The following is a 115,343-nucleotide window of genomic DNA, read 5'->3' as shown; positions in this document are numbered from 1 at the left end:
TTGGCGACGAGTTAACAAACGCTTCGCTTCTAAGCGTTGAATGGCTTCTCGGACTGAAGGACGAGACACATCGAACTGTCTTGCCAGTTCACGCTCTGGAGGCAGTTGTTGCCCCGGAGACAATGTTCCTTCCACTATCAACCTTTCTAACTCTTGTTCTATAACATCAGAGAGTTTTGGCTGACGAATCCTTTGATAAGCCATAATTTATTGTTCTTCTACTCTTGCAGGTAATTGGTAATACCAATTTTAAGTTGGTGCAGAAATTAACATAATTAAAACGCCACTGTCCAGCCGAAAATTGACCTAAATCATAGAACGAGCTTACTTCCAACACTCTGATAACAATCGACTGTTAAAACAGCAATAGAATTGGTATGACCAATTACATAAAGCATACAAATGGGAAGTCGACGTGCTAGCAATTTTGGAAAAGAAATACAGAAAATGACAAAATTATCAGTCTATTTCTTCACCAAAACAGCGTATACGAGCGTAAAAATGTAGTTAACTTTTAACAATCATTAATATTTCTGGTATCAAAAAAAGGCATACCTGATCGTATGCCTTATTTATTTCGCTTTTTTGAATTTACACTTTCGCTACAAATCAACGCTGTATAAGCTGTCTATATTTCACCCAATCAAAGCTTAGACCAGGATCGCTTTTTCTCAAGGGCGCAATATATTGATGACCGGTAATTCGTGGCAGGGTGATGTGGGGATAAGACTGCATAATCACCTCAGTGATCTCTGCAAGTGATTGATATTGCGCATCTGTGTAGGCAGTAAATTCTGTCCCTTCAAGCTCGATACCAATGGAATAGTCATTACAACGCTCCCTGCCCGCGAAACTGGATTGACCGGCATGCCATGCTCTATCGAGAAAAGAAACAAATTGAACAACCTCGCCGTTTCTCTTAATCAAGCAATGTGCAGAAACGCCCATTTTGTGAATAACTTCAAAAAATGGATGTGCGTTTGGGTCTAGCTTGCCAGTGAAGAAGTCCTCTATATATGGTCCACCAAACTGCCCAGGAGGCAAACTGATGTTGTGTACCACCAGCAGAGAGATGTCGTTTATATCAGAGCGAGCATCAAAAAATGGTGACGGAACATGCTTTGCCTGTGTCAGCCAGCCATTCTCGATAATTGGGCGCATATCAACCTCTCTACTTTGCAAATTAACTGCTGAAATTATTGACACCGGAGAGTATCATTCGTTGCCATCTCCCTTTCAAGACAAGATTTGCGATGAAGAACACACACAACATTCAAGAACGCCTAGAATACCTTAAACAACAACTCCCTTTAGAGATCACTCGCTCTGTCGCTGATACCTTAAAAGAAGATCTAGGTGGCAATGTCGACGCAGATAACGACATTACTGCATCTTTGATCCCTGCCGAGGCGGTTAATACCGCAACGATTATTACTCGTGAGCATGGTGTGTTCTGTGGTCAAGCATGGGCTGATGAAGTTTTTAAGCAGCTCGGTGGTAAGGTCAGTATTGAATGGCACGTAAAGGACGGCGATAAAGTCGAACCTAACCAAACCCTTTGCACGCTGACAGGCCCTGCTCGTGACTTGTTGACTGGTGAGCGTAACGCAATGAACTTCATCCAAACGCTGTCTGGCTGCGCAACAGTTACCGCAGAGTACGCTGAAAAAATCGCGCATACTGAGTGTCGTCTACTAGACACACGTAAAACCATTCCTGGTCTGCGTAGCGCACTAAAATACGCTGTGACGTGTGGTGGTGGCTTTAACCATCGCATCGGCGTGTTCGATGCTTACCTTATTAAAGAAAACCACATCATTGCTTGTGGCGGTATCACTCAAGCCATCCAAAAAGCGAAAGAGCTTAACCCAGGCAAACCGGTAGAAGTAGAAACGGAAAGCTTAGAAGAGTTGAAACAAGCGATAGAGGCTGGTGCCGACATCATCATGCTCGATAACTTCACGAAAGAAATGATGCGTGAAGCCGTAGCGATTAACGCAGGTCGTGCCGCTTTAGAGAACTCCGGCAACATTACGCTAGAGACCATCGCAGAATATGCAGAAACCGGTGTCGATTACATTTCGGTAGGCGCGTTGACTAAGCATCTAAAAGCGATGGATCTTTCGATGCGCTTCAAATAATAAAAGCAACACAATCTAAATTACTTCAACTAACTCAGTGAGTTGTGAGTAATTCATCATTAAAAAGGGCCAATAGGCCCTTTCTTTTTATCCACTAAAAAAATAGTACTACTCGCAAAACTCTGCATGCGATATGCAACTTTTCACCAAAGAGTTTTATCTCACTCGAGAGCCCATCCCTTCCCCATTTTCAACCCACCTTAACTCTCCATAATCTTTCGCTAATGCAAGAGCATTATTAATTTTTAGGAAAGGGTTAAAAATGAAAAACAGTAAACAGAAAAAACAACAGGGTTTTACTCTGATTGAATTGATGATTGTCGTGGCAATTATCGGAGTGTTATCAGCAGTCGCAATCCCTGCATATAAAAGTTATGTGACAAAAAGCGAATTGGCCTCTGGCGCAACTACAGTTAGAAACCTTCTAACAAACATTGATATGTACCAACAGGAAAATGGGACATATGTAGGAATGACACTACCTAAAGTTGGCGCATCTACAACTATGAGCGGACTTGGAAACTTAGCACTAGCTAATTTAACGGTGAGCTCAGCAGATGCTACTTTCACATTTGATAACTCTTCAGTAAACACCGCCGTTATAACGTACAGTAAATCGTCTTCAGGCTGGACATGTTCAATTACTCCAAACAGTGCAACAGCAATTACCGCAGAAACTCGACCAAAAGGCTGCTGATAACATAAATGTTAACAAATCTCTCAACAATTCTTCGCCAAAAAAGGTTACTGACGTTTTCCCAAGAAGAATCGTTAATAGAGCAAGTCAAAGCTTCTGGCATTTCGATGCCGGAAGCTTTACTCAGTTCAGGGTTATTCACGTCAAGCGAACTCGCTGAGCACTTAAGCTCTCTCTTTGGTTTAAATCAGCCCGAGTTATCTCAGTACGAGTACGCTTCGCTTTGTCAGCAACTTGGCCTTAGGGAATTAATCACTCGGCATAACGCACTCCCACTCCAACGTACGCCTTCAACGTTATTATTAGCGGTTGCCGACCCCACGAACCAACAAGCAGAAGATGACTTTCGTTTTGCGACAGGGTTGCAAGTAGAACTTGTTCTCGCTGATTTTCGCGAGCTGACCGCTGCGATTCGGCGCTTATATGGCCGCGCACTTGGGCAGGAAAAGTCTGGGCTAAAAGAGATCAACCAAGAAGAATTAGCCAATTTGGTTGACGTGGGCGCAGATGAAATCGACAACATTGAAGACTTGAGCCAAGACGAATCTCCTGTTAGCCGTTACATAAACCAAATTCTGTTGGACGCTGTGCGCAAAGGCGCATCCGATATCCACTTTGAACCTTATGAAAAGATGTACCGCGTTCGCCTACGCTGTGATGGCATCTTAATTGAAACACAGCAGCCACCAAGCCACTTAAGTCGCCGCTTATCCGCTCGTATCAAAATCCTCTCTAAGCTTGATATTGCAGAGCGACGTTTACCACAAGATGGGCGTATTAAGCTCAAGTTGAATCACGACACCGCGATTGATATGCGTGTATCCACGCTACCGACTCTATTCGGAGAGAAAATTGTATTACGACTGCTCGACAGCAGCTCTGCGTCACTGGATATCGACAAGCTTGGTTATAGCGAACAACAAAAACAATTGTACTTGGATGCGCTGCGTCGCCCACAAGGCATGATTCTGATGACAGGCCCAACTGGGAGCGGGAAAACCGTTTCTCTGTACACTGGGCTGAGTATTCTCAATAAACCAGAAATCAACATTTCTACGGCAGAAGACCCAGTAGAAATTAACTTATCGGGCATTAACCAAGTTCAAGTTCAGCCTAAGATTGGTTTTGGTTTTGCCGAAGCCCTGCGCTCTTTCTTACGTCAAGACCCCGATGTAGTAATGGTCGGTGAGATTCGTGATTTAGATACCGCCGAAATCGCCATAAAAGCATCGCAAACCGGTCACTTAGTACTTTCAACCTTGCATACCAATTCTGCGGCTGAAACGGTGATTCGTTTATCAAACATGGGCGTAGAAAGCTTTAACTTGGCCTCCTCTCTTAGTTTGATTATTACCCAGCGCTTGGCCCGTAAACTGTGCTCGCACTGCAAACAATCACAAGAGCTTACCGTTCAGCTACAACATCTCGGAATTCAAGCAAGCGACAACATTTTTAAAGCCAATCCCGATGGATGCAATGAGTGTACCCATGGTTATTCCGGCCGAACGGGGATTTATGAAGTGATGCGCTTTGATGAATTTCTTTCCGAAGCGCTTATTAAAGGTGCCTCGGTACATGAACTAGAAAAACTCGCCATCGCAAATGGTATGAGCACGTTACAAATGTCGGGCATAGAAAAACTCAAACAAGGGATCACAAGTTTTAGTGAACTACAGCGCGTACTTTATTTTTAATCCTTTAATCAGCAGTCACCTCTATGAAAAGCACTACACCACAACTTAAAAACTTCCGCTGGAAAGGCATCAACAGTTCAGGCAAAAAGACGTCTGGACAAACCCTCGCGATGACAGAAATTGAAGTACGCGAGCGTCTAGACGCACAACACATCAAGATCAAGAAGTTAAAGAAAAGCAGTATCTCGTTTCTCACTAAACTCAGCCATCGCGTGAAAGGCAGAGACATCACGGTGTTTACCCGTCAGATTTCGACGATGTTGATAACTGGTGTCCCCTTAGTTCAGGCTTTAAAATTGGTCTCAGAAAACCATAAAAAAGCAGAGATGAAATCCATTTTGATGAGCGTAACACGCGCCGTCGAAGCGGGTACGCCCATGTCAAAAGCCATGCGCACTGCAAGTGAACACTTTGACCCACTCTATACCGACCTTATCGCAACAGGTGAACAATCCGGTAACTTAGCAGAAGTATTCGAGCGCTTAGCCACCTACCGAGAAAAAAATGAACAACTCCGTGCGAAAGTGATCAAAGCACTGATTTACCCAGCCATGGTAGTGCTAGTAGCGTTAGGCGTGTCGTTTATCATGCTCACCAAAGTCATTCCCGAGTTTGAAAAAATGTTTGTTGGTTTTGGTGCTGATTTACCGTGGTTTACCAGGCAAGTATTAGATCTTTCCGCCTGGACGCAAAATTGGAGTCCGTTTATCGCACTAGGCTCCATTAGTTTATTTATCTCAGCGAGAATCCTCTCTAAGCGTTCAGATTCTTTTCGCTTAATGCTCAACCGCTCTGTGCTTAAATTTCCTGTTCTGGGCCCTGTATTATCAAAAGCCGCTATCGCCAAATTTAGTCGAACACTCGCCACGAGCTTTACAGCGGGTATTCCAATTCTAACCAGTTTAAAAACCACATCAAAAACCTCAGGAAACTTACACTATCAACTCGCCATAGAAGAAGTTTACCGTGATACCGCCGCAGGTATGCCAATGTATGTTGCCATGCGTAACTGTAATGTGTTTCCTGAATTAGTGTTACAAATGGTCATGATCGGTGAAGAGTCTGGTCGACTTGACGATATGCTCAATAAAGTTGCAACGATCTACGAGTTTGAAGTCGATAACACCGTCGACAACCTTAGTAAAATTCTAGAGCCGCTAATTATCGTTTTTTTAGGCATCGTTGTTGGCGGATTAGTGACAGCAATGTACTTGCCAATCTTTAACTTAATGAGTGTATTGGGCTAGAATGAGCTGTTAACTCCTTTAAAACAGCATCTTGCTGATTTCACTCATCGCTCAAGAGACAAATATGGAAGTATTCCAGTACTACCCTTGGCTATTCGTTGTGTTTGCCACCATCTTCGGTCTGATCGTGGGTAGCTTCCTCAATGTGGTTATTTATCGACTACCTAAAATCATGGAACTAGAATGGCGACGCGAATGTGCCGAGTCATTTCCTGAATACAAAATAGAACCTCCTAAAGAAGTGCTGACCTTGAGCGTCCCACACTCCTCCTGTCAGAAGTGCGCAACGCCGATACGTATTCGAGACAACATCCCTGTGATTAGCTGGCTGCTTTTAAAAGGCAAATGCCACAACTGTCAGACAGCCATTAGCGCACGCTATCCACTGATTGAACTGCTCACTGCGTTCTGCTCAGGCTTTGTCGCTTACCACTTTGGTTTTAGTTACTTTACCGTTGCCCTACTCTTTTTCACTTTTATCTTAATCGCCGCAACATTTATCGATCTCGATACTATGTTGTTACCTGACCAATTAACATTACCATTAACTTGGGCTGGCATTGCCTTAGCATTAGTCGAAATAAGTCCTGTTACTCTACAAGATTCTGTCATTGGTGCTATTGCTGGTTACCTATGTCTCTGGTCCGTTTACTGGGGCTTTAAGTTACTTACCGGTAAAGAAGGAATGGGATATGGTGATTTTAAACTACTAGCAGCACTAGGGGCTTGGCTGGGCTGGCAGTCACTGCCGATGATCATTCTACTTTCTTCTGTGGTTGGCATCGTATTTGGCATCATTCAACTACGCTTGCAAAAACAGGGAATTGAAAAAGCTTTTCCTTTCGGTCCTTACTTAGCAATTGCTGGTTGGATAAGCTTAATTTGGGGCGACCAGATTTTAAACTGGTACTTTACTTCAGTTCTAGGAGTGTAAATGGCTTTGGTTATTGGTTTAACAGGTGGTATCGCTAGCGGTAAAACAACCGTCGCGAATCTGTTCAAACAACAATTTAAAATCGATATCGTCGATGCCGACATTGTAGCAAGAGAAGTTGTCGAGCCAGGTACTCCCGGACTAAACGCGATTATTGAACACTTTGGTCACGATATCGTTCGTGAAGACCAAACTTTAGATCGCGCAAAGCTGAGAGAAAAAATCTTTTCAAACTCAGATGAAAAAGCATGGCTCAACGCACTGTTGCACCCAATAATTCGTGAAAAGATGATCGAAGATTTGCAGCAAGTCACCTCAGAGTATGCGTTACTTGTGGTGCCGTTGCTCGTAGAAAACAAGCTAGACAGTTTGTGTGATCGCGTTCTTGTCGTCGATGTAGAACCGAATACACAGATATCTCGCACGATGAAACGAGACAATGTGAGTGAAGAACAAGCTCGCGCTATCCTTGCCTCTCAAGCATCAAGAGAGCAAAGACTCGCGCTTGCAGACGATGTGGTTAAGAATAATCCAAGTGACCCAGATCTTTTGCTTCAAATCACAGATTTGCACGAAAAGTACCTAGCCATGTGTAAGAAAAATCTGCGAAAATAGGAACGAAACTCACAAAGGCTTATGTCGATGACCACGCACAAATTTGAACATCCGTTAAATGAGAAAACTCGTATTTATCTAAGAGTGGAGTCTCTGCTGCGTCAGGCTCACTTGGCCTCTGGGTTTAGCGAAAATCACCAGTACCAACTGTTTTTCCGTGCGTTATTCGATATGGTTGAAATTTTCGAACAGATCCAGCTGAAAAGTGAACTGGCCAAAGATTTAGAGAAACAACGACTGTCGTACCGCCATTGGCTCAATGTTGATGGCGTCGATCAAGACGCATTAAATACCCTACTACAAGAGATAGATGTCGTTCATAGCCAACTGATGGGTGCAGAGCGTTTTGGTCAAGCACTAAAAGAAGATCGCTTCTTAAGCTCTATCCGCCAACGCTTTAATCTACCGGGTGGTTCATGTTGTTTTGATTTGCCAGCGTTACATTACTGGCTTCACCTACCCATTGAACGTAAGAAGCATGATGCGCAGCAGTGGCAAGCAAGCTTAAGGCCCTTGTCTGATGCGCTTTCATTATGGTTAAAGCTCACTAGAGAGACCGGACATTTTAAAGCTCAAATCGGTCGTGCGGGTTTCTTCCAAAGTGACGCTGATGAAGCTAATATTCTAAGACTTCACATCCCAATGAAATATGGCGTTTATCCTATGATTTCTGGCCATAAAAACCGCTTTGCGATCAAGTTTATGTCGTTTGAAAACGGTCAAGCGTGCACACAAGATATTGAGTTTGAACTTGCTGTGTGCAGCTAAGACTCCCCCCACAATCTAAAATTCAACGCTTTATTGCGCTTATATTGGATAAAATTTCGTAGCGGCAATAGCGCGTTGAATAAGCCATCTTGAATTCATTTAGGTATACTACCCTTTAACACCAATTAGTAATGGGACGCTCAACTATGTCTAAAATTACCATCGTTCAATGCCCACAATGTGGCGCCGACGTAGAATGGGGAGAACAAAGTCCTCATCGCCCTTTCTGCAGTAAACAATGCCAAATGATTGATTTTGGTGAATGGGCAGATGAAGAAAACACCATCCCAGGCGCCCCCGATATGTCCGACAGTGATGGCTGGTCTGAAGACCAGTATTAATTGAGGCACTAGGGTAAAGGAATATCCTAGGCTCCTTCTTGGGGAGTCTGAATCACGCTACTTCGTCGCTATCCAGAATGATGAATTTTAACCATTGCGGTCTGTAATCGGTATTCATTCATCCCTTTTCTACTCTGACTATTTTGTGATCTAGCAAAGCTATTTTTATTCGAGCAAGGCGGAAGCGTGGAGAGTATGCCAGTGCATGAGCATCGACAGTACAGGTCGGGTGAAAAGAAACGAGCAAGCTAATTACACAAATAAAAAAACGGAGCCCTAAAAGGACTCCGTTTAAGATGAGAACGCTAGTTATAGCATTACTTCTTAGCAAGTTTCTCTTTGATACGAGCAGACTTACCAGAACGCTCACGTAGGTAGTACAACTTGGCACGACGTACTGCACCACGGCGTTTAACTTCGATGCTATCAACGATTGGAGAGTGTGTTTGGAACGTACGCTCAACACCTTCACCGTTAGAGATTTTACGTACAGTGAAAGCAGAGTGTAGACCACGGTTACGGATTGCGATTACAACGCCTTCGAAAGCCTGTAGACGCTCACGGTCACCTTCTTTTACCTTAACTTGAACTACAACAGTGTCACCTGGTGCAAATTTAGGTAGGTCTGATTTCATTTGCTCTTCTTCAAGAGCTTTGATGATGTTACTCATTTTTTAAATTCCTAGAATAAACTGATACTAAATAAATTAGGTTACTTTGCGTTATGTTCACTAATGAACTCAGCAAGTAATTGTTCCTGTTCGTCAGTCAGAGCTAGGTTTTCCAGGAGCTCTGGTCTTCTAAGCCAAGTTCGGCCCAGCGACTGTTTTAGTCGCCATTGACGAATGTCCTTGTGATTACCTGACATCAGTACCGCTGGTACTTCTTTGTCATCCAATACTTCTGGACGCGTATAGTGAGGGCAATCTAACAAGCCATTTGCAAAAGAGTCTTCTTCTGCTGACGCGAAATCCCCTAGTACACCCGGAACAAACCGAGAGACAGAGTCGATTAACGTCATGGCTGGTATCTCACCACCCGTCATCACAAAATCACCAATCGACCATTCTTCGTCGACTTCAGATTGAATGATGCGCTCATCTATCCCTTCGTAACGACCACAAATCAGAAGCAAGTTCTCATTTGTTGCCAGTTCTTCTACTCCTTTCTGGTCGAGCTTGCGACCTTGAGGAGAAAGGTAGATGACTTTCGTCTTGCCCGGTGAGGCTGCTTTCGCGGTATGAATGGCATCGCGCAAAGGCTGAACCATCATTAACATACCAGGGCCACCACCGTAAGGTCGGTCATCGACTGTGCGATGTTTGTCGTGAGTGAAATCTCTAGGATTCCAAGTCTCAATCGACAAAAGACCTTTTTTAACCGCTTGACCTGTTACTCCAAAATCAGTAACAGAACGGAACATTTCTGGAAAAAGGCTAATAACGCCAACCCACATGTTTATCTCGCTCTGTAATTTTGGAGATTAGAATCCAGGATCCCAGTCAACTTCGATCCGTTGAGCTTCGCGATCAACATTAATGATCACTTGCTCTTCAAGGAACGGGATTAATCGTTCCTTCTGCCCGAAAGCATCTTTAAGATTTGCTTTAACAACCAGAACATCGTTTGAGCCAGTTTCTAGCATGTCAGTAACGACACCTAGATCGTAACCTTTAGTGGTTACAACTTGCATCCCAAACAATTCGCGCCAGTAGAACTCATCTTCTGACAATTCAGGAAGTACCGCAGGGTCAATAGCAATTTCAAAGTTCGTCATTAGATGCGCGTCTTCACGAACATCCATTCCTTCCAGCTTAGCCACCATACCTTTGTTATGGCGCTTCCAGCTTTCTACTTTGTACTCAACCCACTTACCCTTTTGGTTAATGTACCAAGGGCTGTAATCGAAAATGCTTTCAGCATTGTCTGTGTAGGAAAAAACCTTAAGCCAACCTCGAATGCCGTAAGTAGCACCAAACTTGCCTACAACAATCTTTTCGTTGCTCATTGTTTCTTTACCTTTCATCGACATAAACTAGTTTCTACTTTTCAAGTAAAAATTAAGCCGCTTTTTGAGCGTCTTTAACTAGCTTAGCAACGCGGTCAGATACAGACGCGCCTTGACCAACCCAGTGGTTAACGCGGTCTAGGTCTAGACGTAGACCTTCTTCTTGACCTTTAGCAGTTGGGTTGAAGAAACCAACTTTCTCGATGAAACGGCCAGTTGCAGCGTTGCGGCTGTCCGCTACTACGATTTGATAAAATGGACGCTTTTTAGCGCCGTGACGTGCCAAACGAATGGTTACCATGTCGTCCTCTTTGCTTTCTCAAAAATAAAATTAACCCCAAAAACCATTCAAGAAATTAAATAGTTTGGGGTCTCGTGCCAAAATAAAGCTCCGGAATTTTACTCTTCTCCCGGAGCAATGCAAGGAGTTTAGTTACTTTTTCACCAACATAAATTGAATTTAAAGTTTGTGACGTACCTAACACCCTGAATCTAAGCGTGATCGATTAATTAACGACCAAATGGGTTGAAGCCACCGCCACCACCCATGCCGCCCATCATGCCTTGCATGTTGCGCATCATGCCTTTCATGCCACCTTTTTGCATCTTTTTCATCATCTTCTGCATTTGGGTGAACTGTTTTAGTAAGCGGTTTACGTCTTGAACCTGCACACCAGAACCAGCCGCAATACGCTTCTTGCGCGAGCCTTTGATAATCTCTGGGCGTTGACGTTCTTTCATTGTCATGGAGCTGATGATCGCTTCCATCTGTTTGAACATCTTGTCATCGACTTTGTCTTTCACATTGTCTGGTAGCTGAGACATGCCAGGAAGCTTATCCATCATGCCCATCATGCCGCCCATGTTTTGCATCTGGCCTAGCTGTTCACGGAAATCTTCAAGGTCGAAACCTTTCTTCTCTTTGAACTTCTTCGCCAGCTTTTCTGCTTTTTCTTGGTCAACGTTGCGTTGTAGGTCTTCAATTAAAGACAGAACGTCACCCATACCAAGAATACGTGAAGCAACACGATCTGGATGGAACGGTTCTAGCGCGTCAGTTTTTTCACCGACACCCAAGAATTTGATTGGTTTGCCCGTTACATGGCGTACTGACAGTGCCGCACCACCACGAGCATCACCATCAACTTTAGTTAGAACTACACCGGTAAGAGGTAGCGCATCGCCAAAGGCTTTTGCTGTATTTGCTGCGTCTTGACCCGTCATAGCGTCAACAACAAATAGCGTTTCTACTGGGTTGATAGCTGCGTGAAGATCTTTGATCTCCCCCATCATCTCTTCATCAATCGCCAAGCGACCTGCGGTATCGACAATCAATACGTCGTAGAATTTTTTCTTCGCATGGTCAATCGCTGCATTGGCGATATCAATAGGCTTCTGGTCTGGTGATGATGGGAAGAAGTCAACACCGATGTCTGATGCCAGCGTTTCAAGCTGCTTGATTGCCGCAGGGCGGTAAACGTCGGCAGACACAACCAAGACTTTCTTCTTGTCACGTTCTTTTAAAAGCTTAGATAGCTTACCTACCGATGTGGTTTTACCCGCACCTTGTAGACCCGCCATAAGAAGCACTGCAGGTGGTTGAGCGGCAAGGTTTAGCGCCTCATTCGACTCACCCATTACGGCTTCAAGTTCTGTTTGAACGATCTTGATAAATTCCTGACCTGGAGTCAGAGATTTAGAAACTTCTACACCTACCGCTTTTTCTTTAACGCGGTTAACAAATTCACGAACAACCGGAAGCGCAACGTCAGCTTCAAGTAAGGCCATTCGTACTTCACGTAGGGTCTCTTTAATGTTGTCTTCGGTCAGACGACCTTTGCCACTGATATTTTTCAGCGTTTTGGATAATCGATCCGTTAAATTCTCAAACATCTTTGTCTCTTCGCTAAAATGGCGATTAATTAGTGTGAGTATACATTAGCCAAGGTCTGAGTCATACCCGTACCGCTGCTCTATTCTTGTCTCTATTTCTATATGGTGCGGTAACTTATTAATTTCAATATCTCATCTCTCACGATTGATGTCGGATATAACGTAGCCCCAAAGTGTAATGCAAGGTATAATTTCCTCATTGTGCACAATAATATTTAGGATTCATGGATAGCTTAATAGCCATCGCGGCCGCCATACTTTATGTTTTGGCGATTGCGACCATCATACCCGGACTCTCACAGCAGTCAGGAATCAAAGCAAAAACAGTGTTTGCTAGTGCTGCCTGTGCGCTTGTTTTTCATGCGTGGATTTTGAGTGATCTGATTTTTGATGGTGCAGGTCAAAACCTTAGTATTCTCAACGTAGCCTCTTTGATCAGTTTTATTATTTCTCTGGTCATGAGCCTTGCTATGTTGAAAAATCGGTTGTGGTTTTTATTGCCTGTCGTTTATAGCTTTGCTGCTATCAATTTATCTGCTGCCACATTTTTGCCAAGCACGTTTATCAAGCACCTAGAGAATGACCCTAAGCTACTCATTCACATTTCTTTTGCGCTGTTCTCATACGCAACTTTAACTATCGGTGCACTCTACGCACTTCAGCTGGCTTGGTTGGATCACAAACTGAAAACAAAAAAATCTTTGGCGATTAACCCAAACCTGCCGCCTTTATTAATGGTAGAGCGTCAGCTATTCAAAATCATTTTGATCGGTAACTTATTGTTAACTGGCACGCTCATTACTGGCTTTGTCTTTGTGCAGGATATGTTTGCTCAAGGTAAAGCGCATAAAGGCATTCTTTCTTTCATCGCTTGGATTGTGTACTCAATACTGCTTTGGGGTCATTATCAAAAAGGTTGGCGTGGTAGAAAAGTTACTTGGTTCGCTGTCGCAGGGGCAACGCTGTTAACTCTGGCGTATTTTGGCAGTCGCTTTGTGAAAGAAATCATCTTGAATTAAGGAGCTCTAGGGCTCCTATCCTTTATATTTTAGGCTAGATAAAATACAGTACGCCTTAACCCTTTGACTTAACGGACTTACTCAACCGTTATATAACCCAATACTTACAAGGAACAGCAACGTTTTGGACGACATCTCTACGGGTATCTTGTTTGCGCTACTCGCGTGTCTTATCGTCATATCAGGTTACTTTTCCGGCTCAGAAACAGGGATGATGTCTCTGAACCGTTATCGCTTAAAGCACTTAGCCAAAAATGGGCATAAAGGCGCTAAGCGAGTCGAAAGGCTATTAGACCGTCCAGATCGTTTGATTGGTCTTATTCTTATCGGCAACAACCTCGTTAATATTCTCGCGTCCGCCATCGCGACCATTATTGGTATGCGTTTGTATGGTGATTTAGGTGTCGCTATCGCAACCGGTGCACTGACTATGGTTGTATTGGTTTTTGCTGAAGTTACCCCAAAAACAATTGCAGCGCTGTACCCTGAACGCGTGTCTTACGCGAGCAGTATCCTACTGACCATATTGATGAAGTTACTATCGCCTTTGGTGATGCTCGTTAACTTTATTACGAATGGCTTTATTCGTTTACTTGGCGTAAAAGCCGATCACTCAGTAGAAGACCATCTTAGTTCCGATGAGCTGCGTACCGTAGTAAACGAAGCTGGCGGATTGATCCCTCGCCGACACCAAGACATGTTGGTATCTATTTTGGATCTTGAGCACGTCACTGTGAACGATATCATGGTGCCACGTAATGAGATTACCGGTATCGATATTAATGATGACTGGAAATCCATCGTTCGTCAGCTTACCCACTCACCACATGGACGCATTGTTTTTTATCGTGACCAAATTGATGAAGTGGTTGGCATGCTGCGCCTGCGTGAAGCTTACCGCCTGATGCTAGAAAAAAACGAGTTCAATAAAGAGACGCTATTGCGTGCTGCGGATGAAGTCTATTACATCCCGGAAGGTACGCCACTGAACGTGCAAATGTTAAAGTTCCAACGCAACAAACAGCGTATTGGTCTGATTGTTGATGAGTATGGCGACATTATTGGCTTGGTGACATTGGAAGATATTCTGGAAGAGATTATTGGCGAATTCACGACCTCGATTTCTCCAAGCCTTTCTGATGAAATCAGTCCTCAAGGTGACGGAAGCTTCCTCATTGAAGGCAGCACCAATATCCGAGATATCAACAAAGGCCTGAAATGGGATTTACCAACGGATGGCCCAAGAACGTTAAACGGTCTTATTTTGGAGCACCTGGAAGATATCCCAGAGAGCCATTTAAGCGTGAGAGTGGCGGGTCATCCAATGGAGCTTGTTGAGATTGAAGAAAACCGCATCAAGCTCGTTCGTGTTTATCCTAAAAAGAAAAAATAGCCCCTATCTACAACTCAAGATAAGAAATAAAAAGAAAAGAGCCTGATCATGTCAGGCTCTTTTTAGTTCTGGATAAATATGCTTCTTGATAAGTTTTTAGCAACTAGTCGATGCGCAGCTCTTTTAGCATCGATTCAGGCAAAGCAAGTTCATCATTTTTGTTCACCGATACACCAGCATCCAAAATGCTCTTTGCGATCTGTTGTGCTTCTTCTAAAGAGTGCATCGCTGCCGTGCCACATTGGTATTCGTTGAGTTCAGGGATCTTGTTCTGGCTTTCTACCTTTAGTACGTCTTCCATGGCCGCAATCCAAGCATCCGCTACTTGCTGCTCTGATGGAGTGCCAATCAGGCTCATGTAAAAGCCCGTGCGGCAACCCATAGGCGAAATATCGATGATCTCAACAGAATCGCTGTTTAGATGATTGCGCATAAAGCCTGCATAAAGGTGCTCTAGTGTATGAATACCTTTTTCAGAAAGGATGTCTTTGTTTGGCGCGGTAAAGCGTAAATCGAAGACAGTAATCGTGTCCCCTTTTGGGGTCTGCATGGTCTTCGCCACTCGCACTGCCGGTGCATTCATGCGAGTGTGGTCCACGGTAAAACTATCGAGTAAAGGCATTACATCTCTCCTGATTGTAACTCCAATACCTCTCGGTACTGGATAAATGTCATTCATCCCTACAGCACATAAACAGGCTGTAGGTTAAAAGAACCAGCTGCTGTTGTCTTCCAATTCCTGACGACATTGCTTCAGCTGCCAGCCATAAGTTTTTGCAGTTTGTTCAACACGTCGAGCGACTTTGAGCAAGCTGGGCTTTCGCTTATAAGTACCTCGCTTGTACCCACCTCGACCTTCATGATAAGCCAGATATTGACTGTATGGGTCCCATAACGAAATCCCTAGTTGGCGCCTCGTTTCGTGAGTATACCAACCGACAAACATCACTGAATCATCAAAGTTGGTACGAGAACCGCCCTGACCCGTCGCATCTTGGAAATCTTCCCAAGCAGGATCTTGAGCTTGAGCGTAACCATACGCACTGCTGACTCGTCCCCAAGGGATAAATCCCAATAAATAGTCTTTGGGTGGTTTCGCATCGTGCCGAAAGCTGCTTTCTTGTTTAATGATAGCCATAGCGACATGAATGGGGGTTCCCCACTTTTCTTCCATATCTTTGGCATCATCATACCAGCCGGATTTCTCTCGAAATATCTCACATAAATTATTCTGCTGCTTTGGCGGTGCCGTGGCACAACCTGCAAGTAACATGCTTCCGAGTACCGATACTACTAACGGTTTAATGTTCAATCCCACCCAACCTTTACCTATTCACTACTGCTTCAGATAAGCAAAGTAATCTTCCAAAAAATCATCAAAAGATAGCGTGTCACTTTGTTCCGCTTGCTTTTGCTTTTCTACTGACGACGCCACTTCCGTTTCCATCGTATCTTGCGAGTAGTACTGATAACCGTGAGCTAGATTTTCCTCGCGGTACTTCATGCCAAGCGCACAGCCGACTTTACCTAACCCACCAAGCTCTTTCGTCAGCTCTAAAAGTTGACCTGAAATCGTTAGTTCTGGGTTATCAATCCATGTCCCGAGTTTATTACACACATCTTGGTATGCACTGCCACCAGCAGCCATATCCATTTGCTGTGCTATCTGACGCAGCTCGACAAACACTCGATGCGCCCAATCTTGCAGAGATAGACGTTCACCTTGGCAACCAATTTGAAGCATTAGCCCTTTTTCACGACCAGAAACAATGACTTTGTTCCAGTTGTCGCGCCAACACTCTAATTCACAGTTGTCCATTGGATCCGAGTCTGACAAGGCCGCCCAAGTCAGGAAGAGATCAAGGAATCGTACTTGCTCTTCATCCAACCCCACTGCGCTGAATGGGTTAACGTCTAGAGAGCGAACTTCAATGTACTCAACCCCACCGCGTCGTAACGCATCTGAAGGCTTCTCACCACTTTTCGACACGCGTTTCGGGCGAATTGGAGCGTATAGCTCGTTCTCAATTTGTAAAATATTGGAATTAAGCTGGCGGTATTCACCGTCCACTTTGACGCCTATTTTCGCAAACTCTTCTGATGGGTGACGAATCGCATCGCTCAAACCATCCAGATACTGATCAATGCTGTTAAAGCCAATTTTCAGTACACTTTGCGCACTATTGGTGTAGCCCAGATCGCTCAAACGCAAAGACGTCGATTTCGGCAAATACAAAGTGCCGCCAATTTTCTCGAATGGCAGATCGGTTTCACGACCTTGAATAAAAGAGCCGCATAACGCTGGCGATGCACCGAAGAAATACGGAATCATCCAACCAAAACGGTAATAGTTACGGATCAGCGCAAAGTAGGCATCAGACTTAGCATCTTGGCGGGCTTGTTCATCTTGCTCGCCGTATAGCGCATCCCAAAATGTCTCAGGGAACGAGAAGTTAAAATGCACACCTGAGATGATTTGCATCAGGCTGCCATAGCGGCGTTTTAGGCCTTCTCGGTACAGGGTTTTCATTTTTGCTGCATTCGAAGAGCCGTACTGAGCAAGCTGAATATCCTCTTCCGAGCCGACATAACATGGCATGGAAAGAGGCCACATCTTTTCTTCACCCATTTTTGTCTGCGTGAAGTGATGGATATCTTTCAGTTGTGCCATCAGTTCTGGAATTTCATGTGACACAGGAGTAATGAACTCTAACAATGATTCAGAAAAATCAGTCGTGATCCATTGGTTTGTGAACGCTGAGCCTAACCCCTCTGGATGAGGTGTTGTTGCTAGATGTCCATCCTGACGATAGCGCAAAGTTTCTCGCTCAACACCGCGTCCAAACTGCTTAAATACTTCGGGGTTTGATGCAACTTTTTTTAGTCGCGCAGCAAAATCAGTCAAAATGAGGTTCGCTTATATTGGGAGCAGGACACTTATCACAAAGGACAAGCGTAAGCTAAGTTATTGATATTTAATGCATCTAGATAAATAACCCACGAAAAGTCGCTTATCTAGATGAATAGCGGAGAAACGTTTCTCCGCTATTAAATGTGTACTCTATCGAATGATTTCAAGCTCTTCTACGTCTTTCCCCAACTTTTCTAATTGAGGACGCAGTGATTTAGCATCACCAACGACGATAATTTGATAGTCATTTGGATCAAACCACTTTTGAGCCAGTGCATTCAAAGTCTGCTTATCGACTTTTTCTACGATAGCGTTTCTTTGCTGCAAGTAATCTTGATCGAGGTTGTACTTAAGAATATCACTGATAAGTTCCGCTTTTTGTGTTGGCGTTTCATATTTCAGTGCATCTTTTTGACCGACCGCTTGACGCATAAATTTCATCTCTTCATCAGTAATTCCTGACTGCGAGTATTCATTTAGCTCATTTTCCATCTCAATGATAGAAGCAACCGTTGCATCCGCTCGTACTTGCGCGGTGAAAACAACCGAGCCAGTTTCTGGATTTCCAGAGAAGTAGCCGTAAGCGCCGTATGTGTAACCCTTGTCTTCACGTAGGTTTTGGTTAATGCGGCTATTGAAGTTTCCAGCTAAGTTGAAGTTTGCCAGTTGGCTTAGGTAAAAATCGCCCGTTGCATCGTAAGGCATACCCTGACGAACCATCATGACCACACTTTGTGGTGCACCTGGTTTATCAACAAGATGGATCTTTTGCTCACCTAATGCAGCGATGCTTTGCGGTGCATACAATGGCGCAGCTTCATCCTGCCAGTTTTTCCAGAACGTCAGTTGCTGTTCAATTTCCTGTTGATCAATGTCACCAACAACGACGATTTGCGCACTTTGTGGCGTGTAATGCTTCGAGTAGAATTCACGGACATCATCCAACGTTAGTGCACTGACACCTGCTTGCGTGCCGTCTTTTGGTCGAGCAAAGACAGAGTCCCCATAGAGCACCTGGCGAGTCGCTTGTGATGCCATCCAACTTGGGTTTTGATGCTCATACACAAGACCTTCTAGCGCTTGCATCTTCACACGCTCAAAGTCTGCTTGCTTGAATGCAGGAGACAGCAACATCTCTTCGACAATTTTCAACGTCGGCTCTAAGTTCTTTTCTAAAGCAGAAACGCTGATGTTTGTTGTGTAGCCCGTTGCATTCACGGAGATGACACTACCTAGTTTATCTAGCTCAGCTTGAATCTCTTCGACACTACGTTTCGTTGTGCCTTCTTGCAACATCGCGGCGGTCAATTGGGCAAGACCTTCTTTGCCCTTTTCAACAAAACGTGTTCCCGCAGGTAAACTAAACTGCATCATGACCGTTGGTGTTTCATCGCTAACCGCGCCAAGCAACTCCGAGCCATTATTAAAATGAAGCTCGTACAACTCAGGCATCGTCGCTTTCACTGGCTCCCCTACAGGCGGTTGCACAGAGCGATCGAAGTTATCGGTCGCACGACGATACGCCAATTGATCATCAGTGATCTTCTCGTATTCTGGTAGCGTACGTTTTGGCGTCACAAAGGTCGCTGGTTTTACGACAAGGTCAGTTTTTCCTTTTGGTACCACGCTTAGGGTCACTTTGTTCTTACCTTGGATAAAATCCGTATACGCTTTTTCTACCGATGCAGGCGTCACTGCGCGGATCTGCTCAAGCTGTTGCTCAAGACGGTCTGGCTCGCCGAAGAATGTCTCGTTGGATGCCAACTGCGTTACTTTGCCTTTAACACTTTCTAATGCAAAGATAGCATCCGCTTCCGCCTTACCCTTCAATTGTTCAAGGCGATCTTCTGTCACGCCTTTTTCAGCAAACTGATTGAGTGACTGTAAAAGCTCGTCGTACAGTTTTGATAGATCGCCTTTGTCCCCTGAATCACCCATTGCATAAACGTAAAAGTTACACGCCAGTTCTGCACAGTCATGGAATGAGCCCGCATCGACGGCTTTTTGAGTCTTGACTAAGTCTTGGTAGAGCACGCTGTTTGTACCGCCACCTAGCACTTCAGATAGCGTATCGAGAGACGCTTGGCTTTCTTCGCCGTTGTAAGTTGTTGGCCACGCGATCATCACCATCGGTTGTTGAATGCGATCTTCTAGCGTGATGTATTTGTCTTCTTGCAGTTTTGCAGGTTGTTTCGGCGCATTTTCAACCTCTGGCCCACGAGGAATCGAACCGAAGTACTTATTTACCCACTCAAGAGTTTGTTCAACGTCTAAGTCCCCACCGATAGTGATAGTCGCATTGTTTGGGCCATACCAACGTAAGAAAAACGCTTTGAGATCGTTCACATCAACACGATCAAGATCTTCAACATAACCAATAGTTTGCCACGAATACGGATGACCTTCAGGATATAACGCTTCAGACATACGCTCCCAAATTAAGCCATAAGGACGATTATCGTAACGCTGAGCTCGCTCATTTTTTACAGTTGAACGCTGAATTTCAAATTTGCGTTGAGAAACCGCATCCAGCAAAAAGCCCATACGGTCAGACTCTAACCACAGCATTTTCTCTAGCTGGTTAGCCGGGACAGTTTCAAAGTAGTTAGTACGATCACGGTTTGTCGTACCATTTAACGTACCGCCAGCCTCTGTGATGATTCTGAAGTGCTCTTGGTCACCAACGTTCTCTGAACCTTGGAACATCATGTGCTCAAAGAAATGCGCAAAACCAGACTTACCCACCTCTTCACGAGCCGAACCAACATGGTAAGTCACATCCACATGGACCAATGGGTCGGAATCTTCAGGAGCTAAGATCACCGTTAAGCCATTATCGAGTTTATACTTTTGGTATGGAATCTTAACTTTGCCTTCTTCCGCTTTCGATGACTCGACGAAAGTTACCCCTTTCGGCAGTGATGAAACTGGCGTATTTGATGCACAGCCCGTGATCACCAAAAGTGAACACGCGCCAACCCAAAACATCTTCATGTACTTTCCTTAAAATAATCCGAGATAGATGGCCGCAAGTAAGCTATACCTAGCAGCCTTTCCTAAAAATATTAAAATCACGCAAGGCAGAAACTTCATTCTCAGCCACCCTGCGGCTAAACACAGCGGGTCTCCAATCACAGGTAACCAGCTAAAAAACAATCCCCAATAGCCATACTTTGACAGCCACTTTAATGCGGTATGACCGTGCTTTTCTTCTTGCGCTTTGTTGGGAATCCACAAGCCAAGCCAATAATTTGTTAAGCCACCAAGCGTATTGCCGATAGTGGCGACCATAATAATTGACGAAACGGAATATTGATTTAATGAGAGAGTGGCAACTAAGCCCGCCTCAGAGCCACCAGGTAACAAAGTGGCACTGAGAAAACCGGTCATGAAAAGCCCCCATAATGCTGAATCTGAAAACCAAAGCGCTAAACTTTCAAAGCTCGTATTAAATGCTTCTAGCATGTCATATCAAGCAACACCTTGCCTCTGGTTCTTCCTGATTCAACTTGCTGGTGAGCAGCAATCACATCGCTCATCGGATAAACCTGTTGAATTTCAGTCTTCAGCAAACCAACGCCAACCATGTACAACAAGGTATCTAATTGCGCTGGATCTGGCTCAACCAACATGCCGTTAGCCTCAAAGCCTAGGAGTTTGGCTTTTTCACAAATCAGCTCAGCCGTGATGGTTGGAACGGTTATGACTCTCGCACCGTCTTTCAGGCATTTAAGCGCATCTAACGCGGCATCTCCACCTACTAAATCAATCAAAACATCAACGTCTTCAACACGTTCTGACACTGGTGCAAATTGATAGTTCACTGCGTGAGCGCCAAGGGTAGCCAGGTAGTCTAAATTTCGTTCACTGCAGGTTGTAAAGACTTCTGCTTTAGTCGCGACCGCGATTTGTACCGCTAGGTGTCCAACGCCACCGGCTCCTGCGAGGATAAGTACGCGATCGTTTTCTGTCACATTGGCTTTGCTGAGTGCTTGTGCCGCAGTTTGGCCAGCCAACGGTAATGCTGCGGCAGCCTCTAAAGTAACTGAACTGGGAACATGACTTAACTCAGCTTCTGGAACACATACGTACTGACTGTACCCACCGCCTCGGACTGGGAAACCGATAAATCCAGCCACCTCATCACCATCATCAAAACGCGACGCCCCGTCTCCACAGGACACGACTTTTCCTGAGATGTCGTAACCTGGTACCCAAGGTAAATTATCCTTGTTCTGCGCAGCTGCCCAACCGAGTCCGGCTCGAGTTTTAACATCAATAGGATTTACGCCTGAAAAAGCGACTTTTACTAAGACTTCACCAGGCTGTGGTGATGGTGTAGAAGCATGTTGAATCGCGAGTACGTTGGCATCACCAAATTCAGTGATAACGATCTGTTTGTGTTCCATAAACCATTCCCTGCAAGAAAACAAAAAGGGATGCGAAAGCATCCCTTTGACTATAAACCATTTTGTTAACCGAAGTTAATCGTGATTTTGTAAATTGGTTGATCATTCCATTTTCGGTAATGACTAGCCGACAAGTGCTAGCAAGATACCAGCGGCCACTGCTGAGCCCAATACACCTGCAACGTTTGGTCCCATCGCATGCATCAACAAGAAGTTTTGCGGGTTAGCTTGTAAGCCGACCTTGTTCACCACACGCGCGGCCATTGGTACCGCAGAAACGCCAGCCGCACCAATAAGTGGGTTGATGTCTTCTTTTGAGAACTTGTTCAGCAACTTAGCCATTAGCACACCAGCCCCCGTACCAATACTAAACGCAACCGCACCAAGCCCTAGAATGCCTAATGTTTCTAAGTTCAGGAATTGATCCGCTTGCAGCTTCGAGCCAACCCCTAAGCCCAAGAAGATCGTCACGATGTTGATCAGCTCATTTTGTGCGGTTTTCGATAGACGATCGACCACACCCGCTTCACGCATTAAGTTACCAAGACAGAACATACCGACAAGAGGCGTTGCTGAAGGTAGGAAAAGAATCGTCATGAGTAATACTGCCATCGGGAACAATACCTTTTCCCATTTACCCACGTGACGCAGTTGCGCCATTTGAATCTCACGTTCTTCCTTAGTGGTTAGCGCCTTCATGATTGGCGGCTGAATGATTGGCACTAAAGCCATGTAGCTGTACGCGGCTACAGCAATCGCACCAAGCAGGTCTGGTGATAACTTACTTGCTAAGAAAATCGCCGTTGGGCCATCCGCACCACCGATGATGGCGATAGACGATGCATCCGCCATGGAGAACTCCATACCAGGTACATAGTTGAGCAAAATAGCACCAAACAGTGTCGCAAAAATACCAAACTGAGCTGCCGCACCTAGCCACAACGTTTTTGGGTTTGCGATCAAAGCACCAAAGTCGGTCATCGCACCCACACCCATGAAGATCAACAACGGGAACACACCCGATTCAATCCCAATGTAGTAAACGTAGTAGAGCAAGCCGCCAGGCTCAGTAAAGCCAGCATTTGGAATATTCGCCAAGATAGCACCAAAACCAATCGGCAATAACAGTAAAGGCTCAAAGCCTTTTTTGATTGCCAAAAACAGCAAGGTACAACCAACCAGCATCATACAGATTTGGCCGAACTCGAAGTTAGCGATCCCTGTTTCTGCCCAAAGGGTTAACAATCCGTCCATGATACTCCCTTACGCTAGACTCAACAGAGGCGCACCTACTGTGACAGCATCGCCTTCTTTAACGTTCAACTCTTGGACAACACCACCACGCGCCGCACGCACTTCTGTTTCCATCTTCATTGCTTCAAGAATCAGTAGTACATCGCCTTCAGCCACTTCAGCACCAGGCTGAACATTCACTTTAAAGATGTTACCGGCAAGAGGAGCAGGCACCGCTTCAGCAGAAGCGCTAGAAGGTGCGCTAGGTGCCGTCGATTTTGCAGGCGCCGCAGAAGGAGCGACAGAGGTTAGCTCGCCTTGAGGACCGACTTCCACCTCATACACATGTCCGTCAACACGTACGCTATAAGTTTCTACGCCGCCAGTTGCTGTTTGCGCCGCAGGTACAGCAGGCTTCGCGGCTTCTAGCGTTGGTGCAGGTTCAAATGCTTCTGGGTTTTCACGATTCTTAAGGAACTTGAGACCAACTTGAGGGAAAAGCGCATAAGTAAGTACATCATCAACACGCTCGCTTGCTAGCTTAATACCCTCTGATTTCGCTTTCTCCATCAGATCAACAGTAAGCGTCTCCATTTCAGGCTCAAGCAAATCGGCAGGACGACAAGTAATAGGCTCTTTGCCATCAAGTACTTTAGCTTGCAGCTCTGCATTTAACTCGGCTGGCGCTTGACCGTATTCGCCTTTCAATAGACCAGCGGTTTCCTTAGTAATGCTCTTATAGCGTTCGCCAGTAAGCACGTTAATCACCGCTTGCGTTCCGACGATCTGCGAAGTTGGAGTCACCAATGGAATGAAACCAAGATCTTCGCGAACACGAGGGATCTCTTCTAAGACTTCATCAATGCGATCCGCCGCGCCCTGTTCTTTCAGCTGGCCTTCCATGTTGGTCAGCATGCCGCCAGGCACTTGAGCAATCAGGATGCGAGAGTCTACACCTTTCAACTGACCTTCCCACTTCGCGTACTTCTTACGTACTTCACGGAAATACGCGGCGATAGGTTCTAGTTGCTCGAGCTTCAAATTCGTATCTCGCTCGGTTCCTTCTAGCATCGCGACTACCGTTTCCGTCGGTGTGTGACCATAGGTACAACTCATTGAAGAAATCGCTGTATCGAGAATATCAATACCAGCTTCAACTGCTTTTACCGCTGTCGCAGTAGACAAGCCTGTCGTCGCGTGACAATGAAGTGCTAATGGCACATCACAAGACGCTTTGATACGCGTGATAAGCTCTTCCGCTTCATAAGGCTTGAGTAAGCCAGACATATCTTTAATACACAGTGAATGACAACCTAAATCCTCTAGACGTTTTGCCAAGTCAACCCAAGTGTCTGCGTTATGCACAGGGCTTGTTGTGTAAGACAGCGTACCTTGAGCATGTGCGCCAACATCGACCGTTGCTTTAACAGCCTTCTGGAAGTTTCGCACGTCATTCATTGCATCAAAGATACGGAACACGTCCATACCGTTAGCATGTGCGCGTTCAACGAACTTCTCTACTACGTCGTCGGCATAATGGCGGTATCCTAAAAGGTTTTGACCACGCAGTAGCATTTGCATTGGCGTATTAGGCATCGCTTTTTTCAACTCACGTAAACGCTCCCAAGGATCTTCCCCTAAGAATCGAATACAAGAATCAAACGTTGCGCCACCCCAAGTCTCTAGAGACCAGTAACCAACCTTATCCAACTCAGCTGCGATAGGCAGCATATCCTCAATACGCATACGCGTAGCAAATAGTGATTGATGGGCATCACGAAGGACCACATCTGTAATAGCTAGTGGTTTAGACATGCTCTTAAACTCCTTTTTAATCCTGGTTCGGCTACTTCGCGAATGAGGCGCGATGTTTATGAATCGCAGCCGAGATCGCCGCCACTACTTGTGGACTAACAGCTGAAGAGGTTGATTGAATATTAGTATTTGTTTTTGGTGCTGCGATCGGCTCTGGTACTTCTTCTGGTACCAATTTCGACATTAGCCGAACGAGATAAACAAGAATAGTGAGGAAAATAAATACGACCGCCATCCCCGTTAGCATCAGGGTGGCCGCATCTACTAGCAGGCTTCCTATATTAGTCATGTTGCTTCCTTTCTTTGTCATCCTGACAACGTGCAGGACTTTAATAGCGTCAAATCCCGACCAATGGATTATCTCGATTGGTTAAATTTTGTCAATTTTGTTTAAGGAAGGTTTGTAATAATCCTGATAAATGATTATTTATTCACTACCCAGATCACAGTTCATGACAAAATAATTACTGCGAATCTGCTATCTCCTTACGAACAGAGTAAAGGAGGACATAAATAAAAACTGCGATTTGGATTTCAAAACCAAATCGAGATTTACACATAAAAACTAATAAAAACAAAAGGATGTCATTTTGTAACAATTAATAAACAAATAAAAAACAAAGAAGTTACATGTAAACAATTGAAGTGAAAGAAACGGAAATTAATATACAGGAGAGATAGTAAGGATGGATTCACAAACTACAGCTGAAACTTTATTCCAAATTGCTTAGATAAGCACATATTCGCTTTTGGAAAAGAAGGACCTCGCCTCTAACAACTCTAGGCTATATTTCCTGATGTCCAGATACAAAAAAGCCTCGCAATTGCGAGGCTTTTTCAGTAAATGGCGCGTCCTGGAGGATTCGAACCTCCGACCGCCTGGTTCGTAGCCAGGTACTCTATCCAGCTGAGCTAAGGACGCGCAGTTTTCGATATCAACTTTCGTCAACATCAGGGCATTACCCTTCAATAAGTGGCGCGTCCTGGAGGATTCGAACCTCCGACCGCCTGGTTCGTAGCCAGGTACTCTATCCAGCTGAGCTAAGGACGCGCAAGTTTTCGATATCGACTTTCATCAATATCAGGGCATTACCCTTTAATAAGTGGCGCGTCCTGGAGGATTCGAACCTCCGACCGCCTGGTTCGTAGCCAGGTACTCTATCCAGCTGAGCTAAGGACGCGCAGTTTTCGACATCAACTTTCGTCAATATCAGGGCAATACCCTTTAATAAGTGGCGCGTCCTGGAGGATTCGAACCTCCGACCGCCTGGTTCGTAGCCAGGTACTCTATCCAGCTGAGCTAAGGACGCGCAATAATCTTATTTTACTTTGTATAACCCGTTTATCAAACGAATTATTAAATAGTGGCGCGTCCTGGAGGATTCGAACCTCCGACCGCCTGGTTCGTAGCCAGGTACTCTATCCAGCTGAGCTAAGGACGCGCAGATCTTCTTGCTAGGAAGTTGTGAAGCAAATCACATTCATTTCTTACGAAACAAAAAAAAGGCCATCGGGCCAGTCAATGAATGGCGGTGAAGGAGGGATTCGAACCCTCGATACGGGATAAACCGTATACTCCCTTAGCAGGGGAGCGCCTTCAGCCTCTCGGCCACCTCACCGTTTTCATTGTTATATCTCAGAAGAGATATGGCGCGTCCTGGAGGATTCGAACCTCCGACCGCCTGGTTCGTAGCCAGGTACTCTATCCAGCTGAGCTAAGGACGCACTTTTTTGTTGATTTCTCAACATTGCAAGAATGGCGGTGAGGGAGGGATTCGAACCCTCGATACGGGATAAACCGTATACTCCCTTAGCAGGGGAGCGCCTTCAGCCTCTCGGCCACCTCACCGTCTTGCGGAGGCACATATTACGTTTTACCGAAAATATGTCAAACACTTTCTTTGAAAAAATCCACGAAACTGACTTAACCGTTGCTGATTTAATCAAAGTGACTATTAAACGAACTTTACCACTCTATTATGATGAAAAAAAGAGAGTCTTCTCTGAAAAAAAGACATTTATTTTCAAACAACTTCCTGGTGTTCGATTCAACAATATTGACGGATTCACAGCCACAGTCAACACAATGGTTTCCGCAAATCTTCAAAAACATTAAAGACTAAAAAGGCCAACCCTTCGGTTAGCCTTTTTCATTCAAACTAAGCTCTGTAAACAGGAGCGACTTAGTAGTTACCTGAAGCAACGTTGCCATTGCCTTTTTCAGCTTGAATGCGCATGTAGATTTCTTCACGGTGAACTGAAACCTCTTTCGGAGCGTTAACGCCGATACGTACTTGGTTACCTTTCACACCTAGTACAGTTACAGTCACTTCATCACCAATCATCAGTGTTTCGCCTACGCGGCGAGTCAAAATTAGCATTCTTTGCTCCTTGAGTAATCTCTAAATTTTCTTGCTACAAAGCTATTATCCAACAAAAGTTATATTTTCGTAAACTACCTTGTTAGCGAAAATCAGCCTAAAAAGGCATGTTTTTGTTGAATGTTTAATGCTTCACTAGATGTAATGTAAGCATCATGCAGAATGTTTGCTGCTGTATCCACACATTCGGGTGCTAAAACTAGCATCATAGTGAGTGCATTCGTTGCGCTGAAATTGATCTCAATATCTCGCTTTGCCAACAAATCGCATGCGTGCTCTACCATTCCATTGGCCTCAAGCCCCACTGCGGTCAACAGGCTTACCACTTCACTATTACGGATTTTGTCGCTGAACACCAGATCGAACTTGGCACATGCATCTTGTTTTATCATGATACCTGCCCGTTCTGCTTCCTCGATCACATTCCAAATGTCTATACCCAGCATCTGACATTGTTTTGTAGCACTAGATAAATGTTCTTTATCGACTTCGATAATGGCAAGGTCACGTTGAATGGCTATACCAGAGACGGCTTGATTGCCTGACTCCCCCTTTACCAAACTGCCTTCATTAACATCAAATGTCGAAAGCACGCGTAGTGGCACATTATTCTTCCATGCAAATTGCACTGAAGGTAAATGTAATACTTTTGCGCCTCGGCTTGCCATCGCTTCCATTGAAGGAAAATCGATAACTGCCAATTTGCGCGCATTTTTCACTACACGTGGGTCACAAGTATAAATACCATCAACGTCGGTAAAGATTTGACACTCGTCAGCGCGCAATGCGCCCGCCAGTGCCACAGCGCTCGTATCTGAGCCACCTCGACCTAATGTGGTGATATCCCCGTTCTCATTCACACCTTGAAAGCCCGCAACAATCACGATTTGGTCTTGCTCAAGCAATCCCATAATTGTCGTGGTATCAATGTGTTTAATCGTTGCGTCATTGTGTTGATTATCCGTCACAATATTCGCCTGTGCTCCGGTAAGCGAGCGCGCAGCATGACCCATTTTATTCAAAGTCATGGCTAACAGTGCCATTGACACTTGCTCACCAGCAGAGAGCAAAACATCAAGTTCTCGAGCTGTAGGTACGCTATCTATCTGTTTAGCGAGATCCATCAGTCTGTTTGTTTCGCCTGACATTGCAGACACGACAACAACAACTTGATTGCCATCATTTTTCGCCTTAATGATGTGTTCAGCGACTTGGTGGATTCTTTCAATTGAACCCACAGAGGTTCCGCCAAACTTTTGCACGATAAGGGGCTTTTTCACCAGTCTTCACCTTCCCAAGACCGAAGTCTCTTTAGAACTGCTTACATCTTAAATATTTCCTTTGAGAAAAATTATATAAGCAGTAGTTACAACAAAAACCAAGCAGCTTAAATGACTCGGTTAACTTTTGGTCAATTAAACCACTTGGTTGCTAAAAAAAATTACGCTCAATCAAAGAAACTTGATTGAGCGTAATTTTATTAGTTAAGAGCTTATAAACGCTCTTCTAGCCAAGGCTGAACTGTTTTGATTGCCTCTGGTAGTGCTGAAACATCAGTACCACCGGCTTGAGCCATGTCTGGACGACCACCGCCCTTACCACCGACTTGCTCTGCAACCATTTTAACCAGATCACCTGCTTTTACTTTACCAGTGAGATCTTTAGTCACACCAGCAATCAAGCCAACCTTGTCACCCGTTACGTTTGCAAGCAGTACAACACCAGAACCCATTTGATTCTTGATGTCATCAACCATGGTACGTAGGTTCTTGCTATCAGCACCTTCAAGGGCCGCAACTAGAACTTTTGTGCCATTTACTTCAACCGCTTTGCCCATGATGTTAGCGCTTTCTGCGGCTGCCATCTTATCTTTTAGCTTCTGCACTTCTTTTTCTAGTGCTTTTGCTTTCTGTGCAGATTCTGCCAGTTTCTCTTCGTACTTCGCATTTTGAGCTTCAATAGCGTCTAATGCCACCTCGCCTGTTACCGCTTCAATACGACGAATACCAGCTGCGATACCGCTTTCTGATGTGATTTTGAATAGACCAATATCACCCGTGCTTGATGCGTGAATACCACCACAAAGCTCAGTAGAGAAGTCGCCCATAGACAGCACGCGAACTTCGTCATCGTACTTCTCACCAAACAATGCCATTGCGCCTTTCTTCTTAGCAGACTCAATATCCATCACATTGGTTTCAATCGTGTGGTTACGACGAATTTGTGCGTTTACTAGACGCTCAACTTCTTTCAGTTCTGCTGCAGTTACTGCCTCTAGGTGTGAGAAGTCGAAACGTAGGCTGTCAGCTTTCACTAGTGAGCCTTTCTGCGTTACGTGCTCACCAAGAACTTGGCGTAGTGCTGCGTGTAGCAAGTGCGTCGCTGAGTGGTTAAGAGAGATAGCTGCGCGACGCTCTGCGTCAACGATGGTTGCCACTTCGTCACCTTTCGCTAGCACGCCTTCTGCCATTACACCGTGGTGTGCGATTGCGTTACCGAGTTTTTGAGTGTCTTCAACGCGGAATACACCAGACTCAGTACGGATTTCACCCGCGTCACCACACTGACCGCCTGACTCTGCGTAGAATGGCGTTTCACCAAGCACGATGATGGCTTTATCGCCTGCAGATAGTGAATCTACTTCGTTGCCTTCAACGAACATCGCTGCGACTGAGCTAGAACCTTTAGTACCTGTGTAACCACAGAACTCTGTTTGCGTATCAACTTTGATTGCTGCGTTGTAATCTGTACCGAATTGACCAGCTTCACGCGCACGTTGACGCTGCTCTTCCATCGCTTTTTCGAAACCCTCTTCGTCGATCGCGAACTCACGCTCACGTGCAACGTCGTTAGTGAGGTCTGCTGGGAAGCCGTAAGTATCGTAAAGCTTGAATACCGTTTCGCCGTCTAGCACTTTGCCATCTAGGTTATCTAATGCTTCGTTAAGAATTACCATACCGCGCTCAAGTGTACGACCGAAGTTTTCTTCTTCGATACGCAGTACTTTTTCAACCACTGCTTGTTGACGCTTCAGCTCTTCGCCTGCTGTACCCATTACTTCTGCTAATACGCCAACAAGCTTATAGAAGAATGCACCTTGTGCACCTAGCTTGTTACCATGACGTACGGCACGACGAATGATACGACGTAGTACGTAACCACGACCTTCGTTTGAAGGCATCACACCATCAACAATCAAGAATGAACATGAACGGATGTGGTCAGCAATAACGCGTAGCGATTGGTTCGATAGATCTTCATAACCAATGACTTCAGCCGCTGCTTTGATAAGAGTTTGGAATACATCGATTTCGTAGTTTGAGTGAACGCCTTGCATGATTGCAGAGATACGCTCGATACCCATACCAGTATCTACCGATGGTTTTGGTAGCGGTTCCATAGTGCCGTCTGCGTGACGGTTGAACTGCATGAATACGTTGTTCCAGATCTCGATGAAACGGTCACCATCTTCTTCAGGCGTGCCAGGACGACCACCCCAGATGTGTTCACCGTGATCGTAGAAGATTTCAGTACATGGACCACAAGGACCAGTGTCGCCCATTTGCCAGAAGTTATCAGACTCGTACGGCTTGCCACCTTCTTTGTCACCAATGCGCACGATACGATCAGCAGGCACGCCAACTTTTTTGTTCCAGATGTCGAATGCTTCGTCATCGGTTTCGTAAACGGTTACCAATAGACGATCCGCAGGCAGTTTAAGAACTTCGGTTAGGAATTCCCAAGCAAATGAAATCGCATCTTCTTTGAAATAGTCGCCAAAGCTGAAGTTGCCTAGCATTTCAAAGAATGTGTGGTGACGAGCGGTAAAGCCAACATTTTCCAGGTCGTTGTGTTTACCACCAGCACGTACACAACGTTGAGCCGTAGTCGCTCGAGTATAGGCTCGTTTTTCTAAGCCTAAGAAACAATCTTTAAATTGGTTCATACCTGCGTTTGTGAACAGCAGGGTTGGGTCGTTATGTGGAACTAACGATGAACTTTCTACGATTTGGTGTCCTTTGCTTTCAAAGAACTTGAGGAACGCGTTACGAACCTCGTCAGTGCTCATGTACATGCAGCTCTTCCTGAAAATAGTCGAGTTAGAATTTTGCCGTATTGTAGATCATGCAAACAGCTGAGACTAGTTTTCTTGAGGAAAAGAGGGAGCAGAAGAAAAAATTTGAAGCAAAACAAAAATCAGCGCAATTGGATCAATGCTAATCTTGGTCTTCAAAGGCAAGCGCATAGCTAATTTGGTCGAAACTGTAGCCTCGGTATTGTAGAAAACGGACTTGTTTCGCGTATTCTTTTTGGTCCTTGGCTTTGACACCTTTGAATTTCTTTTCTGCCGCCTGCTTAGCAAGTTCAAACCAGTCTTGCGGTTCTTCAGCCATGGCTTGCTCAATCACCGATTCCGCAACACGTTTCTGGTTTAACTCTTGGCGAATTCGACGCTCTCCATGTCCTTTGTATACATGCTGCCGAATTTGGCTCTTCGCATAACGTAAATCATCTAAATAGTTATGGTCTAAGCAAAAATTAATCGCGATTTCGATGTCTGATGCTTCATAGCCTTTCATCGACAGTTTTTGGTACAGCTCATACTGACCATGATCGCGACGGCTAAGCAGTTGGATAGCCGCCTCTTTGCTCGATAATGTTGGTGTCTGGCGCTTTTGGTACATGGTGATCCTAAAGGTATTTTTGCTGTACAGACTCTCAATGGCCTTTGTGATGATTCGATTTTTGATGTCAATAGATACAACAAAGCCCCGCATTGCAGGGCTTTATCACTTTTTAATCTGTGAAGGGATTAAAACTCTTCAGCTTGCTCAGGCGCCTCGCCTGCTTCAGGAGCTTCCGCAAGGGCTGGCGCTAACAACATTTCACGCAATTTAGTATCGATAGTTTTAGCCACTTCAGGATGCTCACGTAGGTAGTTGCACGCGTTCGCTTTACCTTGACCAATCTTATCGCCTTGGTAGCTGTACCAAGCGCCAGCCTTTTCAACCAGCTTGTGCTTCACACCTAGATCTACCAGCTCACCTTCGCGGTTAAAGCCTTGACCGTACATGATTTGCGTATTGGCTTCTTTAAACGGTGCAGCAATCTTGTTCTTAACCACTTTGATGCGAGTTTCGTTACCAACGACTTCGTCACCTTCTTTGATTGCGCCAGTACGACGAATATCAAGACGAACAGAAGCGTAGAATTTAAGTGCATTACCACCCGTGGTCGTTTCTGGGTTACCGAACATCACACCAATCTTCATACGGATTTGGTTGATGAAGATACACATACAGTTAGACTGTTTTAGGTTACCTGTTAGCTTACGCATCGCTTGAGAAAGCATACGTGCTTGAAGACCCATGTGGCTGTCGCCCATTTCGCCTTCAATTTCTGCTTTTGGTGTTAGCGCCGCAACTGAGTCAACAACCATTACGTCGATAGCGCCAGAGCGAGCTAGTGCATCACAAATCTCTAGTGCTTGCTCACCAGTGTCTGGCTGAGAAACCAAGAGCGCATCGATATCAACACCAAGTTTCTTCGCGTAGACAGGGTCCAAAGCGTGCTCTGCATCAATAAACGCACAAGTTTTACCTTCACGTTGTGCAGCAGCGATAAGCTCAAGCGTTAGTGTTGTTTTACCTGAAGATTCTGGACCGTAGACTTCTACGATACGACCCATTGGCAGACCGCCAGCACCCAAAGCGATATCAAGAGAAAGAGAGCCTGTTGAAATCGTTTCTACGTCCATTGCGCGGTTATCACCAAGGCGCATGATAGAGCCTTTACCGAATTGCTTTTCAATTTGACCTAGCGCAGCGGCGAGCGCTTTCTGTTTGTTCTCGTCCATTACTTTCTCCGATTTATTCATCTTCTTTGGGCGACGAATAGTAATTCATTTTTCTTAAGCAGCTAACCTGCTCAGCAATGAAAGTTATTATACTGTTGATTCATACAGTGTCTATACCTGTATAGAAAAAATTTAGTTCACTGCTTTTAAGGATTGGCTCTAACCCTTATCAATTCTGGGCTAAGACAGTGTAAGAAATTCTAAATTAAATGTTGATACAATCGAGTCAATGCATGCATAACCGCTTGTTGACGAACTTCCGCCCTGTCACCAGAAAAATACATGGTCTCAACAAAGAGCCAGTCGTGCTTATCCGCAAAAGCAAAGCAGACGGTTCCAACCGGCTTTTCATCACTACCTCCTCCCGGTCCAGCAACACCACTGATGGAAACCCCAATACTGGCATTCGAGTGTTGAAGCGCACCTTGCACCATTTCAATCACAACAGGCTCACTTACGGCACCATGTTCCTCTAAGGTTTCCGCTCTCACACCCAGCATTTCCATTTTGGCTTCGTTGCTGTAAGTAACAAAAGCTCTATCTAACCAACCTGAGCTACCTGCAATATCAGTAATAGCGGTCGCAACACCGCCACCCGTGCACGATTCTGCCGTCGTTAAAACATGACCATACTTTGCCAATAATGCGCCTAAATCTGCGCTCAATTTTGTTGTTTTTTCCATAGCCAAAATGCCCTTTGTCTCTTTTTACTTGATAGGGATTCACGTATCCTAAGCCGCTACGGAAATAAACAAAAGAATTTACCTGTGAAAGCTGAACAAAAACACACTCCGATGATGCAGCAATACCTCAAGCTAAAAGCTGAGAACCCTGAGATTTTGCTGTTCTACCGCATGGGCGATTTCTACGAACTCTTTTACGATGATGCAAAGCGAGCGTCCCAACTGCTTGATATTTCGCTAACTAAGCGCGGTTCGTCAGCTGGAGAGCCTATTCCTATGGCGGGAGTGCCATTTCACGCAGTAGAAGGCTATCTAGCAAAACTTGTTCAGCTTGGTGAATCAGTCGCAATCTGTGAACAAATTGGCGATCCAGCCACCAGCAAAGGTCCGGTAGAACGTAAAGTTGTACGTATCGTGACACCAGGTACTGTGACGGATGAAGCATTGCTTTCTGAGCGTGTCGATAACTTAATCGCAGCAATTTACCATCACAACGGTAAGTTCGGTTATGCGACGCTGGATGTCACTTCTGGTCGCTTCCAACTGACAGAACCAGAAACCGAAGAAGCGATGACAGCCGAGCTTCAGCGTACCGCACCACGTGAGCTACTATTCCCAGAAGACTTTGAACCTGTACATTTAATGGCGAGCCGCAACGGTAACCGTCGTCGCCCAGTATGGGAATTTGAGCTTGGTACGGCTAAGCAACAACTCAATCAACAGTTTGGCACCAAAGATCTGGTTGGTTTTGGCGTAGAACATGCGTCCTTAGGGTTATGTGCTGCTGGTTGTTTGATCCAGTATGTGAAAGATACACAACGTACGGCTTTACCTCATATTCGCTCTTTAACGTTTGATCATCAGGACCAATCCGTCATCCTTGATGCCGCGACCCGACGCAACCTGGAAATTACTCAAAATCTAGCAGGCGGAACCGATAACACGCTCGCTGCGGTACTCGACCATTGTGCGACGCCGATGGGCAGCCGAATGCTGAAGCGTTGGTTACATCAGCCTATGCGTTGCATTGAAACGTTAAACAATCGTCTTGATGCGATTGGTGAGATTAAAGAACAAGCGCTGTTTGCCGATCTTCAACCAACGTTAAAACAAATCGGTGATATTGAACGTATCTTAGCACGCCTTGCACTACGCTCTGCTCGCCCTCGCGATATGGCTAGACTTCGCAATGCCATGCAGCAGCTACCAGAGCTAGAATCTGTAACCGCTTCTTTGACCCATCCATACCTAGCAAAACTGGCGCAATACGCAGCTCCGATTGACGAAGTATGTGATCTGTTAGAGCGTGCAATTAAAGAAAATCCGCCAGTTGTTATTCGTGATGGTGGTGTGATCGCAGAAGGCTATAATGCCGAGCTCGATGAATGGCGCAAATTAGCAGACGGTGCAACAGAATACCTTGAGCAGCTTGAGCGAGATGAGCGTGAACGACACGGCATCGATACGCTTAAAGTCGGCTACAACAACGTACATGGCTTCTTTATTCAAGTGAGCCGTGGCCAGAGCCATTTGGTTCCACCGCACTATGTGCGTCGCCAAACACTCAAAAATGCCGAACGCTATATCATCCCAGAGCTCAAAGAGCACGAAGACAAAGTACTTAATTCGAAATCGAAAGCGCTGGCACTTGAAAAGCAGCTGTGGGAAGAACTGTTTGATCTATTGATGCCAAACTTGGAGAAGCTGCAGAATTTAGCTTCTGCTCTGTCTCAACTGGATGTACTACAAAACCTAGCAGAGCGTGCAGATTCGTTGGATTACTGCCGACCAACGCTTGTGAAAGACGCTGGCATTCACATTCAAGCGGGTCGTCACCCAGTCGTAGAGCAAGTAACAACAGAACCGTTCATAGCTAACCCAATAGAGCTTAACCCAGCTCGTAAGATGTTGATCATCACCGGTCCAAACATGGGTGGTAAATCCACCTACATGCGTCAAACTGCGCTGATTGCATTGATGGCACATATCGGCTCTTATGTACCTGCAGAATCTGCACAAATTGGTTCTTTAGATCGTATATTTACTCGTATTGGTGCGTCAGATGATCTTGCATCTGGTCGTTCGACCTTCATGGTAGAAATGACGGAAACCGCTAATATTCTGCACAATGCGACTAAAAACAGTTTAGTGCTAATGGATGAAATCGGTCGCGGTACCAGTACTTACGATGGCCTATCTTTAGCTTGGGCAAGTGCGGAATGGCTCGCAACACAAATTGGTGCGATGACACTATTTGCAACTCACTACTTCGAATTGACAGAGTTACCAAACCAACTGCCAAACTTAGCGAACGTTCACTTGGATGCCGTAGAGCATGGAGACAGCATTGCCTTTATGCACGCAGTTCAAGAAGGTGCGGCAAGTAAGTCTTACGGCCTAGCTGTTGCGGGCTTAGCTGGTGTACCAAAAACGGTTATCAAAAATGCGCGTAACAAGCTATCTCAGCTAGAGCAACTAGGGCAAAACAGTGACGCACCACGTCCAAGTGCAGTAGATGTGGCTAACCAATTGAGTCTAATTCCAGAACCTAGCGAGATCGAACAAGCCTTATCTAGTATTGATCCTGATGATTTGACTCCACGCCAAGCACTTGAAGAGTTGTATCGTTTGAAGAAGATGCTTTAAATCGATTCACTTTAGCGAGCGCAAAAAAAAAGGCTATGGATAACCATAGCCTTTTGCATATCTACTGAAGTACGGATTATTTAATCATCTTCGACGTTAAATAAGTTTTCCATATTCAAACCTTGCTTGATTAAAACTTCACGAAGACGACGTAAACCTTCTACTTGGATTTGACGTACACGCTCACGTGTCAAACCAATCTCTCGACCAACTTCTTCAAGCGTCGAAGGCTCATAGCCTAGAAGACCAAAACGTCGTGCAAGTACTTCTTTCTGTTTTGGATTCAACTCTTCTAACCAATGAATCAGCGATGATTTGATATCGTCATCTTGAGTCGAGACTTCTGGATCGGAGTTGTTTGCGTCGGGAATAATATCCAACAGCGCTTTTTCACCGTCACCACCGATTGGTGTGTCGACGGAACTGATACGCTCATTGAGACGTAGCATTTTGCTTACGTCTTCGACTGGAATATCTAACTGAGCAGCAATTTCTTCTGCGGTAGGTTCGTGATCGAGCTTCTGAGAAAGTTCACGCGCAGTACGCAGATAAATGTTCAGCTCTTTCACGACATGAATAGGTAGACGGATCGTACGAGTTTGGTTCATCAACGCACGTTCGATCGTTTGTCGGATCCACCAGGTCGCATAAGTAGAGAAGCGGAAACCACGCTCTGGATCGAACTTCTCGACCGCACGGATCAAACCAAGGTTACCTTCTTCAATCAGATCGAGTAGTGCTAGACCTCGATTACTGTATCGACGAGAGATCTTGACCACCAAACGTAGGTTACTTTCGATCATACGTTTACGTGCCGCTTCGTCGCCACGCAGGGCTCGTCGAGCATAAAGCACTTCTTCTTCGGCAGTAAGTAGAGGTGAGAAGCCAATTTCACCTAGATACAACTGAGTTGCGTCTAAGCTTTTACTGCTCGCGTCAAATTCTTCACGCGCAGCCGTTTTGCTTTCTGTGGATGATGATTTTTCGAGTTCGTTATCAATGGTCTTCACTGACGCATTGTCAAATGCAAACTCTTCAACTTTGGTTACTGTGTTGCTGATACTCATAACGCCTCCCCCTGGCGAGTTAGCAAGACATGACAACTCAATATGTCGCTAAATGATGTCGCAAGTTGTTTTTCAAAGTTTTAAGGCAAATAGCGTTTTGGATTCACCGATTTACCTTGATAGCGAATTTCAAAGTGTAGCTTGACTGATTTAGCACCGGAACTACCCATGGTGGCGATTTTCTGTCCGCTTTTTACACTTTGTCCTTCTGATACCAGCAGTTTGTCATTATGTGCATAGGCGCTTAAATAATTGTCGTTATGCTTTACTATAATTAAGTTGCCATAACCTCGTAGCGCATTGCCTGAATAAACAACGGTGCCGGCTGCGGTTGAAACGATAGGTTGACCACGCTGTCCTGCGATGTCGATACCTTTATTTCCCTGTTCTCCCGCCGAAAAGTTCTTGATTACTCTCCCTTTTGTCGGCCACAACCACTTAGAAACTTTATCACTCTTCGCCGTGGTAACTGGCGCTTTTTGCTTCACTTTTTGGTTATCTTTTGAACCAACATACTCCTTTGTTTTCGATTGTTCAACCTTCTTTGGAGGCTGTTTTTGTACGACTTTAGGCTTAGTCTCTGTAGGTTTTTGACTAGAGTTTTTACTTGAAGTTTTCGGTTTAGAGGCTGTTGATATTTTCGTCACTGGGGCTGGTGGCGTCGTAACAACAGGAACCACAACGGGTTCAACTTTTTGGCCATATTTAGGGGCGACATATTTCGGAGCCCAAAGTTTTAGCTTCTGTCCAGGGTAGATGGTGTAAGGCTGAGTTAACTCATTGTAACGGACAAGATCATTTACATCTTTATCTGTGACATAAGCTATGAAGTAAAGTGTATCGCCTTTTTTTACCTCATAATAACTCCCTCTGTAACTTCCTCTTTCAAGGCTTGAATAGTCTTTCTTTAAGCTAGAGACAGGTGCAGGAGAATGCGCTGCACAACCAACTAGTCCTGCAGCAAACACAAAGCTAATACCAATATGACGTAATAACTTACTCACCTATCCCTAACCCTTAAGCTAAATCACCCGCAACCAGAGGTACAAATCGAACCATTTCCACAACAGTAGAGAGATATTCATCTCCCTTACGTTCAATTTTTAGTAACTGTTGCTCCTTATCTCCAACAGGAATCACCATCTTACCGCCATCTTTTAATTGTGCGAGAAGTGCTTGGGGGATCACTTCTGCGGCTGCGGTAACAATGATGGCATCGAAAGGACCACGAGCTTCCCAGCCTTGCCATCCATCAGCATGCTTGGTTGAAACATTGTAGATATCCAATTGTTTCAGACGGCGTTTTGCTTCCCATTGCAACGATTTAATTCGCTCAACGGAGTATACATGGTCAACAATTTGCGCCAGTACTGCGGTTTGATAACCGGAACCCGTTCCGATTTCCAGTACGTGACTCGTTGGCTCTAGTTCGAGTAACTCGGTCATACGAGCAACAATATAAGGTTGAGAAATAGTTTGTCCCTGACCAATCGGTAACGCATTGTTATCGTAGGCTTGGTGCATCATCGCTTGAGAGACAAAGCTTTCTCGTGGTAAGCGTTGGATAGCATCCAGAACTCTTTGGTCTTTGATGCCACTGGAGATAAGAAACGCTATCAACCTGTCAGCATGTGGGTTACTCATTACTTCTCTTCCTTTAACCAACTATCCATTGCACGCAGCGACTCATGAGCAGTGAGATCAACTTGCAGAGGCGTCATTGAAACTCGACCATGTTCAATCGCATAAAAGTCGGTGCCCTCCCCCGCATCTTGCTCTTTTCCTGGAGGCCCTAGCCAATAAATATCATGACCTCGCGGATCTTTCTGCTTAATCATATTCTCTGCGTGATGACGCGCACCTAAACGCGTGACTTCGATTTCGCCCAGGTTTTCCGCTGGTAAGTCAGGCACGTTTACGTTCAATAACCGATTCGTTGGAATCGGAGACGCTAAATGCTGTTGCACAATTTGACGTGCAATTTTTGCGGCAGATTCGAAATGACGCTTACCCACCAGCGAAAAAGCAACCGACTGAACACCAAGGAAATGCCCTTCCATTGCTGCAGCTACCGTTCCTGAGTAAAGAACATCATCACCCAAATTTGCACCGTGGTTGATGCCTGATAAAACAAGATCGGGCAAATCATCTTTCATCAGCTCATTCAGCGCAAAATGTACACAATCTGTAGGCGTTCCTTGCACTGAATAGATATTTGGGGCAATTTCAGTTACGCGTAATGGTTGCTCTAGTGTCAGTGAGTTAGAAGCACCTGAACGATTTCGGTCGGGTGCGACAATGGTCACTTCAGCGATATCTCGCAACTCATCAGCAAGTGCATGAATCCCTTGCGCATGTACGCCATCGTCGTTGCTGATTAAGACTCTTAGGGGCTTCGCGTTTAGTGAATCCTGTTCCATTAGTATTCTCTTTCTACTTCAACCTCATTAACTAACTCACGAACGATAGAGGTTGCAAAAGATCCCGCATCCAGTGAGAAAGTCAGCGTAATGTTGTTACCTTCAACCGTCCAAGCTAAATCTTGTGGCTTCAGCGCAATATCGCGACGGTCGTGGCGCATGCGATTACCACGAATCAGCGCCATGAGATCAGGCTCTTCATCTAAGAACGGTTGTTCTAAAGTAAGCGCATCCGCTTGAGTTGGAAGCGCATTATCACCTGCTAGGGCCGCGGTAATTGCCACTTCACCAGCAGCAAATTGTGCTTGTAGATCTGCGATATTGCTTGCATCAACCAACTGAGTGCCAGAACTTGTCTGTGCAATATCACCATCGATGAATTTATCAAACACACCACTTTCTAGACGAGCAGAAACGATACGGTTAAAGATCCACGAACGCGCCGCTGATAAATACATGCTGCGCTTATTTTGATTACGGGTACGAACGTTTTCGCGTCCCCATCGACGTGCTTCTTCAAGGTTGTTGCCATCATTGCCAAAACGCTGACTACCAAAGTAGTTTGGCACACCAACTTGTTTCACTTTTTCAAGGCGTTGCTCTACATCTTCAACGTCAGTCACTTCAGACAAAGTGACAACAAACTCGTTCCCTATTAAGTCTCCAGGACGCAGTTTTTTGTTGTGTCGATCAGTCGCTAAGATTTCAATACTCGGATATTGAGCTAGGAATGCCGAGAAGTCCGGCGTTTCCCCTTTCGGTAAATGGACACTCAGCCACTGTTCCGTCACGGCATGGCGGTCTTTAAGGCCTGCCCAGCTAACGTCTTTCGACTTTACGCCACAAGCTTTCGCCAACTCATTCGCAACAAAACTGGTATTTTCTCCAGTTTTTCGAATACGCACCATTAGGTGCTCGCCTTCGCCCGTAAAGGCAAAACCTAAATCCTCACGAACCTGAAAATGTTCTGGTTGCGCTTTGATTTTTGCCGATGCAACAGGCTTACCCGTTAGATAAGCCAATGAAGATAAAATATCTGACATGATGTTTTTCCGCTGATATCACAGCTTAGAGGAGCAAATTGCTAGTTATTGCTTAAACAGAAGTACAACGGCTTCCGTTGCAATGCCTTCTTTGCGTCCAGTAAAACCGAGACGTTCTGTCGTCGTCGCTTTTACGTTAATGTTACTAATATCGGTTTCTAGGTCTTCCGCAATCGCCGCACACATCGCGTCAATATGAGGTGCCATCTTAGGTGCTTGTGCCATGATGGTGACATCGGCATTACCAAGGCGGTAGCCTTGCTCTTTGACACGACGATAAACGTCCTTCAACAATTCGCGGCTATTTGCCCCTTTCCATTTATCGTCGGTATCCGGGAAGTGACGACCAATATCACCCGCAGCAATCGCCCCGAGTAGCGCATCAGTCAAAGCATGAAGAGCAACATCACCATCTGAGTGGGCTACTAAGCCCTGCTCGTAAGGGATAGCAACACCACCGATAATGACCGGGCCTTCACCACCAAATTTATGCACGTCAAAACCGTGACCAATTCGAATCATTTTTTATCCTTTCTTTTTTAGCCGCGCTCACGGCTCAGATAAAACTCGGCTAACGCGAGATCTTCTGGCTGAGTAATTTTTATGTTATTCGCATTACCCTGGACTAAAGCAGGCGTTTCGCCCAACCACTCTAAAGCCGATGCTTCATCCGTGATGGCTACGCCTTGTTCTAATGCGTCAGCCAGTGCTCGAGTCAGTTGTTGAGTTTTAAACATTTGTGGAGTTAATGCATGCCACAATGCTTCTCTCTCTACCGTATGATCGATATCTTGTGCTGCATTTGCTCGCTTCATTGTATCTCTCACAGGAGATGCAAGGATGCCACCCGTTGGGTGGGCGCAGCAAACATCAATCAAACGGTCAATGTCGGATGTTAATACACATGGTCTTGCAGCGTCGTGGACCAATACCCACCCGCTTTCCAGATGTTCATTGACATAGTTTAGCCCTGAAAGTACGGAATCAGCGCGCTCTTTGCCACCCGCGACTTGAATTACATCGGGATGATTCGCGATAGTTAACTCAGGGAAATAGGGGTCACCTTCGGTAATGGCGACAACCACTTTCGAAATTCGTGGGTGCGACAGCAACTTTTCTACAGTGTGTTCCAGCACCGCTTTTCCGTCGATCAATAAATATTGCTTCGGGCGGTCAGCCTTCATTCGACTACCGACACCAGCAGCGGGAACAATTGCGACATGCGATGAGTTCACATCCAACATTTTAATGATTTTCCTCACCTATAATGCGGTAGAAAGTCTCGCCATCTTTAACTAAACCAAGCTCATGACGCGCACGTTCTTCAATCGCATCAAGACCTTGCCTTAAGTCATCAATCTCAGCAAACATTTCATTATTGCGAGCTTGTAGCTTGCTGTTCACTTGTTGCTGAACTTCAATTTCATCTTTTACTGTGTAGTAGTCAGACACTCCGTTTTTACCAAACCATAGAGTGTATTGAAGCAAGCCAAACAGTAGCGTAAGGGCTATAACAAAGATTCGCATATCGCTGCTAACATTCTGTACCGGAAGGAATTAGATAAGGTGACATATATAGCATAAATGCGAGGTTGCCTCTAGGGGAGAAAGGGAGACTCACACGCTCCTTACAAGAAATAAGCAGCAAAATGAAACAAAGACATATGAAGCTATTCTTAGCACTCACCAAAGTAAGACCAAGAAATACAAGCCTATAGATACAAAAACACCCCGCAAAATCAGGGTATTTCAAAGCTTCAATCTAAGCGGTTAATCCAATGAAGAACTAAGCTTGAACTTCTTTAAGACCGCTTCTTTGAAACATGGAGGAGCGTGCTCATCTAGAGCTTCCTCGATGCAGATAAATGGGTTGCTTTCTTTAGGTATGGCAAGCAACACGGCCAGAACGGCTCATCGCTCTTAAATAAAAAACGCCCCACCGAAGTGGAGCGTTTCTAGAAAGCTATTTAGCTAAACTTATTCAATTAAGAATTAAGCTTGACCTTTAACTTCTTTAAGACCGTTGAAAGGAGCGCGCTCACCTAGAGCTTCCTCGATACGGATTAGTTGGTTGTACTTAGCAACACGGTCAGAACGGCTCATAGAACCAGTTTTGATTTGACCTGCAGCAGTACCTACCGCTAGGTCAGCGATAGTTGCATCTTCAGTTTCGCCAGAACGGTGAGAGATTACTGCTGTGTAACCTGCGTCTTTAGCCATCTTGATTGCAGCTAGAGTCTCAGTTAGAGAACCGATTTGGTTGAACTTGATAAGGATAGAGTTAGCTACACCTTTCTCGATACCTTCAGCAAGGATCTTAGTGTTAGTAACGAATAGGTCGTCACCTACTAGTTGAAGTTTGTCACCTAGTAGTTCAGTTTGGTGCTTGAAGCCATCCCAGTCAGACTCGTCTAGACCGTCTTCGATAGAAACGATTGGGAATTGGTTAGCTAGCTCAGCTAGGTAGTGGTTGAACTCTTCAGAAGTGAAAGTTTTACCTTCGCCTTTCATGTTGTAGATGCCAGCTTCTTTGTCGAAGAACTCAGATGCTGCACAGTCCATAGCTAGAGTAACGTCTTTACCTAGTTCGTAACCAGCAGCTGCAACAGCTTCTGCGATAACTTCTAGAGCTTCAGCGTTAGATTTAAGGTTAGGAGCGAAACCACCTTCGTCACCAACTGCAGTGCTGTAGCCTTTAGACTTAAGAACTTTAGCTAGGTTGTGGAATACTTCAGCACCGATACGTAGACCTTCTTTAAGAGTTTTAGCGCCAACTGGTTGGATCATGAACTCTTGGATGTCAACGTTGTTGTCTGCGTGCTCACCACCGTTGATGATGTTCATCATTGGTAGAGGCATAGAGAACTGACCAGCTGTACCGTTTAGTTCAGCGATGTGCTCGTATAGAGGCATGCCTTTAGCTGCAGCAGCAGCTTTAGCGTTTGCTAGAGAAACAGCTAGGATAGCGTTAGCACCGAATTTAGATTTGTTTTCAGTGCCGTCTAGTTCGATCATTACTGCGTCGATTGCAGCTTGGTCTTTAGCGTCTTTGCCAACTAGAGCTTCAGCGATTGGGCCGTTTACAGCTTCAACTGCTTTAAGAACACCTTTACCTAGGAAACGTGCTTTGTCACCGTCACGTAGCTCAAGAGCTTCGCGAGAACCAGTAGATGCGCCAGATGGAGCTGCCGCCATACCTACGAAACCGCCTTCTAGGTGTACTTCAGCTTCTACAGTTGGGTTACCACGTGAGTCGATGATTTCACGACCTAGAACTTTAACGATCTTAGACATTAATGTTTCCTCTCGTTTCAAATATAAATGTCAATTTTAAAGGGCAGCAGCACAACCTTCGCCGCCGCCCGTATCCTTTTACTTCTCGAATTCGCCGCGTGCGTTTTGGCCCGCAGCCTTAACGAAACCTGCAAACAATGGGTGGCCATCGCGAGGAGTCGATGTGAATTCTGGGTGGAACTGAGCCGCTACAAACCATGGGTGAGCTGGGTTCTCAATCATTTCCACTAACTTCTTGTCCGCTGATAGGCCAGAAACTTTCAGACCTGCTTTTTCGATTTGCGGACGAAGCACATTATTCACTTCGTAACGGTGACGGTGACGTTCATGGATCGTCGCGCTACCGTAAAGTTCACGAGCTTTCGTACCTTTCTCTAGGTGACATAGCTGTGAACCAAGACGCATCGTACCACCTAGGTCAGACTTTTCAGTACGCTCTTCTACGTTACCTGACTCGTCTACCCACTCTGTGATCAAACCTACCACAGGGTACTTAGTCTCTTTGTTAAATTCTGTTGAATGTGCACCTTCCATACCCGCAACGTTACGCGCGTATTCAATTAGTGCAACTTGCATACCCAAACAAATACCTAGGTAAGGCACATTGTTTTCACGTGCATATTGAGCCGCACGGATCTTGCCTTCAATACCACGATCGCCGAAGCCACCTGGAACTAGGATCGCGTCTAAGCCTTCTAGCAGCTCAACACCTTTTGTTTCGATATCTTGTGAGTCTACATACTTAATTGTGACACTTAGACGGTTTTTCAAGCCAGCGTGTTTAAGCGCTTCGTTCACAGACTTGTATGCATCTGGCAATTCAGTGTATTTACCAACCATACCGATGGTTACTTCACCAGTAGGATTTGCTTCTTCGTAAATAACCTGTTCCCACTCAGAAAGGTCAGCTTCAGGAGCTGTGATGCCAAAGCGAGCACACACAAGATCATCTAGGCCTTGAGACTTGATCAATTGAGGAATCTTGTAGATAGAATCTACGTCCTTCATTGAAATTACTGCTTTTTCTGGAACATTACAGAATAGTGCGATTTTCTTACGTTCATTCGCTGGAATAACGCGGTCGCTACGGCAAACCAGGATATCAGGCTGAATACCGATAGATAGAAGTTCTTTTACAGAGTGTTGAGTCGGCTTAGTTTTCACTTCGCCCGCTGCCGCTAGGTAAGGAACAAGTGTTAGGTGCATGAACATTGCGCGCTCACGGCCTAGTTCAACGGCTAGCTGACGAATCGCTTCCATAAATGGTAGTGATTCGATATCACCAACGGTACCGCCAACTTCAACGATAGCCACATCATGGCCTTCAGAGCCAGCAATTACACGGTCTTTGATCGCGTTAGTGATGTGAGGGATAACTTGAATAGTTGCGCCTAGGTAGTCACCACGACGTTCTTTACGAAGTACGTCGGCATAAACACGACCTGCAGTAAAGTTGTTACGCTTGGTCATCTTGGTACGGATGAAACGCTCGTAGTGACCAAGGTCAAGGTCAGTCTCTGCGCCATCTTCTGTAACGAACACTTCACCGTGCTGAGTAGGGCTCATTGTGCCCGGGTCAACGTTGATGTAAGGGTCAAGCTTCATCATAGTCACTTTAAGACCACGAGCTTCTAGAATAGCCGCAAGAGATGCTGCTGCAATACCTTTACCTAGAGAGGATACAACCCCGCCAGTAACAAAAATGTAATTTGTCGTCATGTTTAACCTGAAATTGGTTGAATGAGGGAAATGGAGTGCTTCTGGACGGGAGATAAATATACCAGAAGCTCCTTACCGCCACAACGTGAAATCTATCACACCGTAATTTTTTATTTTTTGCTTCAAATCAAAGTGAGCAAAGACAAACCAAAGTCCGTTTTCGTGTTAAGAGGCAAACTGGCCTCATATTGTATATTCCGCTTATTTTCCCCTATCTAGACTCTTCTCGCTTTACTTCATCCCAGAAATCGTCGAGCTCTGATAAAGAACAATCTGTAAGCGCTTTGCCTGACTGCTGGACCTTTCCTTCAACTTGCTTAAAACGTCTCGCAAACTTTAAGTTTGCTTTACCTAGTGCGACTTCTGGGTTTTTATCAAGATGGCGTGCCAAATTGACGGTCGCAAATAGCAAATCGCCGAGTTCCAACTCCACTTTTTCTTCATCAGGCTGAACTTGTAGTGCTTCTTCCATGACTTCATCAATTTCTTCTCGCACCTTATCGACGACCGGGCCAAGAGAGTCCCAGTCAAATCCATATTTCGCACATTTTTTCTGTATCTTTGTAGCACGAGAAAGTGCTGGCAAAGAGTTTGGTATTGAGTCTAGGATACTTTCTTCCGCTTTGCCTACCTGCGCTTTTTCTTTTGCTTTTTCGGCTTCCCAGTTGGCGTTAATTTCCTCGTCCGATTCAAACTCAACATCTGAAAAAACATGCGGATGACGGCGAGTCAGTTTTTCATTCACAGTTTCGACAACATCCGAAAATTCGAACAGCCCTTGCTCTTTCGCTAGCTGACTGTAAAAAATCACCTGAAACAACAAATCACCCAACTCTTCTTGCAAGTTCGGCCAATCACGGTTTTGAATCGCATCCACCACTTCGTAAGTTTCTTCGATGGTGTGCGGAACGATGGTGTCAAAGGTTTGTTTTAAGTCCCAAGGGCAACCGTTTTCTGGGTCACGCAACTTCGCCATGATTTGTTCTAATTGTTCAATTGGATGACTCATTTTTTGTTCCTTTAAACCTTTCTACTAAAGAAAAAGGTGAGCAGCCAAAACCACTCACCTTAAGTTATTTCATTGGTCGGTTTTTACTAAACAGTTGGCTCTTTTAGCAAGGCAGCAAACTTATGAGACTCCTGAGCATGGTTCACCATGTGATGGAGCGAATAAGTGCAGCTAACGCAGATAAAAAGCCAAATGTGACGCAAAAATTAGCCGAGGCGTTTCACCGTCATGACATCCTTTATTTGTTCTACCCGCTTCGAAACACGAGAAAGCACCTCAATATTGGTGACTTCTAGGTCAAAGTCCATGATGGCAAGTTGACGTCTGTAGTCGACTCGGTTCTTCATACTGGTCACTTTGATCTTTTCGTTAGCGAACAGTGTCGTAATGTCTTTGAGTAGACCGCCTCGCTCCATCGCTTCAACACGGACGGTGAGGATGTATGATCCGACGAAGCCGCTGCCCCAGACAGTATCAATGATACGCTCTGGCGCATGATGGCGCAGTTCTTCTAACTGCTCACAGTCACTGCGGTGTACTGAAATCCCGCGACCTTGCGTGATGTAACCACAGATATCATCACCTGGAATCGGCTGACAGCAACGCGCTAGGTGCGTCATTAGATTATCAACGCCTTCTACAACGACGGCGTCTTTTTTCGGTCGGCTTTGCGCTGGTGATTTGTGCTCTGCTTCTTGCAGTTTTTCCAGTGCTTGCTGGTCTTCTTCTTCTGCCGTTGGCTTGTTAACGAGCGCATTAATATGGTTAATGATTTGGTTGATACGCAAATCACCGCTACCAACACCAACGTAAAGCTCATCTGGTGTTTTGACGTTAAACCGTTTCAGAGCGTAATGCTCAGCATCTTTTAACGTTGCGCCAATTTTTGCTAACTCATGTTCAAGAATTTCACGACCCGCTTCGAGGTTCTTCTCACGGCTTTGCTTTCGGAACCAGGCGTTAATTTTGGCACGCGCGCGGCCAGAATGAACGAAGCCTAATGATGGGTTTAACCAGTCTCGCGATGGGTTAGGCTCTTTCTGAGTGATAATCTCAACCTGATCACCCATATGTAGTTTATGAGTAAACGGTACTATGCGGCCTCCGACTTTGGCGCCAATACAACGGTGTCCCACTTCGGAGTGAATATGGTAGGCAAAATCTAGCGGCGTTGCCCCCATAGGTAAATCGACAACATCGCCACGAGGCGTAAACGCATAGACGCGGTCATCAAAGACTTGGCTACGTAGCTCATCAAGCATTTCGCCAGAATCTGACATTTCTTCTTGCCAATCCAGTAGCTTACGCAGCCACGTGATCTTCTCATCATAACCGCTTCGGCTGCTTGCCCCTTCTTTGTATTTCCAGTGTGCCGCAACACCCAACTCCGATTCTTCATGCATTTGCTTGGTACGAATCTGGATCTCGATGGTTTTGCCTTCTGGCCCTAGAATTACGGTGTGGATCGATTGATAACCGTTTGGTTTAGGGTTAGCAACGTAGTCATCAAACTCGCTCGGTAGGTGCTTGTATTTGGTGTGAACTACGCCCAAAGCCGCGTAACAGTCTTGCAGTTTGTCTGCGATGATACGTACTGCTCGAACATCAAACAGCTCATCGAATGCCAAACTCTTCTTCTGCATTTTTCGCCAAATGCTGTAGATGTGCTTAGGTCGCCCACTCACTTCGGCATTAATACCTGACACTTCCATTTCGTGCGTGAGGTCTTCAACAAAGTCTTTGATGTACTGCTCACGAACGATGCGTCGCTCAGAAAGCTGCTTGGCAATTTGTTTGTAAGTTTCCGGCTGTTGGTAGCGGAAAGCGTAATCTTCAATTTCCCATTTCAGCTGACCGATACCTAATCGGTTTGCTAGCGGCGCATAGATGTTGGCACACTCTTTTGCCGCCGCACGTCGAACTTCATCAGGCGCTTTTTTAACTTCAATAAGGTTACAAATTCGTTCAGCGAGCTTGATAACTACGCAGCGGAAGTCATCCACCATGGCAAGCAGCATGCGGCGTACGTTATCTACCTGAGATGACGCCGCACTGCCTTCCATGTTGACATTGAGTTGGCCAATAGCAGCCATCTCTTCAACGCCATCGATTAATTTTATGATTTCTTTGCTGTATTTCTCTTCCAGAATTTCTCTGTTAAAAGCACCACTTGAAACCAAAGGAAACAGTTGTGCAGCCACTAAGGTGGCCTGATCCATAGACAAGGTGATCAAAATTTCGATCATTTCTCGTCCACGCCACAACAACAGTTCCGCTTGCTCGTTATCGGCTAATACCGTCTGGCAATCTCGATATACTTCGATTAAGCGTGAGGCTGTGTTTTTCTCTTGTCCTAGGCTAGCCACCCAGTTTTCGAGTTCAAACTGTTCATCTTGGTTTAAATGCGCGCTTCTTACCGCAACCATCTCATCATCCTAATTATTATATTCGTGTGGTTTGACTAACACCGTCCAGGTTAGTTCTTTTACCTGCGCGTAAACGCTGGCTTTATGACCACCCACCACAAATAAGGGGCCAAAGTCCTAAAGTTAGGACTTTTCAAACAATGCCATCGATTCTAGATGACTGGTATGAGGGAACATGTCCAGCATACCTAATTTAGTTAATTTATAGCCTTGCTCCATCAAGCTTTGGCTGTCCCTAGCAAGGGTAGCAGGATTACAAGAAACATAAACTACACGCTGTGCGCCAAGCTCAGAAACTTGATCGATGATCCCACTTGCCCCCGCGCGTGCTGGGTCTAACAGCACTTTATCAAACCGTTCTGCCGCCCAGACCTGCCCTTCAAAATCTTGCTCAAGGTTAGCGTGATAAAATTGCGCATTATTGATTTGGTTCAAGGATGCATTATTTGTGGCTTTTTCGACCATCTCTGCAACACCCTCGACACCAACCACGTGCTTAGCTAACTTCGCAATCGGTAAACTGAAGTTGCCTACGCCGCAGAACAAATCTAACACTCGGTCACTCTTTTGCGGGTCTAACCACTCAACCGCTTGCTTGACCATTTGTTGATTTACGGCTTGGTTCACTTGAATGAAATTATTTGGCGCAAAAGGAATTTTCACGCCAACTTCTTGATAAAAAGGCATATCGCCTTCGATAAGGTCTAATTGCTCTGTCGATGGCATTAAGTACAACGATGCACCATGACGTTTTGCCAACTCCGTTAGAGATTGAGTTTCACTCGTTGTCAGAGCGCTCAAGTGGCGCAGCGTAATACACGGCCCATTATCACCAAGTACCAGCTCTACATGACCCAATTGTTCCGGCTTTTTGAACGCTTTTAGGGCTGAGTAAATCTCTGGCAGCAAAACATTCAGTTCCGGTGCCAGCACTGGGCAATCGGTCACTTGCGCAATTTGCTTACTCTGCTTTTTACGGAAACCAAAATGTAGCTGACGTGTTTTTTTATCAACAAACAAGCTCACTCTCGCACGGCGACGGTAGGCCTGCGAATCTCCCAATAACGGGGCATCTAGTTCAATGTCACTGCCTGAAAATTTTCGCATTAGCTGACGCAACGTTTGCTGTTTGTACGTCAATTGTTGGTCATAATCTAGGTGTTGCAAGTCACAGCCACCACACTCGTGGTAATGCGGACAAAATGGCTCCACGCGAGTGTCACTCGGCTTAAGAATCTTAATCAGTTTACCGCGAGCAAATTTACTTTTTTCTTCCACTAACTGCGTGACGACTTCTTCTCCTGGCAATGCGCCATCAATAAACAGCGGTTTTTTCTTTAGGTAAGCAATACCTGCGCCGTGGTGATCTAAACGCTCCACTTGCACCGATTGATGACGAGTATTGAGTTGGGTTTTCTTTTTCGGTTGAAAGATGCGTGCCATGCTCTATGCCTGATTTATGTCTAATTGCTCTTCGGCTTCACTATTCTTGATTGCAGCCGTTGTGTGATTCGAGTGACTTGATTATGCTTACCGTTTATTAGGTGACGTCACTTCTTTGCTCAACGCCTTATCGTGCGCTTGAGAAATAATGCGTTATTTTCCCATATCCAGACTCCGATGTAATTAGATAACATGACCAGATATGGCTTACGAGCACGTGTAATTACACTGACTCTCGCTCCCACTCTCATTATTGGTTTATTACTGAGCGGCTTTTTCTCATTTAACCGCTACCAAGACCTTGAGAAACAAGTTATCACTACTGGTAACAGCATCATTGAGCCGTTAGCAATTGCCAGTGAAACTCATCTACTATCAGAAAGCCGAGAGGCGGTACGTCGCTTGATAAGCTACGCCCATCGCAAAAACTCTAAACTGGTTCGTAGTATCGCGGTGTTTGATGAACATCATGAGCTCTTCGTGACATCTAACTTTCACCCTAATTTCGAAGCCTTGATGTTCCCTAAAGATAAACCGATCCCGCAACTGGGCAATTCGGAAATCTACGAAAACTCACTGATATTGCGCGTACCTATTTTGTCCGAGGGTCACTATTTAGCGGAGTTGTCGAACGAAAGCCAAGGAACTAAAGCAATTGGTTATATTGCCGTTGAGTTAGATCTCTCCTCTTTAAGGCTGCAACAGTATCAAGAAGTTTTCTCTGCTTTTTTAGTTCTTATACTCGGTCTTGGCTTGGCAAGTGTATTTGCTTCACGTCTGATGCACGATGTTACCCAACCTATCACCCACATGAAGAATGTCGTTGACCGCATTCGCCGTGGTCATCTGGATGTGCGTATCGAAGGCAAAATGCATGGTGAGCTAGACCAACTGAAAAACGGTATTAACGCCATGGCGGTATCGCTATCGGAATATCACGTGGAGATGCAGCACAGTATAGACCAAGCCACATCAGACTTGCGTGAAACGCTTGAGCAGTTAGAAATTCAGAACGTTGAGTTAGATATCGCGAAGAAACGTGCGCAAGAAGCGGCTAGGGTTAAATCTGAGTTCTTGGCGAACATGTCGCACGAACTGCGTACTCCACTCAATGGGGTTATTGGCTTTACTCGTCAAATGCTTAAAACGCAGCTTTCTAACAGCCAAACTGATTACCTACAGACGATTGAAAAGTCGGCGAACAATCTACTGAACATCATCAATGACATTCTCGACTTCTCGAAACTTGAGGCGGGTAAGCTGGCGCTGGAAAACATTCCGTTTGATTTCCGAGAAAGTTTAGAAGAAGTGATTAACCTACAAGCCACGAGTGCACATGAGAAAGGGTTAGAAATCACCCTAAAAGTGGACCCTAAAATTCCACCGGGTTTAGTTGGGGACCCACTACGTATCCAGCAAATTTTGACGAACTTGGTCGGTAACTCAATCAAGTTTACCGAGCGAGGCAACATTGATGTTAGCGTTGAAATGCGCTCTCAATCTGGGGACTCCGTCGAACTGCAATTCATGGTGCGTGATACCGGCATTGGTATTTCTGAACGTCAGCAAGCGCAATTATTCCAAGCGTTCAGCCAAGCGGATGCCAGCATTTCACGTCGCTACGGCGGCACTGGGTTAGGTTTGGTTATCACGCAGAAATTGGTAAGCCAGATGGGTGGCGAGATCAGCTTAACTAGCCGCCTACACCAAGGTTCGACGTTCTGGTTTACGGTGCGCTTGCACTCAACCGAAATGCCAATGAGCGAACTGATTGAAGTGGAACTTCTAATGGGCAAGCAGTTGCTGTTGATTGAACCAAACATGCAAGCCGCATCCGTTACCCAGCAGATTCTAAGTCAAGAAGGTATCTTAGTGACCTACCGTTCTTCGCTACCGAAAAACGAAGAACAATATGACTATGTATTACTGAATTTAGCGGCGAATCAAACGCATGATGCAGACGTCATTACACCTTGGATAGAACAAGCGAAACGCATGGCTCCGAGTGTGATCCTAGGGACGCCGAGTACCGAACTGGCACTTGCCGACCAAATTATGACAGAGCATCACGTCCAATGCCTGACGAAGCCATTGTCTCGCCGTAAACTGCTACAAAGCCTGATTAGCGAACATGTCGAATCACCACCAACATTGAGTGCTCCAATTACGCCAAGCGAAGGGGAGCGTTTACCTCTGACGGTGTTAGCGGTGGATGATAACCCAGCGAACTTGAAGCTGATTTCCGCTCTGCTTCGCGAACGAGTAGAAACCGTCACCGCCTGTAGCAATGGCCAGCAAGCGGTGAACCTTGCGACGGAGAAAAAGTACGACTTAATCTTCATGGATATCCAAATGCCACAAATGGATGGTGTGACCGCTTGTCAGCACATTAAAGAGTTGGAGTTAAATAAAGACACGCCAGTGATTGCGGTAACTGCGCATGCCATGGCGGGTGAAAGAGATCGCTTGCTCTCGGCAGGAATGGATGACTACTTGACCAAACCTATTGAAGAGCATGTGCTACAACAGGTTTTGGTTCACTGGAACCCAAATGCTTGTACAGAGAGCATTGGCAAAGTCGCCCCTTCATACGTTGATGAGCCTGAAGGGAGCGCGCCACAATCCGTTTCTTCGCCTCAGCAGGATGTGATTATTGATTGGCAAGCTGCCTTAAAACAGAGCGCGAATAAAGAAGATCTCGCCAAAGACATGCTGCGCATGTTGGTTGAGTTTATCCCTGAAGTAGAAGCAGTCGTTGACCAAGCTCTGGAGCAAGAAGATATCTCCCGTGATGACCTAATTCATGTCATCCATAAGCTGCACGGCAGTAGCTCATATTGCGGAGTGCCTAGGCTGAAATCACTCTGTGCGACGCTTGAGCAAGCACTGCGCTCAGGGATCAGTCTTGAGGAGGTTGAGCCTGAAATGTTCGAGCTGCAAGATGAAATGAGTAAAGTCACAACGACTGCAAAATTATACCTTGAACAGTAATCTGCTCGAGAGACAAGAAAGCCAGAGCATCTGCTCTGGCTTTTTAGTATTTTGTTTAAGACTTACAAGCTAGGATTCAAAAATGACCGTCGCCACAGCGTAATGACGCTCATCGGAAATGGACAGGTGAATGTGGTTAACGCCCATCGCATCCGCTATTTGCTTTGCTGTGCCCGTCAATGCGAGCACTGGTTTTCCAAGCGCATCGTTCGAGATGGAAAAATCGTGAAACGTGACCCCTTTTGCGATCCCTGTTCCCAATGCTTTTGAGGCCGCTTCTTTGACCGCAAAGCGCTTAGCAAGATAGCGGCCTTGCAGCTTAAGCTGTGAAAATTTAGCCATTTCTTCTTCTGAAAGAATACGCTGAGCAAAAGGCTCACCACTACGAGCTAGCGCTTTTTCAATACGCTCAATTTCTGCAATGTCGGTCCCTAACCCTATAATCGCCATCTAGATAGCCCTATTACTGGCGTGCCTCAATCATCAGTGCTTTCATGTCCGCAACCGCTTTATTCAAACCATCAAATACCGCACGACCAATGATTGAGTGACCAATGTTGAGTTCGTAAATTTCTGGTAATGCCGCAATTGGCGCGACATTGTGATAAGTCAGGCCATGCCCGGCATTAACAATAATACTTAGGTCATGAGCATAACTCGCACCAGCGGCAATCTTCTTCAGTTCTGCTTGCTGTTCGTCTTCTGTCGTCGCATCAGCATAATGACCCGTGTGCAGCTCAATAAACGGAGCACCACACTTTTTCGCCGCTTCAATCTGTTGACGATCAGCATCAATAAAGAGTGAAACTTTAATGCCTGCATCTGTCAGCTTTTTCGTCGCAGCTTTAATTTTTTCAAGCTGCCCCACAACGTCCAAGCCACCTTCCGTCGTCAGTTCTTCACGTTTTTCAGGCACTAAGCACACAAACTCTGGTTTAGTTTGCAGCGCAATCTCAACCATTTCGTCCGTCACAGCCATCTCTAGATTCATGCGCGTTTGAATGGTTTCACGCAGAATACGTACATCACGGTCCAAAATATGGCGACGGTCTTCACGTAAGTGAATTGTGATACCATCCGCGCCTGCACGCTCAGCAATTTCTGCAGCGTGAACAGGATCAGGGTATTTTGTACCACGTGCATTACGTAGAGTGGCAATATGGTCGATATTGACGCCTAAATAAATTGAGCTCATTTTCCGTTACTCCGTGCTCTGGGGGTCTGAATGAAAAATTCACGACTTTTTAAAGGTTTGCCGCCAAGATACGGCTTTAAGGCTATACGTGTAAAGCGTTTTGCCGCTTTTAGCTGCTCTTTAGTGACGAACCGCCGCTCACTGATAGCAATCAGCTCATTCCCTAAAAACGTAAGGTTATCGCGCCTAACCGAAGCTATGAAGCCTTTTTGTTCCCGGTAACGATACGTCATCTCTGGGTCGACGGGCTCGCCAGTACCTGCACAGTGCAAGAAATCCACGCCATACCCCATAGAAGAGAGCAATGCTAACTCAAAACGACGCAGTGCTGGCTCAGGGTTCTCATTGTGTGCCAACTCTGTTAACGCATGCAAATAATCATGAAATAGCGCTGGCATTGGCACTTCAGCCATCAAGATACGGCCAATCAGTTCATTGACGTACATGGCTGAGTAGAGATTAATGCCCGTTAACGGTAAACCTAGGCTTATCGGCTCAGCTTGACGCAAAGTCTTCATTGAACCTTTTCCCGACCATTTAAGTAACAGCGGAGTAAAAGGTTGCAATGCGCCTTTTAAGTTCGAACGCTTACTGCGCGCGCCTTTGGCCATTAAAGTCATTCGGCCATATTCCTCACTAAATACATCAAGGATTAAGCTCGATTCACTGTAAGGGCGGCGATGTAAAACAAAACAGCGCTGTAAACCTTCGGAAGACAGATTACTCATCTAAGTCATTGTGCCTAAAAAGTGTGAAATAAAAAATAAGGAGCCGAGCGGCTCCTTATTTTAATCGATACTGAGTTTTCATCGATGTTGGAGCGAAGCATCTTCGCAGCCAAGATTATAAGTCGTCGATATAGCCCAACGAGCGCAGTGCTCGTTCGTCGTCTGCCCAGCCAGATTTTACTTTTACCCAGGTTTCCAGGTAAACCTTACGACCGAACAACTCTTCCATATCTAAACGCGCCTCACGACCAATGGTCTTGATCTTCTCGCCACCTTTACCAATCACCATTTTCTTCTGGCCATTACGCTCCACAAGAATCAAGGCATTGATATGGAAACCGTCAGTTTCTGGGTTGTAATCAAAACGTTCAATCTCGACCGTTACCGAGTATGGCAATTCTTCACCCGTAAAACGCATTAACTTTTCACGCACAATTTCAGATGCCATAAAGCGCTGAGAGCGATCAGTCACGTATTCTTCTGGGAAGTGATGCGTTGCTTTAGGTAAGTGATTACGCACGTGCTTACGCAGTACATCAATGTTCTTCCCTTGCTTCGCAGAGATTGGCACAACGTCAACGAAGTCCATCTTTTTAGACATCTCAGCCATGTGTAGCATCACTTCGTTACGATCTTGCACGTTGTCGACTTTATTGACACAAAGCACAACTGGGAAGTTCGATTTTTGAAGCTTAGTCAGCACCATCTCATCGTCTTTAGTCCAATGCGTACCATCGACTAAGAAAAACACTAGGTTTACATCACTTAGAGATGAGTTAGCCGCACGGTTCATCAAACGGTTAATCGCACGCTTTTCTTCGATGTGAAGTCCTGGCGTGTCAACGTAAATCGCTTGGTAATCGCCGTCTGTGTCCACACCCATAATGCGGTGGCGTGTTGTTTGCGGCTTACGTGAGGTGATCGAAATCTTCTGACCCAAGATTTTGTTCAGAAGTGTCGACTTACCTACGTTTGGGCGACCAACAATAGCAATGAAGCCACAGTGCTGGTTTTCTGGCGAGCTTGGCTCACCTTGTGATGCGAAAAACGCATCGATATCGAATTCGTTATCAGCCATTTGTTAATTGCTCAAGTGCTGTTTCAGCAGCCGCTTGTTCTGCCTTGCGGCGGCTGGTGCCTTTCCCGATTACAGGCTTGTCCACACCTGCTACTTCACACTCAACCGTAAACTCTTGGTTGTGCGCTTCACCTTTAATATTAGTCACTGTGTACACAGGCAGCGGTTTTCTTCTGCCTTGTAGGAACTCTTGTAGGCGAGTTTTCGGATCTTTTTGTGAGACGCCAGGTTTAATGGCTTCAAGGCGTGAGTTGTACCAACTCAGTACAATGCCTCGCACGACTTCAAGATCGCTGTCTAGGTAAATTGCGCCAATAATGGCTTCAACCGCATCGGCTAAAATAGAGTCTCGGCGGAAACCGCCACTCTTCAATTCACCTGGACCTAATTTTAAATAATCTCCTAGATCGAATTCACGACCCAGTTCCGCCAATGTATGTCCGCGAACCAAAGTAGCACGCATACGGCTCATGTCACCCTCGTTCACTTTCGGGAAACGATGGTACAGATCATCAGCGATGACAAAACTTAAAATTGAATCGCCCAGAAACTCAAGACGTTCATTATGCTTACTGTTGGCGCTGCGGTGAGTCAGCGCCAAGTTGATAAGCCCGGCATCTTGAAACTGGTAGCCGAGCTTTCTCTCTAGTTTATCAATTGGAGAATTCATACTCTCTCGATATAAAATGGTTAGTGAATACCACCGATGCGGTTAAAACGCACACCAGTTGGAATCCATGAAGGTAGAACGCTATCTGCGCCACGATCAAACTCGAAGCTGATCCAAATGGCGACAGCTTTGCCGACTAAGTTTGCTTCAGGAACGAAGCCCCAGTAACGGCTGTCAGCACTGTTGTCACGGTTATCACCCATCACAAAGTACTGACCTTGTGGTACAACCCACTCTGTCGTGCCGCTACGTGGGAAGTATTGCTCCACACGGTTACGAACAAGAGGGTTAACCAAAATATTGTGCTCCACGTTACCCAATTTTTCATCCAGTTGGATCATTGGAATACCGTTCGAGCTAAACTGACTTTCTTCAACATTGCTCAGTTTAACTGGTTTACACGCCGATTCACCTTGGCTTTGCACGCAAAGCTGCTTATCACTTGAATAACGCACGATATCACCAGGCAAACCAACAACACGCTTAATGTAATCCACACTTGGTTGTGGCGGGTATTTGAATACCACGATATCACCACGCTCAGGTTTACCTGTTTCAACTAACTGCGTGCGCCATACCGGATCTTTCAAGCCATAGGCGTATTTTTCTACCAAGATAAAGTCACCCACCAACAAAGTCGGCATCATTGAGCCTGATGGGATTTGAAATGGTTCGTAGATAAAAGAACGTAATACTAAAACGAACGCAATCACAGGAAAAATTGAGACGCTATTTTCAACCCACCAAGGCTGACGCTCAACTTTTTGCAAGGTCACTGCATCCAAACCATTAGACGTCTGAGCTTGAATCTCCGCCAGTTTTTCCTGACGCTTTTTCGCGAAAACCAGCTTTTCCAATAGCCAAACCACGCCAGTTACCAAAGTCGCAATAACCAGCATCAGTGAGAATGTATTCGCCATTAAATTCCCTTATCTAAAAATACGAAAGTGAAAGAGCCGAAACCCTTTCACTTATTTTAATATCTAACGTCTTAAGACCGACAAGTGTGAGACAAAGTTCAACTTTAGTCTTTACCTACGTGAAGGATGGCTAGGAACGCTTCTTGAGGCAGCTCAACGTTACCGATCTGCTTCATGCGCTTCTTACCTTCTTTCTGTTTCTTCAGAAGTTTCTTCTTACGACTTACGTCACCGCCGTAACATTTCGCGATTACGTTCTTACGCAGCTGTTTTACAGTTGAACGTGCGATAATGTGGTTACCAATCGCTGCTTGGATTGCGATATCAAACATTTGGCGAGGGATAAATTCTTTCATCTTCTCTACCAGCTGACGACCGCGAGTCTGAGACTGGTCTTTGTGTGTGATCATCGCCAATGCATCAACGGTGTCACCGTTCAGAAGAACGTCTACACGTACCATATTCGAAGCTTCAAAACGCTGGAAGTTGTAATCCAAAGACGCATAACCACGAGATGTCGATTTCAGACGGTCGAAGAAATCCAGTACCACTTCTGCCATTGGAATATCGTAAGTCACGGCAACCTGGTTACCGTGGTAAACCATATCGACCTGAGTACCACGCTTTTCAACACACAGCGTGATCACGTTACCTAGGTACTCTGAAGGTACCAGGATATTACAACGAGCGATCGGTTCACGAATTTCTTCAATATCATTGATCGCTGGTAGTTTGGCAGGGCTATCAACGTACAGCAGTTCACCATCAGTCTTTTCAACTTCGTAAACTACCGTTGGTGCCGTGGTGATAAGATCTAAGTCGTATTCACGCTCTAGACGCTCTTGGATAATTTCCATGTGCAGCATGCCAAGGAAACCACAACGGAAACCAAAGCCAAGTGCCGCTGAGTTTTCTGGCTCGTAGAATAGCGATGCGTCGTTTAGGCTTAATTTGCCCAGCGCATCACGGAAGTTCTCGTAATCGTCAGAAGATACCGGGAACAGACCTGCGTAAACCTGAGGTTTTACTTTCTTAAAGCCTGGTAGCGGTTTTTCACAGCCATTCTTAGCCATAGTCAGCGTATCACCAACTGGTGCACCAAGGATGTCTTTAATACCACAAACCACCCAACCTACTTCACCAGTACGAAGGATATCGGTATCTACTTGTTTTGGCGTAAAAATACCAAGACGGTCTACACCCCAAACTTGACCCGTGCTCATCACTTTGATCTTGTCGTTCTTCTTCAGTTCGCCGTTTTTAATACGTACTAGAGAAACAACGCCAAGATAGTTATCAAACCATGAGTCAATGATCAGCGCTTGTAATGGCGCATCTGGGTCACCTTCCGGTGCTGGAATCGCTGATACGATGTTCTCTAGAACGTCATCAACACCGATGCCTGTCTTCGCAGAACAGCGGGTTGCTTCCATTGCATCGATACCAACGATTTCTTCAATTTCTTCTGCCACGCGCTCAGGATCGGCTGCTGGTAGGTCAATCTTGTTCAAGATTGGCACAACCTCTAGATCCATCTCAATCGCGGTGTAACAGTTAGCCAGTGTTTGAGCCTCAACACCTTGACCCGCATCTACAACCAATAACGCACCTTCACAAGCCGCTAGAGAACGTGATACTTCATATGCAAAGTCAACGTGCCCCGGAGTATCGATGAAGTTCAGCTGATACGTTTCACCGTCTTTAGCGGTGTAGTTTAGCGTCACACTCTGAGATTTAATGGTGATACCACGCTCACGTTCAAGATCCATAGAATCCAGAACCTGTGCGGCCATTTCACGATCGGTTAACCCGCCACAAACTTGGATTAGACGGTCTGATAGGGTCGACTTACCATGGTCGATGTGGGCGATAATCGAAAAGTTACGAATGTGCTTCATAGATTTAGGGTGACTAACTCTTTACAAATAGGGACAGTAAGAAACGCCATCTACTGACGGCATTTCAATCAAGTTGGCAGATTCTACCGAATTTCGTTAACGGGCGCACGTAATTTAAAGTACATACCCAAATAACCTTAAGTGGAGGGGGACAGCGCTTACTGGATTGGCTCCCCAAGTACCCTAACAAGGGTAACTTGGCGCTTGGATTCATCCTCTAACGGACGAGAAACACGTTTTGCGATCCACATTCCACCAGCTGCAAATAATACTGATGCCAATATGATGATACCTTCCCCGCCCGCGGTCAGCGGCGCTAATAGGAAGTGACCAAACATCGCACCGATAATCAAACCAAACAACGGCAGTAAATAAACCGCCATTGCTGATTTTATCAGGCTCGACTCAGGAAAGCCTATCTCAACGACTTGACCTATCTTCACTGATTTATCCGTGCGCAGGTGCCAAGATAAACTCTTGTTACCAATGGCTTTAGTCACAACGCCCGTTCCACAGCTTTTCTGTGAAGAGCAACTACTGCAACTGGTCTGCTGTTCGCAGCTTAAATCAATTTCGTATTGTTTACCGCGACGATGTACGTCTGTCACAGTAGCCAACGCGGTCATCATTGTTGTTTACTCTTTGTTACATTAAATGTGACAGATTGGGCGATACGTTGTGCTGTGGTCGGCGGAATGTCTCCAACTACGGAGATTTCATGTTGACCGCTCACAAAACTATGCAGCGTTCTTCGGCCTTGGCGAACCAACTGACCTTTTAACGAATGCTCATCTTTGTTTGCTACGTAAACAGAGAAGCTAAACAGACCATCAGAATACAGCTGACTCTCCACCATTTGATTGGTAACAGCCATGCGGTAGCGGTTCAGCTCGTTCGGTTCGAAACCTTCAGGGATCCAACCTACCTGCCAATTGCTGGTTCCAATATCGCCTTTTGGCATGGTGAGAACAGCTGGTAATTGAACATCTTGTAGGCCACTCATTAACTCTGCGATTTTTGGATTCACTGTGTAAGAAATAGTGCGATATTGTTCAAGCATCTCACCATCACGGTCCACAAGGTCGGCACGTAACGGCAATTTACTCTTTTCATCGATCCATAGTACGTATGAATAGCGCAGACCGTCTTTAGGGACGACACGCAGCACTTGTGTTGCTACACCTGCTTCACGAGCTCTACCCACTTTTACATAGTCGTAATACAAGTTTAGCTCATCGATATTGGTATTGAGCATAGGCATGGTCGGAGCGACCATTTTACCTGACTCGATGGTGAATGGTTCTAAACCCGTTTCGATATAGCTTACTTCTGTGCCGCGACGAATCACTTCGCGTACAGGGCCACTTAAATAGACAAGATGAGCATATTGATCGTCACCATGCGTCGCATGACGATACAGCAACGGCTCAATGCTGTTCTTTTTGATAAGGATATAAGAGAGTTCGTAACTTAAATTCTTACTCGCCTCGCTCATTTGATGCAATAAAGCCTCCGCTGGCTTATCACCAGCAAAGGCTTGAGAAGACATCATACTGAACAGAGCGCAAGCGCTGATCAGAAATTTTTTCATTCAATATCCGGATTCAGATTTGCATCTTGTTGAGATGCATCACTGTTAATTCGTAACTGCAATTCGTAGTCTCGCAGCATAGCATGAACACGCTTACGTTGCTCTTGCATATTTGCTTCACCTACAGAACGCTCAACAGACTCACGAGTTAAACTCACAGGCTCTGCGCTGCCAGCAAACGGAACTGTCTGCAACACAGGCAATTGGTCTGTTTGCGGCGACATCGAATCGCTACCACCGTACTGCTGTACACCTAAAATAACGACAAGCGATACACATGCAGCAACAGCAACTTGACCAAACTGTGTCAACCAACCTGGCAACTGACGTTTTGCTTTTTGCGGTTCTGGTTGCGACTCTTTTGGCGTATCAGCAATTGAGATAACATTTGCACTGTGCGCATCAAACGCACGGTGTGCAGGTTCATCTTCTAACGCTAACGCCACGCTTTCAGCAATATTCCACTCAGGTTTTGCTGGCGCTTCGCCTCGCATCACATCACCAATCAGGTGATAGTTCTGCCAAGCATCACGGCTCTCTTGGTCTTGCTCTAACTCTTGAATTAAAGCCTTATCGACCAATTCTCCATCCATGAGAGCTGAAAGTTTTTCTTTGTCAGCCATTATTTTCACCATAGTTATTACTTGTACTAGCGTTGCAAAAGAGGTCTGATTTTCTTTTCCACCGCCTCACGAGCACGGAAGATACGCGATCGTACCGTTCCTACCGGGCAATCCATCACTTCTGCAATTTCTTCATAACTCAAGCCATCGAGCTCTCGTAATGTCATTGCGGTTTTTAAATCTTCAGGTAAAGCTTCGATTGCACTGAACACCACCCGTTGCAATTCTTTGGACAACGTTAAGTTCTCAGGGTTCGATATTTCTTTAAGTGCACTACCTGTTTCGTAAAATTCAGCATCTTCAGCATCGACATCTGTCGCTGGAGGTCTACGCCCTTGAGCAACAATGTGATTTTTCGCAGTATTCACTGCAATGCGATACAGCCACGTATAAAACGCACTCTCCCCACGAAAGCTGGGAATAGCTCGGTAAGCTTTAATAAACGCTTCTTGTGCTACATCTGGTACATCGCCAGGATTACTAACGTATCTGGAAATAAGATTACATACCTTGTTCTGGTACTTCGTTACCAGCAGGTTGAATGCTTGCTTATCGCCATTCTGAACTCGCTCAATCAATACTTGATCGGTCAGCTGCTCGTTCATTCGAGCGGATACTCCTATTTGTTATGCCCCTACTCTTCTCAGATATGGGTACTAATTATGCAAAACGTAGTATTGACACCACTGCTTACTTGAGCACTATTGTGACCCTAACGTGAATGAGAAAGTTCCATGGTTTCTCAAGTTTTTTGTCATTGTTTTTTCACAGTGTGATGTCTATACCCAAATGACCACCGTTGCCTGACTTTAGTCTAAGTTTGACAAGCGAGCATCTTGAGGGGAAATGGGTATAATGAATGATCTCTGTCCCAGATTGTGCTGGGTCGAGCATGGAAAAGCAATGGCATTGACAAACTATTACTTTTCATTTGCATGGCTAATGGCTATCTGAACACCGCGTTACAAATATAACTTAGGAAGCATGCTCATGCTCTGCATGAAAAAGAAGAGTGGCTCAGTCACCGCAGTAACACGGATGTCGATAGGTCTCCCAACTTAGCCCTTAGCGACAGGTGTCGCGATAATGGAATGCACATGGTGTGCAAATAATACACAAGGTGACTTTGTTACCTTAGCTTGGGATTATAAAAGTTATATGAACACAAATCGTGAACATGAGTGTGATGTGTTAGTGGTAGGGAGTGGCGCGGCTGGTTTGTCGTTGGCTTTGCGCGTTGCTAACCACTGTAAAGTGATGGTGCTGAGTAAAGGGCCACGCAGCGAAGGGGCGACCTATTATGCCCAGGGTGGTATTGCTGCTGTATTTGATGAGTCAGACACCATTGATTCACACGTTGAAGACACGCAAATCGCCGGCGATGGTATTTGCGATGAGGACACCGTGAGGTTCATTGCTGAACATTCAAAAGAGTGCGTACAGTGGTTGATCGACGGTGGTGTCCCATTTGATCGTGAAGAGGATGACTCTGACGATGAGCCTCGTTACCACTTAACTCGAGAAGGTGGCCATAGCCGTCGTCGTATTCTTCACGCGGCAGATGCAACAGGTATGGCGATGCAAACCTCTCTGCAAGATAACGCTCACAACCATCCAAACATTCATGTTCTCGAACGTCACAATGCTCTGGACTTAATCACCGAAGACAAAATTGGCGGTGATAAAAACAAAGTTATCGGTGCTTATATTTGGAACCGCAACGAAGAGCATGTCGAAACCGTGCGAGCCAAATTTGTGGTTCTCGCTACAGGTGGCGCTTCAAAAGTTTATCAATACACCTCTAACCCAGATGTTTCGTCTGGTGATGGTATTGCCATTGCTTGGCGTGCAGGGTGTCGTGTGGCAAATATGGAGTTTAACCAGTTCCACCCGACGTGTTTATATCACCCAGAAGCACGTAACTTCTTGTTGACCGAAGCGTTACGTGGTGAAGGTGCTTACCTGCGTCGTCCCGATGGTTCTCGCTTTATGCCAGATTTCGATGAGCGTAAAGAGCTTGCTCCGCGTGACGTCGTGGCTCGTGCTATCGACTTCGAAATGAAGCGTTTGGGTGCCGACTGTATGTACCTCGACATCAGTCACAAACCTGCGGACTTTATTACTAAGCACTTCCCAACCATTTACTCACGTTTAATGGACTTGGGCATTGATATGACCAAAGAGCCAATCCCAATCGTACCTGCTGCGCACTACACTTGTGGCGGTGTCATGGTGGATAGAAATGGCTGCACCGATCTTAAAAACTTGTATGCAATTGGCGAAGTCAGCTATACAGGGCTGCATGGTGCTAACCGCATGGCATCAAATTCACTTCTCGAATGCGTGGTTTATGCTTGGTCTGCGGCGAAAGATATTCTAAAACATCACACTAATGTGGAGCTTCCTTCTCAGGTGCCATGCTGGGATGAAAGTAAAGTGACCAACAGTGATGAAGAAGTGATCATTCAGCACAACTGGCACGAACTTCGACTGTTTATGTGGGACTACATGGGCATTGTACGGACAGATAAGCGCTTAGAACGCGCCTTGCGCCGTATCCAACTGTTGCAACAAGAAACGCATGAGTACTACAGCAACTTCCGTGTATCGAACAACTTATTAGAACTGCGTAACCTTTTACAAGTAGCAGAGCTGATGGTTCGCTGTGCGATGCAACGCAAAGAGAGTCGTGGTTTGCACTATACACTCGATTATCCAAATCAACTGGAAAACAGCGGACCAACGATTTTGGTTCCAGCTAAACAGCTTTAATTCGACAAAATAAACTATTTCATCAACAGGGAGCATTGGCTCCCTGTTTCATTTCCCACTGGCGTAATACCAAAGATAATTGACGGTAATGCTGATCGTCACAGCTATCACGCCAAATCGTGACGCTACGGCCAGACTCCAATCGAAATGTTATCTTGAATGGCAATGTCGATGTATCGATTCGTTGTAACTGATCCTTTTCAGACTCAAGAGCCGCCGAACATTCACTATACTCGAGGGCCTCAAACCTAACCGAGCCGTCGCAATGCACATACCAATAACCCTGACTTGTCGGTTTAACAAAGCCTTGGCTCAATAGTGCCTTAACAATCATTAATAACAAATAAATCGATAATACGAGAGGGATGCTAGAGAGGGTAACGGCCCAAGTCATCAGTAAGAAAAGTATTACATTGAGAACTCGGGCAGTCAGAGAGGGAGAAGCGGTAAAATTAACGAACTTTGCTGAGGTTATGGGCGACAATTTTATCAACCATTGCAGCATGACCTAAGTTTTCGCTGCGGCCATGCCCCATTATCCAAGTAAACAGATCAGGATCATCGCATTCAAGTAAAGAAACAAAGTCACGCTGCTCTTGTTCACTCAGAGTATCAAAGCACTCTTCAAAAAACGGCATAATTACTACGTCAAGCTCAAGCATGCCTCGACGGCAAGCCCATTTAATACGCGCTTTTTCTTCCGGAGTGTACATTCACTATTCCTTCATAGATGTCTTGTTGTTAGTGCGGAGTGTAACAAGGGATGTGCTACGTCACTAGTGTGCGGGTCACAATACGATAGTGAAAGCAGACAAATGTTGATTCGTAAATCGCTCCCCTAGTATCTCAAGGTTATTTGGGTATAACATAGCGGAAAAATATCTTCAAAAGGCATTGTAATTATGGAATGGCAAACTCGTTTTTCAGCACTACCTCTCTCAACTCAAGACGCACTTCCAGAGTTATCTATCTCGCTGCTGGACAATTTCGGCATGATCACCATGGTCGGTGACGATAAAAAATCATACTTACAAGGTCAGGTTACCTGCGATGTCGTTTCTTTAGAACAAGACCAATCAACATTAGGCGCACATTGTGATGCGAAAGGTAAAGTGTGGAGTGTGTTCCGCCTTTTCCATCACCACGATGGCTACGGCATGATCCAACCAAAATCGGCGATTGACGTAGAACTTAGCGAAATAAAAAAATACGCCATTTTCTCTAAAGTAACGATTGAAGCTTCTGATGAAGTTATCTTAGGTGTTGCAGGCGTCAAAGCCGACGAGCTTATTTCTTCAATGAGCAAAACGACTGGCAGCGTTCGCCCTGTTGAAGGCGGCACCGCGGTACAAGTTTCACAAAGCCGCTGGCTACTGATATTAAGTGCGTCAGCTGCGCAACAATTCATTGAAAATACAGATGCTGCCCTTACGACAAATGAGCTTTGGAATCGTTTCGACATTGAAGCTGGTTTACCATTTGTCTCTGCATCCGCGCAGAATGCTCACATTCCACAAGCACTCAACGTGCAAGCTTTAGGAGGCATTAGCTTCACAAAGGGCTGCTACACAGGACAAGAAACGGTAGCACGAGCTAAGTATCGCGGTACAAATAAACGTGCGATGTACATCGTAAAAGGGGCAACTTCTGCTCCATTCAGTGACGAGCCAATTGAGCTCGAACGCAGCGTGGGTGAAAACTGGCGTTCAGTGGGTGCTTTATTAAACCACTACCAGTTCAGCGACAATCAAGCGATTGGCCTGATCGTACTGCCCAATAATCTCGATGAAGACACTCGTCTTCGTTTGGTTGCTCAACCAGAATGTGAGTGGACAATCGAATCACTGCCTTACAGTCTTGATGATGAGTAATACAATCAATACTCCTTTGATGCAATTTCTCACAGACCAACACATTCCGTTTCGTCTGTTACCGCATCAAAGACCAGCAACGACTATTGAGGATGCCGCGCAACAACGCGGCATTCGCCCTTCTCAAATGGTGAAAGCAATCTTGCTACGAGACATGGGAAATCAATACGCACTCGCCTGTGCGCCTGGTGATCGTAGTGTCGATCCCAAAAAAGTGCGATCGTTACTGCAATGCCGCCGGATGACTTGCGTTGATCAAGCCGACGTTGAGGCCATCACGGGTTACAAAATTGGTACTGTCACTCCACTATTACTCAAACGACACATGCCGATCGTGTTCGATCCTAGCTTACTAGAAGAACAGGAAGTCACGATCAGCAGTGGCGATCGCATGGCTGGACTGGCGCTTTCTATCCAAGATCTTATCCAATTGTGTCAGCCGACCGTAGCTGAGATCTGTCGTTAATCGTCTAAAAATAATGTAATAGCACGTAGTGTTTCTATCATCACGTGATCTCGCTCATATCTATAAAAATAGACGAGAGAATTTTTAATCACATATAAAACATAAATAGTCACAAAGATAAAACTCGTATATGCTGAATTTGTTGGTTAAGTTTCAAACAAGCACTTAACCAACATAAAGTGAATCAGCTGACTGAATGACAGTATTCATACCGTCAGCTGTCCACTTTTGTGTAATGCATCTGTGACTATTCGCCCGCTGAAGCGGGCTTTTTTTTGTACGGAACTTTTTTCTCTTCCTCTTTCTCTAACGGTTAGGACGTAAAGTTTGTTCTGTTGGATACCACCTTAATAGAAACAATTAGCAAACAATCATTTTCGTTCTATTCTTAATTCTGTAACAAAACTATTGCTTAATGCGTCACGTAAAAAGGAGTGTATTGTTGTAAGGGTTCCTTGAACGGTGATTTTTTGGGGTAATCCTCACGCTATTTAAGAGATGACACTGTCAAATTGTCTAAGACAACACAAATCTCTGACGCAACACCCTACATCTGTATTTAATACTATGGCTGTCACAATAATTTTCGCGTCCAAAACGTAGAATACCTAGGCTAGGTTAGATAAAAGGAAAGTAAATATGAGACTGTTTAAGCGCTATACACCAAGTATGATTGCTAAACATATAAGTCGTCTTTTTAAAGGAAGAATTTATATTTACGGGGTCGGTAGATTCGAGTTTGATAACGGCAAGTTAATACTGCCGGAGAAAGCAGAGCAACGCCATTTCCGAGCGGTCAAAGAGATCAACCAAGAAATAATGAAACTCCGATGCGCATATGCTTAGCAAAACGTTGATAAAACAAAGGCTGGATTAACCAGCCTTTTGTGTATTTGAAGTTCGCTTTACACCTAGTGACGTGCCAGATCAGGCAGATGACCTTTTAGACCAAGCGCACGCTTCATGATCTCATCTTTCGCTCCCGGCAATTGACCCGCTAAACTCAAACCAATGCCACGAACCAGCTTCTTAGCAGGATTCTCTCCAGAGAACAGGTCTCGGAACCCTTGCATTGCAGCGATCATCTTTGCTGCTTCCGCTTTGCGCCAACGCTCATAACCTCTTAGGTTGCGTTTGCTGCCAATATCTTGGCCTTGCTTCCATAGCGCTAACACCTCTTGAGCGAGGCTGGCTGCATCTAATAGACCTAAATTTACCCCCTGGCCCGCTAGAGGATGAATGGTATGGGCCGCATCACCAACCAATGCGACTCGCTCCACAACAAAATCTCGCGCATAACGCATTTTCAGAGGAAACGCGGCACGCTCTCCCACGACTTCACATAGACCAAGTCGTGTATCAAATTCGCTCGTCAATGCTTTGTTGAAATCATGCTCACTCATTGCCAATAGCTGCTCTGCACGATTTGGCTCAGTGGACCAAACAATAGAGCACATATCTGGTTGCGACATTGGCAAAAACGCCAATGGCCCTTGAGGAGTAAAAATCTGTCGTGCAATGCTATTATGCGGAGCAGCGGTTTTAACATTCGCGACCAGAGCATGATGCCCATAATCCCAATGCGTTAACGGAATATCCATTTGATGACGAAGCCACGAGTTTGCCCCATCGGCTCCGACCACTAACTTAGCCGTCATGGCTTGACCATTGTCGAGCGTCAACCAACTTTCTTGTTCGCCCACCGCTAAGGTCGCGCAACGTGCAGGCATAAACATAGTGACGTTATCGAGCTTTTGGACTTGTTCGAGCAGTGCGAGTTGAATCACTCGATTCTCAACAATATGCCCTAAATCAGGTTGTGCCATGCTTTGTGCATTGAACTCAATACTAGCAAAGCTATCTTGCTCCCACACTTCCATACCGTAGTATGGTGAAGCTCGGCGTTGCTCTATCCCCTGCCAAGCGCCAAGCTTACGCAAGATCGTCTCACTAGAACGGCTCAACGCAGACACACGCACATCAGGTAACTCTTTCAACGACTCATCTGGCACCTTGCCTTCTATTACGGCGACACGCAGATCGCTGTCCTTGAACGCGGCAGCAAGTGCCAACCCAACCATCCCTCCGCCGATGATGGCGATATCTACACTTTGCATCATTGCTTTTTATTACCTAATTCAGTGCGGCCGTTCATCGTTTTACCAAACCAAGCGTATGGCGCAGTAGCGGCTGCTTAAAAATAGAAAGGTTATCCATCGCTGCTAAGGCTGTATTTCGCCCAATTCGCATCGCGGGTAAATCATTTGAAAAAATATGCACTAAGGCACTGGTTAGCCAGATCGTTTCGCTTCGGTCTGCCTCTCTACGCTGACTAAAGCGCATCAAGCCTTGATAAAGACCAACATCATCGCTTTGCTGCACGATTTCTTCTGCTAGCGAGACAACGTCGCGAATACCAAGATTAAAACCTTGTCCAGCTATCGGATGCAGCGTTTGCGCCGCATTCCCAACAATCGCAAAACGATGAGAGATATTTTGCTTTCGATGGCGAAGAAGCAATGGGTAACTCGCACGTCGTCCCACTTTTTTCATCGCGCCCAAACGCCAGCCAAAATCTTGTTGTAAACGTTGGAGAAATGCTTGGTCAGATAACTCAAGAACTGCTTGGGCTTCCTCAGGGTGCAGACACCAAACTAAGGACATTCTATTGTCACTCATTGGCAATAAAGCAACAGGGCCATTTTCAGTAAAACGTTCAAAGGCTCTACCCTGATGAGGTTCTTGAGTCACAATATTGGCAATGACAGCCACTTGTTCAAAATCTTGCTCAGAAAGCTCTAAACCAATTTTCTGACAGCAGGTTGAAACAGCACCATCGGCTGCCACCAACAGTTTTGCGTCAAGCTGCTCACCGCTTTTCAACGTAATATGGGTACAGTCTTGCTCGCGCTCGATATCGGTAACAGAGTCAGGGCAAAACAGCGTTATGGATGCGCTGCTATCTAATAATTCTTGATATACGCGACCAACATCGGCTAATTCGACAACATACCCTAGTGCTTCAACGCCAATCTCTTGCTTGGTAATTTCCGTCATCCCAGCATGAGAGCGGTCAGAAACGTGGATATGTTCAATAGGTGTGACAAACGGTTCTAATGAAGTCCTGAGCTGTAGTTGACGCAACAGATTGACAGTACCGTAAGACAATGCGATTGAGCGAGAGTCAAAACCAGGGTGCATATCTGACTGCGCTTTAAAAGGCTCAACGACGGCAATGCGGAGCTTTCCCTGGGACAAATGGTCAATCGCCAATGCTAACGTTGCACCAGCCATGGCACCACCAGCAATGACTACATCATATTGCTTCATGCTAACCTCTGGACCATCTACGATTAATGAATAGTAGGCTTTTTATCGCTACTTTCAGGGCGAACACCAAACTCAGCATGAATCGTTAGTACGCAAGCTTTGATGTGTTCAATCACTTGTTCTAGCAATTGCGCTTGTTCACCGAGGTCATCATCTTCATCAATGCCTAATTTGGCAATCTCTTCTAGATCAGCCAATGCTTCTTTAGCGTCATCTGACGCTTTATTTAGCGCAACACCTGCTAGACCTAACCCAGAAATAAAGTGGTTTACGAAATCGGACACGCTGTCAGCCAACGTGAATAAGCCTTCTTCTCCCGGCTCATCTGGCAATAATAAAGACAGCTCCATCGACGTGCCCGTGAGTTCATTGACAGTAACGGTGAATACGCTTTGAGCAAAAGCTAGCGCAGTAGAAGGCCAACCCATGCCATCATTGGTGTAGTCAAACAGAATAGGCTGCCAAGTTTGATCATTAATCGCCAATCCACCACTTAACATGCCGACAAATAAGCCATGTAATTCCGCAGGTGTTACTGCTAGGCTTGCAGATTGCAGTTCAGCAGCAATAGATTGGTATTCAGGAAGGGTGATTTCACTCATAACTTGGCTCATTCTTGCATAATAATGTATTGGTATATCCTACCATCAAGGTTAGTGGTCTGAAACGGCTATCAAATTCAATTTTGAACAGCATTTGCTCAATTTGCCCAATTCCTGTGTGATCTCGTCATCATTTCTCTTTCTGTGATGGGAAATGCTTGAATCTTAATAGCGGTTTTCCTATAGTTTGCTCCTCGGTAGTTGTATGAAGCAACACCTTAGATAGCGCGAATATAGAGTTTATTCATCATGAGCAATCAAGCGATCGACGTTGAAATATTAGGCAAAGTTACACGAGTAAATTGTCCGACAGGACAAGAAGAGTCTCTTGTTGCAGCGGCAAAAGATCTGGATCGCCGATTGAAAGAAATGAGCGAACGTACTAAGGTAACCAATGAAATCCAACTGCTGACCTTCGCTGCATTGAATATTTGTTATGAGTTGCACACCAAGTCATACGAATCAAACGGTCAACAGCAAGAAATTACTGAGCGAATGGAAAAGCTCACTGCGTCTCTTGAGAACGCACTAAGCAAAGTTACGCAAGGACAGCAGTAAATACAAAATTTACCCTGGGGTGTGCGTCAGCAGGATTTAAGTCCCTGAGCCGATAAGCAATACCTAAGGGTTAGTATTTGGTAACTATTGAGCAAGCTCGGCATGTACCGAGAAGCCTACGGTTGTCATTGCTGATCCGCCTTGAACCAGCTGGTTCAAGGGCCACAATCCTCAACGGCACCCTGGGGTATTCTCTCTATGTCAGACCTCTCTCGACAAGACTTCCGCAAACTGATTCGTGAAAAGCGCAACGCATTGTGTAGCGATACGCAATTCCAAGCGGGGATCGACCTTGTCACTCAGTTCTCTCAACTTCCTGAAATCCAGCAAGCACAGTATATTGCTATTTATCTTTCTGCTGACGGTGAACTTGATACCAAGCCGCTCATTGAATGGTTGTGGCAACAGGGAAAATCGGTTTATCTACCTGTCATCCATCCGTTTTCCAAAGGTCAGTTACTGTTTCTTCTGTACGTAAGTGATGATCAATTGGTCTACAACAAATACGGCATCTTAGAGCCCAAACTGGACATCCGCCACCTCAAGCCCGTTCGTCAACTTGATATCATTTGTACACCTTTGGTTGGATTCGACAGCATCGGCCACCGCTTAGGCATGGGCGGAGGGTATTATGACCGTACCCTGTCTCATTGGTTTATAACCGGAGAAGGTGCCAAGCCTGTTGGTATCGCTCACGACTGCCAACATGTAGAACGCTTACCAATTGAAAGCTGGGACATTCCATTACCTAAGATCGTGACCCCAAGCCGAATATGGCAATGGGAAAGTGGCAAGTAAGCCGCTATAATCACGCCCGCAAACGTTAACGAACATCTATTCAGGAGATTGGCATGACTCAAGATGAAATGAAAAAAGCGGCTGGTTGGGCAGCACTAAAATATGTTGAGAAAGGCAGCATTGTCGGTGTTGGTACTGGCTCTACCGTGAATCACTTCATCGATGCACTAGGCACTATCAAAGACGATATTAAAGGTGCAGTGTCTAGCTCTGTCGCTTCAACTGAGCGCCTTAAAGAGCTTGGTATTGAAGTATACGAGTGTAACGACGTAATGAAGCTGGATGTGTATGTTGATGGCGCAGACGAAATTAACCCAGCACGTGAAATGATCAAAGGCGGCGGCGCGGCTCTGACTCGTGAGAAAATTGTCGCAGCAATCTCTGATAAGTTTGTATGTATTGTTGACGGCACCAAAGCAGTTGACGTACTAGGTCAGTTCCCACTACCTGTAGAAGTGATCCCAATGGCACGCTCTTACGTTGCGCGCGAATTAGTAAAACTGGGTGGTGACCCGGCTTACCGTGAAGGCGTTGTGACTGACAACGGCAACGTAATTTTGGATGTACACAACATGCAGATTACTAACCCGAAAGAAATGGAAGACAAGATCAACGGTATCGCGGGTGTGGTGACTGTGGGTCTTTTTGCTCACCGTGGTGCTGACGTCGTAATCACAGGTACACCAGAAGGCGCAAAAATTGAAGAATAAATAACAGCTCAAATCGACCTATCTGGTTCACTTTTCTGTTATTTCATTACATACGGTGCTGCAAGGCACCGTTTTTTATTCCTTTCTCTAAGAAAATTATCTCTTATTCCGTAATTTTCTTACCCAAAGCAATTTTTTTTTGTTACTTTATTGAACAGAAGACGCACAAGGAAACGTTTGTCCTCCTACAAAACTATCAATTATCCCCTTTTTAATAGTTTTGCCCAATGTGCGCCACATTAGCCCACCTTTCCATTTTAAGGACGAGAAAAAATGGCCAAAGTTTCACTGGAAAAAGAAAAGATTAAGATCCTCTTGTTAGAGGGACTCCACCCTTCTTCAGTTGAAGTTCTTCAAGCAGCTGGTTATACCAACATTGAGTACCATAAAGGTTCCCTTCCGGAAGAAGAATTGATTGAAGCGGTTAAAGACGTGCACTTCATCGGTATTCGCTCCCGTACGAACCTATCCGAAGAGGTAATCAATGCGGCGAATAAACTGGTTGCAATTGGCTGTTTTTGTATCGGTACTAACCAAGTAAACCTAGACGCAGCAGCAAAACGCGGCATTCCTGTGTTTAATGCACCGTTCTCTAACACACGCAGTGTGGCGGAGCTGGTACTTGGTCAAATCCTACTACTTCTGCGTGGCATTCCTGAAAAGAATGCGCTTGCACATCGCGGTATTTGGAAGAAAAGTGCTGACAACTCTTACGAAGCACGTGGCAAACGTCTTGGCATTATCGGATACGGCCACATTGGTACGCAGCTAGGTATTATTGCCGAAAACTTAGGTATGCGCGTTTACTACTACGACATCGAGAACAAATTGTCCCTTGGTAATGCGACGCAAGTACATACCATGAGTGAACTACTAAACAAGTGTGACGTAATTTCTCTGCACGTTCCTGAAACGCCAGAAACAAAAAATATGATGGGTGAAGCTGAGTTTGCTCGCATGAAGCCAGGCTCAATCTTTATTAATGCAGCACGCGGCACTGTCGTGGATATTCCAGCGCTTTGCCATAGTTTAGAAGCAGGTCATATTGCGGGCGCTGCGATTGATGTATTCCCGACAGAACCGAAAACGAATGCCGACCCGTTCGAATCTCCTTTACAGAAGTTCGATAATGTCATCCTCACTCCACACGTTGGTGGTTCAACGCAAGAAGCACAAGAGAACATCGGTGTTGAGGTCGCAGGAAAACTGGCGAAGTACTCTGACAACGGCTCTACGCTTTCAAGCGTAAACTTCCCAGAGGTGTCACTGCCAGAGCACGGTGGTGAATGCTCTCGCTTGCTTCACATCCATAAAAACCGTCCTGGTATTCTTACTCAGATCAACACCATCTTCGCGGAAGACGGCATTAACATTGCCGCACAGTACCTACAAACAGCCGCTGAAATCGGCTACGTAGTGATCGATGTTGAAACCGAGCGCTCAGAAGAAGCACTAGCGAAACTGAAAAGTATTGAAGGCACTATCCGTGCTCGTATCCTTCACTAATCACTAATTTGTGAAGCAGAAATAACAAAGGCAGGGAATACCCTGCCTTTTCTTTTTGCACCCAGTATTACTTCAGCTTGTAAATCACGTCAACTTGATCGCGAATAATCATGGTAGAATCCTGGTAGCTGTTTGCCCCTTCTTTACTGTCCATCGCCATCGAGCGCATTAGAACTGGCTGAACGTGCATCTGTCTGTAATTGATCTGCCAGACATCACCCAATTTTTTCTCAAAGCCAGTAGCCAGTGACGCTGCTTTTTCTCGCGCATCTTGGATAGCCGCCATGCGTGCCTTTTGCTGATACTCAGCCTGGTTGCTTACCTTAAGTTGAATATTATCAACCTGATTAATCCCTGCTTCTAACGCCATATCTAGGTACTGGTTTAGGTTTTTTAGATCCGTAACCGTCACATCAATGCTACGAGAAGCGCGATAACCAACGAGCTCTGCTTTGCCTGATTTAGGGTAGTGGTATTGAGGCGCAAGGTATAAATTCGAGCTGGTAACATTGTCTTTTGATAAGCCAGCATCAGACAAATTTTTCAGAAATTGCTCAACGGTTTTGTCTACTGACTGCTTGGCCTGTTCAGCAGTCATTGTCGTGTCTACCACTTTTACAGAAAACGTCGCCATATCTGGTGTAGCAATAACTTCACCATAACCAGTCGTCGTTACGTGAGCAAATTCAGGCGAGTTCGCCAACACTGAAGCACTAGTAAGGCTGAGTGCAGAAGCCAGCAAAAATGAATACAGTCTCATTCAATAAATCCATCCATACAAAAATAAAGTACTTACTCTCAGCAGAGAGGCTCAAGATTCAGACAAAACTATCACTACTGAGAAAGTGTATGGTTTCATAATAGAAACTTCTGTCGATTATCCAAGCACTCAGAATGACTTCTAACACAACTTTGACTATGTAACATTGGCGTAATTTTTCAACGAAACACTCTGTCGGCAATGAACCCATCGATGCGACAATGAACTTATTGAGGTAAGTGTCGCTGAGCATACCCGACTATCGCGTGTGAGATTTCTTGTAGAACCCCCGTTTCCAGTTGCCAATGATGCCAATAAATCCGATGGGACATTAAAAAACCGGGAGTAACATCAACCAACGCGCCACGCTCTAGCTCGTCGGTAATTTGCAAACGAGGGATTAAGCAATAGGCTACACCAGCTAACGCCACTTTTAGAAACGCTTCAGAGCTGCTGATGTTATGGTGAATGACGCTATCAGGGCTGACATTGAAATGCTCGGTAAGAAAGGTTTTATGTAGGTCATCATATTGATCATACGAAACGGCCGGCGCCTTGGCCAAAGTCTGGTTATTGACGCCTTGAGCAAAGTAACGCTGATAAAACTCCGGACTCGCGACACAAACGTAATCAACACGTCCCAAGTAATCCGCTCTACAGCCAGGTATCGGCTGGGATTCTAAGCTGATCGCCCCCGTCACTTCGCCACTTTTTAGCTTTTCGATGGAACGAGATTCACCGTAGATAGTGAGTTTGAGTTCAACTTGACGCTGCTTCATGACATCTTGCAGTGCAGGCAGTAGCCAAGTAGCAAGGCTATCAGCATTGGTCGCCAAAGAGAGTTGTACAGGTCGAGTACTGGTATCATTCTTGAGTTCGGGCAGAATTTCATGCTCGAGTAAGCGCACTCGACGATAAAGGCCTAATAACTTTTTACCAATCGGCGTTGGCTTGGGTGGTTGACTACGAACCAAAACGGGTTGTGCGAGAAACTTTTCTAATTGTTTAATACGTTGAGAAATCGCTGATTGCGAGACAAATAAATGCTCAGCTGCACGCTCAAAGCTCCCCTGATAAACCACGGCATCTAATGCCTCAATCCATTTATAGTCCAACCCTCTCATCCTGCTCTTCCTCTCCTGATAAAACATCGACCCTTAAATTAGCTTGGCTAATATAATATTAAAATCATTAATTATACTTATTTAGATAAACTCTTTATCTTTCACTCTTCTGAGCATTTATTGGTTATTTTGAAGTGAGGTGAAGTGTGAGCTTGTGGGTTCTATTGCAAGGATTTGGTTTAGGGGCATCAATGATCATTCCGATCGGCGCACAAAATGCGTATGTCTTAAATCAAGGCATAAAGCGCAATCATCACCTGACGACTGCCACTATTTGTAGCATCCTAGATATGATCTTCATTTCTCTAGGTATCTTTGGTGGTGGTGCGATTTTGTCTCAAAATGAAATCTTACTAACATCGGTGACCCTTGGTGGTATTGCCTTCCTGAGCTTTTATGGATTACTGTCACTTAAGAGCGCGTTTAAGTCAGACAGTGACTCAGAATCAAAAGGTGAAGTCGTCGCTCGTGGTCGTCGAACGGTCATATTAGGCGCGTTAGCCGTCACTGTACTTAACCCACATTTGTACTTAGATACAGTCGTTATTCTGGGCTCTATTGGTGGACAGTTTGAAGGCCATGACCGAATTGCTTTTGCACTAGGTACGATGATGGCTTCCTTTGTTTGGTTCTATACCTTGTCGATAGGAGCCGCAAAACTAGGCCCTACCCTATCAAAGCCAAGAGTGAAAAAAGGCATCGACATCGCGGTCGCAGTAATGATGTTCACGATAGCGTATATTTTAGCTAGTGAACTTATTGAAAAGTACTGGTAATCAACAGGACAACAAAGACATGGAGTCACTAAAGCGTATCTATGATATCAATAGAGAGCGACTCAACGCGCTCTCTATTCCTTTTCGGGAATGGCAGCATGAAGCCATCTTAGACTTTGACACGGATATAAGAATTGCGTCCGAGCTTGGATGGACAGGCACGCACACCAAAAGCCTCTTCTTAAAACTTAAAGGGCAAGGCTACGCAATTTATCTAACAGAAAAAGACTCTCGCCTCGATGCCAAACAAATAAAAGCCGTCACAGGCAAACGCCCCTCAATTTGTGACGACGATGAAATGGTCGAAGTATTAGGTTGTTTGCCTGGAGCGGTATGTCCGATTGGCTTACCTGAATATGTCACGCTCATTGTTGATACAACCCTGTATCAACACGAAGAGTTGCTCTATACGCCAGGATTGCCTGAATTCACCTTTGGCTTTGCAGGTAAACATCTAAAACGTCTATTGCTTGCCGGTAATCACATTCTTTATGAGATATAAAAAAGCGAGGCCAATTGGCCTCGCTTTCGAATATCTACCGCTTGTATTAAGCGTCGATTTTGTTCAGATGAACATCCATTTGTGGGAATGGAATTTCGATACCATTTTCATCCAATGCTTCTTTAATACCTTGCATTGCATCAAAGTATACGCCCCAGTAATCTGCAGTTTTCACCCATGGGCGAACCACAAAGTTTACTGAAGAGTCTGCCAGCGTAAGTACGCCGATTGTGATATCAGGATCTTTCAAGATACGCGGATCTTTTTCTAGCGTCTCGCGAATTACTTTCTTCGTTAATTTAAGATCCGCTTTGTATGACACACCAATCACTAGGTCGACACGTCGCGTTGCATGACGAGAGTAGTTAGTAATTGCACCACCGATTACTGACGAGTTAGGCACAACAACCATCTTGTTGTCTGGTGTTTTTAGAACAGTTTGGAAGATTTGAATTGCTTCAACACTACCCGCTACACCGCCAATTTCTACGTAGTCGCCAGATTTGAATGGACGGAACGCAACAATGAGTACACCAGCTGCAAAGTTTGATAGTGAACCTTGTAGCGCAAGACCAACAGCAAGACCTGCCGCACCGATTACAGCCACGACTGAAGCGGTTTGAACGCCTAATCGACCAAGAGCGGCGATAAGTACGATTACAAATAGCAAGTAACGAACAAGACCGTGAATAAATTCAACGACAGCCTTATCCATGTTTTTCTTTTCTAGTACTTTAGAAACACTACCAGCGACTGCTTTAACGATAATATTACCGATAAACAGAATAAGCAGCGCAGAGATAATGTTCACACCGTACTGAACCAGTAGATCTGAGTTGTTTGTCAGCCAAGTTTCAGCCTGAGTTAGACCATCCGTTAAAGTGGTATCGATACCCACCGATTCACCTACCATAATTCTTATCCTCAAAAATAAAGATATATAAATCCAATTGCCGTTAATTTATGAACCTTGTTTTTTAAAGGCTCTTTTCTAAAACAACATCCCTATTGCCCCACTGAACAGTGTCAGATTTTTGGCACAATATCCCAACTTTGACTTTTTTCAAAGTCAGAGTTTCGCAAAGATATGCAAAACAAGACTTTATCAGAGTTTTCTGATATTGGCTTGTTACAGGTTACGCAATGCACTCTTATTTCGCCACTCCTATGACTGATATTCCTATGTTTTTATTTAAAAACGTTAAAGGGGGAACATCCCACCAGAAAAATACAACCTGACGCATAAAGATATCAATAGGAAAACAGGGAAAGAAACATAGGGGCGAAATGATAGACATAAAAAAACCCGCTCAAAAAGCGGGTTTTTAAGTAACTTAATCAGTAACGATTATAGTACGTCAACTGCGTTTAGGTCAGCAAATGCTTGCTCTAGACGAGCTACCATTGAAGCTTGACCAGCACGTAGCCATACGCGTGGATCGTAGTACTTCTTGTTTGGCGCATCTTCACCAGTTGGGTTACCGATTTGACCTTGTAGGTAATCGTGGTTTTCAGCTTCGAACTTACGGATACCATCCCAAGTTGCCCACTGTGTATCAGTATCGATGTTCATTTTGATAACACCGTAACCGATAGACTCACGGATTTCTTCTAGAGAAGAACCTGAACCACCGTGGAATACGAAGTTTAGAGAGTTCGCTGGAAGACCGAATTTCTCAGAAACGTGCGCTTGAGAATCACGTAGGATAGTTGGAGTTAGAACAACGTTACCTGGCTTGTACACGCCGTGTACGTTACCGAAAGATGCTGCGATAGTGAAACGGTGGCTGATTGCGCTTAGTTTCTCGTATGCGTATGCAACGTCTTCTGGAGAAGTGTATAGCTCAGACGCATCCATATCAGAGTTGTCTACGCCGTCTTCTTCACCACCAGTACAACCCAGTTCGATTTCTAGAGTCATGTTCATTTTAGCCATGCGCTCTAGGTACTTAGCAGAAATCTCGATGTTCTCTTCTAGAGACTCTTCAGAAAGGTCGATCATGTGAGAAGAGAATAGTGGCTTACCAGTTTGCGCGAAGTACTCTTCACCAGCGTCTAGTAGACCGTCGATCCAAGGAAGTAGTTTCTTAGCAGCGTGGTCAGTGTGTAGGATTACTGGTACACCGTAAGCTTCAGCTACAGCGTGAACGTATTTCGCACCAGCAACAGCACCTAGGATTTGAGCCTCTTGACCTTCAAGTTTTAGACCTTTACCAGCAAAGAAAGCAGCGCCACCGTTAGAGAATTGAACGATAACTGGAGCTTTAACTTTTGCAGCTGCTTCAAGTACTGCGTTTACAGAGTCAGTACCCACACAGTTTACTGCTGGAAGTGCAAAGCTGTTTTCTTTTGCAACTTCAAATACTTTCTGAACGTCATCGCCAGAGATAACACCTGGTTTTACGAAGTCGAAGATCTTAGACATGGATGTAATCCTATTTATCTGTCGTTTTTAAACAAAACTTGTTAAGTTGAAAATCTTGCAAACGTTTGCTCACAACTGAGGCTATTCTAGCAGAGTTCCTCACACGTTGCAGCAAACAAGAAAGCGGGAGAATCACTCCCCCGCTTTGCTTTAATTACTTAGCGCGTGCTTCTAGCATTTCTACTGCTGGAAGAACTTTACCTTCTACGAACTCAAGGAAAGCGCCGCCACCTGTAGAGATGTAAGAAACGTCAGCCTTGATACCGAACTTGTCGATAGCTGCTAGCGTGTCACCACCACCTGCAACAGAGAAGCCTTCAGATGCTGCGATAGCTTCTGAGATACCTTTAGTACCTGCTTCGAAGTTCTTGAATTCGAATACGCCTACTGGACCATTCCATAGGATAGTCTTCGCGTTCTTAAGGATTTCTGCTAGTTCAGCTGTTGAATCTGGGCCAAGGTCGAAGATCATGTCGTCGTCTTGTACTTCAGAAACGTGTTTAATTTCTGCTTCTGCGTTTTCGTCGAATGCTTTCGCACATGCAACGTCAGTTGCTACTGGAATTGCACACTCATCCATTAGTTTCTTAGCAGTGTCTACTAGATCCGCTTCGTATAGAGACTTACCAACGTTGTGGCCAGCAGCTGCGATGAATGTGTTAGCAATACCACCACCAACAACAAGTTGGTCAGCGATTTTAGATAGAGACTCAAGTACAGTTAGCTTAGTAGAAACTTTTGAACCACCTACGATAGCAACCATTGGACGAGCTGGGTTGTCCATTGCTTTACCTAGCGCTTCAAGTTCGTTTGCTAGAAGAGGGCCAGCACAAGCGATAGGTGCGTGCATACCAACACCATGAGTTGACGCTTGAGCGCGGTGAGCCGTACCGAATGCATCCATTACGAATACGTCACATAGTGCTGCGTATTTCTTAGATAGCTCTTCGTCGTTTTTCTTTTCGCCTTTGTTAAAGCGAACGTTTTCTAGAACAACAAGTTCACCAGCGTTTAGCTCTAGGCCATCTAGGTAGTCTTTTGCTAGCTTAACTTCACAATCTAGTGCGTCGTTTAGGTAGTTAACAACTGGTTGTAGAGAGAACTCTTCAGCGTATTCACCTTCAGTTGGGCGACCTAGGTGAGACGTAACCATTACTTTAGCGCCTGCTTCTAGGCAGTGCTTAATAGTTGGAAGAGATGCGATGATACGTGCATCTGAAGTTACTTTACCGTCTTTTACTGGCACGTTTAGGTCAGCACGGATAAATACACGTTTACCTGCAAGATCCAGGTCAGTCATCTTGATTACAGACATGATGTGTCCTCTCAAATATTGATAATTAAAGTTTTTGAAAACTCGGCAACCCTGCCAAGCCTGTTAATTCTTCAAACTGGTTATAGATGATATGGAGATATCATGGATTTATTTCAAGGCTTGAAATAAAAATTCTCCATCACTTCTTCGTCATTACTGCTCCACTTGAGAAGAAGCTTGCATTGCTAAGGCAGTATCCAGCATCCGGTTAGCAAAGCCCCATTCGTTGTCGCACCAAACGAGCATTTTTACGAGTTGCCCGTTACTCACTCTAGTCTGGCTTCCATCTACAATCGCACTATGGGGGTCGTGGTTAAAGTCGATGGAAACGAGTGGCGATTCAGTATAGTCAACAATGTTACGTAATGTACACTGAGATGCGTTAACAATGGTTTGATTTACGTCATTAACTTTCACATTTGTATTAATTGTGACACTTAAATCCATTGCGGTGACGTTAACGGTTGGGACACGAACAGAAATTGCTTCGAATTTGTTGGAAAATTTCGGGAAGATTCTTTCAATCCCCTTATGCAACTTGGTGTCAACCGGAATAATAGATTGGCTCGCTGCGCGGGTACGGCGTAGATCGTTATGGTACGCATCGATTACTTGCTGATCGTTCATGGAAGAGTGAATCGTGGTTATGGTACCGGACTCAATACCGAAGGCTTCGTCTAACACTTTAATGATGGGAACGATACAGTTGGTAGTACAAGAGCCATTGGAGACAACACGGTGCTCGTCTTTCAGAGTTTCGTGGTTCACACCATAGATAATCGTATTATCTATGTCGCTTGCGCCCGGGTGTGAAAACAGCACTTTCTTCGCGCCAGCTTCTATATGCGCTTGCCCATCGGTTTGTGAACCAAACACGCCAGTGCAATCCAAAACAATATCGACTTCTAGATCGCGCCAAGGAAGTAATTCGAGTTCAGAGAGGTGAAGAATGCGAATAGAATCATATTCGCCGCTGTCATGATGAACATGCAAGTGTTCTTGGTCGTGGGAGATTTTTTTACCGAAGCGACCATGACTAGTGTCATATTGCAGTAGGTGCGCCATCGCTTCTGGCTGCGCTAATTCGTTAACCGCCACAACCTTGATCTGCTGATGTTTTCCGCTTTCATACACGGCTCGCAGAACATTACGACCTATACGTCCAAATCCATTGATCGCAACCTTTAGCATTTATCCTTCGCCCTACCAAAAATTTCGTGTCACAGATACTACCTGATCAGGCTGAAAAACGCACCTGTTGAATCATAGTAAAGCAGGATTAAAAAAGGCCGAGACAATGCTCGGCCTTATTACAACAATAATTAAAATGCGACGTCTAAACCTAACCAGTAGCGACGACCATCTTCGACATATCCGTATTCTTCGTAACTGATTTCCTCATCCAGCAAGTTATAGATCGCGCCTTTAATACGAGTATTATCGGTTAACTGGTATGTCACACCAGCGTCCACAAAGGTATAAGCAGGCTCTACAATACTGTTTCTTGATGGGCCAGTAACCGGATCCATTTCTTTACCTCGGTAAGTGACTTTAGCCCAGCTTTCTAGATCTGTTGTTGTTTGCCAAGTTACATCCACATTAAACAAATGCTTTGGTAACTGCTGCAGCGGCATGCCTTTGTATTCACCTGTTTTTTGCTCTGAGTCGGTAAATGTGTAGCTCGAGCTGAGGTAAATGGTTTCCGTTAATGGCGATGCTAAAGTCGCTTCAATACCTTGTGTGACCGCTTCGTCCACGTTAATGCGGTACGTTGGATCTGCACCCCATTGGTTTGGTCCATCTGTACAGATGGTATCTGGACAAACAACACGTGTGATCTTGTCTTTGAACTCATTATGGAACGCAGTCAAAGAGACATCTAAACCAGAGTCACCTTGATACAAGACACTGATTTCTTTGTTTAGCGACGTTTCAGGGTCAAGGTCTGGGTTACCGTAGATATTACCGCCGCCACTGACTTGCGCCCAACCAGGAGTAATTTCACGTAATTGCGGAGAACGGAAACCTGTTGCCACACCGCCTTTCACAGTCCAAGATGGGTCAACTCGCCATACACCATAGACACGCGGACTAAAGTGCGCACCATAGTTTTCGTCATGATCTAGACGACCACCAAGCGTAACGCTAAACGGATCGGCGATTCTCCACTCATCTTCAATGAAAACAGCCCACTGCGTATTCGATGTTTCGGTCTTCGATGACGCTTTGTTGGAGGTGAAATCCTCAAGCTCTGCATGAGTGGCGTCCACACCAGTCGTCAACGTATGGTTTCCAATACCAGTCACCAAGCTCGATTTGAACGTGGTGTTGGTGATCGTCATCTCACGAGATTTGTTCTCGCTCTCTTCACGTTGTAAGTAAGTATCTGAGATGCCAACCGAGTCCCAGTCGCCATTGTGACTTAGCGTTACATAATTACGACGATATTCGTTGAGTGAATCCTCACAACCTCTTCGGCAACCCGTCGTTGGTACGGAAAGGCCAACGTTACCGCGACGACTTTGTGCCGATGTGCCACCCTCTAGTTGCACAGAATGGCGGTCATTAATCTGGTAGGTCAGTTTTGAAGAGATACTTTGCATATCTTTATCTTCATAACCGTATTCAATATCGTCTTCTTCTCTTGCGGTATACTGACCGTATACTTGGAGAGATAGATTTTCGGCTAGCGGCCCATTGACGAAGAAATTCGCGCTTTGCTCTCCGCCCGAGCGACTGTTTTCTTGCAGAACCGTGCCTAACTGAACATTACCTGTCCACTCCATCGCGTCTTTTCGCGTGATCACGTTAATTACACCACCAATCGCATCAGAGCCATAAAGCGTCGACATTGGACCACGGATAACTTCAATTCGCTCAATCGCTTGAAGAGGGGGTAACCAGCCTTGTTCGATACCAGGGCCGTCACTATTTGGGCGAGTTTCACGTGTGCTTTGACGTTTACCATCGACCAGTATCAAAGTGTATTTAGAACCCATACCACGGATACTGATATCGGTAGTGTCACCACCACCTGTTACGACGACACCAGGCACACTTTTTAGTGCATCAGTCACATCGCGGTAATAACGAGAGTCTAACTCCTCACGCGAAATCACACTAATACTTGCAGGCGCGTCCGCTTGAGATTGCTCATAACTTGATGCAGTTACAACCACTGTTTCCATTTTAGAAACCGCATCATTGGCAAACACATGAGGAACACTGACGAAGGCTAAAATACCAGTTGCAGTAATAACTGGCAGTCTAAGAGTAGACATCTACATCTCCATAATTGATAATGATTATTATTTTCGAAAGTGAATTATTCACAAATAGAATGAGATGCATAGTGAGAGTTATGGAACGGTTCTTCCCATTTATGGAACCCGTGCATAACGCAGTAAGGAGTAAATGAAATATGCACGACTTAGCATCAATTCGAGCCTTTGATGCGCTCAATCAGCATAAGAGTTTGACCGCCGCTGCCAAGGCCCTTAACCAGCCTAAATCAACGCTGAGTCGTCGCTTAGCACAATTAGAAGAAGATTTCGGTCAGGCTCTAACCGCAAGACAAGGTAACCGATTAGTTCTGACAAGAGCGGGAGAAATTTTTGCCCACTACAGTCGCCAGATTCTTGAGCTCAGTGAAGAGAGTTATGACGCGCTTCAAGGTTTAACAAACCAAGTTTCAGGGCCGCTGCATATTGTTTGTCACACAGCATTAGTTAGAAGTTGGCTAGGTGGTGTGCTCAACGGTTTTCTTGCCGATAATCCTGACGTTAGGGTTCAACTTACCAGTGACTTTTCTGAAGCGCACCATGACCCAGATTTGTTCATCTGGCTCGGTGAGCGTAAAGATCTCGATTGGCGCAAAGAGGTATTAGGCTCATTTCGTTACACGCCCTTTGCCTCTCCAGCTTATCTTGAACAACACGGTTCGATCCTGCACCCCAAAGAGCTTGAAGCGCATCCGTGGATCGATTTTGGCTCGGTACAAGAAAATGGATTGATGCTCTCACACCCCCAACACGGTGAGTTCTTTTTAGAGCCATTTGTGAGTCGCTTATACAGCGACAACATCGCAATGCAGATCGACAGCATCGCGAATGGTCATGGTATTGGACTGCTGCCAACTTGGACAGCAAGCGGCTACGAGAAACATCATCCGGGTCGAATCACACCTTGCTTAGAAGGTTGGCTTTCAGAGCCCATCTCCATTAACTGCTATACGCCTACAGGAAGACCACCACTGCGCTTATCCGTACTTTTAGACTGTATTCACCAAAGCATTCCACAAGGTTGGAAAACCTGACAAAAAACAAAAAGGCCATCGCAATGATGGCCTTTCCAACTTTAGTATCTAACAGTCGTCCTTTACGTTCGGACTATTGAGACAATCTAGCAGTTACGCTAGCAATTCTTTTGCTGTGTTCACTACGTTTTCAGTCGTGAAGCCAAACATCTCGAATAGTTGACCAGCAGGTGCAGATTCACCAAATGTCGTCATACCGATGATGCGACCGTCGAAACCAACGTACTTGTACCAGAAGTCTGCAATACCTGCTTCGATAGCGATACGAGCTGTTACGTCTGATGGTAGAACGGCTTCACGGTAAGCAGCGTCTTGCTTGTCAAATGCATCCGTTGATGGCATTGAAACCACGCGTACTTTCTTACCTTCTGCCGTTAGTTGAGTCGCAGCTTCTACTGCTAGCTCAACTTCAGAACCTGTTGCGATAAGGATTAGCTCTGGCTTGCCTTCGCAATCTTTCAGGATGTAAGCACCTTTCGCGATGTTCGCTACTTGCTCAGCTGTACGATCTTGTTGCGCTAAGTTTTGACGAGAGAAGATAAGTGCTGTTGGTGCATCTTTACGTTCAATCGCTAGTTTCCATGCTACGGCAGACTCAACCTGGTCACACGGACGCCATGTGCTCATGTTTGGCGTTACGCGTAGAGATGCCATTTGCTCAACAGGTTGGTGAGTTGGGCCATCTTCGCCAAGACCGATCGAATCGTGCGTGTACACTTGGATATTCTGAATTTTCATCAGCGCAGCCATACGCATTGCGTTACGAGCGTATTCCATGAACATTAGGAATGTTGCGCCGTAAGGAACGAAACCACCGTGCAATGCGATACCGTTGATGATAGCGGTCATACCGAATTCACGTACACCGTAGTGGATGTAGTTGCCAGAGAAGTCATCCGTTTCTAGAGACTTAGAACCAGACCACATGGTCAGGTTAGAAGGCGCTAGGTCAGCAGAACCACCCATAAACTCAGGAAGCATTTGACCAAACGCTTCTAGTGCATTTTGCGATGCTTTACGTGATGCAATATTCGCTGGGTTTGCTTGAAGATCAGCAATGATTTGGTTCGCTTTTTCTTCCCATTCCGCTGGAAGTTCGCCGTTTAGACGACGTTTAAGCTCTGCTGCTTCTGCAGGGTAAGCTGCTGCGTATGCTTCGAACTTTTCATTCCAAGCCGCTTCTTTCGCTGCACCTGCTTCTTTTGCGTCCCACTCAGTGTAAACATCTGCAGGGATTTCAAATGGACCGTACTCCCAACCTAGGTATTCGCGAGCCGCTTGAATCTCATCGTGACCTAATGGCGCACCGTGACAGTCGTGCGAACCAGACTTGTTAGGAGAACCGAAACCGATAATTGTTTTAGTACAGATTAGAGTCGGGCGAGGATCCGCTTTAGCCGCTTCAATCGCTGCGTTGATTGCTTCAGGATCGTGACCGTCTACCGCTGGGATTACGTGCCAGCCGTAAGCTTCGAAACGCTTAGGTGTATCGTCAGAGAACCAACCTTCAACGTGACCGTCGATAGAGATACCGTTGTCATCCCAAAACGCGATCAGTTTGCCTAGACCTAGCGTACCTGCTAGAGAGCATGCTTCGTGCGAGATGCCTTCCATCAGACAGCCGTCACCCATGAACACATACGTAAAGTGGTCAACGATGTCGTGACCTTCTTTGTTGAACTGTGCCGCTAGTGCTTTCTCTGCGATAGCCATACCAACAGCATTAGTGATGCCTTGACCAAGAGGACCCGTTGTTGTCTCGATACCAGGCGCGTAGCCGTACTCTGGGTGACCTGGGGTTTTTGAGTGCAATTGACGGAAGTTTTTCAGATCGTCAATAGATAGCTCATAACCGCTTAAGTGCAGTAGAGAGTAAATAAGCATTGAGCCGTGACCGTTTGATAGCACGAAGCGGTCGCGGTCGGCCCACTCTGGGTTTGATGGGTTGTGGTTTAGGTGAGAGCGCCAAAGAACTTCAGCGATATCAGCCATACCCATTGGTGCGCCTGGGTGGCCTGAGTTAGCTTGTTGAACACCATCCATGCTTAGAGCACGAATTGCATTGGCAAGATGTTTACGAGACGACATGTCTGCTCCTGAGTACATTAAGCGAAACGAAAAGTAGGTCATAATTCTCTCAAAGCCCTCTTGGGTGTGCAAACGTTTTCCAGTCCAAAACCTCACAAATATTGCACCTTTCGCGCCAAATCGTTCGAAGTTCTTAAAATTATCAATAAATCAGGCAAACGTTTGGTTATAACAAAAACCAAAAAAGAGCTTGTAATTCGAGCAATCAAATTTAGAATAGACGTCTAGATGTAGATACACCTACAAAAATTAGTATTAATTTGCGCTGGAGAGTTTATCATTCCCCAGTTTTAAACCAGATATAGTGGAGCTAACATGGCTAAGCACCTGTTTACTTCTGAGTCAGTATCAGAAGGTCATCCAGATAAAATTGCAGACCAGATTTCTGATGCGGTTCTTGACGCGATTCTAGAGCAAGATCCAAAGGCTCGTGTTGCATGTGAGACTTACGTTAAAACCGGTATGGTAATGGTGGGTGGTGAAATCACGACTTCAGCATGGGTAGACATCGAAGAGTTAACTCGTGAAACCGTTCGTGAAATCGGCTACGTACATTCAGATATGGGCTTTGACGCAGATTCTTGTGCGGTACTAAACACAATCGGTAAACAGTCGCCAGATATCAACCAAGGTGTTGATAAAGCTGACCCTAAAGAACAAGGTGCAGGCGACCAAGGCATCATGTTTGGTTACGCTTGTAACGAAACTGAAGTACTAATGCCAGCGCCAATTACTTACTCTCACCGTCTTGTTCAAAAGCAAGCAGAAGTTCGTAAAAACGGTACACTACCTTGGTTGCGTCCTGATGCAAAATCTCAGGTAACATTCCAATACGATCAAGGTAACATCGTTGGTATCGACGCGGTTGTTCTTTCAACTCAACACTGTGATTCAATCTCAACTTCAGACCTGCGTGAAGCGGTAATGGAAGAGATCATTAAACCAGTGCTACCTTCTGAGTGGATCAACAAAGAAACAAACTTCTTCATCAACCCAACGGGTCGCTTCGTAATCGGTGGTCCTATGGGTGACTGTGGTCTAACAGGTCGTAAGATCATCGTAGATACCTACGGCGGCGCAGCTCGTCACGGTGGCGGTGCGTTCTCTGGTAAAGATCCATCAAAAGTTGACCGTAGTGCAGCATACGCAGCACGTTACGTAGCGAAAAACATCGTAGCGGCTGGTATGGCTGACCGTTGTGAGATCCAACTTTCTTACGCAATCGGTGTTGCTGATCCAACGTCTATCATGGTGGAAACATTCGGTACTGAGAAAGTATCTCACGACATCATCATTGAAGCGGTTCGTCAATTCTTCGACCTACGTCCATACGGTCTACAAGAAATGCTTAATCTTCTTCAACCTATCTACAAGAAGACAGCGGCTTACGGTCACTTCGGTCGTGAAGAATTCCCGTGGGAAGCGACAGACAAAGCTGCACTTCTACGCGATTTCGCTGGCATCAAATAATCAAGCCCTCGCCTATGGCGGGGGCTTTTTATTTTCAGCAACTTTTATCCAGCCATTTCAGCTCATACCGCCCAGCCTCACGAAGTAGTCGTGTTTTTCCCTCATTTTTATACCGAATAAATTTTCAGCAATTATTTGTAAATTATCCCATCTCCGCCAATAGTTAAAATATTGTTAATTCCAATTTAAATAGAGACGTCGGATGCTGGCGACTGTGGCAGCAACACTTACGAAAGACACGAGTCAGGCATCTTTATGGCCGATACCAAACTAAGCCAATGCTCAGAAGTAAGCTTGAAAAAGTCGCTTCAAGTTTGACTGAACAAAAACCGCTGTCAGTTGGTATAAGCGGATAATGTGGGAATAAATCAAGGAGGAGTTATGCCTCGAACTGTTAATCCATCGGACTTCCACAACAAGCGAAAGGAAGTGCCAGATAACGAATACGCCAGAACCATACCGTGCAATACGGTCAATCTTTCTGCACCTTTTCATTGGCTCGCATTAGGTCTGCATGATTTCGTGCGAATGCCCCTCATCAGTGCTTTCTATGGCATCTGTTTTATGGCGGCTGCGATAGGTATTGTTTTGCTCGTACAATGGCAGGGCACACACTTGGTCGTCATGCCCAGTTTGATTGTTTATATGTTAATTGGTCCGTTTCTCGCGCTCGGTTTGTATGATGCCAGTTGGGAGAGAGAGCGCGGACACAAAGCTAGCTTGTTCCATTCAATGAAAGCGATCGGTCGTAACTCAACATCTCAATGGGCATTCGCCGTGTTACTCGCAGTGTGTATGATATTTTGGATGCGCATTGCCGCTCTACTTCATGCGCTTTACCCTTCTGTTCAAGGGGCATCTTTAAGTGAGTTCCTACCCTTCCTTGTCATAGGATCTTTAGTTGGCTTTGTTTTGGCTTGTGTGGTGTTTAGCATTTCAGCCTTTTCTATTCCGCTCATGATGGAGCGTCGAGTGGATATGATGACCGCTGTATTTACCAGCTTTAATGCGGTGAAATCCAACATTCCAGCGATGATTGTTTGGGCGGCGATCATCTGCGGCGGTATTCTTATCGGCTTTGCAACGTACGGGATCGGAATGTTGTTTACCATGCCAATTCTAGGCTACGGTACATGGCATGCTTACCATGCCACCATCAAGAAAAAACACACTCCGTAATTAACTGATGCTATGATCTGGCCCTCGCAAATGCGGGGGCTTTTTTATTTGATTTATCGAGGTGAATTGTGGATATAGAACTAAGCTATAAAGCCAAGCAAGTGATGGCGGACTGCATCGCGATGGCAGAGCAAGCTTTCAAACGTTCTTTCCCTATTCCAACAATCACCTTCAACGTCCGCGGGAAAGCGGCAGGAAAAGCCTACCTTCAATTAAATCAAGTTCGCCTAAACCCCGTTTTATTTCGCGAAAACACCCAAGCATTCTTAGATGAAGTCATTCCTCATGAGGTAGCACACCTGATTACTTATCAGGTTTACGGACGAGTTAGGCCTCACGGCAAAGAATGGCAAGGTGTCATGGAAGCCGTATTTAAAGTGCCAGCCAAAACCACTCACAGCTTTGAAGTAAAATCCGTTCAAGGTAAAACCTTTGAGTATCGTTGTGGTTGTATGACCTACCCTCTATCAATTCGCCGTCATAATAAAGTGCTGCGCAAAGAGGCGACGTACTCTTGTCAGAAATGCCGCCAACCACTTAACTTCACGGGCATTCAGTTATCGTAATCTATATCTCATAGTGTTACTTGCGTTCCCAAAATAAAGATCGAGTTTATCAAAACCTTCCCTTCGCTATTTATTGTTAACTTACTCATCACTAAAGCTATCTTATGCGTGTTATCATGAATAAAGTCATACTTTATAAAGACTTTAATCATGAAATACCTATTCTCTTTGTTACTTATCGCGCTTTCTAGCACTGCGGTTGCCGCGCCACCAAGCTCATTCTCTGCCGCCAAACGTGAGGCGGTAAAAATTTATCAAGACCATCCAACGAGCTTTTACTGTGGCTGCAACATTCAATGGCAAGGCAAAAAAGGCTCCCCAGATTTAGCCTCTTGCGGTTACCAAGTCCGTAAACAGGAAAAGCGGGCCGCACGAATCGAATGGGAGCACGTTGTACCTGCGTGGCAATTTGGCCACCAGCGTCAATGCTGGCAAGATGGCGGACGTAAAAACTGCAAGAAAAAAGACAAAACCTTTCGCTTGATGGAAGCAGACCTGCACAACCTAACCCCTGCTATTGGTGAAGTAAACGGTGACCGTTCGAACTACAACTTTAGCCAATGGAACGGCGTCGATGGCGTGAGTTATGGTCGCTGTGAGATGCAAGTGAACTTTAAGCAGCGTAAAGTCATGCCACCAGACCGTGCTCGAGGTTCGATTGCTCGTACCTACCTATACATGAGCAAAGAGTACGGCTTTAAATTATCAAAACAGCAAACGCAGTTGATGAGTGCTTGGAACAAAACCTACCCAGTCGATAAATGGGAATGTGAGCGTGACGAGCGCATTGCCAAAGTACAAGGCAATCATAACCCATTTGTTCAAAAAGCCTGTCGCGCACTCTAGTACTCCTCTACCTTGAAGCGTTTCAATAACTGATATTGAAACGCTTCTTGCCCTTGTTTTTTCGGTAGAAAGCATCCATGTTAGGGTTTAAGTTTATTCTCTTGCTGGAAATCTCATGCGTATCCCTCGAATTTATCATCCAGAAACCATTTATCAACTTGGCTCACTTGCTTTAAGTGACGACGCAGCAGGCCATATCGGCCGTGTTCTGCGAATGAAAGAAGGCCAAGACGTTCTCCTATTTGACGGCAGCGGCGCAGAATTCCCAGCGGTTATCAGTGAAGTCAGCAAAAAGACGGTTTTGGTTAACATTACTGAGCGTGTAGAAAACAGTATTGAATCCCCTTTAGACCTGCACCTTGGTCAAGTTATTTCACGTGGCGATAAGATGGAGTTCACTATCCAAAAGTCAGTGGAACTTGGCGTCAATACCATCACACCTCTGATTTCCGAACGTTGTGGCGTCAAGCTTGACCAAAAGCGCTTTGAGAAAAAACTCGCGCAATGGCAAAAAATAGCCATCAGTGCCTGTGAGCAGTGTGGACGCAATGTCGTTCCAGAAATTCGTCCAATTATGAGCTTGGAAGAGTGGTGTAAAGAAGAGTACGATGGCTTAAAGCTCAATCTTCATCCTCGTGCTAACTACTCAATCAACACACTGCCAACACCGGTTGAAAAAGTGCGCCTACTGATCGGCCCTGAAGGCGGTTTATCGTCTGAAGAGATCGAGATGACTCGAGAATATCAATTTGAAGAAACGCTACTCGGCCCTCGCGTTCTGCGCACCGAAACAGCGGCTCTGACAGCAATTACAGCCTTACAAGTTCGTTTCGGCGATCTTGGTTAAACGGAGAAAAATAATGATCAAACTCGGCATTGTGATGGACCCAATTTCGTCCATTAACATCAAAAAAGACTCTAGCTTTGCCATGATGCTTGAAGCGCAACGACGCGGCTATGAAATCCACTACATGGAAATGAATGATCTGCATCTCGATCAAGGCGTTGCCATTGCAGATACTAAAGTGGTGGAACTAAAAGAAGATCCAAACGGTTGGTACGAGTTCAAATCAGAGCAAACGATCGAACTGTCTGAGCTAGACGCTGTACTAATGCGTAAAGATCCTCCGTTTGACACAGAATACATCTACGCGACTTACATCCTTGAGCGTGCAGAAGAACAAGGTGCACTGATCGTTAACAAACCTCAAAGTCTACGTGATTGTAATGAAAAACTGTTTACAGCGTGGTTCCCTGAGCTGACACCAACGACAATCGTGACGCGAAAAGCAGAAAAAATTAAAGAGTTTCGTGAAAAACATGGTGATGTCATCCTAAAACCGCTTGATGGTATGGGCGGCGCATCTATCTTTCGCGTAAAAGAAAACGACCCTAACGTCTCTGTAATCATCGAGACACTGACCAACCACGGTCAAAACTACGCAATGGCGCAAACCTTCGTGCCAGACATCAGCAATGGTGATAAGCGTATTCTTGTTGTTGACGGTGAACCGATGCCTTACTGTCTAGCTCGTATTCCTGCAAAAGGTGAAACGCGCGGTAACCTAGCCGCTGGTGGCACAGGTGAGGCTCGACCACTAAGCGAGACCGATATTAAGATTGCTCAAACTGTGGCTCCTACACTGAAAGAAAAAGGCCTTATCTTTGTTGGCCTTGACGTAATTGGCGATAAGCTAACGGAAATCAACGTCACTAGCCCAACCTGTATTCGCGAAATTGAAGCGGCTTTTGACATCTCAATCACTGGCAAACTGATGGATGCGATTGAGCGTCGAGTAAAAGGCGAATAACTCAAACTGTATTACAGTTAATAGAGAGCGTAGTACATTAACTTAAGCAAACTCATGCACATACCTAGATGGTAAACTGTATGATGTTTGCTTAGGGGCATTTACGAGAGTTAAGGGTCAATATGAGTATGAATCTCACAAATCACTTTTTAGTTGCCATGCCTGGGATGAAAGATCCGTACTTTCAAAACAGCGTGATCTACGTTTGTGAGCACAACGAAGACGGCGCTATGGGGCTGATGATCAATGCTCCTGTTGATATCACCGTCGGCAACATGCTCAAGCAGGTGGAAGTTCAGCCAGTACACCCGCGCCTATTTGAAGCCAGTCTAGATAGACCAGTCTACAATGGCGGCCCAATCTCGGAAGATCGTGGTTTTATTTTGCATAAACCCAAAGATTACTACGAGTCCAGCGTCCAAATGACCGATGACCTCGCGGTAACCACTTCGCGTGATATTCTTTCGGTGTTAGGAACAGAAGCAGAACCAAGTGATTACTTAGTGGCACTTGGCTACTCAGGTTGGAGTGCAGGCCAATTAGAAAATGAGCTGGTCGAAAACTCTTGGCTCACCATTGAAGCGACGCCTGAAATTATCTTTAATACACCAATCAACGAGCGTTGGAAGAAAGCGGTCGAAAAGCTGGGCATCGACCCAAGTCACCTTTCAGCAGACTCTGGACATGCTTAGTCCGAAATACAGTTACATTAGATAGAGACACCTTATGTCACGCACAATTATGGCTTTTGACTTTGGAACCAAAAGCATTGGTAGCGCTATTGGCCAAGAAATTACCGGTACAGCTTCCCCATTAAAAGCCTTTAAAGCCAATGACGGTATTCCAAATTGGGACGATATCGAAAAGCAAATCAAAGAGTGGCAGCCAGATTTGCTAGTGGTCGGTTTACCAACTGATCTTCATGGCAAAGACCTTGAGACCATAACCCCTCGTGCACGAAAATTTGCTAAGCGTCTGCAAGGCCGATACGGCTTACCTGTTGAACTGCATGATGAGCGTTTATCTACAGCAGAAGCTCGTGCGGAGTTGTTCAGCATGGGCGGCTACAAAGCCCTATCGAAAGGGAATGTGGACTGCCAGTCAGCGGTGGTGATTCTAGAAAGCTGGTTTGAAGCCCTCTGGGGTGAATAAAACACAATACTCAAAACAAGAAAAGGTTGGCAAGTGCCAACCTTTTTTCGTCTAAACACGCTTAATCCATATCGATCTTGACGTTCGCCAAACTGCCCGTAGAGAATGCTTCGCCACGCTGTGTTTTCAACATCAAGCGCAAATCATTCGCCGAATCGGCACTGTGCAGCGCATCCTCTTCGCTGATCTTACCTTGCATCACTAACTTATAAAGAGATTGATCGAACGTCAGCATACCAAACTCATTTGAGCGAGCCATGGTTGACTTCAACTCATGCAAATCTCCGCGACGGATCAAATCAGATACTCGTGGGCTATTTAGCAAGATCTCAAATACACCATGGCGCCCCTGCCCATTCTTATCTCGGATCAGCTGCTGACCAACCACACCTTTTAGGTTCATCGACAAATCAAACAAGAATTGTTCTTTTTGATCTTTCGGTACCAAGTGAAGAATGCGCTCTAAGGCTTGGTTGGCGTTGTTGGCGTGCAACGTTGCCATACACAAATGGCCCGTTTCGGCGAATGTCATCGCGTATTCCATTGTTTCACGGCTACGGATCTCGCCAATCAAAATCATATCTGGCGCTTGGCGCAGCGAGTTTTTAAGCGCAACTTCATAGCTTTCCGTATCTAACCCAACTTCGCGTTGAGTCACGATACAGCGCTTGTGCTCATGCACGAATTCGATCGGATCTTCGACCGTCAAAATGTGCCCCGTCTTGTTGCTGTTTCGATAGCCCGTCATTGCCGCCATTGTGGTGGATTTACCTGACCCAGTAGCACCAACCACCAGCACCAAACCACGCTTGGCTATCGCTAAATCTTGCAACACTAACGGTAACTTTAATTGCTCAAAGGTGGGAATATTGGTTTCAATACGACGAATCACCGCACCCGGTAATTCCCGTTGAAAAAAGGCACTAACACGGAAGCGGCCACAATCTCTCACAATGGCAAAATTCGACTCACGACTTTTACGAAATTCCTGACGCCGATCTGGCTCCATAGCACTGTCGAGTAATGCCGCTACATCACTCTCGGTGAGTTTTTCACCTTGAGGTCGCAATTCGCCATCCACGCGAAACAAAATTGGCGCACCAACCGTGATGTAAAGATCCGACGCTTTCAGCGCCAGCATACCTTCGAGAAATTTATTTAGATCCATCTTCCGTGTTCACCTACGTATTACGAGAATTGCTGCACTTCTAACCCGATCTTACTATCGACCTCTTCACGAGCGACCATACCTTGTGCCATTAACTGACGAGCATTTTGCTCCATGGTTTGCATGCCGTGAGCCGCACCAGTTTGAATGATCGAATACATCTGCGCGACTTTGTCTTCGCGGATCAAGTTACGAATCGCAGGCGTTGCCATCATGATTTCATGGCATGCAATACGGCCACCACCATTACGTTTCAATAACTTTTGCGCGATAACCGAACGAAGGGACTCAGAAAGCATCGAGCGCACCATGTCTTTATCACTGCCAGGGAACACATCGATAATACGGTCAATGGTTTTTGCCGCCGAGCTGGTGTGTAACGTGCCGAACACTAAGTGCCCCGTTTCCGCCGCCGTTAATGCAAGGCTGATGGTTTCTTTGTCACGCATCTCACCAACCAGAATGACATCCGGGTCTTCACGTAATGCGCTGCGCAGTGCGTTTTGGAAACTGTGCGTATCACGGTGTACTTCACGCTGGTTGATCAAACATTTATTGTTGTTGTGAACAAATTCAATCGGATCTTCAATTGTGAGTACGTGCTTGTTGTGATTACGATTAATGTAGTCAACAATGGCTGCTAAGGTCGTCGATTTACCAGAACCTGTTGGGCCAGTAACCAGAACTAAGCCTTTTTCAGCGTTCGCAATTTTTTTGAAGATCTCGGGAGCTTCCAGCTCTTCCAAAGTTGGAATGCTACTTGGAATGGTACGGAATACTGCCGCACAGCCACGAGATTGGTTGAAAGCGTTGACACGGAAACGACCAACGTTATGCAACTCAAAAGAGAAGTCGACTTCGAGTTTTTCTTCGAACTCACTGCGTTGGGCATCGTTCATGATTTCGAAAACCAAACGATGCACTTCTTGGTGTGTAAACGCTGGAATGCCTAGTTTTCTCACATCCCCATCAATACGAACCATTGGTGGGACACCTGCAGAAAGATGTAGATCTGAGGCATTATGTTTTACACTAAAATCCAGTAACTCAGTGATATCCATTTAAAATCCTTAAGTCTAAAGTACAGCTATGAGTAGTATTCAACAAAATATTGAACATATCACCTCTCAAATTCGATATGACGAGCAAAAATGTGGTCGAACTCCAGAGTCAGTGCAACTTCTAGCGGTAAGCAAAACTAAACCTGTCGAGGCAATTCTCGAAGCCTACCAAGCGGGACAAACCGCCTTTGGTGAAAACTACGTCCAAGAGGGCGTCAGTAAAGTTCAGCACTTTGCCGAGCATTATCCAGATAATCGAATCGAATGGCACTTCATTGGCCCGATTCAGTCGAATAAATCGCGACTTGTTGCCGAACATTTCGATTGGGTTCACACCATCGATCGAACCAAGATTGCTCAACGCCTGAATGATCAGCGTCCCAGTGAACTTAAACCGCTACAAGTTCTGATTCAGGTTAACACCAGTGGTGAAGCATCTAAGTCTGGTGTCACCGAAGCGGAAGTATTCGAGCTGGCGGAGTTGATTTCTCGCCTACCCAACCTCACTTTAAGAGGGTTGATGTCGATTCCTGCCAACGTGTCTGACTACGAATCACAACTTCATGAGTTTCAGAAGTTGGCCACATTGAAGCAAACACTCGAAGCTCAGTTCCCAGAAATCGATACATTATCAATGGGAATGAGTGGTGATATGACCGCTGCAATCGAAGCTGGTAGTACAATGGTTCGTATTGGAACCGCTATTTTCGGCGCGCGAGACTACAGCTAAATCAACAAAACGCTCACTAGCGACATAAATTCGTCGTTAAATTAAAGAGTAAATCGCGCAATCATCTTACTCGCCAATAGGAGCAGTAAGTAACAGCGGCGCCATTATACACCTGAGCGCACAACAAACTCTAAATATCATGATGGAAATCAGACAAATGGAACATAAAAAAATCGCCTTCATTGGTGCTGGCAACATGGTGAGAGCCATTGTTTCTGGCTTGGTTGCTAACGGATACCCAGCGCAAAACATTACCGCGACAGCTCCTTCAGAGGCTCGCCGTCTTCCGCTAGAACAAGATTTTGGCATCCGTACCACCAGCGATAACATCCAAGCGGCGACCGAAGCGGATGTGGTGGTATTGTCTGTGAAACCGCAAATGATGGCTGATGTTTGTAAACCACTGCAAGCGATCGATTTCACTAATAAACTGGTGATTTCTATTGCCGCTGGCATCAACTGTTCACGATTGGATGATATGCTAGCCACCAAATTGAACTTGGTTCGTGTTATGCCAAATACGCCATCACAACTTGGGTTGGGCATGAGTGGTTTATTCGCACCAGCCCATGTAACTGAGCAAGACAAAGCTTTTGCTGCAGAGTTAATGGAAGCGGTCGGTAAAGTATGTTGGGTTGAGCAAGAGTCTGGCATCAATAATGTGATTGCCGCAGCAGGCAGTGCTCCAGCATACTTCTTCCTGTTTATGGAGGCGATGCAAGCAGAAGCGATTGCTCAAGGCTTTGATAAAGACACCGCTCGACTATTGGTTCAGCAAGCTGCATTGGGCGCGGCCAGTATGGTGGTTAGCAACCCAGAAACTGAGCTATCGACCCTGTGTGAGAATGTGACATCGAAAGGTGGGACAACGGCAGAAGCACTGCGTACATTCAACGAACATCAACTTTCAGATATTGTTGCTAAAGCCATGCAAGCTGCTGTGGCTCGCGCGGAAGAAATGGAAAAACTGTTTTAATTATTTGGATGAACTCCGTTTAGTATCATCCATCACTTGTTAAGGGTACCTTATGAATTCAATGAGTTTTCTCATCTCAACCCTATTTGACCTGTACATCATGGTCGTAATTTTGCGAATTTGGTTGCAAGCTGCACGCGCAGACTTCTACAACCCATTCTCGCAATTCATAGTAAAAGCGACTCAGCCGGTCATTGGTCCACTGCGCCGCATTATCCCTTCCGTGGGGAATATTGACCTAGCAACCGTGTTGTTTGCCTACGTGTTGTGTGTGCTTAAATTTGTCGTTCTGATCCTGATAGCTTCGAACGGTTCCGTCTCTTTCAGCGCTGATTTCTTGTTCTTAGGCTTGTTATCATTAATCAAAGCCGCTGGAGGTCTGCTGTTCTGGGTACTATTGATCCGTGCAATTTTGAGCTGGGTAAGCCAAGGTCGCAGTCCTATCGAGTACGTATTCCATCAATTAACCGAGCCAATGTGCGCACCAATCCGTCGTATTATTCCGGCTATTGGTGGTCTTGATTTGAGCGTACTGGTGCTGTTTATCGGCTTGCAGTTCGCGAACTTCTTGATGGGTGATATCATTGGTCCAATTTGGTTCCAGTTATAATGTCAGCCGCAGTTTGGCAAGATGGCGAGGACATCATCCTAAAGCTCTATATTCAACCTAAAGCAAGCCGCGATAAAATTGTTGGCTTGCATGGTGAAGAGCTCAAAATCGCCATTACTGCTCCACCTGTCGATGGCAAAGCTAATGCGCACCTAACTAAGTTCTTAGCCAAGCAGTTTAAAATCGCTAAGGGTTTGGTTCACATAGAAAAAGGTGAATTAGGACGGCACAAACAAATTCGGATAGAATCGCCTACCCAGATACCGACAGAAATTAAAGCCATCATATGATGGCTTTTTATTTACGATTTTGTACCACACTTACTAATACCAACGACTGAGTACGCATTTTTTACCCCCTGACCAAGGTAAAATTGCAGCTATGGTTGTTTTATAACAAGTGCTTTGAGGAAGTAACAATGAGCAAATGGATTACCGCATTACTGATTAGCCTGTTGTCGTTACCAAGCTTCGCCGATCAGTTTAAAAATATGAAAGATATCGAAGTACACTATGTCGCGTTTAACTCGACATTCTTAACACCGAAAGTCGCACGTAGCTACGATATCAAGCGTAATGGATACCTCGCTGTGGTTAATATTAGCGTGCTAGATAGAGCTTCATTGGGTAAACCTGCATTAGAAGCAAAAATTGCTGGACGCGCGAAAAACCTCATCGGCCAAACTCAGACCTTGACCTTTCGTGAAGTCAAAGAAGGCAATGCGATATACTATTTAGCCGAACTGCCAATTACCCACGAAGAAACTTTTACTTTCGATATTGACGTAAAAGCTGGAAACAAAGGCTCAGGTAAGCTTAAATTCACCCAGAAGTTTTATGTTGAAGAGTAATTGGGTTGTGATGATCCAAAAGCTTTTGGATCTAAGCAGGCTAAAAACCACTTATTAGTTAAAGAATATCTAGAGGAGAACGATTTGTTCTCCTCTATCACTATTAAAAGAGATTCCCATGAAAAAAATTGTGCTAGCAACTGGTAACCAAGGCAAAGTTCGTGAAATGGCAGATTTGTTGTCTGACTTCGGCTTTGAAGTATTAGCGCAAAGTGAATTCAATGTATCGGAAGTAGCTGAAACGGGCACAACCTTCATTGAAAACGCAATCATTAAAGCTCGCCATGCCGCACAAGAAACAGGGCTTCCTGCGATTGCTGACGACTCTGGCTTAGAAGTCGATTTCTTAAAAGGCGCTCCGGGCATTTACTCTGCACGTTACGCAGGCGAGAGCGCATCTGATCAAGAGAATCTAGAAAAATTGCTAGCGGCAATGGAAGGCGTACCAGAAGCAGAACGTACAGCACGTTTCCACTGCGTATTAGTCCTCATGCGTCACGAGAACGACCCAACGCCTATCGTCTGTCACGGTAAATGGGAAGGCCGAATTCTAACTGAAGCACACGGTGAAAATGGCTTTGGCTACGACCCAATCTTCTTTGTTCCTGAAAACAACTGTGCGTCAGCCGAACTTGAACCTGCACGTAAGAAACAACTGTCTCACCGCGGTAAAGCGCTCAAGTCGTTGTTTGCTCAACTGTCTGAGCAAGTGTCTCAGTAATCACGAGCGAATTAGACCATGTTAACGCCCCCAGCACTCAGCTTGTATGTACACATCCCTTGGTGTGTACAAAAGTGCCCGTATTGCGACTTTAACTCTCACGCGCTCAAAACCGAGATTCCAGAAGAAGAGTACATCAGTGCTCTTCTAGAAGATTTGGATACTGACATTGAGAAATACCGCCTTAACGAAGTGCCACGTCCACTGCATTCAATCTTCATTGGTGGTGGTACGCCGAGTTTGATTTCGGCAGAAGGCATCGAGCGTCTACTTAAGGGCATTGAAGCGCGTATTCCGTTTAAGCCAGAAATTGAGATCACCATGGAAGCTAACCCAGGCACCATCGAAGCAGAGCGTTTTGTTGGCTACCGCAAAGCTGGTGTAACGCGTATCTCTATCGGCGTGCAAAGCTTTGAGCAACAGAAGCTTGAGCGTTTGGGGCGCATTCACGGCCAAGACGAAGCCGTCAATGCTGCTAAGCTGGCGCACCAAATCGGTTTGAACAGCTTTAACCTCGATCTCATGCACGGCTTACCAGATCAAAGCATCGAACAAGCCTTGGCAGATTTGGACAAAGCGATTGAGTTGGCACCGCCGCACCTGTCTTGGTATCAGCTGACCATCGAACCAAACACCATGTTCTACTACAAGCCACCAACGCTACCTGACGATGATGACTTGTGGGATATTTTCGAGCTCGGACACCAAAAACTTTCAGCCGCGGGTTATGTGCAATATGAAATCTCGGGTTACAGCAAGCCGGGCTATCAGTGTCAGCACAACCTCAACTACTGGCGCTTTGGCGATTACCTTGGTATCGGTTGTGGCTCTCATGGCAAACTCAGTTTTACCGACGGACGTATTATTCGAACGACAAAGGTAAAACACCCGCGTGGCTATTTAGCGGCTTATCAAAATATGGTCAAACCTTATCTGCATACGGAACATGTCGTCGCGGATGAAGATCGTCCATTCGAGTTCTTTATGAACCGATTCCGCTTAATGGAAGCATGCCCGAAGCAAGATTACGTGGACACCACAGGCTTGCCGCTCAGTACGATTCAAGAAACGATTGATTGGGCGTTAGAAATGGGCTACTTGAGTGAAACCGCCACTCATTGGCAAATTACTGAAAAAGGGAAGCTCTTCCTTAATGACTTGCTCGAAGCCTTTATGGCCGAAGAAAGCGAAGAGTAACGCAGCCCAAAAACAAAAAAGCCTCTCAATTGAGAGGCTTTTTATATAGAACATTCAACATTAGAAAATCGAACGGCCAATTCGCTCCGATAGCAATTCAAGCGCCTTAGTACCAGCAAGGGAGTTACCTGAAGGGTCAAGCTCTGGAGACCATACTGCAATGGTCATTTCACCAGGTACCACCGCGATAATGCCACCACCAACACCAGACTTACCAGGCATACCAACGCGATAAGCAAACTCGCCCGCGCCATCATACAAGCCACACGTTGCTAACAGTGCATTAAGTTGTTTGGTTTGCACAGGAGAAACAACGGGCTTACCCGTTTGTACCGATGTGCCCTTATTTGCCAAATAGCTAAACGTTTTAGCCAAGTCGACACAGCTCATCTTCAGTGCACAAGCGTGGAAGTAGTTTTGCAGCACTGGAATTACTTCATTTTCGAAGTTACCAAACGAGCGCATGAGATATGCAATCGCCGCATTTCGATCACCATGCATCATTTCGGATGCCGCGACGACTTTGTCATACACAATATGAGTATCACCAGAAAGCTGACGTACAAATTCCAATAGGCGCTGACGAGGTGCAGATAAGCGAGTTTGCAACAGATCCGCCACAACTATCGCTCCAGCATTAATAAAAGGATTGCGAGGAATACCTTGCTCCATTTCTAGCTGGATTAGCGAATTAAATGCCTGCCCCGAAGGCTCTTTTCCCACTCGAGACCAAATTTCTTCTTGCTTGTACAAGCACATCGCTAACGTCAAGCTCAATGCTTTTGAAATAGATTGGATAGAGAAAGGTTCATCGGCATCGCCCGCCTTAATAACCTCACCTTCGTTGGTGTATACCGCAATACCTAACTTGTTGCTTGGTACTTTTGCCAGAGCAGGAATGTAATCAGCCACTTTGCCTTGGCCGATTAAAGGGCGCACTTCCGCCAAAATATCTGTCAAAATTTCCACTGTCGGTTTCATTCTCTACCTTCTATTTACAAGAGAACTCGTTGAGCTCAGAGGTAAAAAAAGCCAACGTGTCGTTGGCTTTTCCATAGGGTTCGTTCGACTCAAGTCGATTATGGTTTTACTGCCACAATAATATTGCGGTTGATAGATTGATCAACACGGTGAAGATAACCGATGTAAGGCTCTTCTGAAAGTACCTTCCAACCTTGCTCTTCAAATAATGCCGCGACGTCTTTCCATCTCAACGTAAATTCATTGAAAGACAACACCACTGAACCTTGTTTTTTCAGTACCACTTTCCATGCAGGCAGAGCCTCTTTTAAAAGCTCTAGTGGGCTCCGGTTCAGTTTGCTGTCCTTGGCATTTTTGCTGCCGTGCTGCACACCATAAGGCAGATCAGACACCATCACATCAACTGAGTTCTTTTTCACGACTTGATCAGCGATACGTGTATCAGCCGAATACAGCTTCATAAACTGAAGATTGCCTTGGTTGTAATCTTCTTTATTTGCTGCAGCTTCAACCACGAAACCATCCGCCACTTTCTTGCCACCCGCAGTGCGCTTTTCTTTGCTCACTTTGTGCTTAAAGCGACCATTCTTCATGAACTTAACGATAAAGGTCTGGATCTCTTGCACCCACTTGGCATTGATCTCTACCCCCACAACGTTCAAACCATGGATCAAGCCTTCAAACAAGGTTGTACCTTTACCACACATTGGATCCATTAAGGTCAGCTGCTCACTTCCCGTATTGGACGCACTAATGCCGATATTTACCATCAAGCGAGTAAACTGCTCGTTTGTTTTCCCGGTATAACGCAGAATCTGACTCATGCTTTCCGGGAAAGTATTGAACGCTGACGCTTGAATTGGTCGAAGTAAACCATCTTCGCGCACTTCAAATAGTGCATAGTAAATCGAAGAGGCTGCGATTCTTCGCGTCTGCTCATCGCTTAGAGCTTCCTGACAAGAAAACACCAACGCTGCAGGTAAGCCAACCTCTTTACTACCAATTTCTGTCACATCCACGCCTTGTGAAGCTAAAATTGCTTTTAGCTCTGAACAGGCAATGGTCATTGCGCTATCAAAGTAAATTCGGTTATGACCCGGATTCGCTAATATCGCGTAATGGTACATCCCATGAACTCCTCTAGTTACGCGATACGCTTATATTTGATATCCCACACACCGTGACCAAGACGGTGACCACGAGCTTCAAACTTCGTTAAAGGACGGTCGTCTGGACGAGGAACGAAATCACCATCTTTAGCAATGTTTTCGAAACCTGGCGCTTGGTTCATAACTTCAATCATGTGCTCTGCGTAGTTTTCCCAGTCTGTCGCCATGTGGAAAACACCTTCATTAGGGATCAGCTTCTCACGAACCATTTCAGCAAAACCTAATTGAACGATGCGACGCTTGTGGTGACGTTTCTTGTGCCAAGGGTCTGGGAAGAACAGCTGCAGTGTCGATAGGCTGCCGTTTGGAATCATATGCTCAAACACTTCGACTGCGTCATGGCACATCACACGCAGGTTAGTAACTCCCGCCTCACGCGCATCCGCAAGACAAGCACCAACACCCGGGCTGTGTACTTCGATACCAATGAAGTTCTTCTCTGGTGCATTCTTTGCCATTTCAACCAATGAAGCACCCATACCAAAACCGATCTCTAGTACAACGGGGTTGTCGTTACCAAACACTTCTTTCCAATCGAGAAGTTCAGCTTTGAAGTCAATACCCATCGTTGGCCAGCATTCATTCATCGCGCTCTCTTGACCTTTAGTCAAACGCCCTTCACGGCGCACAAAACTGCGGATTTTGCGGATCAGCTTTCCGTCTTCGTTGTATTCGTTAGTGGTTACTTCACTCATTGATTTTGCCTGCACATTGATTAATCAAAGCGGGGATTATCCAAAGAATTTACTGAGGTGCAAGTATTTGTTGAGCTCTTGGCCTATGGCAGCCCAAAAGCAATAGCACACCTCTTTATATCCCTACTGTTTATCCGTTGTACTTCTTGCCCATTATGTGGTGCAATTTTGCACCTAACCAATAATAGAATACAGAGCAAGTCGTGACACCTTTCGCCAGTGCCATCCTAGAATGGTATGACGCATATGGAAGAAAAGATCTTCCGTGGCAACAAAATAAGACCGCATACAGTGTCTGGTTGTCTGAAATCATGCTTCAGCAAACTCAGGTCACTACGGTTATTCCGTATTACCAACGTTTCTTAGAGCGTTTTCCAACCGTGCTCGATCTTGCCAATGCTGAGCAAGATGAAGTCCTGCACCTTTGGACTGGCTTAGGGTATTACGCCCGAGCCCGTAACCTTCACAAAGCAGCACAAGAGGTCGCCTCTACATACAATGGTGAGTTTCCTCTTGATATAGAGAAAATGAACGCCTTACCGGGGATTGGCCGCTCTACCGCAGCCGCCGTTTTATCGTCTGTGTATAAACAACCACATGCGATTCTTGATGGCAACGTGAAGCGCACCCTATCCCGCTGTTTCGCAGTCGAAGGATGGCCAGGACAAAAAAAGGTTGAAAACCAGCTGTGGGAAATTGCCGAAACGCATACCCCACAAACGGACGTAGATAAGTATAACCAGGCAATGATGGACATGGGCGCAATGGTCTGCACACGCAGCAAACCCAAATGTAGCCTCTGCCCTGTTGCGGATCTGTGTGTGGCAAAACAACAAGGCAATGTGCTCGACTACCCGGGTAAAAAACCGAAAAAAGACAAGCCAATCAAGCAAACTCGTTTTGTAATGCTTCACCACAACACCGAAAATGGTCATGAAGTGTGGTTAGAACAAAGACCACAAACAGGCATTTGGGGTGGCTTATTTTGCTTCCCACAAACCGAACATGTGGATGTAGAAAGCGACATTGAATTGCTACTGGATCAACGTGGCATTCAAGCCAGCAATATCAAGCAGCAGCAAACACTGATTACCTTTCGCCATACCTTTAGCCATTACCACCTCGATATCACGCCAATTTTGATTGATTTATCAAAGCAACCGGACGTGATAATGGAAGGCAACAAAGGTCTTTGGTATAACTTATCTAAACCTGAAGAAGTCGGTTTAGCCGCGCCAGTAAAACTATTGCTGGAAGCGCTACCCCACGAACTTCGTTAATTGAATACAAGGAGTCATTATGAGCCGCACTGTATTTTGTGCTCGACTAAAAAAAGAAGGCGAAGGTCTAGACTTTCAACTTTACCCTGGTGAACTAGGTAAACGTATTTTCGACAACATCTCGAAAGAAGCGTGGGCTCAGTGGCAACACAAACAAACCATGTTGATCAACGAAAAGAAACTCAACATGATGGATCCAGAGCACCGAAAACTGATCGAAACAGAAATGGTAAACTTCCTCTTTGAAGGAAAAGACGTTCATATCGAAGGTTACACACCGCCGAGCGAATAAAGTCGCTTGAGTTAAAACAATGACATCACAACCACTTGTGGTGTCATTTTTCTATTACCTTCAATAGCCCTGATACTTATGAAAAAAATTGTCTTTATTGCTGCCGCACTTTTAATGGCTGGCTGTAGCCGTGAATTCGTCGAAAAGATTTATGACGTCAACTACGAGCCCACAAACCGTTTTGCCAATAACTTAGCTGAGCTACCTGGACAATTTGAAAAAGATACCGCCGCGTTAGATGCCCTGATCAATAGTTTCTCTGGTAACATTCAAAAGCGCTGGGGTAAAAAAGAAATTAAGTACGCAGGCAAAAGTAATTACGTCAAATATATCGATAACTACCTTAGCCGTGCCGAAGTCGACTTTCGCAAAGGCGTGATCACGATTGAAACCGTATCACCGACCGAGCCCAAAAAGCACCTCAAAGAGGCGATTGTCACTACCTTACTCACGCCAGACGACCCAGCTCACGTCGACTTGTTCTCCTCAAAAGGAATCACGTTAGAAGGGCAACCATTTCTGTATAAACAAGTTGTTGACCAAGACAATAAGCCAATTCAGTGGTCTTGGCGGGCAAACCGATTTGCGGAGTATCTCATCACAAACAAAATCAAGACCAAAGACGTTGATTTCAAGAAAGCGTATTACGTCGAAATCCCCATGGTTGAAGACCATTTTTCAACACGCAGCTACCAATACGCCGATATCGTGCGCCGAGCTTCCAAGAAATACGATATTCCAGAAGATTTGATATACGCCATTATTAAAACCGAGAGCAGCTTCAACCCGTACGCAGTAAGTTGGGCAAATGCGTATGGCTTAATGCAAGTTGTACCTAAAACCGCCGGTCGAGACGTATTCAAGCTCGTGAAAAAGCGCTCAGGCCAGCCAAGCCCTGAATATTTGTTTAATCCAGAAAACAACATCGATACCGGTACTGCGTATTTCTACATTTTAAAAAATCGTTATTTAAGAGAAGTCCATCACCCTACCTCTCTCGAGTACAGTATGATTTCCGCTTACAATGGCGGTACTGGAGGTGTTTTAAACACATTCCATCGCAGCGATCGCAAACGCGCAATGCAAGATCTTAATTCGTTGCAACCCAACCAAGTTTATTGGGCACTAACTAAGAAACATCCGAACGCAGAAGCACGTCGTTACCTAGAAAAAGTTACAAATTTCAAAAAGGAATTTAACTCAAAGCAAACTTTGTAGTGACAGTTGAATAAAAAGCGTTCGAACAAGCACTTTTTTGAAATTATTTAAAAAAAGTGGTTGACGCAAAGCGGGAAAATCCGTTTAATAGCGCTCCGTCGCCCGGATAGCTCAGTCGGTAGAGCAGAGGATTGAAAATCCTCGTGTCGGTGGTTCGATTCCGCCTCCGGGCACCACAATTTGATTTGTTGGTGTCTTAACGAAATGTTATAACACGGACAAAAGCACAAAGAATAAAGTGTGCCGACTTAGCTCAGTAGGTAGAGCAACTGACTTGTAATCAGTAGGTCACCAGTTCGATTCCGGTAGTCGGCACCATTCTTTTGCCTCGATAGCTCAGTCGGTAGAGCAGAGGATTGAAAATCCTCGTGTCGGTGGTTCGATTCCGCCTCGAGGCACCATATTTGGTGCGCTTGCTTAATTTAAATCATTGGCAAGACACAAAACAGAATAGTTCCTCCTTAGCTCAGTTGGTAGAGCGACGGACTGTTAATCCGCAGGTCACTGGTTCGAGTCCAGTAGGAGGAGCCAAATTCAAGAATTTCATATAAATGAGATTCTTAAAACGAAGAGTTCATCTCTTCTAAAAAGAATAAGGTGTGCCGACTTAGCTCAGTAGGTAGAGCAACTGACTTGTAATCAGTAGGTCACCAGTTCGATTCCGGTAGTCGGCACCATTCTTTTGCCTCGATAGCTCAGTCGGTAGAGCAGAGGATTGAAAATCCTCGTGTCGGTGGTTCGATTCCGCCTCGAGGCACCATATTTGGTGCGCTTGCTTAATTTAAATCATTGGCAAGACACAAAACAGAATAGTTCCTCCTTAGCTCAGTTGGTAGAGCGACGGACTGTTAATCCGCAGGTCACTGGTTCGAGTCCAGTAGGAGGAGCCAAATTCAAGAATTTCATATAAATGAGATTCTTAAAACGAAGAGTTCATCTCTTCTAAAAAGAATAAGGTGTGCCGACTTAGCTCAGTAGGTAGAGCAACTGACTTGTAATCAGTAGGTCACCAGTTCGATTCCGGTAGTCGGCACCATTCTTTTGCCTCGATAGCTCAGTCGGTAGAGCAGAGGATTGAAAATCCTCGTGTCGGTGGTTCGATTCCGCCTCGAGGCACCATTATTTGGTGTCATTGCTAAACACGATACACGAATAATTCCTCCTTAGCTCAGTTGGTAGAGCGACGGACTGTTAATCCGCAGGTCACTGGTTCGAGTCCAGTAGGAGGAGCCATTTTTAAAAAGCCGCATCTTTTGATGCGGCTTTTTGGCATCTGCCCTACGTTCATTTCATTCCCCCAGTTTCTCTGTTTCTCTGTTTCTCTGTTTCTAGCATCGCAAAATATTAAGCCCAGTCTCTAAAAAACACTTATTTTACGCTAAAAATTTAATCCTCATCATAATTTCAATACGCATTAGTATGCGCGAATATTCATCTTCACTAAGATGCCCGAGTTATTACATTTCTTCTTTTAGCTATGCCTTGCATAGTGATGACACTTTATTTGTGAGCCAAATATGAAACTAAAAACTCAAGCCTATTTATTATCTGCGATCATATTGCTAGCACTCCTAGCACTGACCGCAACGGGCTTATGGACACTTCGCGTCGCAAGTAACCTTGATAACAAAGCTCGGGTTACTGAGCTATTCAAAAGTGCGTACAGCATTCTTACCGAAGTAGAAAAAATGGCTATCGAAGGCAAAATGCCAGAGGACGAAGCGAAATCATTAGCCACTCGCCTACTCCGTAATAATATCTACAAAGACAACGAATACGTTTATGTCGCAGATGAGAACATGATTTTTGTTGCAGCTCCGCTTGACCCTCAATTACATGGAACAAGCTTTCACGACTTTCGTGATGGAGATGGCAACAGCGTCGGCCAACTTATCTTAGATGTTTTGGGGCGCAAAACAGGTCAAATCATCGAATATACTTGGAGTCAAAAGCAGGCCGACGGAAGCATTGAAGAAAAACACTCTATTGCCGAGAAAACACCACATTGGGGCTGGGTTGTAGGTACAGGGATCGGCTTTAATGAGGTGAATGCTCGCTTCTGGGCTACCGCTCAATGGCAGCTTGTACTGTGTTTAGTTATCGCGGGGAGTATTCTCGGTGGCCTGATAATCTCGATTCGCAAGATGCTCAATCTACTTGGTGGAGAGCCAAACGATGTGCGCAAAGCCGTTCAAGCTGTCGCACAAGGCGACATTCAGACCAGTTTTGATGCAGTGGCGCCGAGAGGAAGTATCTATCGTGCGGTGCAAGATATGAGTCAATCACTAGCCACCATGGTGACAAACCTTGAGAAATCCATGCACGCACTGCGCGCTGAGTTATCTGCCGTAGAATCTCGCTCAAATACGATTGCCGATCTCACCGTATCTCAGCAGCAGTCAACAGCAATGATTGCCACTGCGATGACTGAAATGGCATCTTCAGCCAACCATGTTGCCAACTCGGCAAGTGATACAGCAAACAACACAGACGAAGCCGATAAACAAAGTCAGCATACTCAGAAGCTGATTCACAGTACTGTTGAAAACATTCAAGGTTTGGCTTCTCAATTAAATACTGCAAGTAAAGCGGTCGCCGATCTAGATCAGGATGTAAATAGTATAGTGAAAGTGCTCGATGTAATTGGCGATATTGCAGAGCAAACAAACTTACTCGCACTCAATGCTGCCATTGAAGCAGCACGTGCCGGAGAGCAAGGTCGAGGCTTTGCCGTTGTTGCCGACGAGGTGCGTAACCTGGCAGGCCGAACACAAGATAGCACTAAAGAGATTCAGCATATGATCTCCAACCTGCAAGAAGGTTCCCGTAACGCTATTCACACAATGGAAGTGTGTGCAGAAACCAGTGAGGGCACAGTAACAGAGTCTAAGAATGCCTCTGAAGCTCTGCAGCAAATTGTAACGGCGTTAGAATCTATCACCGCAATGAGTCAGCAGATCGCGACCGCAGCAGCCGAACAAACTCAGGTTAGCGATGATATTGCGCTGCGCATAAATCTTATCGAGGAAAGCGGAAGCCAGCTCAACTCTGTGGTAACGGAGAGCCAATCAAGCACTCAAAGTTTAGCTTCGCTGGCAGATGAGCTAGAAGGTTGGGTAAACAAGTTCTCTGTAAAGCACTAGGTTAAAGTCAATTGTTTAGTATAAAGCACGTTTTCAAGCGTGCTTTTTTTGTTTTTATCCATTTACTCTACTTTCAAACTCCTATCTCTCCATTAAAGAAAGCTTAGTTGATGGTGGATTTGTATCAAAAATGCATAAAAACAGCCCACTCCGAGCACATTTTCATCAAACGATATTTTATTTTAATTTTATGGTTGACCTAAGAGCCGAAAAACCGTTTAATACACCTCGTCGCCCGGATAGCTCAGTCGGTAGAGCAGAGGATTGAAAATCCTCGTGTCGGTGGTTCGATTCCGCCTCCGGGCACCACAATTTATTAATTGTTGGTGCTTAGCACGAACAATAGTTAAAGAATATAGTGTGCCGACTTAGCTCAGTAGGTAGAGCAACTGACTTGTAATCAGTAGGTCACCAGTTCGATTCCGGTAGTCGGCACCATTTATTCTTTTAAAAAGACAATTCCTCCTTAGCTCAGTTGGTAGAGCGACGGACTGTTAATCCGCAGGTCACTGGTTCGAGTCCAGTAGGAGGAGCCATTTTTCAGTTAGTAAGTCGATTACTTATTAACGAAAATGTGCCGACTTAGCTCAGTAGGTAGAGCAACTGACTTGTAATCAGTAGGTCACCAGTTCGATTCCGGTAGTCGGCACCACTTATTAAAATTTGTTCCTCCTTAGCTCAGTTGGTAGAGCGACGGACTGTTAATCCGCAGGTCACTGGTTCGAGTCCAGTAGGAGGAGCCATATTAGAAAAAGCCGTATCTCTTGATACGGCTTTTTTGCATTGGTTTAAAGTCAAACTCTTTTCTACTCATGTCACTCAGGAAAGAAAATCAGAGTTTAGATCATTACCTTGAAGGCATCGCTTAACTTAGAGTGGAATATCTGCTCACCAACAACTCTGCTTTCTATCGATAGTCCCACCATAAGCAATGTTCACCAATAAATAATAATCATAGTGGGTGGCACACATCTCCCAGATCAAAAAAGCCAGGTAAAACCCAGCTTTTTGCTTAAATCAACCAACTCAGCTTAAACCACCGAGACAAATATACTTTGTCTCCAAATATTCATCGAGCCCTTGTTTCGCACCTTCTCGGCCAACTCCTGACTCTTTGACTCCACCAAACGGGGCCACCTCAGTAGAAATAATCCCCTCATTGACACCAACCATGCCGTATTCCAGACCTTCGCTGAAAGCAACAATACGCTTGAAGTTATTCGTGTAGAAGTAACAAGCCAAACCATACTCTGTGTCATTCGCCATTCCGAGAACTTGTTCATCATTCTCAAAGGTAATAATAGGTAACACAGGCCCGAATAGCTCTTGCTGAACAATCGACATATGCTGCTTGACGCTATCCAAAAGAACGGGCTCCATAAAGCGCCCAGAGCGTCTCTGCGGAGAGTTGGCAATAGAAGCCCCTTCTTGTACAGCTTGATCGATCACCGCCTCTAGACGATGTTTAGAAGCCATCGTAATAACAGGGCCTAATGTGACACCGTTATCTAAACCATTACCAAGCTGTAATTTGCTTAACTTCGACAATACTTTTTCAATAAAAACTTGTTTTACACCTTCATGAACATACAGCCGATTGGTACAAACACATGTTTGCCCTGCATTACGGAACTTCGAAGCGACAAGCCCTTCCGCCGCCGCATCTAAATCTGCATCGTCAAAAACAATAAAAGGTGCATTACCACCTAACTCCATCGAAACCGCTTTGACAGAGTCACTGGCTTGTTTCATCAAAATCTTCCCGACTCGCGTAGAGCCCGTAAAAGAAACTTTCTTAATCCTAGGATCAGTACTTAGTACTTGGCCAAACTCAGCTGCCTGCTCTGATACCACCACAGGAAGCAGTTCTTTTGGGATTCCTGCCTGATAAGCTAATTCAACAACAGCAATTGCAGTAAGAGGAGTAAGCTCAGAGGGCTTGATCAACATGCCACAGCCTGCCGCCAGGGCTGGTGCTGCTTTTCTTGTAATCATCGCAATAGGGAAGTTCCACGGCGTAATTGCAGCGCATACCCCTACAGGCTGGCGAATAGCAGACAGACGTCGATCTGTCGTGGGGGCAGGTATAACTTCGCCATAAGCACGTTTGGCTTCTTCTGAGAACCACTCGACAAAAGAGGCGCCATACATCACCTCCCCTTTACTCTCGGTTAATGGTTTCCCCTGCTCTAAGGTAATAATTGTGGCAATGTCTTCTGCATTATCAAAGAGTAATTGATACCACTTTTTCAAGCGACGAGAGCGCTCTTTGGCACTTAACTTTGCCCAGCGAATTTGCTCGGTTTTACACTTACCAATAATGTCATCTAATTCCTCAAGAGCACTGGGCTTTAATCGAACTAACTCTTGCTCAGTTGCAGGGTTGATGACCACAATTCCCTCTTCGGAAGACCATTGCTTAAGTACGGATTTCAAGGTTTCATTTTTTATTTGTTGCATCATCAAACTTACTCCTACGAGAACTCCTCTTAGGTTAATCGTTACTAGCAAGATCAGCAAAGAAAACAAAGTTTTCTAAAAGACATGAATGTTCGAATGACTTTACTCTCTTAACAGTCTAGACGCTCATTCTCTTCCAATGACTAAATCAGACTAGCGGTAACAAACTCCAGCAATCCATTCTCCTAGGGACTATCCAGAACACTAGAACGATGAATATTTGCGAAGTAGCAGTAGAAAACTCTTATTAGAGAGGAGCGTTAACGAAATACGCAGTGACAAGAATGCAGAATACGAGCTAGCTTATGCAAATTCTCTGGTCTAATGACCGGCATAACCCATCAGTCCCCAGCATTTACTATAGGCTCGAATCTGTAGAGAAATGGGCAAGATTACATTCAACTAGAATTGTGCAACTCGGTTACAGAGAAAACTGGCACTACAGATACCAAAAGTCTTAGTCTTTTAAAAGTGGCAGCGGAGCCGGGCTACGAGTAGGCCTTCTGCGGGAGTCATTCGATCGAAGGGAGAAATATACTTGCATTAACGAAAAAAGCCCCAGTCTTTCGACTGGGGCTTAATATAAGTGGCGGAGTGGACGGGACNAAATTTAAAGCCTGGCGATGTCCTACTCTCACATGGGGAAGCCCCACACTACCATCGGCGCTATTTCGTTTCACTTCTGAGTTCGGCATGGAAGTCAGGTGGGTCCAAAACGCTATGGTCGCCAAGCAAATTCTTTACGTTTTGTTTTAGGCTTTAATTTAAAGTCTAAAACAAACAATAAATGGTGCTGATACCCAGAATCGAACTGGGGACCTCATCCTTACCAAGGATGCGCTCTACCGACTGAGCCATATCAGCACATTATTTGTGTCCGTAAGGACTAAAAAAGCCCGCTTTTACAAACGGGCTCTCTTAACTTTTGTCTTCACCTTTTAAAAAGGAGAACACTAAATTTAAAGCCTGGCGATGTCCTACTCTCACATGGGGAAGCCCCACACTACCATCGGCGCTATTTCGTTTCACTTCTGAGTTCGGCATGGAAGT

107 protein-coding genes, 24 tRNA genes, 1 rRNA gene and 1 other RNA gene (1 of these 133 running past the window's edge) are annotated in these 115,343 nt (G+C 45.3%); 58 read left to right on the top strand and 75 right to left on the bottom strand.

All coding sequences use genetic code 11. The annotated features are described in order from the left end of the window. On the bottom strand, positions 1-204 hold the 5' end (the start) of the coding sequence (gene pdhR / locus B7360_RS02295) for a pyruvate dehydrogenase complex transcriptional repressor PdhR (protein WP_005396680.1). 564 nt of this gene lie to the left of the window's left edge; the window shows 204 of its 768 coding nt (coding positions 1-204); it begins with the start codon at positions 202-204; its stop codon lies off the left edge, out of view. A 405-nt stretch (positions 205-609) separates the two neighbouring features. Beyond that, on the bottom strand, positions 610-1,161 hold the full coding sequence (gene ampD / locus B7360_RS02290; protein ID WP_012841421.1) for a 1,6-anhydro-N-acetylmuramyl-L-alanine amidase AmpD: 552 nt from the start codon (positions 1,159-1,161) through the stop codon (positions 610-612). A gap of 92 nt (positions 1,162-1,253) precedes the next feature. Here ampD and nadC point away from each other — a divergent pair, with 92 nt between their 5' ends. The 8 genes from nadC (at position 1,254) to yacG (ending at position 8,437) form a co-directional block, all read left to right on the top strand. Further along, positions 1,254-2,141, top strand: coding sequence for a carboxylating nicotinate-nucleotide diphosphorylase (nadC, locus tag B7360_RS02285; protein ID WP_085342650.1), 888 nt, complete (start codon positions 1,254-1,256; stop codon positions 2,139-2,141). A 262-nt stretch (positions 2,142-2,403) separates the two neighbouring features. Continuing rightward, positions 2,404-2,838, top strand: coding sequence for a type IV pilin protein (locus tag B7360_RS02280; protein WP_085342649.1), 435 nt, complete (start codon positions 2,404-2,406; stop codon positions 2,836-2,838). Between the two features lie 8 nt (positions 2,839-2,846). Beyond that, a complete protein-coding gene (pilB, locus tag B7360_RS02275; protein WP_085342648.1) occupies positions 2,847-4,532 on the top strand; it encodes a type IV-A pilus assembly ATPase PilB in 1,686 nt (561 codons plus the stop codon). A 23-nt stretch (positions 4,533-4,555) separates the two neighbouring features. Beyond that, complete coding sequence (locus tag B7360_RS02270) at positions 4,556-5,779, top strand: type II secretion system F family protein (RefSeq protein WP_017635918.1); 1,224 nt, start codon at positions 4,556-4,558, stop codon at positions 5,777-5,779. Between the two features lie 64 nt (positions 5,780-5,843). After that, entirely contained in the window at positions 5,844-6,713 is an 870-nt protein-coding gene (locus tag B7360_RS02265) for an A24 family peptidase (protein ID WP_085342647.1), read from the top strand. Further along, on the top strand, positions 6,714-7,328 hold the full coding sequence (coaE, locus tag B7360_RS02260; protein ID WP_047008979.1) for a dephospho-CoA kinase: 615 nt from the start codon (positions 6,714-6,716) through the stop codon (positions 7,326-7,328). A gap of 27 nt (positions 7,329-7,355) precedes the next feature. Continuing rightward, entirely contained in the window at positions 7,356-8,096 is a 741-nt protein-coding gene (gene zapD, locus B7360_RS02255) for a cell division protein ZapD (protein WP_085342717.1), read from the top strand. A gap of 146 nt (positions 8,097-8,242) precedes the next feature. Beyond that, positions 8,243-8,437: a DNA gyrase inhibitor YacG gene (yacG, locus tag B7360_RS02250; protein WP_005396692.1), complete on the top strand. Its 195-nt coding sequence runs from the start codon at positions 8,243-8,245 to the stop codon at positions 8,435-8,437. 317 nt (positions 8,438-8,754) lie between these two features. On the opposite strand, the gene rplS is transcribed toward yacG, so the two are convergent. The 5 genes from rplS to ffh all read right to left on the bottom strand — a co-directional run bounded on the left by rplS (position 8,755) and on the right by ffh (position 12,338). Continuing rightward, on the bottom strand, positions 8,755-9,108 hold the full coding sequence (rplS, locus tag B7360_RS02245) for a 50S ribosomal protein L19 (RefSeq protein ID WP_005379971.1): 354 nt from the start codon (positions 9,106-9,108) through the stop codon (positions 8,755-8,757). 41 nt (positions 9,109-9,149) lie between these two features. Then, entirely contained in the window at positions 9,150-9,893 is a 744-nt protein-coding gene (trmD, locus tag B7360_RS02240) for a tRNA (guanosine(37)-N1)-methyltransferase TrmD (RefSeq protein WP_085342646.1), read from the bottom strand. Between the two features lie 27 nt (positions 9,894-9,920). Beyond that, the gene (rimM, locus tag B7360_RS02235) at positions 9,921-10,469 is read right to left on the bottom strand and encodes a ribosome maturation factor RimM (protein ID WP_005379964.1); all 549 of its coding nucleotides are present in this window, start codon (positions 10,467-10,469) and stop codon (positions 9,921-9,923) included. A 28-nt stretch (positions 10,470-10,497) separates the two neighbouring features. After that, a complete protein-coding gene (rpsP, locus tag B7360_RS02230; RefSeq protein ID WP_005379962.1) occupies positions 10,498-10,746 on the bottom strand; it encodes a 30S ribosomal protein S16 in 249 nt (82 codons plus the stop codon). Positions 10,747-10,955: 209 nt separating this feature from the next. Continuing rightward, entirely contained in the window at positions 10,956-12,338 is a 1,383-nt protein-coding gene (gene ffh, locus B7360_RS02225; protein WP_005385423.1) for a signal recognition particle protein, read from the bottom strand. Positions 12,339-12,562: 224 nt separating this feature from the next. Between ffh and B7360_RS02220 the strand changes: the two genes are divergently transcribed. Both B7360_RS02220 and B7360_RS02215 read left to right on the top strand, forming a co-directional pair. Further along, positions 12,563-13,357: an inner membrane protein YpjD gene (locus B7360_RS02220; protein WP_047008980.1), complete on the top strand. Its 795-nt coding sequence runs from the start codon at positions 12,563-12,565 to the stop codon at positions 13,355-13,357. Between the two features lie 124 nt (positions 13,358-13,481). Next, the gene (locus tag B7360_RS02215) at positions 13,482-14,750 is read left to right on the top strand and encodes an HlyC/CorC family transporter (RefSeq protein WP_005396696.1); all 1,269 of its coding nucleotides are present in this window, start codon (positions 13,482-13,484) and stop codon (positions 14,748-14,750) included. A 103-nt stretch (positions 14,751-14,853) separates the two neighbouring features. Here B7360_RS02215 and luxS read toward each other — a convergent pair whose 3' ends face one another. The 23 genes from luxS to pncC all read right to left on the bottom strand — a co-directional run bounded on the left by luxS (position 14,854) and on the right by pncC (position 34,039). Beyond that, positions 14,854-15,372 carry an S-ribosylhomocysteine lyase gene (gene luxS / locus B7360_RS02210; protein ID WP_005396698.1) on the bottom strand — a complete coding sequence of 173 codons (519 nt, stop codon included), beginning with the start codon at positions 15,370-15,372 and terminating at the stop codon, positions 14,854-14,856. Positions 15,373-15,456: 84 nt separating this feature from the next. Next, positions 15,457-16,062: a hypothetical protein gene (locus B7360_RS02205; RefSeq protein ID WP_173669995.1), complete on the bottom strand. Its 606-nt coding sequence runs from the start codon at positions 16,060-16,062 to the stop codon at positions 15,457-15,459. A 24-nt stretch (positions 16,063-16,086) separates the two neighbouring features. Beyond that, positions 16,087-17,655 carry a glutamate--cysteine ligase gene (gshA, locus tag B7360_RS02200; protein WP_085342644.1) on the bottom strand — a complete coding sequence of 523 codons (1,569 nt, stop codon included), beginning with the start codon at positions 17,653-17,655 and terminating at the stop codon, positions 16,087-16,089. A 156-nt stretch (positions 17,656-17,811) separates the two neighbouring features. Continuing rightward, positions 17,812-20,655 carry a pitrilysin family protein gene (locus B7360_RS02195; protein ID WP_085342643.1) on the bottom strand — a complete coding sequence of 948 codons (2,844 nt, stop codon included), beginning with the start codon at positions 20,653-20,655 and terminating at the stop codon, positions 17,812-17,814. A 9-nt stretch (positions 20,656-20,664) separates the two neighbouring features. Continuing rightward, positions 20,665-21,126: a YqaA family protein gene (locus tag B7360_RS02190; protein ID WP_085342642.1), complete on the bottom strand. Its 462-nt coding sequence runs from the start codon at positions 21,124-21,126 to the stop codon at positions 20,665-20,667. Next, positions 21,120-22,070: an NADP-dependent oxidoreductase gene (locus B7360_RS02185; protein WP_085342641.1), complete on the bottom strand. Its 951-nt coding sequence runs from the start codon at positions 22,068-22,070 to the stop codon at positions 21,120-21,122. The genes B7360_RS02190 and B7360_RS02185 overlap by 7 nt, the downstream gene beginning before the upstream one ends. A gap of 123 nt (positions 22,071-22,193) precedes the next feature. After that, positions 22,194-23,324: a sodium ion-translocating decarboxylase subunit beta gene (locus B7360_RS02180; protein WP_005396706.1), complete on the bottom strand. Its 1,131-nt coding sequence runs from the start codon at positions 23,322-23,324 to the stop codon at positions 22,194-22,196. Positions 23,325-23,333: 9 nt separating this feature from the next. Next, on the bottom strand, positions 23,334-25,118 hold the full coding sequence (gene oadA / locus B7360_RS02175) for a sodium-extruding oxaloacetate decarboxylase subunit alpha (RefSeq protein WP_085342640.1): 1,785 nt from the start codon (positions 25,116-25,118) through the stop codon (positions 23,334-23,336). Positions 25,119-25,149: 31 nt separating this feature from the next. After that, a complete protein-coding gene (locus tag B7360_RS02170; RefSeq protein ID WP_005379932.1) occupies positions 25,150-25,407 on the bottom strand; it encodes an oxaloacetate decarboxylase subunit gamma in 258 nt (85 codons plus the stop codon). Positions 25,408-25,963: 556 nt separating this feature from the next. Then, positions 25,964-26,040, bottom strand: a tRNA-Arg gene (locus B7360_RS02165). A 52-nt stretch (positions 26,041-26,092) separates the two neighbouring features. Next, positions 26,093-26,169: transfer RNA gene (locus B7360_RS02160), tRNA-Arg, on the bottom strand. Positions 26,170-26,222: 53 nt separating this feature from the next. Then, a tRNA-Arg gene (locus B7360_RS02155) sits at positions 26,223-26,299 on the bottom strand. Positions 26,300-26,351: 52 nt separating this feature from the next. Continuing rightward, positions 26,352-26,428: transfer RNA gene (locus B7360_RS02150), tRNA-Arg, on the bottom strand. Positions 26,429-26,483: 55 nt separating this feature from the next. Further along, a tRNA-Arg gene (locus tag B7360_RS02145) sits at positions 26,484-26,560 on the bottom strand. An 85-nt stretch (positions 26,561-26,645) separates the two neighbouring features. Next, positions 26,646-26,737, bottom strand: a tRNA-Ser gene (locus B7360_RS02140). A gap of 29 nt (positions 26,738-26,766) precedes the next feature. Continuing rightward, positions 26,767-26,843 (bottom strand) — tRNA-Arg (locus B7360_RS02135). A gap of 32 nt (positions 26,844-26,875) precedes the next feature. Beyond that, positions 26,876-26,967 (bottom strand) — tRNA-Ser (locus B7360_RS02130). A 334-nt stretch (positions 26,968-27,301) separates the two neighbouring features. Continuing rightward, a complete protein-coding gene (gene csrA, locus B7360_RS02120; RefSeq protein ID WP_004415691.1) occupies positions 27,302-27,499 on the bottom strand; it encodes a carbon storage regulator CsrA in 198 nt (65 codons plus the stop codon). Positions 27,500-27,591: 92 nt separating this feature from the next. Further along, positions 27,592-28,779 carry an aspartate kinase gene (locus B7360_RS02115; RefSeq protein WP_005393869.1) on the bottom strand — a complete coding sequence of 396 codons (1,188 nt, stop codon included), beginning with the start codon at positions 28,777-28,779 and terminating at the stop codon, positions 27,592-27,594. Positions 28,780-28,991: 212 nt separating this feature from the next. Beyond that, positions 28,992-31,574: an alanine--tRNA ligase gene (alaS, locus tag B7360_RS02110; RefSeq protein ID WP_085342639.1), complete on the bottom strand. Its 2,583-nt coding sequence runs from the start codon at positions 31,572-31,574 to the stop codon at positions 28,992-28,994. 142 nt (positions 31,575-31,716) lie between these two features. Continuing rightward, entirely contained in the window at positions 31,717-32,184 is a 468-nt protein-coding gene (gene recX / locus B7360_RS02105) for a recombination regulator RecX (protein ID WP_005393871.1), read from the bottom strand. Positions 32,185-32,312: 128 nt separating this feature from the next. Next, positions 32,313-33,356 carry a recombinase RecA gene (gene recA, locus B7360_RS02100; RefSeq protein WP_005393872.1) on the bottom strand — a complete coding sequence of 348 codons (1,044 nt, stop codon included), beginning with the start codon at positions 33,354-33,356 and terminating at the stop codon, positions 32,313-32,315. A 200-nt stretch (positions 33,357-33,556) separates the two neighbouring features. Next, positions 33,557-34,039: a nicotinamide-nucleotide amidase gene (gene pncC, locus B7360_RS02095; protein WP_085342638.1), complete on the bottom strand. Its 483-nt coding sequence runs from the start codon at positions 34,037-34,039 to the stop codon at positions 33,557-33,559. An 84-nt stretch (positions 34,040-34,123) separates the two neighbouring features. Here pncC and mutS point away from each other — a divergent pair, with 84 nt between their 5' ends. Beyond that, the gene (mutS, locus tag B7360_RS02090; RefSeq protein WP_085342637.1) at positions 34,124-36,685 is read left to right on the top strand and encodes a DNA mismatch repair protein MutS; all 2,562 of its coding nucleotides are present in this window, start codon (positions 34,124-34,126) and stop codon (positions 36,683-36,685) included. A gap of 80 nt (positions 36,686-36,765) precedes the next feature. Here mutS and rpoS read toward each other — a convergent pair whose 3' ends face one another. From rpoS to rlmD, 13 genes are all read right to left on the bottom strand, one after another. Continuing rightward, positions 36,766-37,752 carry an RNA polymerase sigma factor RpoS gene (gene rpoS, locus B7360_RS02085; protein WP_005393877.1) on the bottom strand — a complete coding sequence of 329 codons (987 nt, stop codon included), beginning with the start codon at positions 37,750-37,752 and terminating at the stop codon, positions 36,766-36,768. An 80-nt stretch (positions 37,753-37,832) separates the two neighbouring features. Continuing rightward, a complete protein-coding gene (locus B7360_RS02080; protein ID WP_085342636.1) occupies positions 37,833-38,756 on the bottom strand; it encodes a peptidoglycan DD-metalloendopeptidase family protein in 924 nt (307 codons plus the stop codon). A 13-nt stretch (positions 38,757-38,769) separates the two neighbouring features. Further along, complete coding sequence (locus tag B7360_RS02075) at positions 38,770-39,396, bottom strand: protein-L-isoaspartate(D-aspartate) O-methyltransferase (protein WP_046875091.1); 627 nt, start codon at positions 39,394-39,396, stop codon at positions 38,770-38,772. Further along, positions 39,396-40,172 carry a 5'/3'-nucleotidase SurE gene (gene surE, locus B7360_RS02070; protein WP_005393882.1) on the bottom strand — a complete coding sequence of 259 codons (777 nt, stop codon included), beginning with the start codon at positions 40,170-40,172 and terminating at the stop codon, positions 39,396-39,398. Before surE ends, B7360_RS02075 begins: the two co-directional genes overlap by 1 nt. Beyond that, entirely contained in the window at positions 40,172-41,215 is a 1,044-nt protein-coding gene (gene truD / locus B7360_RS02065; protein WP_085342635.1) for a tRNA pseudouridine(13) synthase TruD, read from the bottom strand. Before truD ends, surE begins: the two co-directional genes overlap by 1 nt. A 45-nt stretch (positions 41,216-41,260) precedes the next feature. After that, entirely contained in the window at positions 41,261-41,737 is a 477-nt protein-coding gene (ispF, locus tag B7360_RS02060) for a 2-C-methyl-D-erythritol 2,4-cyclodiphosphate synthase (protein ID WP_005393886.1), read from the bottom strand. 17 nt (positions 41,738-41,754) lie between these two features. Further along, entirely contained in the window at positions 41,755-42,459 is a 705-nt protein-coding gene (gene ispD / locus B7360_RS02055) for a 2-C-methyl-D-erythritol 4-phosphate cytidylyltransferase (protein ID WP_085342634.1), read from the bottom strand. 1 nt (position 42,460) lies between these two features. Then, complete coding sequence (gene ftsB, locus B7360_RS02050; protein WP_005380907.1) at positions 42,461-42,742, bottom strand: cell division protein FtsB; 282 nt, start codon at positions 42,740-42,742, stop codon at positions 42,461-42,463. 465 nt (positions 42,743-43,207) lie between these two features. Continuing rightward, positions 43,208-44,509, bottom strand: a complete 1,302-nt coding sequence (gene eno / locus B7360_RS02045) for a phosphopyruvate hydratase (protein WP_005383785.1) — start codon at positions 44,507-44,509, stop codon at positions 43,208-43,210. A 78-nt stretch (positions 44,510-44,587) separates the two neighbouring features. Beyond that, the gene (locus B7360_RS02040; RefSeq protein WP_005393892.1) at positions 44,588-46,228 is read right to left on the bottom strand and encodes a CTP synthase; all 1,641 of its coding nucleotides are present in this window, start codon (positions 46,226-46,228) and stop codon (positions 44,588-44,590) included. A gap of 211 nt (positions 46,229-46,439) precedes the next feature. Beyond that, on the bottom strand, positions 46,440-47,237 hold the full coding sequence (gene mazG / locus B7360_RS02035; RefSeq protein WP_085342633.1) for a nucleoside triphosphate pyrophosphohydrolase: 798 nt from the start codon (positions 47,235-47,237) through the stop codon (positions 46,440-46,442). A gap of 206 nt (positions 47,238-47,443) precedes the next feature. Next, complete coding sequence (gene relA, locus B7360_RS02030; RefSeq protein WP_005393896.1) at positions 47,444-49,663, bottom strand: GTP diphosphokinase; 2,220 nt, start codon at positions 49,661-49,663, stop codon at positions 47,444-47,446. A gap of 123 nt (positions 49,664-49,786) precedes the next feature. Continuing rightward, positions 49,787-51,106 (bottom strand): 23S rRNA (uracil(1939)-C(5))-methyltransferase RlmD, encoded by a 1,320-nt coding sequence (gene rlmD / locus B7360_RS02025; protein WP_085342632.1) that lies wholly within the window; start codon positions 51,104-51,106, stop codon positions 49,787-49,789. A gap of 192 nt (positions 51,107-51,298) precedes the next feature. Here rlmD and barA point away from each other — a divergent pair, with 192 nt between their 5' ends. Further along, positions 51,299-54,097, top strand: a complete 2,799-nt coding sequence (barA, locus tag B7360_RS02015; RefSeq protein ID WP_085342631.1) for a two-component sensor histidine kinase BarA — start codon at positions 51,299-51,301, stop codon at positions 54,095-54,097. Positions 54,098-54,166: 69 nt separating this feature from the next. On the opposite strand, the gene acpS is transcribed toward barA, so the two are convergent. From acpS to rpoE, 11 genes are all read right to left on the bottom strand, one after another. Beyond that, positions 54,167-54,547 carry a holo-ACP synthase gene (gene acpS / locus B7360_RS02010; RefSeq protein WP_012841407.1) on the bottom strand — a complete coding sequence of 127 codons (381 nt, stop codon included), beginning with the start codon at positions 54,545-54,547 and terminating at the stop codon, positions 54,167-54,169. 13 nt (positions 54,548-54,560) lie between these two features. Next, positions 54,561-55,292 carry a pyridoxine 5'-phosphate synthase gene (gene pdxJ, locus B7360_RS02005; protein ID WP_085342630.1) on the bottom strand — a complete coding sequence of 244 codons (732 nt, stop codon included), beginning with the start codon at positions 55,290-55,292 and terminating at the stop codon, positions 54,561-54,563. After that, complete coding sequence (recO, locus tag B7360_RS02000) at positions 55,289-56,020, bottom strand: DNA repair protein RecO (protein ID WP_006743310.1); 732 nt, start codon at positions 56,018-56,020, stop codon at positions 55,289-55,291. The genes pdxJ and recO overlap by 4 nt, the downstream gene beginning before the upstream one ends. A 115-nt stretch (positions 56,021-56,135) precedes the next feature. Beyond that, positions 56,136-57,098, bottom strand: a complete 963-nt coding sequence (gene era / locus B7360_RS01995; protein WP_006743309.1) for a GTPase Era — start codon at positions 57,096-57,098, stop codon at positions 56,136-56,138. Next, positions 57,091-57,768: a ribonuclease III gene (rnc, locus tag B7360_RS01990; protein ID WP_005393907.1), complete on the bottom strand. Its 678-nt coding sequence runs from the start codon at positions 57,766-57,768 to the stop codon at positions 57,091-57,093. Before rnc ends, era begins: the two co-directional genes overlap by 8 nt. Before the next feature lie 20 nt (positions 57,769-57,788). After that, the gene (gene lepB, locus B7360_RS01985; RefSeq protein WP_005380933.1) at positions 57,789-58,688 is read right to left on the bottom strand and encodes a signal peptidase I; all 900 of its coding nucleotides are present in this window, start codon (positions 58,686-58,688) and stop codon (positions 57,789-57,791) included. A 104-nt stretch (positions 58,689-58,792) separates the two neighbouring features. After that, entirely contained in the window at positions 58,793-60,586 is a 1,794-nt protein-coding gene (gene lepA, locus B7360_RS01980) for a translation elongation factor 4 (protein ID WP_005393909.1), read from the bottom strand. 158 nt (positions 60,587-60,744) lie between these two features. Beyond that, a complete protein-coding gene (locus B7360_RS01975) occupies positions 60,745-61,215 on the bottom strand; it encodes a SoxR reducing system RseC family protein (RefSeq protein ID WP_005384575.1) in 471 nt (156 codons plus the stop codon). After that, positions 61,212-62,177 carry a sigma-E factor regulatory protein RseB gene (gene rseB, locus B7360_RS01970; RefSeq protein WP_005393918.1) on the bottom strand — a complete coding sequence of 322 codons (966 nt, stop codon included), beginning with the start codon at positions 62,175-62,177 and terminating at the stop codon, positions 61,212-61,214. The genes B7360_RS01975 and rseB overlap by 4 nt, the downstream gene beginning before the upstream one ends. Further along, positions 62,174-62,800, bottom strand: a complete 627-nt coding sequence (locus B7360_RS01965; RefSeq protein WP_012841405.1) for a sigma-E factor negative regulatory protein — start codon at positions 62,798-62,800, stop codon at positions 62,174-62,176. Before B7360_RS01965 ends, rseB begins: the two co-directional genes overlap by 4 nt. A 26-nt stretch (positions 62,801-62,826) precedes the next feature. After that, entirely contained in the window at positions 62,827-63,405 is a 579-nt protein-coding gene (gene rpoE / locus B7360_RS01960) for an RNA polymerase sigma factor RpoE (RefSeq protein WP_005380946.1), read from the bottom strand. Positions 63,406-63,958: 553 nt separating this feature from the next. On the opposite strand from rpoE, the gene nadB reads away from it, so the two are divergent. Continuing rightward, entirely contained in the window at positions 63,959-65,572 is a 1,614-nt protein-coding gene (nadB, locus tag B7360_RS01955) for an L-aspartate oxidase (RefSeq protein ID WP_031780368.1), read from the top strand. A 22-nt stretch (positions 65,573-65,594) separates the two neighbouring features. Here the strand turns inward: nadB and B7360_RS25365 are convergent, their stop codons facing one another. Together B7360_RS25365 and B7360_RS01945 are read right to left on the bottom strand one after the other, a co-directional pair. Next, entirely contained in the window at positions 65,595-66,077 is a 483-nt protein-coding gene (locus B7360_RS25365; protein ID WP_309474405.1) for a protein YgfX, read from the bottom strand. After that, positions 66,025-66,285: a succinate dehydrogenase assembly factor 2 gene (locus B7360_RS01945; protein WP_005393925.1), complete on the bottom strand. Its 261-nt coding sequence runs from the start codon at positions 66,283-66,285 to the stop codon at positions 66,025-66,027. The genes B7360_RS25365 and B7360_RS01945 overlap by 53 nt, the downstream gene beginning before the upstream one ends. A gap of 189 nt (positions 66,286-66,474) precedes the next feature. Here B7360_RS01945 and ygfZ point away from each other — a divergent pair, with 189 nt between their 5' ends. The 3 genes from ygfZ to B7360_RS01930 all read left to right on the top strand — a co-directional run bounded on the left by ygfZ (position 66,475) and on the right by B7360_RS01930 (position 68,755). After that, entirely contained in the window at positions 66,475-67,443 is a 969-nt protein-coding gene (ygfZ, locus tag B7360_RS01940; RefSeq protein ID WP_085342629.1) for a tRNA-modifying protein YgfZ, read from the top strand. Further along, positions 67,436-67,909 (top strand): aminoacyl-tRNA deacylase, encoded by a 474-nt coding sequence (locus B7360_RS01935; protein ID WP_031780369.1) that lies wholly within the window; start codon positions 67,436-67,438, stop codon positions 67,907-67,909. The genes ygfZ and B7360_RS01935 overlap by 8 nt, the downstream gene beginning before the upstream one ends. Positions 67,910-68,548: 639 nt before the next feature. Beyond that, positions 68,549-68,755, top strand: a complete 207-nt coding sequence (locus tag B7360_RS01930) for a DUF1107 domain-containing protein (protein WP_005380970.1) — start codon at positions 68,549-68,551, stop codon at positions 68,753-68,755. Positions 68,756-68,820: 65 nt separating this feature from the next. Here the strand turns inward: B7360_RS01930 and B7360_RS01925 are convergent, their stop codons facing one another. Genes B7360_RS01925 through B7360_RS01915 form a run of 3 tightly spaced genes read right to left on the bottom strand, consistent with a single transcriptional unit; the run spans position 68,821 to position 71,841 of the window. Beyond that, a complete protein-coding gene (locus tag B7360_RS01925; RefSeq protein ID WP_085342628.1) occupies positions 68,821-70,029 on the bottom strand; it encodes an FAD-dependent 2-octaprenylphenol hydroxylase in 1,209 nt (402 codons plus the stop codon). Positions 70,030-70,060: 31 nt separating this feature from the next. After that, positions 70,061-71,239: a 2-octaprenyl-6-methoxyphenyl hydroxylase gene (gene ubiH / locus B7360_RS01920; RefSeq protein WP_085342627.1), complete on the bottom strand. Its 1,179-nt coding sequence runs from the start codon at positions 71,237-71,239 to the stop codon at positions 70,061-70,063. Between the two features lie 23 nt (positions 71,240-71,262). After that, positions 71,263-71,841, bottom strand: coding sequence for a YecA family protein (locus tag B7360_RS01915; RefSeq protein WP_005393931.1), 579 nt, complete (start codon positions 71,839-71,841; stop codon positions 71,263-71,265). Positions 71,842-72,090: 249 nt separating this feature from the next. Between B7360_RS01915 and B7360_RS01910 the strand changes: the two genes are divergently transcribed. The 5 genes from B7360_RS01910 (at position 72,091) to serA (ending at position 75,413) form a co-directional block, all read left to right on the top strand. Beyond that, positions 72,091-72,399 carry a cell division protein ZapA gene (locus B7360_RS01910; protein ID WP_005393932.1) on the top strand — a complete coding sequence of 103 codons (309 nt, stop codon included), beginning with the start codon at positions 72,091-72,093 and terminating at the stop codon, positions 72,397-72,399. Positions 72,400-72,407: 8 nt separating this feature from the next. Further along, positions 72,408-72,592, top strand: a non-coding RNA gene (ssrS, locus tag B7360_RS01905) — 6S RNA. Positions 72,593-72,597: 5 nt separating this feature from the next. Then, positions 72,598-73,197 (top strand): 5-formyltetrahydrofolate cyclo-ligase, encoded by a 600-nt coding sequence (locus tag B7360_RS01900; RefSeq protein WP_085342626.1) that lies wholly within the window; start codon positions 72,598-72,600, stop codon positions 73,195-73,197. A gap of 53 nt (positions 73,198-73,250) precedes the next feature. Continuing rightward, entirely contained in the window at positions 73,251-73,907 is a 657-nt protein-coding gene (gene rpiA / locus B7360_RS01895) for a ribose-5-phosphate isomerase RpiA (protein WP_005380982.1), read from the top strand. 273 nt (positions 73,908-74,180) lie between these two features. Further along, positions 74,181-75,413 carry a phosphoglycerate dehydrogenase gene (gene serA / locus B7360_RS01890; RefSeq protein ID WP_005393937.1) on the top strand — a complete coding sequence of 411 codons (1,233 nt, stop codon included), beginning with the start codon at positions 74,181-74,183 and terminating at the stop codon, positions 75,411-75,413. A gap of 67 nt (positions 75,414-75,480) precedes the next feature. On the opposite strand, the gene B7360_RS01885 is transcribed toward serA, so the two are convergent. Both B7360_RS01885 and B7360_RS01880 read right to left on the bottom strand, forming a co-directional pair. Then, a complete protein-coding gene (locus B7360_RS01885) occupies positions 75,481-76,173 on the bottom strand; it encodes an oxidative stress defense protein (protein WP_005393939.1) in 693 nt (230 codons plus the stop codon). Between the two features lie 227 nt (positions 76,174-76,400). After that, a complete protein-coding gene (locus tag B7360_RS01880; protein ID WP_046875104.1) occupies positions 76,401-77,297 on the bottom strand; it encodes a LysR family transcriptional regulator ArgP in 897 nt (298 codons plus the stop codon). A gap of 146 nt (positions 77,298-77,443) precedes the next feature. Between B7360_RS01880 and B7360_RS01875 the strand changes: the two genes are divergently transcribed. Together B7360_RS01875 and B7360_RS01870 are read left to right on the top strand one after the other, a co-directional pair. Next, the gene (locus B7360_RS01875; protein WP_065646102.1) at positions 77,444-78,073 is read left to right on the top strand and encodes a LysE/ArgO family amino acid transporter; all 630 of its coding nucleotides are present in this window, start codon (positions 77,444-77,446) and stop codon (positions 78,071-78,073) included. A gap of 19 nt (positions 78,074-78,092) precedes the next feature. Then, complete coding sequence (locus B7360_RS01870) at positions 78,093-78,575, top strand: YbaK/EbsC family protein (RefSeq protein ID WP_074191803.1); 483 nt, start codon at positions 78,093-78,095, stop codon at positions 78,573-78,575. A 46-nt stretch (positions 78,576-78,621) separates the two neighbouring features. On the opposite strand, the gene mscS is transcribed toward B7360_RS01870, so the two are convergent. From mscS to B7360_RS01845, 5 genes are all read right to left on the bottom strand, one after another. Beyond that, a complete protein-coding gene (gene mscS, locus B7360_RS01865) occupies positions 78,622-79,488 on the bottom strand; it encodes a small-conductance mechanosensitive channel MscS (RefSeq protein ID WP_085342625.1) in 867 nt (288 codons plus the stop codon). A 435-nt stretch (positions 79,489-79,923) separates the two neighbouring features. Further along, positions 79,924-81,000 (bottom strand): class II fructose-bisphosphate aldolase, encoded by a 1,077-nt coding sequence (fbaA, locus tag B7360_RS01860; protein ID WP_005393947.1) that lies wholly within the window; start codon positions 80,998-81,000, stop codon positions 79,924-79,926. Between the two features lie 154 nt (positions 81,001-81,154). Further along, positions 81,155-82,315 (bottom strand): phosphoglycerate kinase, encoded by a 1,161-nt coding sequence (locus B7360_RS01855; protein ID WP_005393948.1) that lies wholly within the window; start codon positions 82,313-82,315, stop codon positions 81,155-81,157. A 153-nt stretch (positions 82,316-82,468) separates the two neighbouring features. After that, a complete protein-coding gene (gene epd / locus B7360_RS01850; protein ID WP_085342624.1) occupies positions 82,469-83,506 on the bottom strand; it encodes an erythrose-4-phosphate dehydrogenase in 1,038 nt (345 codons plus the stop codon). 131 nt (positions 83,507-83,637) lie between these two features. Next, positions 83,638-85,596 (bottom strand): ligand-gated channel protein, encoded by a 1,959-nt coding sequence (locus B7360_RS01845; RefSeq protein ID WP_005393952.1) that lies wholly within the window; start codon positions 85,594-85,596, stop codon positions 83,638-83,640. A gap of 140 nt (positions 85,597-85,736) precedes the next feature. Between B7360_RS01845 and B7360_RS01840 the strand changes: the two genes are divergently transcribed. Further along, positions 85,737-86,630 (top strand): LysR family transcriptional regulator, encoded by an 894-nt coding sequence (locus B7360_RS01840; protein WP_085342623.1) that lies wholly within the window; start codon positions 85,737-85,739, stop codon positions 86,628-86,630. A 93-nt stretch (positions 86,631-86,723) separates the two neighbouring features. Here the strand turns inward: B7360_RS01840 and tkt are convergent, their stop codons facing one another. Continuing rightward, complete coding sequence (gene tkt, locus B7360_RS01835; protein WP_085342622.1) at positions 86,724-88,718, bottom strand: transketolase; 1,995 nt, start codon at positions 88,716-88,718, stop codon at positions 86,724-86,726. A 315-nt stretch (positions 88,719-89,033) separates the two neighbouring features. On the opposite strand from tkt, the gene metK reads away from it, so the two are divergent. The 8 genes from metK (at position 89,034) to ruvX (ending at position 95,742) form a co-directional block, all read left to right on the top strand. Then, positions 89,034-90,188, top strand: coding sequence for a methionine adenosyltransferase (gene metK, locus B7360_RS01825; protein WP_005381027.1), 1,155 nt, complete (start codon positions 89,034-89,036; stop codon positions 90,186-90,188). A gap of 381 nt (positions 90,189-90,569) precedes the next feature. Next, positions 90,570-91,367 carry a DUF2189 domain-containing protein gene (locus tag B7360_RS01820; RefSeq protein ID WP_005393959.1) on the top strand — a complete coding sequence of 266 codons (798 nt, stop codon included), beginning with the start codon at positions 90,570-90,572 and terminating at the stop codon, positions 91,365-91,367. Between the two features lie 68 nt (positions 91,368-91,435). Further along, entirely contained in the window at positions 91,436-91,933 is a 498-nt protein-coding gene (locus B7360_RS01815; RefSeq protein ID WP_053807737.1) for a SprT family zinc-dependent metalloprotease, read from the top strand. 150 nt (positions 91,934-92,083) lie between these two features. Beyond that, positions 92,084-92,779: a deoxyribonuclease I gene (gene endA / locus B7360_RS01810; RefSeq protein WP_005393967.1), complete on the top strand. Its 696-nt coding sequence runs from the start codon at positions 92,084-92,086 to the stop codon at positions 92,777-92,779. Between the two features lie 115 nt (positions 92,780-92,894). Further along, the gene (gene rsmE, locus B7360_RS01805) at positions 92,895-93,626 is read left to right on the top strand and encodes a 16S rRNA (uracil(1498)-N(3))-methyltransferase (RefSeq protein WP_085342621.1); all 732 of its coding nucleotides are present in this window, start codon (positions 92,895-92,897) and stop codon (positions 93,624-93,626) included. 13 nt (positions 93,627-93,639) lie between these two features. Further along, complete coding sequence (gene gshB, locus B7360_RS01800; protein WP_006743090.1) at positions 93,640-94,590, top strand: glutathione synthase; 951 nt, start codon at positions 93,640-93,642, stop codon at positions 94,588-94,590. Between the two features lie 128 nt (positions 94,591-94,718). Next, positions 94,719-95,282 carry a YqgE/AlgH family protein gene (locus B7360_RS01795; RefSeq protein ID WP_005393973.1) on the top strand — a complete coding sequence of 188 codons (564 nt, stop codon included), beginning with the start codon at positions 94,719-94,721 and terminating at the stop codon, positions 95,280-95,282. 34 nt (positions 95,283-95,316) lie between these two features. Beyond that, positions 95,317-95,742, top strand: a complete 426-nt coding sequence (gene ruvX / locus B7360_RS01790) for a Holliday junction resolvase RuvX (RefSeq protein WP_005381017.1) — start codon at positions 95,317-95,319, stop codon at positions 95,740-95,742. Between the two features lie 61 nt (positions 95,743-95,803). Here the strand turns inward: ruvX and B7360_RS01785 are convergent, their stop codons facing one another. Together B7360_RS01785 and B7360_RS01780 are read right to left on the bottom strand one after the other, a co-directional pair. Then, on the bottom strand, positions 95,804-96,910 hold the full coding sequence (locus B7360_RS01785) for a PilT/PilU family type 4a pilus ATPase (RefSeq protein ID WP_006743091.1): 1,107 nt from the start codon (positions 96,908-96,910) through the stop codon (positions 95,804-95,806). Positions 96,911-96,930: 20 nt separating this feature from the next. Continuing rightward, positions 96,931-97,971, bottom strand: a complete 1,041-nt coding sequence (locus B7360_RS01780; protein WP_005381015.1) for a type IV pilus twitching motility protein PilT — start codon at positions 97,969-97,971, stop codon at positions 96,931-96,933. A 28-nt stretch (positions 97,972-97,999) separates the two neighbouring features. Here B7360_RS01780 and B7360_RS01775 point away from each other — a divergent pair, with 28 nt between their 5' ends. The 7 genes from B7360_RS01775 to hemW all read left to right on the top strand — a co-directional run bounded on the left by B7360_RS01775 (position 98,000) and on the right by hemW (position 103,055). Next, the gene (locus B7360_RS01775; RefSeq protein ID WP_054575409.1) at positions 98,000-98,701 is read left to right on the top strand and encodes a YggS family pyridoxal phosphate-dependent enzyme; all 702 of its coding nucleotides are present in this window, start codon (positions 98,000-98,002) and stop codon (positions 98,699-98,701) included. A gap of 157 nt (positions 98,702-98,858) precedes the next feature. Further along, on the top strand, positions 98,859-99,677 hold the full coding sequence (gene proC, locus B7360_RS01770) for a pyrroline-5-carboxylate reductase (protein ID WP_085342620.1): 819 nt from the start codon (positions 98,859-98,861) through the stop codon (positions 99,675-99,677). A gap of 52 nt (positions 99,678-99,729) precedes the next feature. After that, a complete protein-coding gene (locus tag B7360_RS01765; RefSeq protein ID WP_012841393.1) occupies positions 99,730-100,287 on the top strand; it encodes a YggT family protein in 558 nt (185 codons plus the stop codon). After that, positions 100,287-100,577, top strand: a complete 291-nt coding sequence (gene yggU, locus B7360_RS01760) for a DUF167 family protein YggU (RefSeq protein WP_005381011.1) — start codon at positions 100,287-100,289, stop codon at positions 100,575-100,577. The genes B7360_RS01765 and yggU overlap by 1 nt, the downstream gene beginning before the upstream one ends. Positions 100,578-100,705: 128 nt before the next feature. Next, positions 100,706-101,137 carry a DUF4426 domain-containing protein gene (locus tag B7360_RS01755; protein ID WP_005381010.1) on the top strand — a complete coding sequence of 144 codons (432 nt, stop codon included), beginning with the start codon at positions 100,706-100,708 and terminating at the stop codon, positions 101,135-101,137. 118 nt (positions 101,138-101,255) lie between these two features. Next, a complete protein-coding gene (locus B7360_RS01750) occupies positions 101,256-101,858 on the top strand; it encodes an XTP/dITP diphosphatase (RefSeq protein WP_085342619.1) in 603 nt (200 codons plus the stop codon). 18 nt (positions 101,859-101,876) lie between these two features. Continuing rightward, complete coding sequence (hemW, locus tag B7360_RS01745; protein WP_085342618.1) at positions 101,877-103,055, top strand: radical SAM family heme chaperone HemW; 1,179 nt, start codon at positions 101,877-101,879, stop codon at positions 103,053-103,055. Positions 103,056-103,115: 60 nt separating this feature from the next. Here hemW and glsB read toward each other — a convergent pair whose 3' ends face one another. The 3 genes from glsB to trmB all read right to left on the bottom strand — a co-directional run bounded on the left by glsB (position 103,116) and on the right by trmB (position 105,900). After that, complete coding sequence (gene glsB, locus B7360_RS01740; protein WP_005393987.1) at positions 103,116-104,036, bottom strand: glutaminase B; 921 nt, start codon at positions 104,034-104,036, stop codon at positions 103,116-103,118. A 98-nt stretch (positions 104,037-104,134) separates the two neighbouring features. After that, positions 104,135-105,163: a TRM11 family methyltransferase gene (locus B7360_RS01735; RefSeq protein WP_085342617.1), complete on the bottom strand. Its 1,029-nt coding sequence runs from the start codon at positions 105,161-105,163 to the stop codon at positions 104,135-104,137. Between the two features lie 17 nt (positions 105,164-105,180). After that, positions 105,181-105,900 carry a tRNA (guanosine(46)-N7)-methyltransferase TrmB gene (gene trmB / locus B7360_RS01730; protein ID WP_085342616.1) on the bottom strand — a complete coding sequence of 240 codons (720 nt, stop codon included), beginning with the start codon at positions 105,898-105,900 and terminating at the stop codon, positions 105,181-105,183. A gap of 203 nt (positions 105,901-106,103) precedes the next feature. On the opposite strand from trmB, the gene mutY reads away from it, so the two are divergent. From mutY to B7360_RS01635, 19 genes are all read left to right on the top strand, one after another. Continuing rightward, positions 106,104-107,180 (top strand): A/G-specific adenine glycosylase, encoded by a 1,077-nt coding sequence (gene mutY, locus B7360_RS01725; RefSeq protein WP_085342615.1) that lies wholly within the window; start codon positions 106,104-106,106, stop codon positions 107,178-107,180. A 19-nt stretch (positions 107,181-107,199) separates the two neighbouring features. Beyond that, positions 107,200-107,472, top strand: coding sequence for an oxidative damage protection protein (locus B7360_RS01720; protein ID WP_005381002.1), 273 nt, complete (start codon positions 107,200-107,202; stop codon positions 107,470-107,472). Between the two features lie 78 nt (positions 107,473-107,550). Further along, positions 107,551-108,690 (top strand): membrane-bound lytic murein transglycosylase MltC, encoded by a 1,140-nt coding sequence (mltC, locus tag B7360_RS01715; RefSeq protein ID WP_085342614.1) that lies wholly within the window; start codon positions 107,551-107,553, stop codon positions 108,688-108,690. Between the two features lie 100 nt (positions 108,691-108,790). After that, positions 108,791-108,866: transfer RNA gene (locus B7360_RS01710), tRNA-Phe, on the top strand. A gap of 66 nt (positions 108,867-108,932) precedes the next feature. Further along, a tRNA-Thr gene (locus tag B7360_RS01705) sits at positions 108,933-109,008 on the top strand. 7 nt (positions 109,009-109,015) lie between these two features. Beyond that, positions 109,016-109,091, top strand: a tRNA-Phe gene (locus B7360_RS01700). A 54-nt stretch (positions 109,092-109,145) separates the two neighbouring features. Continuing rightward, positions 109,146-109,221 (top strand) — tRNA-Asn (locus B7360_RS01695). 70 nt (positions 109,222-109,291) lie between these two features. Continuing rightward, a tRNA-Thr gene (locus B7360_RS01690) sits at positions 109,292-109,367 on the top strand. A gap of 7 nt (positions 109,368-109,374) precedes the next feature. Next, positions 109,375-109,450: transfer RNA gene (locus B7360_RS01685), tRNA-Phe, on the top strand. A 54-nt stretch (positions 109,451-109,504) separates the two neighbouring features. Next, positions 109,505-109,580: transfer RNA gene (locus tag B7360_RS01680), tRNA-Asn, on the top strand. A 70-nt stretch (positions 109,581-109,650) separates the two neighbouring features. Continuing rightward, positions 109,651-109,726, top strand: a tRNA-Thr gene (locus B7360_RS01675). Positions 109,727-109,733: 7 nt separating this feature from the next. Further along, a tRNA-Phe gene (locus B7360_RS01670) sits at positions 109,734-109,809 on the top strand. A gap of 38 nt (positions 109,810-109,847) precedes the next feature. Then, positions 109,848-109,923 (top strand) — tRNA-Asn (locus B7360_RS01665). Between the two features lie 284 nt (positions 109,924-110,207). Next, complete coding sequence (locus B7360_RS01660) at positions 110,208-111,833, top strand: methyl-accepting chemotaxis protein (protein WP_085342613.1); 1,626 nt, start codon at positions 110,208-110,210, stop codon at positions 111,831-111,833. Between the two features lie 233 nt (positions 111,834-112,066). Beyond that, positions 112,067-112,142 (top strand) — tRNA-Phe (locus B7360_RS01655). Between the two features lie 53 nt (positions 112,143-112,195). After that, a tRNA-Thr gene (locus tag B7360_RS01650) sits at positions 112,196-112,271 on the top strand. 22 nt (positions 112,272-112,293) lie between these two features. Beyond that, positions 112,294-112,369, top strand: a tRNA-Asn gene (locus B7360_RS01645). Positions 112,370-112,409: 40 nt separating this feature from the next. After that, positions 112,410-112,485, top strand: a tRNA-Thr gene (locus B7360_RS01640). Positions 112,486-112,500: 15 nt separating this feature from the next. Beyond that, positions 112,501-112,576 (top strand) — tRNA-Asn (locus B7360_RS01635). A 283-nt stretch (positions 112,577-112,859) separates the two neighbouring features. On the opposite strand, the gene B7360_RS01630 is transcribed toward B7360_RS01635, so the two are convergent. From B7360_RS01630 to B7360_RS01620, 3 genes are all read right to left on the bottom strand, one after another. Then, complete coding sequence (locus tag B7360_RS01630; protein ID WP_085342612.1) at positions 112,860-114,296, bottom strand: NAD-dependent succinate-semialdehyde dehydrogenase; 1,437 nt, start codon at positions 114,294-114,296, stop codon at positions 112,860-112,862. A gap of 612 nt (positions 114,297-114,908) precedes the next feature. Beyond that, positions 114,909-115,025, bottom strand: a 5S ribosomal RNA gene (rrf, locus tag B7360_RS01625). 56 nt (positions 115,026-115,081) lie between these two features. Beyond that, a tRNA-Thr gene (locus B7360_RS01620) sits at positions 115,082-115,157 on the bottom strand. Between the last annotated feature and the right edge of the window lie 186 nt (positions 115,158-115,343).

Source organism: Vibrio sp. ArtGut-C1 (genome assembly GCF_002105475.1).
GTDB classification, from domain to species: Bacteria; Pseudomonadota; Gammaproteobacteria; order Enterobacterales; family Vibrionaceae; genus Vibrio; species Vibrio diabolicus.
This window is presented reverse-complemented; position numbering and strand designations above follow the sequence as displayed.

Coding starts and splice junctions, on each gene's coding strand:
- ampD (WP_012841421.1), bottom strand. CDS start 1,161: ATGCGCCCAATTATCGAGAATGGCTGGCTGACACAGGCAAAGCATGTT.
- nadC (WP_085342650.1), top strand. CDS start 1,254: ATGAAGAACACACACAACATTCAAGAACGCCTAGAATACCTTAAACAA.
- B7360_RS02280 (WP_085342649.1), top strand. CDS start 2,404: ATGAAAAACAGTAAACAGAAAAAACAACAGGGTTTTACTCTGATTGAA.
- pilB (WP_085342648.1), top strand. CDS start 2,847: ATGTTAACAAATCTCTCAACAATTCTTCGCCAAAAAAGGTTACTGACG.
- B7360_RS02270 (WP_017635918.1), top strand. CDS start 4,556: ATGAAAAGCACTACACCACAACTTAAAAACTTCCGCTGGAAAGGCATC.
- B7360_RS02265 (WP_085342647.1), top strand. CDS start 5,844: ATGGAAGTATTCCAGTACTACCCTTGGCTATTCGTTGTGTTTGCCACC.
- coaE (WP_047008979.1), top strand. CDS start 6,714: ATGGCTTTGGTTATTGGTTTAACAGGTGGTATCGCTAGCGGTAAAACA.
- zapD (WP_085342717.1), top strand. CDS start 7,356: ATGACCACGCACAAATTTGAACATCCGTTAAATGAGAAAACTCGTATT.
- yacG (WP_005396692.1), top strand. CDS start 8,243: ATGTCTAAAATTACCATCGTTCAATGCCCACAATGTGGCGCCGACGTA.
- rplS (WP_005379971.1), bottom strand. CDS start 9,108: ATGAGTAACATCATCAAAGCTCTTGAAGAAGAGCAAATGAAATCAGAC.
- trmD (WP_085342646.1), bottom strand. CDS start 9,893: ATGTGGGTTGGCGTTATTAGCCTTTTTCCAGAAATGTTCCGTTCTGTT.
- rimM (WP_005379964.1), bottom strand. CDS start 10,469: ATGTCGATGAAAGGTAAAGAAACAATGAGCAACGAAAAGATTGTTGTA.
- rpsP (WP_005379962.1), bottom strand. CDS start 10,746: ATGGTAACCATTCGTTTGGCACGTCACGGCGCTAAAAAGCGTCCATTT.
- ffh (WP_005385423.1), bottom strand. CDS start 12,338: ATGTTTGAGAATTTAACGGATCGATTATCCAAAACGCTGAAAAATATC.
- B7360_RS02220 (WP_047008980.1), top strand. CDS start 12,563: ATGGATAGCTTAATAGCCATCGCGGCCGCCATACTTTATGTTTTGGCG.
- luxS (WP_005396698.1), bottom strand. CDS start 15,372: ATGCCTTTACTCGATAGTTTTACCGTGGACCACACTCGCATGAATGCA.
- B7360_RS02195 (WP_085342643.1), bottom strand. CDS start 20,655: ATGAAGATGTTTTGGGTTGGCGCGTGTTCACTTTTGGTGATCACGGGC.
- B7360_RS02190 (WP_085342642.1), bottom strand. CDS start 21,126: ATGCTAGAAGCATTTAATACGAGCTTTGAAAGTTTAGCGCTTTGGTTT.
- B7360_RS02185 (WP_085342641.1), bottom strand. CDS start 22,070: ATGGAACACAAACAGATCGTTATCACTGAATTTGGTGATGCCAACGTA.
- B7360_RS02180 (WP_005396706.1), bottom strand. CDS start 23,324: ATGGACGGATTGTTAACCCTTTGGGCAGAAACAGGGATCGCTAACTTC.
- oadA (WP_085342640.1), bottom strand. CDS start 25,118: ATGTCTAAACCACTAGCTATTACAGATGTGGTCCTTCGTGATGCCCAT.
- B7360_RS02170 (WP_005379932.1), bottom strand. CDS start 25,407: ATGACTAATATAGGAAGCCTGCTAGTAGATGCGGCCACCCTGATGCTA.
- csrA (WP_004415691.1), bottom strand. CDS start 27,499: ATGCTAATTTTGACTCGCCGCGTAGGCGAAACACTGATGATTGGTGAT.
- alaS (WP_085342639.1), bottom strand. CDS start 31,574: ATGTACATGAGCACTGACGAGGTTCGTAACGCGTTCCTCAAGTTCTTT.
- recX (WP_005393871.1), bottom strand. CDS start 32,184: ATGTACCAAAAGCGCCAGACACCAACATTATCGAGCAAAGAGGCGGCT.
- recA (WP_005393872.1), bottom strand. CDS start 33,356: ATGGACGAGAACAAACAGAAAGCGCTCGCCGCTGCGCTAGGTCAAATT.
- pncC (WP_085342638.1), bottom strand. CDS start 34,039: ATGGAAAAAACAACAAAATTGAGCGCAGATTTAGGCGCATTATTGGCA.
- rpoS (WP_005393877.1), bottom strand. CDS start 37,752: ATGAGTATCAGCAACACAGTAACCAAAGTTGAAGAGTTTGCATTTGAC.
- B7360_RS02075 (WP_046875091.1), bottom strand. CDS start 39,396: ATGAGTAACCCACATGCTGACAGGTTGATAGCGTTTCTTATCTCCAGT.
- surE (WP_005393882.1), bottom strand. CDS start 40,172: ATGGAACAGGATTCACTAAACGCGAAGCCCCTAAGAGTCTTAATCAGC.
- truD (WP_085342635.1), bottom strand. CDS start 41,215: ATGTCAGATATTTTATCTTCATTGGCTTATCTAACGGGTAAGCCTGTT.
- ispF (WP_005393886.1), bottom strand. CDS start 41,737: ATGATTCGAATTGGTCACGGTTTTGACGTGCATAAATTTGGTGGTGAA.
- ispD (WP_085342634.1), bottom strand. CDS start 42,459: ATGTTGGATGTGAACTCATCGCATGTCGCAATTGTTCCCGCTGCTGGT.
- ftsB (WP_005380907.1), bottom strand. CDS start 42,742: ATGCGAATCTTTGTTATAGCCCTTACGCTACTGTTTGGCTTGCTTCAA.
- eno (WP_005383785.1), bottom strand. CDS start 44,509: ATGTCTAAGATCGTTAAAGTTCTAGGTCGTGAAATCATCGACTCACGT.
- B7360_RS02040 (WP_005393892.1), bottom strand. CDS start 46,228: ATGACGACAAATTACATTTTTGTTACTGGCGGGGTTGTATCCTCTCTA.
- mazG (WP_085342633.1), bottom strand. CDS start 47,237: ATGAGTCATCCAATTGAACAATTAGAACAAATCATGGCGAAGTTGCGT.
- relA (WP_005393896.1), bottom strand. CDS start 49,663: ATGGTTGCGGTAAGAAGCGCGCATTTAAACCAAGATGAACAGTTTGAA.
- rlmD (WP_085342632.1), bottom strand. CDS start 51,106: ATGGCACGCATCTTTCAACCGAAAAAGAAAACCCAACTCAATACTCGT.
- barA (WP_085342631.1), top strand. CDS start 51,299: ATGACCAGATATGGCTTACGAGCACGTGTAATTACACTGACTCTCGCT.
- acpS (WP_012841407.1), bottom strand. CDS start 54,547: ATGGCGATTATAGGGTTAGGGACCGACATTGCAGAAATTGAGCGTATT.
- pdxJ (WP_085342630.1), bottom strand. CDS start 55,292: ATGAGCTCAATTTATTTAGGCGTCAATATCGACCATATTGCCACTCTA.
- recO (WP_006743310.1), bottom strand. CDS start 56,020: ATGAGTAATCTGTCTTCCGAAGGTTTACAGCGCTGTTTTGTTTTACAT.
- era (WP_006743309.1), bottom strand. CDS start 57,098: ATGGCTGATAACGAATTCGATATCGATGCGTTTTTCGCATCACAAGGT.
- rnc (WP_005393907.1), bottom strand. CDS start 57,768: ATGAATTCTCCAATTGATAAACTAGAGAGAAAGCTCGGCTACCAGTTT.
- lepB (WP_005380933.1), bottom strand. CDS start 58,688: ATGGCGAATACATTCTCACTGATGCTGGTTATTGCGACTTTGGTAACT.
- lepA (WP_005393909.1), bottom strand. CDS start 60,586: ATGAAGCACATTCGTAACTTTTCGATTATCGCCCACATCGACCATGGT.
- B7360_RS01975 (WP_005384575.1), bottom strand. CDS start 61,215: ATGATGACCGCGTTGGCTACTGTGACAGACGTACATCGTCGCGGTAAA.
- rseB (WP_005393918.1), bottom strand. CDS start 62,177: ATGAAAAAATTTCTGATCAGCGCTTGCGCTCTGTTCAGTATGATGTCT.
- B7360_RS01965 (WP_012841405.1), bottom strand. CDS start 62,800: ATGGCTGACAAAGAAAAACTTTCAGCTCTCATGGATGGAGAATTGGTC.
- rpoE (WP_005380946.1), bottom strand. CDS start 63,405: ATGAACGAGCAGCTGACCGATCAAGTATTGATTGAGCGAGTTCAGAAT.
- nadB (WP_031780368.1), top strand. CDS start 63,959: ATGAACACAAATCGTGAACATGAGTGTGATGTGTTAGTGGTAGGGAGT.
- B7360_RS25365 (WP_309474405.1), bottom strand. CDS start 66,077: ATGCTGCAATGGTTGATAAAATTGTCGCCCATAACCTCAGCAAAGTTC.
- B7360_RS01945 (WP_005393925.1), bottom strand. CDS start 66,285: ATGTACACTCCGGAAGAAAAAGCGCGTATTAAATGGGCTTGCCGTCGA.
- ygfZ (WP_085342629.1), top strand. CDS start 66,475: ATGGAATGGCAAACTCGTTTTTCAGCACTACCTCTCTCAACTCAAGAC.
- B7360_RS01935 (WP_031780369.1), top strand. CDS start 67,436: ATGAGTAATACAATCAATACTCCTTTGATGCAATTTCTCACAGACCAA.
- B7360_RS01930 (WP_005380970.1), top strand. CDS start 68,549: ATGAGACTGTTTAAGCGCTATACACCAAGTATGATTGCTAAACATATA.
- B7360_RS01925 (WP_085342628.1), bottom strand. CDS start 70,029: ATGATGCAAAGTGTAGATATCGCCATCATCGGCGGAGGGATGGTTGGG.
- ubiH (WP_085342627.1), bottom strand. CDS start 71,239: ATGAAGCAATATGATGTAGTCATTGCTGGTGGTGCCATGGCTGGTGCA.
- B7360_RS01915 (WP_005393931.1), bottom strand. CDS start 71,841: ATGAGTGAAATCACCCTTCCTGAATACCAATCTATTGCTGCTGAACTG.
- B7360_RS01910 (WP_005393932.1), top strand. CDS start 72,091: ATGAGCAATCAAGCGATCGACGTTGAAATATTAGGCAAAGTTACACGA.
- B7360_RS01900 (WP_085342626.1), top strand. CDS start 72,598: ATGTCAGACCTCTCTCGACAAGACTTCCGCAAACTGATTCGTGAAAAG.
- rpiA (WP_005380982.1), top strand. CDS start 73,251: ATGACTCAAGATGAAATGAAAAAAGCGGCTGGTTGGGCAGCACTAAAA.
- serA (WP_005393937.1), top strand. CDS start 74,181: ATGGCCAAAGTTTCACTGGAAAAAGAAAAGATTAAGATCCTCTTGTTA.
- B7360_RS01885 (WP_005393939.1), bottom strand. CDS start 76,173: ATGAGACTGTATTCATTTTTGCTGGCTTCTGCACTCAGCCTTACTAGT.
- B7360_RS01880 (WP_046875104.1), bottom strand. CDS start 77,297: ATGAGAGGGTTGGACTATAAATGGATTGAGGCATTAGATGCCGTGGTT.
- B7360_RS01870 (WP_074191803.1), top strand. CDS start 78,093: ATGGAGTCACTAAAGCGTATCTATGATATCAATAGAGAGCGACTCAAC.
- mscS (WP_085342625.1), bottom strand. CDS start 79,488: ATGGTAGGTGAATCGGTGGGTATCGATACCACTTTAACGGATGGTCTA.
- fbaA (WP_005393947.1), bottom strand. CDS start 81,000: ATGTCTAAGATCTTCGACTTCGTAAAACCAGGTGTTATCTCTGGCGAT.
- B7360_RS01855 (WP_005393948.1), bottom strand. CDS start 82,315: ATGTCTGTAATCAAGATGACTGACCTGGATCTTGCAGGTAAACGTGTA.
- epd (WP_085342624.1), bottom strand. CDS start 83,506: ATGCTAAAGGTTGCGATCAATGGATTTGGACGTATAGGTCGTAATGTT.
- B7360_RS01845 (WP_005393952.1), bottom strand. CDS start 85,596: ATGTCTACTCTTAGACTGCCAGTTATTACTGCAACTGGTATTTTAGCC.
- B7360_RS01840 (WP_085342623.1), top strand. CDS start 85,737: ATGCACGACTTAGCATCAATTCGAGCCTTTGATGCGCTCAATCAGCAT.
- tkt (WP_085342622.1), bottom strand. CDS start 88,718: ATGTCGTCTCGTAAACATCTTGCCAATGCAATTCGTGCTCTAAGCATG.
- metK (WP_005381027.1), top strand. CDS start 89,034: ATGGCTAAGCACCTGTTTACTTCTGAGTCAGTATCAGAAGGTCATCCA.
- B7360_RS01820 (WP_005393959.1), top strand. CDS start 90,570: ATGCCTCGAACTGTTAATCCATCGGACTTCCACAACAAGCGAAAGGAA.
- endA (WP_005393967.1), top strand. CDS start 92,084: ATGAAATACCTATTCTCTTTGTTACTTATCGCGCTTTCTAGCACTGCG.
- rsmE (WP_085342621.1), top strand. CDS start 92,895: ATGCGTATCCCTCGAATTTATCATCCAGAAACCATTTATCAACTTGGC.
- gshB (WP_006743090.1), top strand. CDS start 93,640: ATGATCAAACTCGGCATTGTGATGGACCCAATTTCGTCCATTAACATC.
- B7360_RS01795 (WP_005393973.1), top strand. CDS start 94,719: ATGAATCTCACAAATCACTTTTTAGTTGCCATGCCTGGGATGAAAGAT.
- ruvX (WP_005381017.1), top strand. CDS start 95,317: ATGTCACGCACAATTATGGCTTTTGACTTTGGAACCAAAAGCATTGGT.
- B7360_RS01785 (WP_006743091.1), bottom strand. CDS start 96,910: ATGGATCTAAATAAATTTCTCGAAGGTATGCTGGCGCTGAAAGCGTCG.
- B7360_RS01780 (WP_005381015.1), bottom strand. CDS start 97,971: ATGGATATCACTGAGTTACTGGATTTTAGTGTAAAACATAATGCCTCA.
- B7360_RS01775 (WP_054575409.1), top strand. CDS start 98,000: ATGAGTAGTATTCAACAAAATATTGAACATATCACCTCTCAAATTCGA.
- proC (WP_085342620.1), top strand. CDS start 98,859: ATGGAACATAAAAAAATCGCCTTCATTGGTGCTGGCAACATGGTGAGA.
- B7360_RS01765 (WP_012841393.1), top strand. CDS start 99,730: ATGAATTCAATGAGTTTTCTCATCTCAACCCTATTTGACCTGTACATC.
- yggU (WP_005381011.1), top strand. CDS start 100,287: ATGTCAGCCGCAGTTTGGCAAGATGGCGAGGACATCATCCTAAAGCTC.
- B7360_RS01755 (WP_005381010.1), top strand. CDS start 100,706: ATGAGCAAATGGATTACCGCATTACTGATTAGCCTGTTGTCGTTACCA.
- B7360_RS01750 (WP_085342619.1), top strand. CDS start 101,256: ATGAAAAAAATTGTGCTAGCAACTGGTAACCAAGGCAAAGTTCGTGAA.
- hemW (WP_085342618.1), top strand. CDS start 101,877: ATGTTAACGCCCCCAGCACTCAGCTTGTATGTACACATCCCTTGGTGT.
- glsB (WP_005393987.1), bottom strand. CDS start 104,036: ATGAAACCGACAGTGGAAATTTTGACAGATATTTTGGCGGAAGTGCGC.
- B7360_RS01735 (WP_085342617.1), bottom strand. CDS start 105,163: ATGTACCATTACGCGATATTAGCGAATCCGGGTCATAACCGAATTTAC.
- trmB (WP_085342616.1), bottom strand. CDS start 105,900: ATGAGTGAAGTAACCACTAACGAATACAACGAAGACGGAAAGCTGATC.
- B7360_RS01720 (WP_005381002.1), top strand. CDS start 107,200: ATGAGCCGCACTGTATTTTGTGCTCGACTAAAAAAAGAAGGCGAAGGT.
- mltC (WP_085342614.1), top strand. CDS start 107,551: ATGAAAAAAATTGTCTTTATTGCTGCCGCACTTTTAATGGCTGGCTGT.
- B7360_RS01660 (WP_085342613.1), top strand. CDS start 110,208: ATGAAACTAAAAACTCAAGCCTATTTATTATCTGCGATCATATTGCTA.
- B7360_RS01630 (WP_085342612.1), bottom strand. CDS start 114,296: ATGATGCAACAAATAAAAAATGAAACCTTGAAATCCGTACTTAAGCAA.